The sequence below is a fragment of the Bacillus sp. RO2 genome (assembly GCF_012911845.1).
Classification (GTDB): Bacteria; Bacillota; Bacilli; order Bacillales; family Bacillaceae_I; genus Sutcliffiella_A.
The window spans coordinates 57,672-155,730 of the sequence record NZ_JAAXCU010000045.1 but is presented as its reverse complement, the minus strand read 5'-3'; the positions used below and the strand labels follow the sequence as shown (position 1 = coordinate 155,730).

106 protein-coding genes and 1 other RNA gene are annotated in these 98,059 nt (G+C 39.7%); 13 read left to right on the top strand and 94 right to left on the bottom strand.

Annotated elements, in window-relative coordinates; all coding sequences use genetic code 11:
• Window positions 1-718 precede the first annotated feature (718 nt).
• A complete protein-coding gene (locus tag HF078_RS13770) occupies window positions 719-991 on the bottom strand; it encodes a DUF6123 family protein (RefSeq protein ID WP_168864180.1) in 273 nt (90 codons plus the stop codon).
• Between the two features lie 62 nt (window positions 992-1,053).
• Window positions 1,054-1,542 (bottom strand): divergent PAP2 family protein, encoded by a 489-nt coding sequence (locus tag HF078_RS13765; RefSeq protein WP_169291660.1) that lies wholly within the window; start codon window positions 1,540-1,542, stop codon window positions 1,054-1,056.
• A gap of 96 nt (window positions 1,543-1,638) precedes the next feature.
• Between HF078_RS13765 and HF078_RS13760 the strand changes: the two genes are divergently transcribed.
• Entirely contained in the window at window positions 1,639-1,779 is a 141-nt protein-coding gene (locus tag HF078_RS13760; protein ID WP_169291659.1) for a small, acid-soluble spore protein L, read from the top strand.
• 29 nt (window positions 1,780-1,808) lie between these two features.
• On the opposite strand, the gene HF078_RS13755 is transcribed toward HF078_RS13760, so the two are convergent.
• The 9 genes from HF078_RS13755 to HF078_RS13720 form a co-directional block, all read right to left on the bottom strand.
• Window positions 1,809-2,678: a 5'-3' exonuclease gene (locus HF078_RS13755; protein ID WP_240951753.1), complete on the bottom strand. Its 870-nt coding sequence runs from the start codon at window positions 2,676-2,678 to the stop codon at window positions 1,809-1,811.
• A 412-nt stretch (window positions 2,679-3,090) separates the two neighbouring features.
• Entirely contained in the window at window positions 3,091-3,225 is a 135-nt protein-coding gene (locus tag HF078_RS21075) for a hypothetical protein (RefSeq protein ID WP_269433424.1), read from the bottom strand.
• 74 nt (window positions 3,226-3,299) lie between these two features.
• Window positions 3,300-4,142, bottom strand: a complete 843-nt coding sequence (locus HF078_RS13750; RefSeq protein WP_169291658.1) for a sulfurtransferase — start codon at window positions 4,140-4,142, stop codon at window positions 3,300-3,302.
• A 17-nt stretch (window positions 4,143-4,159) separates the two neighbouring features.
• The gene (locus HF078_RS13745; RefSeq protein WP_169291657.1) at window positions 4,160-4,417 is read right to left on the bottom strand and encodes a YpbS family protein; all 258 of its coding nucleotides are present in this window, start codon (window positions 4,415-4,417) and stop codon (window positions 4,160-4,162) included.
• 182 nt (window positions 4,418-4,599) lie between these two features.
• On the bottom strand, window positions 4,600-5,364 hold the full coding sequence (locus HF078_RS13740) for a DNA polymerase beta superfamily protein (RefSeq protein WP_169291656.1): 765 nt from the start codon (window positions 5,362-5,364) through the stop codon (window positions 4,600-4,602).
• A 14-nt stretch (window positions 5,365-5,378) separates the two neighbouring features.
• Entirely contained in the window at window positions 5,379-9,065 is a 3,687-nt protein-coding gene (locus HF078_RS13735; RefSeq protein ID WP_169291655.1) for a dynamin family protein, read from the bottom strand.
• A 368-nt stretch (window positions 9,066-9,433) separates the two neighbouring features.
• Window positions 9,434-10,003, bottom strand: coding sequence for an isoprenylcysteine carboxyl methyltransferase family protein (locus HF078_RS13730; RefSeq protein WP_169291654.1), 570 nt, complete (start codon window positions 10,001-10,003; stop codon window positions 9,434-9,436).
• Window positions 10,004-10,010: 7 nt separating this feature from the next.
• Entirely contained in the window at window positions 10,011-11,090 is a 1,080-nt protein-coding gene (locus HF078_RS13725) for a type III polyketide synthase (protein ID WP_169291653.1), read from the bottom strand.
• Window positions 11,091-11,310: 220 nt separating this feature from the next.
• On the bottom strand, window positions 11,311-11,844 hold the full coding sequence (locus HF078_RS13720) for a GNAT family N-acetyltransferase (protein ID WP_169291652.1): 534 nt from the start codon (window positions 11,842-11,844) through the stop codon (window positions 11,311-11,313).
• A 169-nt stretch (window positions 11,845-12,013) separates the two neighbouring features.
• Here HF078_RS13720 and HF078_RS13715 point away from each other — a divergent pair, with 169 nt between their 5' ends.
• Complete coding sequence (locus tag HF078_RS13715; RefSeq protein WP_169291651.1) at window positions 12,014-12,472, top strand: chemotaxis protein CheX; 459 nt, start codon at window positions 12,014-12,016, stop codon at window positions 12,470-12,472.
• Between the two features lie 87 nt (window positions 12,473-12,559).
• Here HF078_RS13715 and HF078_RS13710 read toward each other — a convergent pair whose 3' ends face one another.
• The 12 genes from HF078_RS13710 to HF078_RS13655 all read right to left on the bottom strand — a co-directional run bounded on the left by HF078_RS13710 (window position 12,560) and on the right by HF078_RS13655 (window position 24,280).
• A complete protein-coding gene (locus tag HF078_RS13710) occupies window positions 12,560-14,077 on the bottom strand; it encodes a carboxypeptidase M32 (protein ID WP_169291650.1) in 1,518 nt (505 codons plus the stop codon).
• 143 nt (window positions 14,078-14,220) lie between these two features.
• Entirely contained in the window at window positions 14,221-16,140 is a 1,920-nt protein-coding gene (locus tag HF078_RS13705) for an ATP-dependent DNA helicase (RefSeq protein WP_169291649.1), read from the bottom strand.
• A 116-nt stretch (window positions 16,141-16,256) separates the two neighbouring features.
• Window positions 16,257-16,451, bottom strand: coding sequence for a hypothetical protein (locus HF078_RS13700; RefSeq protein ID WP_047968909.1), 195 nt, complete (start codon window positions 16,449-16,451; stop codon window positions 16,257-16,259).
• A gap of 93 nt (window positions 16,452-16,544) precedes the next feature.
• Entirely contained in the window at window positions 16,545-16,748 is a 204-nt protein-coding gene (locus HF078_RS13695; protein ID WP_481748018.1) for a hypothetical protein, read from the bottom strand.
• A 56-nt stretch (window positions 16,749-16,804) separates the two neighbouring features.
• On the bottom strand, window positions 16,805-17,947 hold the full coding sequence (locus HF078_RS13690) for a THUMP domain-containing class I SAM-dependent RNA methyltransferase (RefSeq protein WP_169291647.1): 1,143 nt from the start codon (window positions 17,945-17,947) through the stop codon (window positions 16,805-16,807).
• A 153-nt stretch (window positions 17,948-18,100) separates the two neighbouring features.
• An RNA gene (gene rnpB, locus HF078_RS13685) (RNase P RNA component class B) lies at window positions 18,101-18,492 on the bottom strand.
• A 62-nt stretch (window positions 18,493-18,554) separates the two neighbouring features.
• Window positions 18,555-18,860, bottom strand: coding sequence for a cell division regulator GpsB (gpsB, locus tag HF078_RS13680; RefSeq protein ID WP_010193744.1), 306 nt, complete (start codon window positions 18,858-18,860; stop codon window positions 18,555-18,557).
• A gap of 76 nt (window positions 18,861-18,936) precedes the next feature.
• The gene (locus HF078_RS13675; protein ID WP_169291646.1) at window positions 18,937-19,503 is read right to left on the bottom strand and encodes an SLOG family protein; all 567 of its coding nucleotides are present in this window, start codon (window positions 19,501-19,503) and stop codon (window positions 18,937-18,939) included.
• A gap of 133 nt (window positions 19,504-19,636) precedes the next feature.
• Window positions 19,637-20,059, bottom strand: a complete 423-nt coding sequence (locus tag HF078_RS13670; RefSeq protein WP_169291645.1) for a spore coat protein — start codon at window positions 20,057-20,059, stop codon at window positions 19,637-19,639.
• A 340-nt stretch (window positions 20,060-20,399) separates the two neighbouring features.
• Window positions 20,400-21,671, bottom strand: a complete 1,272-nt coding sequence (locus HF078_RS13665; protein ID WP_169291644.1) for a ribonuclease H-like domain-containing protein — start codon at window positions 21,669-21,671, stop codon at window positions 20,400-20,402.
• A 13-nt stretch (window positions 21,672-21,684) separates the two neighbouring features.
• Window positions 21,685-23,952: a DEAD/DEAH box helicase gene (locus tag HF078_RS13660; RefSeq protein WP_169291643.1), complete on the bottom strand. Its 2,268-nt coding sequence runs from the start codon at window positions 23,950-23,952 to the stop codon at window positions 21,685-21,687.
• A 115-nt stretch (window positions 23,953-24,067) separates the two neighbouring features.
• Window positions 24,068-24,280, bottom strand: coding sequence for a cold-inducible protein YdjO-related protein (locus tag HF078_RS13655; protein ID WP_148988406.1), 213 nt, complete (start codon window positions 24,278-24,280; stop codon window positions 24,068-24,070).
• Window positions 24,281-24,557: 277 nt separating this feature from the next.
• Here HF078_RS13655 and HF078_RS13650 point away from each other — a divergent pair, with 277 nt between their 5' ends.
• Complete coding sequence (locus HF078_RS13650) at window positions 24,558-25,022, top strand: Hsp20/alpha crystallin family protein (protein ID WP_169291642.1); 465 nt, start codon at window positions 24,558-24,560, stop codon at window positions 25,020-25,022.
• A 456-nt stretch (window positions 25,023-25,478) separates the two neighbouring features.
• Here the strand turns inward: HF078_RS13650 and HF078_RS13645 are convergent, their stop codons facing one another.
• Window positions 25,479-25,631 (bottom strand): hypothetical protein, encoded by a 153-nt coding sequence (locus HF078_RS13645; protein ID WP_169291539.1) that lies wholly within the window; start codon window positions 25,629-25,631, stop codon window positions 25,479-25,481.
• 143 nt (window positions 25,632-25,774) lie between these two features.
• On the opposite strand from HF078_RS13645, the gene HF078_RS13640 reads away from it, so the two are divergent.
• Window positions 25,775-25,963: a hypothetical protein gene (locus HF078_RS13640; RefSeq protein WP_010193734.1), complete on the top strand. Its 189-nt coding sequence runs from the start codon at window positions 25,775-25,777 to the stop codon at window positions 25,961-25,963.
• A 56-nt stretch (window positions 25,964-26,019) separates the two neighbouring features.
• On the top strand, window positions 26,020-26,520 hold the full coding sequence (locus HF078_RS13635) for a GNAT family N-acetyltransferase (protein ID WP_240951757.1): 501 nt from the start codon (window positions 26,020-26,022) through the stop codon (window positions 26,518-26,520).
• 28 nt (window positions 26,521-26,548) lie between these two features.
• Here the strand turns inward: HF078_RS13635 and HF078_RS13630 are convergent, their stop codons facing one another.
• A complete protein-coding gene (locus HF078_RS13630) occupies window positions 26,549-27,178 on the bottom strand; it encodes a YppG family protein (RefSeq protein ID WP_240951752.1) in 630 nt (209 codons plus the stop codon).
• Between the two features lie 203 nt (window positions 27,179-27,381).
• Between HF078_RS13630 and HF078_RS13625 the strand changes: the two genes are divergently transcribed.
• Both HF078_RS13625 and HF078_RS13620 read left to right on the top strand, forming a co-directional pair.
• The gene (locus tag HF078_RS13625) at window positions 27,382-27,585 is read left to right on the top strand and encodes a YppF family protein (RefSeq protein WP_169291640.1); all 204 of its coding nucleotides are present in this window, start codon (window positions 27,382-27,384) and stop codon (window positions 27,583-27,585) included.
• A 106-nt stretch (window positions 27,586-27,691) separates the two neighbouring features.
• Window positions 27,692-27,856 carry a hypothetical protein gene (locus HF078_RS13620; RefSeq protein WP_169291639.1) on the top strand — a complete coding sequence of 55 codons (165 nt, stop codon included), beginning with the start codon at window positions 27,692-27,694 and terminating at the stop codon, window positions 27,854-27,856.
• A gap of 40 nt (window positions 27,857-27,896) precedes the next feature.
• Here HF078_RS13620 and HF078_RS13615 read toward each other — a convergent pair whose 3' ends face one another.
• Window positions 27,897-28,259, bottom strand: coding sequence for a YppE family protein (locus HF078_RS13615; protein WP_169291638.1), 363 nt, complete (start codon window positions 28,257-28,259; stop codon window positions 27,897-27,899).
• 36 nt (window positions 28,260-28,295) lie between these two features.
• Window positions 28,296-28,553, bottom strand: coding sequence for a hypothetical protein (locus HF078_RS13610; protein WP_169291637.1), 258 nt, complete (start codon window positions 28,551-28,553; stop codon window positions 28,296-28,298).
• A 191-nt stretch (window positions 28,554-28,744) separates the two neighbouring features.
• Between HF078_RS13610 and HF078_RS20800 the strand changes: the two genes are divergently transcribed.
• Entirely contained in the window at window positions 28,745-28,849 is a 105-nt protein-coding gene (locus tag HF078_RS20800) for a hypothetical protein (protein ID WP_010193728.1), read from the top strand.
• A 49-nt stretch (window positions 28,850-28,898) separates the two neighbouring features.
• Here the strand turns inward: HF078_RS20800 and HF078_RS13605 are convergent, their stop codons facing one another.
• Complete coding sequence (locus HF078_RS13605) at window positions 28,899-29,912, bottom strand: DUF2515 family protein (protein WP_169291636.1); 1,014 nt, start codon at window positions 29,910-29,912, stop codon at window positions 28,899-28,901.
• Between the two features lie 94 nt (window positions 29,913-30,006).
• Here HF078_RS13605 and recU point away from each other — a divergent pair, with 94 nt between their 5' ends.
• Both recU and HF078_RS13595 read left to right on the top strand, forming a co-directional pair.
• A complete protein-coding gene (gene recU, locus HF078_RS13600; RefSeq protein ID WP_169291635.1) occupies window positions 30,007-30,603 on the top strand; it encodes a Holliday junction resolvase RecU in 597 nt (198 codons plus the stop codon).
• 46 nt (window positions 30,604-30,649) lie between these two features.
• Window positions 30,650-33,337, top strand: coding sequence for a transglycosylase domain-containing protein (locus HF078_RS13595; protein ID WP_169291634.1), 2,688 nt, complete (start codon window positions 30,650-30,652; stop codon window positions 33,335-33,337).
• Between the two features lie 49 nt (window positions 33,338-33,386).
• Here the strand turns inward: HF078_RS13595 and HF078_RS13590 are convergent, their stop codons facing one another.
• The 18 genes from HF078_RS13590 to HF078_RS13505 form a co-directional block, all read right to left on the bottom strand.
• Window positions 33,387-33,890 carry a YpoC family protein gene (locus tag HF078_RS13590; protein ID WP_169291633.1) on the bottom strand — a complete coding sequence of 168 codons (504 nt, stop codon included), beginning with the start codon at window positions 33,888-33,890 and terminating at the stop codon, window positions 33,387-33,389.
• Window positions 33,890-34,543 (bottom strand): endonuclease III, encoded by a 654-nt coding sequence (gene nth / locus HF078_RS13585; RefSeq protein ID WP_169291632.1) that lies wholly within the window; start codon window positions 34,541-34,543, stop codon window positions 33,890-33,892. The genes HF078_RS13590 and nth overlap by 1 nt, the downstream gene beginning before the upstream one ends.
• A 75-nt stretch (window positions 34,544-34,618) precedes the next feature.
• Window positions 34,619-35,320, bottom strand: a complete 702-nt coding sequence (locus HF078_RS13580) for a DnaD domain-containing protein (RefSeq protein WP_169291631.1) — start codon at window positions 35,318-35,320, stop codon at window positions 34,619-34,621.
• Window positions 35,321-35,427: 107 nt separating this feature from the next.
• Window positions 35,428-36,720, bottom strand: a complete 1,293-nt coding sequence (gene asnS, locus HF078_RS13575) for an asparagine--tRNA ligase (RefSeq protein ID WP_169291630.1) — start codon at window positions 36,718-36,720, stop codon at window positions 35,428-35,430.
• 133 nt (window positions 36,721-36,853) lie between these two features.
• The gene (locus HF078_RS13570; protein ID WP_169291629.1) at window positions 36,854-38,041 is read right to left on the bottom strand and encodes a pyridoxal phosphate-dependent aminotransferase; all 1,188 of its coding nucleotides are present in this window, start codon (window positions 38,039-38,041) and stop codon (window positions 36,854-36,856) included.
• A gap of 21 nt (window positions 38,042-38,062) precedes the next feature.
• Window positions 38,063-38,536, bottom strand: coding sequence for a cell wall elongation regulator TseB-like domain-containing protein (locus tag HF078_RS13565; RefSeq protein WP_169291628.1), 474 nt, complete (start codon window positions 38,534-38,536; stop codon window positions 38,063-38,065).
• A gap of 12 nt (window positions 38,537-38,548) precedes the next feature.
• The gene (locus HF078_RS13560) at window positions 38,549-38,719 is read right to left on the bottom strand and encodes a YpmA family protein (protein WP_169291627.1); all 171 of its coding nucleotides are present in this window, start codon (window positions 38,717-38,719) and stop codon (window positions 38,549-38,551) included.
• Window positions 38,720-39,169: 450 nt separating this feature from the next.
• Window positions 39,170-41,704: an exonuclease domain-containing protein gene (locus HF078_RS13555; RefSeq protein WP_169291626.1), complete on the bottom strand. Its 2,535-nt coding sequence runs from the start codon at window positions 41,702-41,704 to the stop codon at window positions 39,170-39,172.
• Window positions 41,705-41,849: 145 nt separating this feature from the next.
• Window positions 41,850-42,233: an aspartate 1-decarboxylase gene (gene panD / locus HF078_RS13550; protein ID WP_169291625.1), complete on the bottom strand. Its 384-nt coding sequence runs from the start codon at window positions 42,231-42,233 to the stop codon at window positions 41,850-41,852.
• A 3-nt stretch (window positions 42,234-42,236) separates the two neighbouring features.
• The gene (gene panC, locus HF078_RS13545; protein ID WP_169291624.1) at window positions 42,237-43,097 is read right to left on the bottom strand and encodes a pantoate--beta-alanine ligase; all 861 of its coding nucleotides are present in this window, start codon (window positions 43,095-43,097) and stop codon (window positions 42,237-42,239) included.
• A 3-nt stretch (window positions 43,098-43,100) separates the two neighbouring features.
• On the bottom strand, window positions 43,101-43,931 hold the full coding sequence (panB, locus tag HF078_RS13540; protein ID WP_169291623.1) for a 3-methyl-2-oxobutanoate hydroxymethyltransferase: 831 nt from the start codon (window positions 43,929-43,931) through the stop codon (window positions 43,101-43,103).
• Window positions 43,932-44,180: 249 nt separating this feature from the next.
• Complete coding sequence (locus HF078_RS13535; protein WP_169291672.1) at window positions 44,181-45,134, bottom strand: biotin--[acetyl-CoA-carboxylase] ligase; 954 nt, start codon at window positions 45,132-45,134, stop codon at window positions 44,181-44,183.
• 2 nt (window positions 45,135-45,136) lie between these two features.
• A complete protein-coding gene (locus tag HF078_RS13530) occupies window positions 45,137-46,354 on the bottom strand; it encodes a CCA tRNA nucleotidyltransferase (protein ID WP_169291622.1) in 1,218 nt (405 codons plus the stop codon).
• 16 nt (window positions 46,355-46,370) lie between these two features.
• Window positions 46,371-47,504 (bottom strand): N-acetyl-alpha-D-glucosaminyl L-malate synthase BshA, encoded by a 1,134-nt coding sequence (bshA, locus tag HF078_RS13525; protein WP_169291621.1) that lies wholly within the window; start codon window positions 47,502-47,504, stop codon window positions 46,371-46,373.
• Complete coding sequence (bshB1, locus tag HF078_RS13520) at window positions 47,505-48,215, bottom strand: bacillithiol biosynthesis deacetylase BshB1 (RefSeq protein WP_169291620.1); 711 nt, start codon at window positions 48,213-48,215, stop codon at window positions 47,505-47,507.
• The gene (gene mgsA / locus HF078_RS13515; protein ID WP_060663939.1) at window positions 48,208-48,627 is read right to left on the bottom strand and encodes a methylglyoxal synthase; all 420 of its coding nucleotides are present in this window, start codon (window positions 48,625-48,627) and stop codon (window positions 48,208-48,210) included. Before mgsA ends, bshB1 begins: the two co-directional genes overlap by 8 nt.
• Window positions 48,628-48,640: 13 nt before the next feature.
• A complete protein-coding gene (gene dapB / locus HF078_RS13510) occupies window positions 48,641-49,444 on the bottom strand; it encodes a 4-hydroxy-tetrahydrodipicolinate reductase (protein WP_169291619.1) in 804 nt (267 codons plus the stop codon).
• A complete protein-coding gene (locus HF078_RS13505) occupies window positions 49,444-49,782 on the bottom strand; it encodes a nucleotide pyrophosphohydrolase (RefSeq protein ID WP_169291618.1) in 339 nt (112 codons plus the stop codon). The genes dapB and HF078_RS13505 overlap by 1 nt, the downstream gene beginning before the upstream one ends.
• 552 nt (window positions 49,783-50,334) lie before the next feature.
• Between HF078_RS13505 and HF078_RS13500 the strand changes: the two genes are divergently transcribed.
• A complete protein-coding gene (locus HF078_RS13500; protein ID WP_169291617.1) occupies window positions 50,335-51,210 on the top strand; it encodes a YitT family protein in 876 nt (291 codons plus the stop codon).
• A gap of 59 nt (window positions 51,211-51,269) precedes the next feature.
• Here HF078_RS13500 and HF078_RS13495 read toward each other — a convergent pair whose 3' ends face one another.
• From HF078_RS13495 to HF078_RS13310, 38 genes are all read right to left on the bottom strand, one after another.
• On the bottom strand, window positions 51,270-51,950 hold the full coding sequence (locus tag HF078_RS13495; RefSeq protein ID WP_205831623.1) for a zinc metallopeptidase: 681 nt from the start codon (window positions 51,948-51,950) through the stop codon (window positions 51,270-51,272).
• An 83-nt stretch (window positions 51,951-52,033) separates the two neighbouring features.
• Complete coding sequence (locus tag HF078_RS13490; protein ID WP_169291616.1) at window positions 52,034-52,831, bottom strand: sporulation protein YpjB; 798 nt, start codon at window positions 52,829-52,831, stop codon at window positions 52,034-52,036.
• A 59-nt stretch (window positions 52,832-52,890) separates the two neighbouring features.
• Entirely contained in the window at window positions 52,891-53,487 is a 597-nt protein-coding gene (lhaT, locus tag HF078_RS13485; RefSeq protein ID WP_169291670.1) for a lipoprotein heptaprenylglyceryl N-acetyltransferase LhaT, read from the bottom strand.
• A gap of 73 nt (window positions 53,488-53,560) precedes the next feature.
• A complete protein-coding gene (locus HF078_RS13480) occupies window positions 53,561-54,355 on the bottom strand; it encodes a menaquinol-cytochrome c reductase cytochrome b/c subunit (RefSeq protein WP_169291615.1) in 795 nt (264 codons plus the stop codon).
• Window positions 54,356-54,392: 37 nt separating this feature from the next.
• Window positions 54,393-55,067, bottom strand: coding sequence for a menaquinol-cytochrome c reductase cytochrome b subunit (qcrB, locus tag HF078_RS13475; RefSeq protein ID WP_010193681.1), 675 nt, complete (start codon window positions 55,065-55,067; stop codon window positions 54,393-54,395).
• A gap of 3 nt (window positions 55,068-55,070) precedes the next feature.
• Window positions 55,071-55,580, bottom strand: a complete 510-nt coding sequence (locus HF078_RS13470) for a Rieske (2Fe-2S) protein (RefSeq protein ID WP_060663946.1) — start codon at window positions 55,578-55,580, stop codon at window positions 55,071-55,073.
• Between the two features lie 246 nt (window positions 55,581-55,826).
• Window positions 55,827-56,285, bottom strand: a complete 459-nt coding sequence (locus tag HF078_RS13465) for a YpiF family protein (protein WP_169291614.1) — start codon at window positions 56,283-56,285, stop codon at window positions 55,827-55,829.
• 133 nt (window positions 56,286-56,418) lie between these two features.
• A complete protein-coding gene (locus HF078_RS13460; RefSeq protein ID WP_060663948.1) occupies window positions 56,419-56,955 on the bottom strand; it encodes a ReoY family proteolytic degradation factor in 537 nt (178 codons plus the stop codon).
• Between the two features lie 32 nt (window positions 56,956-56,987).
• The gene (locus HF078_RS13455) at window positions 56,988-58,247 is read right to left on the bottom strand and encodes a tetratricopeptide repeat protein (protein WP_169291613.1); all 1,260 of its coding nucleotides are present in this window, start codon (window positions 58,245-58,247) and stop codon (window positions 56,988-56,990) included.
• A gap of 44 nt (window positions 58,248-58,291) precedes the next feature.
• On the bottom strand, window positions 58,292-59,203 hold the full coding sequence (locus tag HF078_RS13450) for a hypothetical protein (RefSeq protein ID WP_169291612.1): 912 nt from the start codon (window positions 59,201-59,203) through the stop codon (window positions 58,292-58,294).
• A gap of 414 nt (window positions 59,204-59,617) precedes the next feature.
• On the bottom strand, window positions 59,618-60,916 hold the full coding sequence (gene aroA / locus HF078_RS13445; protein WP_169291611.1) for a 3-phosphoshikimate 1-carboxyvinyltransferase: 1,299 nt from the start codon (window positions 60,914-60,916) through the stop codon (window positions 59,618-59,620).
• Window positions 60,917-60,926: 10 nt separating this feature from the next.
• Window positions 60,927-62,039 (bottom strand): prephenate dehydrogenase, encoded by a 1,113-nt coding sequence (locus HF078_RS13440; RefSeq protein WP_169291610.1) that lies wholly within the window; start codon window positions 62,037-62,039, stop codon window positions 60,927-60,929.
• Between the two features lie 57 nt (window positions 62,040-62,096).
• Window positions 62,097-63,191 (bottom strand): histidinol-phosphate transaminase, encoded by a 1,095-nt coding sequence (hisC, locus tag HF078_RS13435; protein WP_169291609.1) that lies wholly within the window; start codon window positions 63,189-63,191, stop codon window positions 62,097-62,099.
• Between the two features lie 9 nt (window positions 63,192-63,200).
• Window positions 63,201-64,007 carry a tryptophan synthase subunit alpha gene (gene trpA, locus HF078_RS13430; protein ID WP_169291608.1) on the bottom strand — a complete coding sequence of 269 codons (807 nt, stop codon included), beginning with the start codon at window positions 64,005-64,007 and terminating at the stop codon, window positions 63,201-63,203.
• Window positions 64,004-65,203, bottom strand: a complete 1,200-nt coding sequence (trpB, locus tag HF078_RS13425) for a tryptophan synthase subunit beta (RefSeq protein WP_169291607.1) — start codon at window positions 65,201-65,203, stop codon at window positions 64,004-64,006. The genes trpA and trpB overlap by 4 nt, the downstream gene beginning before the upstream one ends.
• The gene (locus HF078_RS13420) at window positions 65,178-65,843 is read right to left on the bottom strand and encodes a phosphoribosylanthranilate isomerase (RefSeq protein ID WP_169291606.1); all 666 of its coding nucleotides are present in this window, start codon (window positions 65,841-65,843) and stop codon (window positions 65,178-65,180) included. The genes trpB and HF078_RS13420 overlap by 26 nt, the downstream gene beginning before the upstream one ends.
• Window positions 65,836-66,600, bottom strand: a complete 765-nt coding sequence (trpC, locus tag HF078_RS13415; protein WP_169291605.1) for an indole-3-glycerol phosphate synthase TrpC — start codon at window positions 66,598-66,600, stop codon at window positions 65,836-65,838. Before trpC ends, HF078_RS13420 begins: the two co-directional genes overlap by 8 nt.
• The gene (gene trpD / locus HF078_RS13410; protein WP_169291604.1) at window positions 66,590-67,615 is read right to left on the bottom strand and encodes an anthranilate phosphoribosyltransferase; all 1,026 of its coding nucleotides are present in this window, start codon (window positions 67,613-67,615) and stop codon (window positions 66,590-66,592) included. Before trpD ends, trpC begins: the two co-directional genes overlap by 11 nt.
• On the bottom strand, window positions 67,608-69,122 hold the full coding sequence (gene trpE, locus HF078_RS13405) for an anthranilate synthase component I (RefSeq protein ID WP_169291603.1): 1,515 nt from the start codon (window positions 69,120-69,122) through the stop codon (window positions 67,608-67,610). Before trpE ends, trpD begins: the two co-directional genes overlap by 8 nt.
• 290 nt (window positions 69,123-69,412) lie before the next feature.
• Complete coding sequence (gene aroH / locus HF078_RS13400; RefSeq protein ID WP_169291602.1) at window positions 69,413-69,793, bottom strand: chorismate mutase; 381 nt, start codon at window positions 69,791-69,793, stop codon at window positions 69,413-69,415.
• 26 nt (window positions 69,794-69,819) lie between these two features.
• Window positions 69,820-70,914, bottom strand: a complete 1,095-nt coding sequence (gene aroB, locus HF078_RS13395) for a 3-dehydroquinate synthase (protein ID WP_169291601.1) — start codon at window positions 70,912-70,914, stop codon at window positions 69,820-69,822.
• On the bottom strand, window positions 70,898-72,070 hold the full coding sequence (aroC, locus tag HF078_RS13390; protein WP_169291669.1) for a chorismate synthase: 1,173 nt from the start codon (window positions 72,068-72,070) through the stop codon (window positions 70,898-70,900). Before aroC ends, aroB begins: the two co-directional genes overlap by 17 nt.
• A 550-nt stretch (window positions 72,071-72,620) precedes the next feature.
• Window positions 72,621-73,403, bottom strand: coding sequence for a CheR family methyltransferase (locus HF078_RS13385; protein ID WP_169291600.1), 783 nt, complete (start codon window positions 73,401-73,403; stop codon window positions 72,621-72,623).
• Between the two features lie 323 nt (window positions 73,404-73,726).
• Entirely contained in the window at window positions 73,727-74,173 is a 447-nt protein-coding gene (gene ndk, locus HF078_RS13380; RefSeq protein WP_060663963.1) for a nucleoside-diphosphate kinase, read from the bottom strand.
• Between the two features lie 136 nt (window positions 74,174-74,309).
• Window positions 74,310-75,272: a heptaprenyl diphosphate synthase component II gene (hepT, locus tag HF078_RS13375; protein WP_169291599.1), complete on the bottom strand. Its 963-nt coding sequence runs from the start codon at window positions 75,270-75,272 to the stop codon at window positions 74,310-74,312.
• An 18-nt stretch (window positions 75,273-75,290) separates the two neighbouring features.
• Window positions 75,291-76,004 carry a demethylmenaquinone methyltransferase gene (locus tag HF078_RS13370; protein WP_169291598.1) on the bottom strand — a complete coding sequence of 238 codons (714 nt, stop codon included), beginning with the start codon at window positions 76,002-76,004 and terminating at the stop codon, window positions 75,291-75,293.
• Between the two features lie 3 nt (window positions 76,005-76,007).
• Window positions 76,008-76,826 carry a heptaprenyl diphosphate synthase component 1 gene (locus HF078_RS13365; RefSeq protein WP_169291597.1) on the bottom strand — a complete coding sequence of 273 codons (819 nt, stop codon included), beginning with the start codon at window positions 76,824-76,826 and terminating at the stop codon, window positions 76,008-76,010.
• Between the two features lie 231 nt (window positions 76,827-77,057).
• A complete protein-coding gene (gene mtrB / locus HF078_RS13360) occupies window positions 77,058-77,279 on the bottom strand; it encodes a trp RNA-binding attenuation protein MtrB (protein WP_169291596.1) in 222 nt (73 codons plus the stop codon).
• A gap of 31 nt (window positions 77,280-77,310) precedes the next feature.
• Window positions 77,311-77,877: a GTP cyclohydrolase I FolE gene (folE, locus tag HF078_RS13355; RefSeq protein ID WP_060663968.1), complete on the bottom strand. Its 567-nt coding sequence runs from the start codon at window positions 77,875-77,877 to the stop codon at window positions 77,311-77,313.
• 137 nt (window positions 77,878-78,014) lie between these two features.
• A complete protein-coding gene (gene hbs, locus HF078_RS13350; RefSeq protein WP_010193643.1) occupies window positions 78,015-78,287 on the bottom strand; it encodes a non-specific DNA-binding protein Hbs in 273 nt (90 codons plus the stop codon).
• 395 nt (window positions 78,288-78,682) lie between these two features.
• Entirely contained in the window at window positions 78,683-80,161 is a 1,479-nt protein-coding gene (spoIVA, locus tag HF078_RS13345) for a stage IV sporulation protein A (protein WP_010193642.1), read from the bottom strand.
• A 247-nt stretch (window positions 80,162-80,408) separates the two neighbouring features.
• Window positions 80,409-81,140 (bottom strand): hypothetical protein, encoded by a 732-nt coding sequence (locus HF078_RS13340; protein WP_169291595.1) that lies wholly within the window; start codon window positions 81,138-81,140, stop codon window positions 80,409-80,411.
• A gap of 21 nt (window positions 81,141-81,161) precedes the next feature.
• Window positions 81,162-81,368, bottom strand: coding sequence for a DUF2768 domain-containing protein (locus tag HF078_RS13335; protein ID WP_148988353.1), 207 nt, complete (start codon window positions 81,366-81,368; stop codon window positions 81,162-81,164).
• Between the two features lie 812 nt (window positions 81,369-82,180).
• On the bottom strand, window positions 82,181-83,218 hold the full coding sequence (locus HF078_RS13330) for an NAD(P)H-dependent glycerol-3-phosphate dehydrogenase (RefSeq protein ID WP_169291594.1): 1,038 nt from the start codon (window positions 83,216-83,218) through the stop codon (window positions 82,181-82,183).
• A gap of 17 nt (window positions 83,219-83,235) precedes the next feature.
• The gene (der, locus tag HF078_RS13325; protein ID WP_168864967.1) at window positions 83,236-84,546 is read right to left on the bottom strand and encodes a ribosome biogenesis GTPase Der; all 1,311 of its coding nucleotides are present in this window, start codon (window positions 84,544-84,546) and stop codon (window positions 83,236-83,238) included.
• 205 nt (window positions 84,547-84,751) lie between these two features.
• Window positions 84,752-84,937 (bottom strand): capping complex subunit for YIEGIA, encoded by a 186-nt coding sequence (locus HF078_RS13320; RefSeq protein WP_169291593.1) that lies wholly within the window; start codon window positions 84,935-84,937, stop codon window positions 84,752-84,754.
• A gap of 1 nt (window position 84,938) precedes the next feature.
• On the bottom strand, window positions 84,939-85,826 hold the full coding sequence (locus HF078_RS13315) for a YIEGIA family protein (RefSeq protein ID WP_169291592.1): 888 nt from the start codon (window positions 85,824-85,826) through the stop codon (window positions 84,939-84,941).
• Window positions 85,823-86,428: a YphA family membrane protein gene (locus HF078_RS13310; RefSeq protein ID WP_169291591.1), complete on the bottom strand. Its 606-nt coding sequence runs from the start codon at window positions 86,426-86,428 to the stop codon at window positions 85,823-85,825. Before HF078_RS13310 ends, HF078_RS13315 begins: the two co-directional genes overlap by 4 nt.
• A gap of 124 nt (window positions 86,429-86,552) precedes the next feature.
• Here HF078_RS13310 and HF078_RS13305 point away from each other — a divergent pair, with 124 nt between their 5' ends.
• Window positions 86,553-86,684, top strand: coding sequence for a YpzI family protein (locus HF078_RS13305; RefSeq protein ID WP_169291590.1), 132 nt, complete (start codon window positions 86,553-86,555; stop codon window positions 86,682-86,684).
• A gap of 372 nt (window positions 86,685-87,056) precedes the next feature.
• Here the strand turns inward: HF078_RS13305 and fni are convergent, their stop codons facing one another.
• The 9 genes from fni to prsW all read right to left on the bottom strand — a co-directional run bounded on the left by fni (window position 87,057) and on the right by prsW (window position 95,179).
• On the bottom strand, window positions 87,057-88,118 hold the full coding sequence (fni, locus tag HF078_RS13300; protein ID WP_169291589.1) for a type 2 isopentenyl-diphosphate Delta-isomerase: 1,062 nt from the start codon (window positions 88,116-88,118) through the stop codon (window positions 87,057-87,059).
• A 38-nt stretch (window positions 88,119-88,156) separates the two neighbouring features.
• The gene (gene rpsA / locus HF078_RS13295; protein ID WP_169291668.1) at window positions 88,157-89,299 is read right to left on the bottom strand and encodes a 30S ribosomal protein S1; all 1,143 of its coding nucleotides are present in this window, start codon (window positions 89,297-89,299) and stop codon (window positions 88,157-88,159) included.
• 294 nt (window positions 89,300-89,593) lie between these two features.
• Window positions 89,594-90,175: a lysophospholipid acyltransferase family protein gene (locus tag HF078_RS13290; protein ID WP_169291588.1), complete on the bottom strand. Its 582-nt coding sequence runs from the start codon at window positions 90,173-90,175 to the stop codon at window positions 89,594-89,596.
• Between the two features lie 2 nt (window positions 90,176-90,177).
• Complete coding sequence (gene cmk, locus HF078_RS13285) at window positions 90,178-90,861, bottom strand: (d)CMP kinase (RefSeq protein ID WP_169291587.1); 684 nt, start codon at window positions 90,859-90,861, stop codon at window positions 90,178-90,180.
• Window positions 90,862-90,958: 97 nt separating this feature from the next.
• A complete protein-coding gene (locus HF078_RS13280) occupies window positions 90,959-91,141 on the bottom strand; it encodes a YpfB family protein (RefSeq protein WP_168862874.1) in 183 nt (60 codons plus the stop codon).
• Between the two features lie 67 nt (window positions 91,142-91,208).
• Window positions 91,209-91,871, bottom strand: coding sequence for a flagellar brake protein (locus tag HF078_RS13275; RefSeq protein ID WP_169291586.1), 663 nt, complete (start codon window positions 91,869-91,871; stop codon window positions 91,209-91,211).
• Window positions 91,872-91,968: 97 nt separating this feature from the next.
• A complete protein-coding gene (gene ypeB / locus HF078_RS13270; protein WP_169291585.1) occupies window positions 91,969-93,309 on the bottom strand; it encodes a germination protein YpeB in 1,341 nt (446 codons plus the stop codon).
• Between the two features lie 18 nt (window positions 93,310-93,327).
• Window positions 93,328-94,335 carry a spore cortex-lytic enzyme gene (sleB, locus tag HF078_RS13265; protein WP_169291667.1) on the bottom strand — a complete coding sequence of 336 codons (1,008 nt, stop codon included), beginning with the start codon at window positions 94,333-94,335 and terminating at the stop codon, window positions 93,328-93,330.
• A gap of 193 nt (window positions 94,336-94,528) precedes the next feature.
• Window positions 94,529-95,179 carry a glutamic-type intramembrane protease PrsW gene (gene prsW, locus HF078_RS13260; RefSeq protein WP_169291584.1) on the bottom strand — a complete coding sequence of 217 codons (651 nt, stop codon included), beginning with the start codon at window positions 95,177-95,179 and terminating at the stop codon, window positions 94,529-94,531.
• Between the two features lie 148 nt (window positions 95,180-95,327).
• Between prsW and HF078_RS13255 the strand changes: the two genes are divergently transcribed.
• A complete protein-coding gene (locus HF078_RS13255) occupies window positions 95,328-96,302 on the top strand; it encodes an asparaginase (RefSeq protein WP_169291583.1) in 975 nt (324 codons plus the stop codon).
• Window positions 96,303-96,763: 461 nt separating this feature from the next.
• Here the strand turns inward: HF078_RS13255 and HF078_RS13250 are convergent, their stop codons facing one another.
• Window positions 96,764-97,729, bottom strand: a complete 966-nt coding sequence (locus tag HF078_RS13250; protein WP_169291582.1) for a YpdA family putative bacillithiol disulfide reductase — start codon at window positions 97,727-97,729, stop codon at window positions 96,764-96,766.
• Window positions 97,730-98,059 lie beyond the last annotated feature (330 nt).

Below are 98,059 nucleotides of genomic sequence, written 5' to 3'. Positions count from 1 at the left end.
GCTCTTTACTACTGTTTTGCATTTTTCGTGGCGAGTTTGGGAGGAGAGACGGGCTCTCTACTACCGTTTTGCATTTTTTTCGGCCAGTTCGGGAGGAGAGGACGGCTCTCTACTACCGTTTTGCATTGTTCCTGTCCAGTTCGGGAGGAGAGGAGGACTCTCTACTACCGTTTTGCTTTTTTCCTGGCAAGTTCGGGAGGAGAGTACGTCTCTCTACTACCGTTTTGCTTTTTTCTTGGTGAGTTCGGGAGGAGAGCAGAACTCTCTACTACCGTTTTGCTTTTTTCCTGGTGAGTTCGGGAGGAGAGAACCACTCTCTACTACCGTTTTGCTTTTTTCTTGGTTAGTTCGGGAGAAGAGAACCACTCTCTACTACTCTTTTGCTTTTTTTCTAGATACTTTTGGCATATAGAACGCCTCTATATCACCATTTACCCTTTTTCCCAGTTGCTTCGGGCATATAGAACGCCTCTATTTTACCTTTCATCCTTTTTCCTCGCTGCTTCGGGCATATAGAACGCCTCTATTTTACCTTTCATCCTTTTTCCTTGTTGCTTCGGGCATATAAAACGCCTGTATTTTACCTTTCACCCTTTTACCAAGCTGCTTCGGGCATATAAAATGCCTCTATATCAAGCTGCTTCCAGCATATAAATTCAGCTTTTTACAATACCCCCTTACAATAAAGAAAACTTTCCCGACAAATCAGGAAAGTCCTTTAGATTATCTGTTTCTCCTTAGCCAATTCGAATGCTGCACGTTTAGAATGAATCTGTTCCTGTTTAATCATTTCTAAAAACGAGACAAAAAAACTGCCGTCAAACTGCTTTTGTGCTTTTAGAGTAATTTCAATAGCTATGTTGACCAAATAGTCCGAGCTGTCTGTATAATGCTTGCCAAATTCTATAAAACCGAGAGAATCTTCTCCGAATTTAAATCCTTTTGCGGTAAGTTGTTGAAGGTAATCTTCTGTACTCCATGATTTGTTCAAATTTATCCATCCTTTTGTACGTCCCCTTCTTCAATATTACCGCAAAATTTGTCGTTTGCCCATCATAGATTGTCCCAAAGTTCCAATTTTTTCTTTTTGGGTAACAAGCGAATTCCTAAAAAAGCTAGAGCAATACCGAAAATAGCGCCTCCAACTACTTCTTCCGGTTGATGCCCCAGACGTTCTTTTAATCGTTTTTCTAATTTGTCATGGACATTCTTGTCAGGTTTTCCTTCCAGTCTATCCAATTTTTCAGCAAGATCATTTACCGCAAGCGTTATCTCTCCTGTTTGTCTTCTAACCCCTTGTGCATCATACATAACGATCAGACCAAATATGGCGGAAAGCGCAAAGTCTATTGTTCTAAAACCCCTTTTCATTGCAATAATGGTGGCTAACGCTGAAACTCCAGCCGAATGTGAGCTTGGCATTCCTCCCGTTTCAAAGAAGGTATTCCACTCCCATTTGCCTGTTCTAAGGAATTTTATTGGAATTTTTAGGAATTGTGCCAATGTGATAGCACTCAAAGCAATTTTTAGTGGTCGATTCAAACTAATCACCTCATGTGTAGTTTGAGTCATTTCGAACGACACAATGCAACATAATTTTCAGCTGGAAAAGGAAAACTAAGAAAGGAGGTGAGAAGCATGGGTAAGAATAATTCAGCAAACAGAGGCAAGAAAGCTCCTGGTGTAAACCCTCAAGGTTACGGCCACGATGCGGAGTTTGCCCAGGAAGTACAATCCAAGCTTGAAAATAAGGCGAAAAAAGACAATACGAAACGATAAAAAAGAGAAGATGACTTGTTCATCTTCTCTTAACAAACTTTATCAATAAATCCATGTAAATTTTTAAATTCCAACTCATCAAATTTACTAGCGACTTTGCCGCGGTCAATTGTGATAGTGGCATCATTTAATTCACAGGTAACTGGTACATCACACTTAATTGTTGCAAGTTCTCTAGAGAGATGCAATAAATCCAAGCTGTCTTCAAATTTCTGACGTTGACTTTTGGTAAGAGCAGACAGATTTTCTAAGATCCCATCGACTGTCTGATATTCCATCAACAGCTTTGTAGCGGTTTTTTCCCCTACCCCTTTAACTCCAGGGTAATTATCACTGCTGTCCCCCATTATTGCTTTAAGGTCGATAAGTTGCTGCGGCGTAAGGCCTTTTTTCTCGTAAAACCCATTCTCATCTAACACTTCGTAGTTGCCATAACCTTTCATTAGCAATGCTACTTTAATATTTGGTTTAATCAGCTGAAGAACGTCTTGGTCACCCGTTAGGATTATGACCTCTGCTTCTTCACGATAAAGTTCAGCAAGGGTTCCTAAGCAATCATCTGCTTCAAATCCTGCAAGTCCAATATTGGGGATGTCAAACGCCTCAACCACTTCTTTTACTAGGTCAAATTGAGGGATCAACTCTTGTGGTGGTGCAGGTCTGTTTGCTTTATAGTCATCAAACATTTCTGTGCGGAAAGTCTTGCTTCCCATGTCCCAACAGCAGACAACATGTGTTGGCTCGAACGTTTCCATTGACGTAATCATATGTTTAACAAATCCCTGAATCGCATTCGTTGGGATTCCGTTGGATGTATACATGAAGCGATTATAAACACTGGTTGCATAAAAAGAACGGAATAATAAAGCCATTCCATCTATCAATAATACTTTTTTCAAAAGAACACTTCCTCTCTATTCCGATTCTGATTATAGCATATTTTAGAGTTGGAGGACAGGCATTCGAGGAAGAGCAAATGTTCAAAAAAACAGGTGAATTAGTCAAAAAAACAGTTGAATTAATCAAAAAAGCTCCTCAATTAGTCAAAAAAACACTTAAATTTATCGAGAATCCATTTATCTCCTAGTAATATAACATTTTTCATTATAGTTTAAAGTTGTTTTCCGTACCTTATTTTCCATTTTGTAATAATTGAAGGAATACTAAACAAGAAATCCTAATTAAGTCCATATTTTATTATCCAAAAACCTGTTCCATTTCAAAAAAAAACTGCCCAAAGTCAAAAAAACGACTTTGGACAGCGTTTTAAAAATTGAAGCCATCACCCCAAAAAAGGTAATGGCTTAAAACCTATTGGTTTTTCTTATTTGTCATTTTTGCTGCTTCGTATTCCGCGTATGAAGCAAACTCTGTATCCATGTTACCTTTTTGTTTAGCGTTATTGTTACGCTGTGCATTTGCATTTCCTTTTTTCGTACGTCCCATTCTAAATCTCCTCCTTCATATGGTGGATCTCTTATAGTTTGCTCAAGAGAGGACCCAATTAAGTGAGGGTAAATTTAGTTCTTTATTTTAGATATTGGGTTGTCTGTGTAACTTATCCAGTCGCTCCAGCTGCCGGCATACAGCTTTACTTTTTCAAAGCCAGCTTCCTTAAGTGCTAAAAATGTGGGGCATGCTGTAACACCAGATCCGCAGTAGACTACAATTTCTCTCGAAGAATCCAACTGAGAAAATCTTTCTTGCAACGCTTCAGTCCTTTTCCATTTTCCATTCTCCATATTCTCCATCCAGAAAAAATTAAGTGCTCCGGGAATATGACCGGCAACCTTATCAATCGGCTCTTCTAACCCACTATATCGGTTAGACTCTCTTGCATCCAGAAGGTAAGCTTCTCCGCTGTGAAAAGAAGATAAATGGGCCTTAACCTCTTCCATATGCATGACAAAATCTTCTTCTATCACTTTAAAGGTAAAAGTTCCACGTTTTTCTTTTAAGGGCACTTCTGCCGTTACAGGGTATTCTTGCTTCAGCCATTCACGATAACCGCCATCCATTATCAGAACATGCTCATGTCCTAAAATTTTGAACAAAAACCAAAGCCTTGAGGCCATCGCGCCGTTTTGATCATCATAAAGAACTACTTTGCCATCATCATGAACTCCGATGTTTTGCAGTTTTTGATGAAGTTCCTGAAAGTCTGGCAAAGGGTGTCTGCCTCCATGTGTATCGACTGCACTGGATAGATCTTTATTTAAATCCATATAGTGTGCCCCTGGGATATGACTTTCTTGATATTCTATAAGTCCTTTATCAGGTGCTGCAAGATGGAAGCGACAATCAATAACGGTTAGTTCGTTTAAGTGCTCCTTCACCCAATTCACTGAAACAATATGATTCATGTTCTCCCCTCCACAGTTTAGTGACTTCGAGAAACAAACTCTTCTACCATTTCTTTCGATACGAGTTGTCGCTGAGGTGCAATCCCTATACGTGCCAGCTCGTTTATTCTTTTTGTTACTTCATTAATTTTTTCGGTTGTAAATGGTTTGTTTTGACGGCAAAGGACGATTGCCTCTTCTATGTATGCTTCTCTTTGTTGTTCAAGTTGTAAAAAATTCATCACTACTTGATTTTGTTTTCTAGAATGTTCACTTATTGCTTTATGTACGCTCATGGTTGTTCCTCCAATTTATCTGTTCTTTTTTCATTAATTGTATTATGTTCTCTTTCGGTTGCCAACAATCAAATTTGTAATGCGGTTTTGTGTCAAAGCCAAGTCTACTGCAACGGTAGATGGTACGAGTATTTAATTTTAGCACTTGATAATGCTTGCAGGTAGCACATGCCTGGAATCGATTAACTTTTGTAATCACGCTCACCCTCTATTCCCAACTGTTGAAAAAACAGCTTCTCTAACAAGTGAAGATTCATCGTTCCTTCTTTTAAATGTGGTAAAGACGCTTCAGAAGCAGTGATGAAATGATTAACTTTACCACAAAGTTGAGAAATAACTGGATGTCCGGTTACTTCCTCTCCTGTCTTTAAGCAAAATAAAAGCGATAACTCTTCATTGGTAAATGTGTTACTTTTCTCTGTTAGCTCTTGAAAGTTAATTGTAACAGGTTCATTTTCAAAGTGGATAACCTGTTCTAACATCAAAGATGCCCGTACGGCATGAACAAGGTGAGAAACTTCATTATTTCTGCTCCAAGTTTGAAGGTTATTTTTAACCATCTTCAAATAATGAAAACCAAGAACTTTCTTTGAGTAGTCTGTTAAAATGACGTTTTTCATTGTAAGCATGGAAGGATCTAACTTTTTATATACAATTGGTGATAACATCCATTCATATAGGGAGGGGTTGGATTTACCAGCCAAAACTAAAGACTTCTTTAAATCCCAGCCCTGCACGTCATACTTGCCATCCTGGTTTGTAATGGTATCTTCCTTTTTCATCATGGAAAGATACTTTTTAAGGGGGGCACTATAGATGAACCTGATATCATAATCACTGCTTTCGGTAGCAAAGCCGTATGCCCTGCTACCCGCTTCACAGGCATAAAGGATCTTCACATTATGATGTAATTCAATATTCGCGAGCATTTCCTTTATTTGGTTCACCTATTTTTTCCTCCTTACTTTTTATGCTGTTGTATTTGTGCTAGCACTTCTTCCAACTGTGGGATGTCCTGTTCTTGTTGAAGTGCTGCCTGCATTCCTCCAAAATAATCCTCGAGCTGTCTTAGGATATACTTTTTGACCTCTTCTAGAGAAATCTCCATTTCATTTTTGTAATGGTTTGTTAGTTTTTGAGCACTCTCTTTCAAGAATGAGTCCATTAAAGGTGACAGCTGTTCTTCCAAAAACATGGCCATTTTTTGCTTTTCGTTTTTCTCGAAAAAAGCTTTCGAATTTCGGTAGTAGCCTATCGTTTGTTTTTCCAGCTTTGGGGAAATGGAAGGAAACGAACTATTCACTTTAAACGGTGTATATTCTTCTGCTTCCAACACACGTAAGGAAAGCTGAGCTTCTAGCTGTTGAGCTTCCGATTCTAACTCCTTTTGCCAGGACTCTAACGTTTTGCGAATAAAGTTCTCTGTCCGCACGGTAGTTGCTCTAACTTCTTGGGAAAGATTGTGAGAGATATCCGTAACAAGCTCATGTAGGCAACTGACAAGCTGAGCCTTGATATTACGTCCGTCCTCCCTGATCACTGCAGGGTTGAAACTTTCTTTGAAGAAATCGGAGAAACGTAATAATGTTCGCTGCTTAATGTAATATACAAGTTCGTTTATTTCTTGCTCAAGAAGCGTATAGAAACTTTCCGTTGCGTACCCTTTAATATGAGCTTCCAGGTTCCTTTTGTTAGTAGCATGTAAAAGCTGCAATTTCTCTTTTTCCTCGGATCCAAGCTTAGCCTGTTGGACAAAATGTTCAAATAAGGCCACAGCTTTGTTTAGATCGGATTGCGCTGCATGAAGACTCATCTCGACTAAATCAGTTTGAATGAAATCAGTAAATGCCTGCTCAAAAGCATTCATCAAAGAGCTTTCCAAAAAAGGATGTTCAAATGGTCGGTTTTCTTTTTCCTTCAAGGCAAGAAGACTTGAAACTGGATATAATCGTGGATGACGAATTCCATAAGCAGTTAATTGATCTTCTACATAATCACATACGAGTTCAAGTTCTTCCTCATTATTAGCAAGATCAGCCGCATTTACAAGGAAGAACATCTTATCCATCGAAAAAGCATCTTTCACCCTGCCTAATTGTATCAAGAATTCACGGTCCGCTTTAGAAAAAGCGTGTTGATAATAGGTGACAAACAGAATGGCATCCGCATTCTTAATATAATCAAAAGAAACATCGGTATGTCTTGCATTGATAGAGTCTGCTCCAGGTGTATCCACCAGTGTTAGACCCTGTCTTGTAAATGGGCAATCATAGAACACTTCGATCCATTCTACAAAACAGGATTTTTCTTCTTTGGCGACATATGCTTCAAATTCATTTAGTGACACCATTTGAAGCGTTCCCAATTTGGTCTTCATATCCTTCCAACCTGTTAAAAAGGCCTTCAGAAAATGAAAATGAGTCTTCTTATTTGCATCCAGTTCTAAGTGTTCATTTTTAGTGATGATACTCTTAATCGTCGGGACAGCTTCTTCAAGATCCCTTACATCCGAATTGAAAATTTGTAAGGCTTGTTGAACATCCTGATACAGTTGTTCCACTGTCTTCATCTGTACATGGACTGATCCATGTGGATGTTCTCTTGTTACAGGAGATATCTTGTTGATGGAAGCAGTTGTAGGATTAGGGGAGACAGGCAGGACCTTCTCACCAAACAAAGCATTAGCAAGGGAAGATTTACCTGCACTGAATGCTCCGAACAACGCAACCGTAAAAGTCTGGTTTTCAATTTTCCCTGCTCTTTTTTTCAGGTCATCCACAATCGTCTGAAACCCATGTATTCTCTTTAAAGAGCTTGCTGTCTCCTTTAGTCCCTTGACTAATAATGCTGGGTCACTTTGTTTCATAGGTTCTACAAGAATGGCTTCTTGTTTCTGTATAACGTTATTACGTTTAGATGTTGAAGAAGCTAATTCATCTCCCCGAACTGTTTTATAGGAACGGTTCAGGTAGTGAGCAAGGACATTATCCGACTTAACTTGTTCCTCTTTTACGAAATTGGAAAGGATGATGCTGTTTAGTTCTTCAAATTTCTGTTCTAGCTCGATATGCAAATGTGTAATCGCTTCTTGGGCATGGTGAACCGCTTCTAATCTTTCGACTTCCACCGACAATTCTTTTGTGCTATCTTGAATTTTCTTTTCCAGTTTTTCGAAGTAACCTTCCATGAATCGCTGTACTTGTTTTTGATAGGCTAATTTAATAGAATGGGCTAGATCTTTTGTGTAGTGCAAAACGGCATTCCCAGTATAGCCTGCACCAGCTTTTACATGACCAGCTACAAACTCTTCAGTAATAGGCACCGTCAGCTCCTGTACGGTATCAAAAATCGATGGAGAATAAAAATTCTGCTCTTTTAAAAAAGAAATAATATGTTCATGAATGAACTTCTCTACCTGTGTTTTCACTCGTTCAGTTATATCACTGCGAAAAGCGGCACTTCTTTGCTCACGCTCTTCTTGTGTTTTTTTCCCCGAGAACAGCATCCCCACCTTGAATCCTTTTTGTTGAGACTCAAGGTAACGTTCAGCTAGTTCCCTCATCTCAAACGGTGTGATATTTGCATTTTCCAAGATCCGCTTTGTCTGATTGATAAAATCCTCTTTCATTTCAGCCGTTTCAGATTGGATGGTAGTCAGTTTATTTTTTCTTATCCTTAACGTTTCTGCTACATCTTTTGGCAGATCTCCTAAACAATGAATCGTTTGTTCATACCGGTCAATTTCCTCTGCTCTTTGTTCAAGATGCCATTCTTTATGTTCATCCATTACTTGAATGAGCGCTCGCTCAATCGTTTTTGGCAGAATATCCAACTTGTCTTGTCTAAGGATTTGAATCGTTTCTTTTACAATCGAAAGGTCGTTAAGAGGATGGCTGGTTTCTTTAAGGCTTGTAAAATAAATGCTTGCAGGTATAATTCCCCAATCCCCAAAAGACTCCATTATTCTTTCGTTGTATGTGGTAAATGGGATTTCTTCCTCCTGGTGCTTGTCAATTTGGTTAACGATTAAATAAATCTTTTTTTGCTTGTCTTGAAGCTCCTTAATAAATTTAAGGTTAACCTCAGATTGGACATGATTATAGTCCATTACATAGAAAATGACATCTGCCAAATGCAGGGCTGATTCTGTGGAAATGCGATGGGCATCGTCAGTGGAATCCACCCCTGGAGTGTCTAATACGACCATATCAGCAGGTAGCTTCTCAAAAGGAAATTGGTATTCAACGGATTCCACTTGATCTCCGTTTTTGCAATACTCTTTTACATGTTCAAACGAGACTGGAGGAAGGATCTCCAGTGATTCTCCCTCAAAAAAATGAACATGCGCAAGCTCTTCTCCATTTTTTATCTGCACGACATTGGCCGAAGTTGGTATAGGACTAGCCGGCAAGATTGCCTCCTCTAATATCTCATTGATAAAAGAAGACTTACCCGCTGAAAAATGTCCGCAAAAGGCTATACTTAATTCTTTTGTTGAATGTTTATGTAAGAGTTCCGCCACTTTTCTGGCGCTTTTATGATCACCGTGATTATGTAGCTTTTCTAAAATTAATTGCAGTTTGGTTTGGAGCTGATTTATCTCCTGTGTATGCTGTTGGATTTGCTGTTTTGGATTGTTTGATCCCATTTATTCTGTCCCCTTAGTTGTGTGTATCATTTCTCCGCTTCTTATATCTATTTTACTTGATATTTCAGTATTTTCCCATATAAGACGCCTTATTTATTAATATTTTTGCTCAGGAAACTTGTGCATGGTTTTGAATAAGTGAATCTATAAAAAACAGGGCCTCTACATGTATATATGTAGTAGACCCTGTTATGTATTATTTAATTGTTCTAGGCTCACATGTATGCTGTAAAACAACTTTCATTAATACGGAATATGCTACCACAGTCGTACCAATCAACAATAATGTCATGTTGGTAGTCCCCCTCGTTGATAGTGATAATTATTATCATAATCATATCAGCTTACAAGCTAATTGACAATGACTTTCATTCAGTTTCCTTCTGAAAAGTTGGAGAAAACCGTTTTCGATCCTCCATATATGAAGCATAGTTGTTTGTCATTTCAGCTAATGCTCTTTCTTCAAGTGGAATTCTTACACTTAACATCCAGGCATTTAACACAGTAAAAACGATGGCTGTGTAAAACGCATGAAACATTAATGGGATCAACAGAATTTCTAACACTACAATTGTATAGTTAGGGTGGCGTAAAAACTTGTAAGGGCCCGTTTTCACTATGGAAGCATCAGGCAAGATCAGTACCTTTGTGTTCCAATACTTACCTAGGGATTGTATGGACCATACTCGAAGGGATTGTGTCATGATAAACAGAATGAGGATCGCCGGCCAAAAAGGACTTAGCGTTCGATCAAACAGGATGACCTCCAACAAGAAACAAGTTAAAAAAGCAACATGCAGACTGACCATGTATTTGTAATGCTCTTTACCGTATTCTTTGGCCCCCACCGATCTAATCCATTTCTCATTTTTTCTTGCAATGCCTAGCTCCACGACTCTTTGTGTGACGATAAATGCAAAAAACAATGCGAAGATCATTTTTACCTCACTCCCATTCTAATAGCAGCATTTCGGAACTGAAACCCGGTCCAAGTGCAGCTGCAATCCCTTTCTCCCCTTTGTTCGGACCTTTTTCCATGATTTCCTTTAAGACATATAAGACAGTAGCAGAAGACATATTTCCATATTCTTTTAAGACCTGTAAGGAAGTATTTAACTTTTCAGCATCTAACCCTAAACACTCTTGGTATGCTTCCAATACCTTTTTTCCACCAGGATGTAAGACAAAATGGTCCAGTTCTTCTAGTTTTACGTCCTGGTTATCGAGAAATCGTGTGACATTAGGTGCTAACCAGTTCGTGATGATAACTGGGATATCCCGAGAGAATACGACATAGAGTCCTTCATTCTTAATCTCCCATCCCATCACGTCTTCTGAATTCTCCATTAATGTAGACTGACTTCCTAACACTTTCGGGTAAGGGCCCTTACCATCAATATGCACTTCATCCCCTACCATCAATACACAGGCAATGCCATCTGCAAAAAGGGAGGTTCCCACTAGATTACTTTTTGATCGATCATTCTTTTGAAAGGTAAGACTGCAAAGTTCCACACATAATACAAGCACCTTAGCTTTAGGAAAGGCAAGACAATATTCATAGGCTCTAGATAGTCCCGCTGCGCCCCCAGCACATCCGAGTCCCCAGATTGGAATTCTTTTTGTGTAAGGTGAAAAAGGCAGGATATTCATGATTCTAGCCTCTATGCTTGGTGTGGACATACCTGTAGTAGAAATATAAAAAATAGCTTCAATATCTTGATAATCTATAGATTGTGAGAGTGTCGTAGAATTGTGTAAGCAGGCGTTAATTGCCTCTGCTCCATAAGCGACTGCCTCTTTTATGTATATATCGTTTTTTTCCTGTAGCGTATGCGGTTGTTTGAACCATTCAACGTCCCTGGCAAAATGACGTTTTTCTATTTGTCCATTTTGAAAGACTGTAAGGAGGCGATTGATATCTCTAAACGACTCTTCAAATAGTTCTTTCGCAAATTCGACAACAGTATCTTGTTGGATCGGAAATTTAGGAATGGACGTTCCAACCGACAATATCTTTGGCATTATAAGAGCACCTCATCCAATTTGGTACTGTTAACTTTTCCAATATTTATATATTTATACAGATGAGATAGTTTCTGAGAGGAAATAGTAAAGGAGAAAAAAAGAAAAAACCTTCCCAAATTCACTTTGGGAAGGTACATGTCGTTTTAAAGGAGTTGTTGTGTTGTGCAATTTTATTATAACGAATGCCGCAAAAATTATCACTATAAATAAATGGAAATCATTTTTTGTAGAACTTTGCCATCCAAATCTCATCAACATATTCCCCATTAATAAATGCTTGTTCTTTTTGATTTCCTTCTTCATGAAATCCATATTTTTTATAAAGTTGGTAAGCAACCTGATTAGAAGAGAAAACGGTTAAAGATAATTTTCTGATATGCTGTTCACACCACATATCGGTGTAATCCATGATTTTTTTCCCGATGCCAAGTCCTTGTGCTTCCTCAGCTAACCAAGTCCGAAACAACCCAGTATGTCGCTTCATTTGGATTTCCCCCCGTATAACGCGAGCTATCCCTACTACCTTTCCATTACGTTCTACTCCAATATACATATTTTCCTTTTTCTTCATATCACGAATGAAAAGTTTTTCTTCCTCGGGAGTTCGAGGGACATCCTTTTGTATGTACTGACCCGCAGCAATAATACTCTCCACTGCCGTCACGATATCTCCTGCATCCGATTCTTCCACCGGCCGTAATATTACGGATGACTCATCTTTCGCTGTAAATTCAAAACGTAGATCTAACATGATGTTCCTCCTATAAACTCTTTAGGTACTACATCCTACTTCATTTATGTTTATTCTTCAACAAAAAACCCTTTATCAACCGTGAATTTGTTGAAATTTGTTGAAAAATAGAAAGGGAAATGTGGTATGATGAATTTGTACTATCCAAAAGAAATGAAGGAGGTGCCAAATGTCCCTTTCAGAGAACTTAACGCAAGTTTTTGACAGGACTTTAGACTCGTTTAAGACGGTTATTCCGATAGAGTTTACCTTTGATCAACCTCGATTATATACAGAAAATCTTACTAATGTTTCGTACGGTGTGCTTATCATGTTAACCGGTGACATTCGTGGTCAGTTGATTATTCAAGGGGACCGACATGCTTTTCAGCACATCGGAGAAATGATGTTTGGCATGCAACTAGAAGGTGAAATGCTTCAATCCTTCACAGGAGAACTTGGAAATATGATTGCAGGGACCTTAACATCGAAAGTGGCGGGAAGTGGCATCAATATGGATATCACTCCACCTGATGTGTTAAGCGAACAACAAAAGGAGTTTCATCTAACGCACCGTATACATACTCCTGTTTATATAAAAGATACCATGCACATGCAAATTATTATGGAATTAGAAGAAGCTTCTTAACCACTGGACCCTCCTTAATGGCGGGTTTTTTTGTTTACCCAACAATTAAAAAGACCAGAGATACTCCCCTGGTCCCCTTAACATTAATTAAGTTAGTTGATAAATTTTATTATACTTATCTTCCAAATACTTAATGAGGTGGTCTGCATTCAATTCTTCACCTGTTACATCTTTTAAAATTTCTAATGGTTTCTTCAATTTACCGTGTTGATGTATTTTATCTGTTAACCATTCTTTCACCGGTTCTAAATTTCCGTTTGCTAAGAGCTCATCATAGTTTGGCAAATCTTTTAACATTGCTTGTTTAAATTGCGCCGCATACATATATCCCAAAGCATAGGAAGGGAAATATCCAAAGCTTCCACCAGACCAGTGTACATCTTGTAAAACACCTTTGGCATCATTTGGTGGTGTTATGCCCAGATAGCTTTGGTACTTTTCATTCCAAGCTTGAGGAAGATCCTTTACTTCCAATTCATCATTGAATAGCGCTTTTTCCAATTCGTATCGAATCATAATGTGTAAAGAGTAGGTCAATTCATCTGCTTCAATTCGAATTAGTGATGGTTTGGATTCGTTAATTGCAAGATAGAATTCCTCTAGGCTGATCTCATCAAATTTACCTCCTGCATAACGTTGCAGACTTTCATAGTGGCGCTTCCAGAAGTTTTCATGACGGCCTACAAAGTTCTCATAAAATAAAGATTGAGATTCGTGAATCCCCATAGATGTTCCCGTGCATAACCCGGTACCTTGAAGTGCTTTGGATATATTCTGCTCATATAGTGCGTGCCCACATTCGTGTATGGTACCGAAAACAGCCGTTCGGAAATCCTCTTCATCATATTTAGTCGTCACCCTAACGTCACCAGGGTTCAGTCCAATAGCAAATGGATGAACAGTCTCATCTAGTCTTCCTGCGTCGAAATCATACGAAAGTTCCTTTAATATCTCTAAGCTAAATTCGCGTTGTTTAACTTTTGGGAAAGGTACCAATAATTCATTTGCCCTTGGATGTACAGAGGAATCTGCAATATTTTGGACTAGAGGAACAATCCTCTCTTTTAGCTTTGCAAAAACCTCATCCAATTTATCCACAGTAATACCCGGTTCGTACATATCTAACAATGTATTATATTTGTTTCCTTCATAGCCCCAGTACTCGATGAACTTTTTATTGAAAGCGACCAATTTTTCTAAGTACGGTTGCAGAAGAGAGAAATCCGATTTTTCTTTTGCTTCTTCCCAAACGGACTCAGCCTTGGTAGATAATACTACATATTCTTGGTATTCTTTTGCTGGAACTTTCTTGTTACGGTCGTAGTTCTTTTTGCTTTCTAGTAGTGAGGCTTTTGTAATGTCATCTAGTTCGGTGAATATTTCTTCGTTTAAAAGTTGTGTTAAATAGCTTGCCATTTCTTCTGATGTTGACATGTTAAATACTTCTGAGGACAGGATTCCGATAACGTCTGATCGACGATCTACCCCTTTTTTAGGAGCACCTGTTCTGAGGTCCCAGAAAATAAGAGATAGTGCTTCGTTATAACTATCCATTTTGTTAATGTGATTTACGTATTCTTCTTTTACTTTGCTGATTTCTATCATATGTATCTCCCCCAATATCTCTAAATGCAAATTATAATAGAGCTCCTGTTAAGAATACACAATTTTCTCACTAGTTGGCAACAGGTTTTGGGGAGAATGGAAAAAGCACCGATTTAAGCTTCGGTGCTTTTGGTTTATGATAACTATTGGGTTACTGGGCTGGTCGGTAAGACACCTTCGATTTTTGCACGTACTGCTTCCGATAATACAGATGGAAGATAGACGGTAATTTCTCCGCTATCATCTGTGGTACGGATAAGTCGGCCCATTCCTTGACGAAGTCGAAGCAGCATATAGGGAACATCAAGTTGCATATATGGATCTTCAAGCCCTTTTCGCTTGGCAGCAAAGACTGGATCATTTGGCGGAAATGGCAAGGACCAAATAACAACATTTGACAATGAAGGTCCAGGGATATCCAACCCTTCCCATAAATGATAAGCACATAGAACAGCACTTTCTTCATTCTGGAATTCAGAAACCAATACACTGATTTCCTTTTCTCCTTCATAAAGGAATGGATAGTCCATGTTGTTGGCATTTTCCGCTTTAAACCTTATTAATTCCTCTTTAGTCGAGAACAAAACAAGCGTTCTTCCGCCATTTCTTCCAATGGATTGCATAGTCTGGTTGAATTTCGTATAAAAATCCTCTTCGATTGTTAATGAAAGTTTCATATTTTCATCATAATCAAACGGAGAATTTATGGAAAAGGATAAATAGTCTTCTATACCCAATGAAGAGGCAAGATAACTAAAGTTCTCATTGTCTGATAACGTTGCAGAAGAGAAAATGAAAGGAATCCGCTTAGAAAAGACATTTTCCTTAAGTACCTCTTCAACAGTTTTAGGCATCACAACTAGTGTCAGGTCCTTATTTGCATGCTCAGCCCATGCTATCACATCTTCTTTTGATAAAAGAAGTTTTAGTAAAAATTCGATAGAGTCCAAGTACTCCTCCACTATGTGCAATTGATAGTGATCTACTGTGTGGAGTTCCCCTTCAAACACAAGCTGATTGCCTATCTCTTCTATTTTTGCAAGGAGGTCTTTGGCACTTTGCACAAGGCGGTTATCCATTGTGATATCTTTTCGGTCTGAGCCCTCAATACTTGTAAGGCTTTCTTCCAACATATCAAAAAACAGGTCGTTTGCCTGTAAAGAATCCTCTACTAAATAAGCAAATTCTTCTCTTAAATCGTTTCCTAATAAGCGGGTAAGAATTTCTTCCACCTGCTGGTTTTTAATCTTATACGTTAATGCCTTTTGGGCAGCAAACTCCAATAAATGGCCTTCATCAAAAACGACACTTGATGCTTCTGGCAATAGAGGAAGCTGACCTTCTCTTTTTCTTTTTTCAAATGTCCAAACATGTTCCATGTAAAAATCATGGGAACAGATTATCAAATCAGTTGATTTTCTGTAATGATCGCGGGATAGAGTTTGTCCACAACGATGTCGTTTTTCACAACTGAAACAGTCTTGGAACGTGTCCCATCCGACCATATCCCATTCTTCATCATTCAGTTTTGCGTAATCTTTGCGATCTCCATAAGGATGGAAAGACTGCATCGCAGCAGGTTTCGTCACAAAGCTTGGAAGTGCATCATACACTTCATCTATGTTGTCGTTATCATATTTGTTAACGGCATAATCTAATTTGTTCAAGCACAAGTATTGTTCTGGAGATTTCGCTAGACGAACGTCCATTGTAATGTCTAGGACTTTTGATAGCTTAGCTATGTCCCCTTCTTTTTTAACAAGCTGTTCAATCAACGACTCATCGGCACAGGTTATGATAGCTGGCTTCCCCATATATCTCGCATAACAGATCGCGTATAAAAGGTACACCATCGTCTTCCCAGTTCCAACACCGGCTTCGGAGAATATGACCTTTTTCTCTTTAAAAGCTCTCTCCAGTTGGAAAGCCATAAAAATTTGTTCATCACGTAATTCGAATCCAGCTTCGGGTAGGATGTCGTAAAAAACATCCCCAATCCATTCGTTCAGGCGATCAAAAAAAGCATCCCCTTTGTTCATTGTAAATGGCAGACGATTGTTCATTTTATGTACCTCCGAGAAAAAGTTTGCATCTGAACATTATTGAATATTTTAGTGGTGTTTGTCAAGTATAATATAAAACAAAAAGCCCCCTGACTAAGCAGGAGGCTATTGTTATGTTAATTCTTTGTAATATGGATAATCTCATCATCAAGCAGGGTGGCGTACAGCATTGCTTTTGTATATTCATCACGTGCAGCGTTCATTCGTTCTACACATTCATGATTATCTAGCAGGTTTTCACTTGCAAGGCGCTGATAGCTACTTTCCAGTGCTTTGGAGATCCTCATAAAATCATTTACATGCAAAGGCATAGAAATCCCTCCAAACAGTATTGATAGGAGTATTCTATGCCCAATTTCTGAAGTTTATTCATCTATGGTGTATAGGGAATTTTTATGATCTGTTTAAATTTCTTTACTTGAAGAACGCCCCTTAGAACCTTTCTTGTCGCGTTCTTCCTCTTCTTCATATTTTATATCTTCAAGGGGAAGCTCATCTATCGGCATGACAAGTTGATCTCTGTTTTTCTGGCTCTTTTCGTTTTTCTTAAAAGCCTTGTCTTTCTTATTTCTCTCAAGCAATGCTTTTTCTTTCGTTTGATCTCTCAAAACCATCACTCCTTTTTTAGTAGTAATTCCCTCTGAGTTGTGTTGATAAACGTCATTTACCCTTTTCTAGGCGGACGTTTGCCCCAGTATTGATAGAAATCGGTTTTTATGAAACCATTAAATAATTTACGTTTCTTTGTTGCTTTTTTTCCGTAATAGCTTTCAAAGCCTTCATGGGATGTGAGCATATAGACAGACCAAGTATCAAGTTCAGAGAAAGCTTTCCCCATCTCTCGATACATCTTCTCCACTTCCGGTCGCTCTCCAAGACGCTCTCCGTACGGAGGATTTCCTATAATAACACCATACTCTTTTCTTGTGGTAAAGTCCCTAACTTGCATTTGTTTAAAATCAATCAATTCTCCCAGTCCCGCCTCAAATGCGTTTTCTTTAGCAATAGATATCATGCGGTGATCTATATCATATCCTGCAATATCTAGCGGCTGGTCGTAATTAGCCTTATCTTCCATTTCTTCACGGGCCTGTTTCCAAAGGTCGTCCCCAATCCAATGCCAGTCTTCTGAAACAAAGTCACGATTAAATCCAGGTGCAATATTTTGTCCAATTAGAGCAGCTTCAATAGGAATTGTACCTGAACCGCAAAAAGGGTCTACAAATGGCTTATCGGGATACCAGTTCGTTAGCATGACCAAAGCAGCTGCCAATGTTTCTTTTAGTGGTGCTTCGCCTTGATCAGCACGATACCCACGTTTATGTAAACCGATTCCAGAGGCGTCGATGGTGATTTGAGCAACATCTTTTAGCAAAGCAACCTCAATCTTGGAGACTGCCCCTTTCTCTTCTAGCCATGCTGACTGAATTTTATAATGTGACTTCATTTTTTCCACTACTGCCTTTTTTACGATAGCTTGACAATCCGGTACACTAAAGAGCTTGGACTTTACTGATTTTCCGATAACCGGGAACTCGGCATCTTCAGGTAAATAGTCTCCCCAAGGTAAGGCTTTAGTTTTTTCAAAAAGTTCCTCAAAGGAAGTGGCTTTAAATTCACCAACCACAACCTTAATTCTGTCGGCAGTACGTAACCAAAGATTCGCTCGGCAAATTGCCATTGCATCTCCTTTAAAAATAACCTTACCATTATCAACCGTACATTCATAACCTAAATCTCTTACTTCCTTAGCGACAAGAGATTCTAAACCCATTGCTGCGGTCGCAATTAATGTGTAGTCTGTCATCGTATTATTCACCCTAACTAATAATCAAATTCTCTTATGTATTATTATCACAAATTCTCTATCCCATGTCCCAACTATCAAATAAAGCTCTCCTGGCAACAGGAGAGCTTATGTTACATAATCATAGTTGGATGCGACATTCAATCAATAGTGATCTGTAAGCCATGTTCTGTTCCTTTGTACTGCAAACGGATCGCTCCTTGTACGCAGGTGGTAACCATCTGTCTACAGAAACTTTAAAGTATCTGTCCCTCTCATCGTTGGATTCCTTAGAGAAGGTGCCCCTACCATTATTTGGGTTTCTCGCTCGAGGGGTTTACCTCGTTCCACTCTTACAATTTCTTGTAAGACTACGTCACTGTGGCACTTTCAAGGTATTAACACCATATCTAAAAAGACTTAGGTGCGTTCCCTGCCGTTAGCTTCGTCCGAAAACCAAGCTACCCTAGCTTATTTTTTCGCTAGGCACGAACACTACAAGCATCTCAGCCTGTGCGAGCATGGACTTTCCTCTACAGCCGAAACTGTAGCGGTTACCCAATCACTATTGATGTCAGCAAAATATAGTATAGTAAATTTGAGCAATAATTGCAACTGTAAATTAATGTCAGTCGTATAACTTACTTCCGAATACATGCTTTTCTAGGTTTGATAATCTTCTTAGGATATCAAAATTAGTAGATCCACTGTTAGTATTGGATGGCTGTGGTTTTTTGCCTGCTTCTTCAACTTGACGTTTCAGTCTTGCATTTTCCTGGACAAGCAAGTCATATTCTTGATAAAAGGTTTCATAGTCTTTTATCACAACGTCTAAAAATTTGTCCACATCTTCTGCTTTATAGCCTCTCATGCCTGACTTGAACTCTTTTTCTAGAATTTCTTTTGACGTTAACTTAATTTTATCTGATAGCATAAGTTCCTCACCTCTATGCGAGTGCCCACTTTCCATTAATATTAATGGGTCACTTCTCAATTTCTCTATTTCATTCTTACCACTCTTGATTGCTATTGTACTGTTCTTCTTCTACAACAAGCTGAAGTTCGTAGCTGTCAATCATATATATAGGATAATTTGTCTGAGCTGATTTTTTACGGGCATTGTCAATAATATATTGAGGACTACCCGGCCCCTCTTCATCGTAAACCACCAATAGAGCGTCCGACTTATCCACGACAAACTGGTTTTTTAATCTAAGTTGAAGTGGGGATTCATATTTCTTTTTCGTAATGGAGTCAATATGATTAGCTTGCGACAAAATAGATTCGTAATACTCCTTATTTTGTTCACTCCATTTTTCTTCTTGTTCCAAATATGGGGTAAATACGGCAAGTTTTAGCTTAGGGAAATCTGTTTGCAGAACATAAACAACTTCTGCAGCCCAAAGTTCTACACCTAACTGCCCACTAATGACAACCCATTCTAACTCATTATGCTCTTCTAGTAAAGCAGTCAAGCGCTTCTGTATCGCTTTTTTAATAAAGTGTACAGCAGGATCGTTCTTTTTGAATATTTGCAGCTCCTGGGGTTTATACCCTGTAATTACTAATACTTTCATAAGCACCTCTACTTAAAATAATAAATAGAAAGCCAGAAAAGCGCAAGTCATACATCAATATGTAATGGAAAAAGAACTGACTTGAAGCCAGTTCTTTTTCGTCATTTATCAAACAAAAGCAAGTTTAACTCGCTTATCTTCCATAGCCATAATGCTTACATTGACCAGGCATTCCGCCAGGTCCCATTTGTCCCATTCCAGGACCTTGTTGTGCACCCATTACTTGACCAGGCATTCCCATTTGACCATATCCAGCGTTGGTTTGTGCACCCATTACTTGACCATATCCAGGGTCAGTTTGTGCTCCCATCACCTGACCAGGTTGACCACCCATTCCAGGGCCTCCAGGACCACAATTGAAGTGTTGGTGTGACACAGAATCTACCATGGAATCTGTTTGCGGAAAATAGTGTTTGTGTTGGAACTGTTGGTTGTTTACGTATGTTGTGTGTGAAGGATGAATGTGAGGAACCTCAGTAGTAGAATAAAGATTTTTTACACAACATTTTGTAGGATGGACAATTGGTGCCATCATGTTAGGTCTGCAGTTGTACATACTTTCGATCTCCTTTCAATTTGTTTTTCTCTTTACATTAACAAACTATGAAAGAAGTGAGATACATGTACTAATACAAACACCTATTTTCTTAATTTATATACATTTGCCTACCATTTTTATAGTAAAATCGTGTAGATATTATCCTTTAAATTGGAAAGACCAAATAACGTAAGACCGATAACAACAAAAAACAAACATAAAATAAATCTAGACAACGTGCTCTCTCTCCCATATATCTAATAGTAATTTTGACATTCACAATAGTTAATTTTACATGGTAAAAAGCACGTTGACAATATATGTTTTGCAGAAATTCAGACAAAATGTGAAAATATTTTCAATTTCTCGATTTATTTTTCAGCCGATTAATTCTTTTCTCAAAATCAGCTAAAATAGAACCGCTATTTTTAAGATGTTTATTATTTGACGACTGAAAAAACTCCAACGATTTTTCCGCATAAAATAGAGCAAGGGAGTAGTTTTTCTCTTTATGTTCGAGTATTTTAGCGATTTCTATTCCCGCCGTTTCCTTGCACAGATGATTTTCATCTTCAAAGCACTTCTGGAAAAGTATTTTTGCCCCTTTATAGTCCTGTTCCTTTTTCTTTAACATTCCTAAATTAAACGTTGCTTGGGGAGAAAAGTCGGAAATATTGTTATATAATGCTTTAGCTGCTTCCTTCTCTCCCAATGTGTCATACCAACGTCCTATTTCGTACTCTTCCACTTTATCTCTTTCTTTGCTATCCACCAAAAGGAGTGCAGAGAGATGTGCATACAATGTTATGAGCGTTAATACATCCCATTCATTGTGTTTCATCACTCCCTTTATCCCTTGCATTTCGTTTGTTTTTACAAAATCAAAGTAAATCATCGGTGCTAAAAATCCTGGGATATCATCTTTCCGCTCAATTCCAAGAATCTCTTTTTCCACATTTGCAAGTCTTACTGATTCTAATTTCTTCTTCCAAAGTCTTCTTGATGCATGTAAAAGATCATAATGTCCAAATGCAGGAAGCTTCGGGACATGTTCTCTAATAAGGGTGTGCCGTGTTTTTACTTGAGGCCAGTCGAATGCCTTACCATTGTATGTAACAAGAGTCGTGTAATCCACTTCCTCCAGGAAACTCTGGTAAAGGGCAACCTCATTCCCCGGTCCAGGTAAAAGGTGTTGCCTAACGATCACTCTATCTCTTAGAACTCTTGCATATCCTAGCAAGAAAATAGTTGTGCCTGTCCCACCACTTAGCCCGGTTGTTTCTGTATCAAAGAAAAAAAGATCATTTGCCTGATGACCTTTTGCAGACAACGGATGCTCTACACCTGATTTTTGCCACTCATCCATAATGGGCAATAGATCCCCTAACCGATACTTTCCGTGCTTATAATCCAAATCATACTCTACTTCCCGTATAAGGCAGTACTCTCCATTTGCAAAGTATGGTTTTACCCCATAGGCTTCCCATTCTTTCAAATTAGGGATATCAGCAAGGGATGAATCAGAATCCATCAGGTTCTGCATTCTTTCAATCTTGCGTTCCACAGGCATTGCATCTGAATTACTCGTGAGATGCTTTTTCATTCTACTTAATTTATTTTTCATACCCATATGATTCCCCCCTTTACACAAGTTTTTGAAGTAGAGAGAGTGCCAATTCTTTGGAGTCTTCTTCAGGATAATCCGCACCGATGCAAGATGGACAACCTGAACGGCATGGGCAATTGCCTATTAGTTCACTCGCACTTGTAAGCAGCTCATTTATATAGTCGTACGCTTTTTCACTTAACCCGACTCCTCCAGGATAACGGTCATAAAAATAGACTACGGGTTTTTCATCGTGCGTGGACTTGACTTGAGGTACTACTTGCATATCCATCGGTTCACACATTAATAATAATGGAATCACGTGTTTAAGGGCGTGAGCGATACCCAAGAGACTTTTCTCCAAATCATCTCCTTTAAGTCGCTCTGTAATTTCTTCTTCAAGTGTAATCCACGTTGCACTTGTCTGAAGCTCTTCTTCTGGAAGGTAGATAGGTCCTGATCCGATGTTTTCGTGAGTTTCAAATTTAATCTTTTTAAAAATAGTTGCCATCGCCCGGACCGAAACATCTCCAAACGATATAGTGCCTGCTTGGTAATCGGCCTGTTTGTCCACCTCAAGTACATCAAGGGAAACTGCAAGATTCGCATCGGTAAAATAGTCGACATTTACTTCTCTTACAAATGCTTTCTTTTCTTCCCAGTCAAGTTTCTCTACTTGATATTGAACTCCTTGGTGCAAGTAGATTGCTTCATCATGGAGGAGAGTCATAGAACTGAAACGGTCCATTTCCCCAATCACTTTATTAGCGGGTTCTGATGATTGGTCAATGATAATGACATTTTCCTGTGAAGCTGAACGCAGGCTGATGTTATGGGCCGGGAAGGCATCATTCATCCAATGAAATTTCCCTCCGTTTTCGTGAAGAACTCTTTCGTCTGCCAAATAATCTAAAATATCCTCAAGCTCCACTCCATCAAAGGTATCGCCTTTTTTAAAGGGTAACTCATAGGCAGCACACTTAATATGGTCCACTAGTATAACGAGATTATTTGGATTAATCCTGGCTGACTCTGGATTGCTTTTCAGAAAAAATTCCGGGTGTTGGATGACATATTGATCTAACGGATTGGAGCTTGCCACCATGACAATTACCGCTTCTCCCTGTCTGCGCCCAGCTCGACCAGCCTGCTGCCAAGCACTTGCTATCGTTCCAGGATATCCTGTCATGATACAGACCTGCAATTGTCCTATGTCCACTCCAAGTTCCAGCGCGTTAGTACTGATCACACCATAAATTTCTCCGTTTCTTAAGCCTTTTTCAATCGCCCGGCGCTGGGTCGGGAGATATCCTCCCCTGTACCCTTGGATAGACTTTTCTCCGAGTTGGTTTTTGACTAGCTCTTTAAGGTACGTTAACAGAATTTCCACTCGGACCCTGCTTTTCGCAAAGACGATGGTTTGAATTTTTTCTTGAAGAAACTCTGCAGCCAGTTTTCTTACCTCTAGCGTTGCACTCCTCCTGATATTCAACGGCTTATTGACGATTGGTGGGTTGTAAAAAACGATATGCTTTTTACTGGCTGGAGCTCCGTTATTATTGATAAGTTCAAAGTCCTCCCCAGTAAGCTCCTGAGCGAGTTCTTTCGGATTCGCTATCGTTGCAGATGTACAGATAAACGTAGGGTTACTTCCATAAAAATTACATATTCGTTTTAACCTTCTAATCACATTAGCAACATGACTTCCAAACACACCTCTATACGTATGCAACTCATCTATCACGATATATTCCAGGTTTTCAAAAAGTGAAACCCATTTGGTATGATGAGGTAGGATTGCCGAATGAAGCATATCGGGATTTGTTATAACTACATGTCCGGCTTTTCTTACTTTTTGTCTGATGGTAGGGGCAGTGTCGCCATCATATGTATAACTGTTGATTGGCACACCCATTTGCGTAATGATTTCGTTCAGTTCACTCTTTTGATCCTGTGCAAGTGCTTTTGTCGGGAATAAATAAAGTGCTCGGGCGTCATTGTTTTGTACAATTTTCTGAAGTACCGGCAAGTTATAACATAAGGTTTTTCCTGAAGCCGTCGGGGTAACCGCTACAAAATGTTTTTTATTAATTGCAGCCTCAAATGCAGCTGCTTGGTGGGTATATAAAGAGTTGATACCTCTTTCGGTCAATGATTTCATCAAACGTTCATCTATTTGAGCAGGAAACGGGACTGTTTGTGCTTCTTTGGGAGGGACTGTTTCCCAATGTACGATATTTTTTGCTATGGATTCTTCACTTTTCATCCAATCAATTACTTCATATATTGTTTTTCTCCATTTCATTACAACTCACCTCATTCTCTACTCTCTATTTTAGCGAATAAGCGTTCGGTTCGTAAAGTCCAAAAAGAAAAACCAAGCACTTGGAAGGCGCTTGGTTTTTCCACATTGGGTATATTTACATCTTCTGATTTTGACTGTAGTTATTGATGACTGCTAGCACTTTGGTAGATTGTGTCATGCCGCTGTGGCATAGAGGACATGTTGGGATGTCGCTTTCGCTGTTCTTAAAATTATCTCTCATCCAACCATTGCAATCCTCTGATTCACAAACCCATACTTTCGTTTCCTCGGTAACGATTTCTTCTACTTCTCTTCTTCCAAAAGCCATAGTACCACTCTCCTATCTTTTGAGGTGGGGCGCAGTTTATCCTCACTAATATAATCTTAGTATGCCAATATACGAGGAAAAAATAAGAAAAAAAATAAAAAAAGCATCCTCGTCATACAATCTCTTCCAATATAGTATAGCATAATTTTAGGGGAAATGCATTTTTCTAAAAGATTTATCCGTTGCAAAATCTGCAATAAAAGAACCACCAAATACAGGAACCCGACTAAGCCCAAATCTATATAGTAATGATAAAGAGCACGAAAGGAGTCCTACCATGAAAGATGAACAAGGTAAGCTTCCAAACAAGAAAGTCCCTCAAAACAATATCATGAATTCTATTGATACATTTTTCAGCAACTCCCCAATAAAAGGGATGCTTCAGCAAATGGATAATTTCTTTGGCCATGCGTTTACAGAAGCTTCATTGCCAGTGGAAACACGAGAAACAACAGGAGAGTTTCTTGTTATTTGTAAACTCCCTGGAGTTAAAAAAGAACAAATTACAATAGAGACCTTTGATCGATACTTAACCATCGGAGTTAAAAATGAAGAACAGCTCGAAACAATTGATGAGTCCACATCTTTTGTAAGCAACAGCTACACGATGAAGCACCAAAAACGGACCATACCTGTCCCACCATATGTAAAATTACATGCCCTTCAAGCTAGCTACCGAGACGGTCTACTCCAAATCCGCATACCAAAGAAAAACATCAAACAAATTAAAATAGATGATTGAAAAATATTAAAAAACAAAAGAAACCCCTGTCCTATTACAACTTTGTTTTTAGGTAGTAGTCGCTGTTCCTTTCCGCTAGTGGCTTCGCTTTCCACGGGGCGACCTTGAGCCTCCTCGCTTCGCTGCGGGGTCTCAACAATGCCGCTACTCCCCCGTAGGAGTCTCCGCCATTAGTTCCAATCCACAGCTAGAGATTACGAGTAATAAACTGTTTGCCCTTTTCACTTTAATCGGTTAGAATACCTACTCTTTGGTAATAAAACTCTTGTTGATTGCCGTGGAAGTTGCGCAGACTCCTATGGGAAGAAGGGACAGGGAAGACCCCAACGGAGTGAGGAGGCTTCCGGACCGCCCATGGAAAGCGAAGCAACTGGAACGGCAATCAACGGTTAAATACAATTTTGATATTCTCAATAACAACAAAAGCAGTCACCCATAAAAGTGACTGCTTTTAATTTAGTTTTTATGCGATTTTGATCCGTACTTTGCATTCTCTTCAGGAGTAGAATCCATCTGAATGCTTGCCAATTCCTTAGAAACCTCTTGCTGATGCTGATTATTAGGATATTTATTCTTACGTTCTCGATTATCATTTCTATTCGTCATCATTAAGCCTCCCAAAATAAAAATTTTCGACCTACCTCTATAGCATGGATGGAATCAAAAATTTTATGAATGGAAATAAAAGTCCAATTACAACACTACATAAATCCACCACCAGTACACAAGATAACCAATAGGAGGTGTACAAGATGAGCAAACAGTATAAAAAAGTGTATGCAAGCCCATCCACTTCGCCATCACTTGTAATAAAAACCAACCTTGATAAAGAACAAAAAGAAGAAAATCCATATTATAGCTCCTCCCTTAATCATCAGGAAGAAGAAAAGTTGGACAACTACTTCTTTGAACAAGACCCAAAAGGCGATTATCATAAGTAATAGCAGGAGAGAACCTTCTCTCCTTTTTTTACAATTCAGGGGTGATGAGAGTGAAAATGCGTGTATTGAAAAAAAATGACGCAGAACAATATAGACGATTGCGTTTAGAATCCTTATTAAAAGAACCCGCTTCCTTCGCTTCCAGCTATGAGGAAGAACAAAGTAGATCTTTAGATGACATCAAGGATCGTATTCCAGAAAATAAAGAATCCTTTATTTATGGTTTATTTGATAAAGAAATTCTTGTTGGTATGATTGGTTTTAAACGAGAAGACAAAATAAAGTTCAAACATAAAGGATTTATTTGGGGCGTATATATCGCAGAGAATTATAGAGGACAAGGCTATAGCAAGCAAATGCTAAAAGATACACTTATTAAAGCGAAAGACATACCAGGTGTACAGCAAATTCAATTAACGGTGGCTGCGACCAATAACTCTGCCAAAAAATTGTATGAGAGCTATGGATTTAATACTTTTGGATATGAGAATGGTGCTCTATATGTAGACGGCTTTTATATAGATGAAGAACACATGGCTTTACATATATCAAATTAAGATGCCCTCTATTGGAAGGCATCTTATATTATGCTTTAAATGTTGATGCAAGACCTTTGAACATATTATTAAGTTGATTGACTGTATTCATCATTTGTCCAGCAGTGTCCATCATTTTCTTCATATCCACATTTCCGTCTTGCCCTTTAAACTGATTCATAAAGGAGTTGACCTGTGATGTTTGAGGCTTAGTTGATTGTCCCTGGGTAGGATATGGATTCATAAATGGCATACTCATTTGATTTGGCATAAAATTACCGCTAGGTCCCCCACCCTGTTGTTGTGGAAATCCTTGAGGATATCCGTTCTGACCCATTGGATTAAACGGCATACTTTGGACAAAGCCATTTTGCCCCATATTGCCGCCCAATGGCATAGTTTGTGGGAAAGCATTCTGACTCATATTATTCATCATGTTAAAAGGAAACGCCGAATTTTGTGTACCATTCCCTGAAAATGGTATCGCATTCATATAGTCAGGAGACATCCCCTGTTGGTTCATCCAGCCTCCGTTCATGACCTGCTGAGGAAACATCCCTTGCATGGATCCTCCGCCGGAATAAGGCAGTAAATTATTTAAGAAAGGAAGCTGACTTAACATATTCATATTCCTATTATGTGATAAATGTCTAGGCCTCGCGTACATTCTCCTAAACATTCGAATCCCTCCTCTTTTCTAGCTATAAATAACGTATGAAAAAAAACGGGAAAGGTGCCTATTCCCATTTACAATATAATCGCAATAAGTCTTGCCACAATACTCCATTTTTGTCCCAATTTGTCGGAAGTTTCATTTTTTCAAAAACAAGAAAAATTTATTTTGCATGCTATGATGGAATTAACTTCAAAGGGGGGATTGGATTGGTACTTGAAGAGTTGCGTCATAAATTTATAAGTTGTAAGACCTATGAACCGATGGAGCATAATGAATTAATGGATTTTGCCAGACAGCTGTACCTTAGAGGGGAAATAACAATTGGTCAGTTTCGAAATTTAATTCAGGAGCTAGAGTCAAAAGGTGCTGTTCCACCAAATACGTTTGAAGACATTTTAGAAGTAACATGATAAGCATTATAGTTAGGAGACCTTTATGGGTCTCTTTTTTTTACCTTCATTGCGTAATGAGAAGTGCAATGTGGAAAGCTAAGTAGGATAAAAAGGAGGGATTTAGATGAGTCGTGGAAAAAACTTTAACCATAAGAAAAAAGGACACGAACCTACTATTGGGGCCAAGCCGGCTGAAAGAAAGGTGTTCGAAAAAGTGGAATACGCAATCGAGCCTGTGGCTACTGCAGAGGAACGCCCCGTAACGAACAAAGCTGAAAAAGATCGATAAAATGAACGAGCCTGATCTGCTACTGATCAGGCTTGTTCTATTACATATTTTTAGATATTGTATCATTCAATACATAGCGAATAGACTGTAACATTCCTTTGAAACGTTTTTCACGGGTATCCGGATAAAAGCATTGCACAGCTACCATATTGATATTTTCGACCGTACTATCTATTTGTTGGACGTGTATATATTTTGGGTTATCTGATTTAATCCAGTTCTTAACAATATTCTCCCATTGTTCGACTGTCGCAAACACTTCGTCAGCATACGGCTTCACTGTTTGAAAAAAATCAGGTTCCTGTTTACTAGCTTTCACTTCAATAAAGTTTGCTTCTATCCTGTCCAATTCAATCAAAATTTGTTTCGTTAATTCCCTTACGCTATTTTCACTGCCAGACATCTCACTTCACCTCTAGCAATACATTACCATATCTTCTTAAACAGAGTAAGCACTCTGCCTAAGGTCGATTGTTTTTGGAGAGTGCATTTTTAACAGCCGTTGCTCCCCCATCACTTTTTCCACTTCATCTAGTGTGACATGCAACTGTCTAATTTGATGTTTCATGACTTCTTCCATCTCTTCTCGCTCTATTTTAAGTGAATTTGACATTGTCTCCTCCAATACATCCATTTGAAGCATCATTTCATTGAACAAGTCCGCAATCTCATTTCTTGAAACAACTACATTGGACATATAAATCCCCTCCATACTTTGTTAGTTTATATGTTCTCTGTTCATCTTTTACTCCCTTCCTGTGTGACAAAACTAGAAGCAATTCGTCAAAGAAAGTGTTTATTTGCAAAAACACCTTCCATTTTTCGCATGATTGATTGCCTATTTGTAAAAAATAAGACGGTAAAAAAATATTAAAGGAGGATTTATCTATGTCTAAACAAAAGAAAAATCAACAACAACGTAAAAACCAAGTTGAAAGTGCACCTGGCCAAGAAGATAAAAAGTTAAAAGGGCCAAACCGACCTTCCACCTGATTTCTTTCAACTCAAAAAACAGCTCCTGCTCCGGAGCTGTTTTTATATGTTATAGCCACTTTTTTATAGCAATTAAGCTATGCAATTGATGTTGTTTATGAATAAACCACTTTGTTATCTCTATCTCCTTTCTCTCCCCGCTAACCCTTTCCTTCCATTTAGAAAGGTGCTTTGCCTGTCTAAAAACCCAGTCGCCTTGTAGGAATGGCTGATGAGGAACAACAGGATAAACTGCTCTAAGAACAGGAGTTTCTCGAAAAAGTCCGTTATGCAAATATTGCTCATAGTCATATCGTGATCCTGTAGGTTCTGTTTCCTGAGAAAAATTCAAAAATGAATCAAAAAAAGCCCGGTCAAACAAAAGATCTGCCAATCTCTTTCCTAAATCAATTCTATTATGGAGCTTTTGAAATCCATGCACAGAATATCCATACAATTTTCCTGTAAGTGTTGGAAAAATGACACAACTAAAATGACCAAGATCTTGAAAGGCATATACACTTGTTCCAAAGACCTTTCTTTTCAACTTTTTGTTTTGAAGTACAGGTTCTTGAATAAGATTTTGTTCATTAATAATAAGGGAAGTCATTAACCTTCCTATATCCCTTTTCTCCCAAAAATACTGCCACTCCACTTCCATAAAACAAGAAACATGGAACTCTTTTAATAAATGAAATAATGGTTTGTTATATTTCTTGGACAACTCATATAGTAATAATTGGGGGTAGGCATCATGGAAGATCATCCAATTAGCTAATTCGTAAGTCAAAAAAATTGGATATCTCTTTCGCCAGTCTAAAGCAAGCTTGAACCATTTTCCCTCCAAGTCCGTCATATTCCAGCCAGCATTTCGTGAGACCATGCTAGCCAAAAAGGCCCATCGAATTTCTTTGTTTCTATAATAATAATCAATATAGGCTTTTGTCCTAGAAATATTGTCAGCATTGTATTTCGCTGTATTTTTTTGAATAGTAGTGATAAAATTATTTTCTTGAAAGGAGTACTTGTATGTCGATCTTCTTTCTTTTATTACCGAATAGAGAGTACTATTTTTCACGTACATATCCTCCTCCTTTCAAACAAAAAGTGACAAAGTTTACAAAAAGATGACGTTTTTTTCTAATATAAGATTAGTTTTAGTCTAGAGGGGGAAATTTATGACTATACGATACCCAAATGGTAAAGTATTTCAGGCAAATAGCAGTTCACCTTCCAAAAAGACTGGTCCAACATTGTATGGCAACAGAGGAATGAGTTTAGAGGATGATCTCCATAATTCCAACATGTATTATCTCCACCAAGGAATTGCTGTTGTCCATAAAAAACCGACACCAATTCAGATAGTTGATGTGCACTATCCAAAAAGAAGTGCTGCCGTAATCAAAGAAGCATACTTCAAACAAGCCTCAACAACAGATTTTAACGGAGTGTACAAAGGAAGGTATGTTGATTTTGAGGCAAAGGAAACGAAAAACAAAACTTCCTTCCCTCTCCAAAACTTTCATGAACATCAAATTCAACATATGAGACAAGTCGTGAAACAAAATGGAATCTGTTTCGTCATATTAATGTTCCGTCTTTTTAATGAAGTATATCTGCTTCCGGCCGAAAAGTTATTTCATTATTGGGAAAGGAAAGAATCCGGTGAAAGAAAGTCTATTACAAAACAAGAAATCGAACGGGACGGCTACTTGATTCCTCAAGGTTATCAGCCAAGAATCGATTACATCAAAATAATAGACATGTATTATTAAATAGCTCCGGAATTACTGTATGTGTGAAGAAAGGCAGGTCTGAAACATGACTGAAAAGTATCAATCAAGAGAACAAAGACGTAAAGCTATGGAAGAAGAACGAAGTGCCAAATCCGGCACCCAAAAGAAAGGACCCAAAAAAGGGCTTTTCAAGAAAATATTTTTATCCGCACTTATTATAGGAATTGTAGGATTAATAACTGGTATTGGAACATTCGCTTACTATGTCCAAAGCACACCACCGTTGGACGAAACGCTACTTAAGGTCCCTGTACCGTCCAAAGTTTATGGGATGGACGGTGAGCTGGCAGCTGAAATAGGCGGGCACGAAGCTCGGGAATATGTAGATTCTGACGAAATTCCTGACCTTGTAAAAGATGCCTTCTTGGCTACAGAGGATGTTCGATTTTATGAACATAATGGTGTAGATTACAGACGTTTGGCTGGAGCAGTACTCGCAAACGTTACAAGAGGCTTCGGTGCTGAAGGTGGGAGTACCATTACTCAACAGCTAGTAAAATTATCATTTTTATCTACTGATAAAACCTTAAAGAGAAAAGCACAAGAATTCTACTTGGCTTATCAACTGGAATCCCGTTTTACCAAAGATGAAATTTTGGAAATGTACTTAAATCGTATTTATTTTTCCAATTATGCTTATGGAATTTCCAATGCTGCAAAGAATTACTATGGAAAATCTCTAGACGAGTTAGAATTGCATGAAGCAGCAATGCTTGCTGGTCTCCCACAAAGTCCTAACAATTATAACCCTGTTACAAATCCTGAAAATGCTGAACAGCGCCGTAATATTGTACTGACGCTAATGGTGAAGCATGGAAAAATTACAGAGGAAGAAGCCGATGAAGCAAGAGCAATTCCAGTAGACTCGACACTAGCAGACGATGTAGAGAAAACGAATTACTCGAATAAATACAACGCGTTCATTGATCGTGTAATAGAGGAAATCTCTGATCAATTAGGCGATGTAGACCCTCAAGCAGATGGGCTGGAGATTTACACCACACTTGATGTAAATGCACAAGAACAAGTGGAATACATTTTATCAGATGAGAGTGGCATCCCGCATTTAGAAAATGAAGACTACCAAGCAGGTATTGCCTTAATTGATACGCAAAGTGGGGAGATTCGCGCCATTGGCGGTGGTAGAAACCATATGAAGACTGGGACCAATTATGCTACAGATATAAGGGTGCAACCAGCGTCAGCGATTAAGCCAATTCTTGATTATGCTCCTGCAATTGAGTACTTGGATTGGTCCACCTATCATCAAATTAATGATGAACCTTATAGTTATTCTTCCGGAACCGAGATTAATAACTGGGACAACAAGCATAAAGGTTTCCTTAGCATGAGACAACATATAGCCGACTCTCGTAACATCCCGGCATTAAAAGCTCTTCAAGAAGTCGGTTTGGACAGAGCAAGGGATTTTGCAGTTAAGTTAGGCATACCTCTTGAAGAAGAAATAAATGAAGCATATGCAATTGGTGGATTTACTAACGGTATTTCCCCTCTTCAAATGGCTGGAGCATACAGTTCATTTGGAAGTGGCGGTGTATATACCGAACCGTTCGCCGTGACAAAAGTCGTCTTCCAGGATGGCACTAGCGTCAACCTAAATAAAGAATCTGAAGTAGTGATGAAAGATTCCACAGCTTTCATGATTACTGATATGCTTAAAACATCCGTAAGAAACGGATTAGCAACCGCTGCAAATGTTCCTGGATTGAATATTGCAGGAAAGTCAGGAACTACAAACTTCTCTGATGATACAATTGCAGAATATGGGATACCTGAAGGCGGTGTTCCAAGCACTTGGTTTGCTGGGTATACCCCAACATATACGGCCGCAGTTTGGACTGGATTTAGAAGAACCGGAACAGATAATTATCTGCGACCAATTAACGGCGTAAACCAAGATCAGTATCTATCACGGATTATCTTCAAACAATTAATGGAGAACATCTCTACGACAAACGAAGATAAAGCAGATTTCCCTGTTCCAAACAGTGTTGTCCGTGTTGCAATAGAGAAAGGTTCAAATCCACCATTAAAAGCAAGTCAGTTCACGCCATCTGACCAAATTACAAATGAATATTTTGTGAAGGGAACAGAACCAACAGAGGTATCTAAAGAATATGATAAGCTACCTACTCCGTCTGGTTTCACTGCAAAGTATGACGAAGAAGCAAATGTTATCAATTTGAATTGGAAATACCCTGAGGAACGATTAGAAGGTGTGACATTTACAATAAACGTAGCTGTTAATGAAGGTTCCCCTCAACCTCTCACTGAAACGAAAGATCTAGGATTGGTTGTGGAATCACCAGATCCGGGTGCTACCTTCACCTTTGAAATTATAGCAGTACAGGATGAAAACAATGAAAATAGAAGTGATGCAGCAACGCAGACTATAACAATTCCTGAATTGGTTGAAGAGGATGAAAGTATCATTCCTGAGATTCCAAACCCGCCTGGTGAAGGGGAAGAGCCTCCTGGCGATGGCGAAGAGCCTCCTGGTAACGGCGAAGGTCCTCCTGGCGATGGCGAAGAGCCTCCTGGCGACGGCGAAGAACCTCCTGGTGATGGTGAAGAACCTCCTGGTGATGGTGAAGAGCCTCCTGGCGACGGGGAAGAGTCTGATGATGCTAATACACAGAGCAACACAAACAGAAATGGGCAACGAAATAATTCAGAAGAAGACAACGATTAAGCAAAAAGGGCTACCTACGAGGGTAGCCCTTTTTATGTATTGTCTAGATTTACTTCTTCTCTAACGCCTTCATTTTATAAAACAGCTTGGCGCATTCGGTGTATAGCTGTTGAAGTTGAATAAATGAATGATACATTTCAGGTTTTTTAATGACAAATTCCAACCTCTCATCCACGTTTATCGGCTTCCATTTCAACCTTTCCACTTCTTTTTTCCAATCAAACAAACCTCGTACTGGTTGCGCATTCATCCAAAATAGCAATTGCAGAAACCAAGCAATTGGCAGCAGGATTTGTTCCCTTGCTTCCTTTCGATTCCTTACTTCGTGAAGAGAGTTTAAAAGAATTTCTTTCTCTTTCCAACTAGTGAGAATATGCGGTATTGAATCACTTGGCATCTCCCAAGGCAATTGATCTGGCGCTACTCCCAGGTAATATGCTATATCAAACTTAAATGGGACTTCTATGATATCTTTGGAATCAAAAGTTTTTATGGAAATGGAGTCTTGATTCGAGTAAAAATGGGGATGAAGAAAGCTTTCTGGTATCTTCATTAGCCCACCTTCTTCTTCATTCTCTTCTTACCTTCTCTGCACATTTCAAGTAAAGGACAGCTTTCACATTGAGGATTCTGTGCTTTACAATGGTATCTCCCAAAGAAAATAAGGCGGTGATGCGTGTCAGACCATTTTTCCTTTGGAATTTTTCTCATCAACGTCTTTTCTACTTCTAAGACGCTGTCTTTCCACTTACAGATGCCTAAACGCTTACTAACTCGTTCTACATGTGTGTCCACTGCGATAGCTGGGACACCAAAAGCAACAGAAACTACTACATTTGCTGTTTTTCTACCAACACCCGGAAGTTTAACGAGTTCATCCCTGTCTTTTGGAACTTCACCATTGTACTCTTCAAGTAGAAGTTGGCATAAACTTCTAATATTTTTTGCTTTATTTCGATAAAGACCAATAGAGCGAATATCTTGTTGCAATTCTTCCAGTGTAACGGCAAGGTAATCCTCAGGCTTTTGGTATTTTTCAAATAGGTTCTTCGTTACTTTATTAACAAGAGCATCTGTACACTGAGCTGACAACGCGACTGCAATTACTAATTCGAAGGGGTTTTTATGATTGAGTTCGCAATGTGCATCAGGAAACATCTCTCCCATCACATCTACTACTTCCTTTATTTGTTTAAGGTTTAACATTCCATAGGTCCTGCCTTTCTCTCGATAATTGATAAAAAAGGGAACACGCAATTCCTCATTACGTGTCCCCTTTTTTTAATCAAGCCAGTTATAAAATGGAACAGTTGAATTGCTTGATTTATTGGGTGGAACGGAAGTTATCTTTTGTTGATTTTTACGAAATTTTTTACCATATTCATTTGCTTGATTGATTGTCTTTATCCCATTCTTTTTCCATTCAAAAAGGATTCTATCGATATAACGAAAATTCAACTTCCCTGAGATAACAGCCTCTCTTAATGCAGCTTTAATAATAGTTGGGTCATGGTGATCTTGGTCCATCCACATATTCAAAGACTCACACTCAAACGGCGATAATGGTCTTCCGAATTCCTGCTCAAACACTGTATAAAGATTAATTTCTTGTTGTTGATTCGAGTGTTGTGTGGCTTGCTTGTTTTGGTCCATCATATAGGTAATCATTTTTTCCCAAAGAGGTTGGAGAGAATAGCGTTCATATTTGATGGAGTATTCATCCATTTCATCACTAATGGATACATACCCTTTTTGAAGTAGATGACGCAAGATTTCCATACATTCTGAAGGGTCAATTGTCATCTTATCTGCGATTTCCATAGGGGTTGGAAAAATAATTCCATTTTCCACGAAAGAATGTACATGTAGAAGAAGGATAAACTCTTTTTCATTTAACCCAAGATTTACGTAATTGTTTAACAAATATTTAGGAACGGACAGGTTGCCCTCTTCCATGAATTGAATAAATTGTTCTTTTTTCATCTGAGACACCTCTCCGATAAGTATAACAAATATCTACTGATACTTCATAGGTAATATATTTCAAAAAAACAGTCACCCGTCTTAAAAGCGGGTGACCATTGTTATTATTATGGATATAAACGGTTTAGTAATCTTGGGAATGGAATTGCTTCACGAACGTGTTCTGTTCCGCTGATCCATGCTACCGTACGTTCAAGTCCAAGACCAAAGCCAGAATGAGGCACGGAGCCGTATTGGCGAAGCTCTAAGTACCACTTGTATGCATCAGACTCCAAGTTATGCTCTTCTAAGCGTTGTTTTAAAAGGTCAAAATCATGAATACGTTCAGATCCACCGATGATTTCTCCGTAACCTTCTGGTGCAATTAAGTCTGCACATAGTACTACATCGTCACGTTCAGGATGCGGCTGCATGTAGAATGGCTTGATTCCTGTAGGGTAATGAGTAATGAAAATAGGCATATCATAGCTTTCAGCAATGGCTGTCTCATGAGGTGCACCGAAATCATCGCCCCACTGGATATCATCAAAGCCTTTTTCATTTAAGAATTTAATGGCATCATCGTAAGAAATTCTTGGGAATGGAGCTTGGATTTTTTCAAGTTTTGATACATCTCTATCCAGAATGCCCAATTCCAATTTGCAGTTTTTCACAACCGATTGAACGATGAAAGATACATATTGTTCTTGCACGACAAGGTTGTCTTCGAACTCATAGAACGCCATCTCAGGCTCAATCATCCAGAACTCAATTAAATGACGTCTAGTTTTAGACTTTTCCGCACGGAATGTCGGGCCAAAAGAGAATACTTTACCAAGCGCCATCGCTGCTGCTTCCATGTAAAGTTGTCCACTTTGAGAAAGATATGCGTCTTCGTCAAAATATTTCGTTGCAAACAGTTCAGATGTTCCTTCAGGAGCACTACCTGTTAAGATTGGAGGATCTACTTTAGAGAACCCATTTTCGTTAAAGAATTCATAAGTCGCACGAATTACTTCATTTCTAATCTTCATGATGGCATGTTGTTTTTTGGAACGCAACCATAAATGGCGGTTATCCATTAAGAATTCTGTTCCGTGGTTTTTTGGAGTGATTGGGTAATCAACAGCTTCATGGATTACTTCCACTCCTGTAACTCCAAGTTCGTATCCAAAAGGTGATCTTTCGTCTTCACGCACGATACCTTTTACATATACTGACGTTTCTTGAGTAACAGATTTTGCTGCTTGGAATACAGACTCCTCTACTTCCGCTTTTACTACTACTCCTTGGATGAACCCGGAACCGTCACGTAATTGTAGGAATGCAATTTTCCCGCTAGATCTTTTGTTGGCAATCCAAGCACCAATGGTTACTTCTTCTCCAACATGTTTATGTACTTCAGATATTGTCGTTTTCACTACTTTATTCCCTCCAGCAATGTTCTTGCAATGTATTTACACTTTTATGTACATACCTTCTATTATACAAGCCTGTAATATTGTAAGCAAACAATTTTCCATAACTTCTATAAAAGGTGAAGGCTAAGTAATTTTACTTAGCCGCCACTTTTGCCATATAGTTTGCAATTCGTTCTACAGCACTTTCCAATAAGTCCAGACTTGTTGCATAAGAAAGACGAACATAATCATCCGCTCCAAATCCTGAACCAGGGACAAGTGCCACCTTTTCTTCCTCCAGCAATGCTTTTACAAAACTATCTACATCACTAAAACCTGCCATTTTTGCAGCTTCTATGGCTTTAGGGAAAAGATAAAATGCCCCTTGTGGCTTAAGGCAATGGAAACCAGGAATCTGATTTAGTTTTTCAAAAATAATGTTTAGTCTCTCCTCAAAGGCTTGTCGCATGACTTCTACATCATCCTGCGGTCCTTGGTATGCAGCAATCGTGGCATATTGTGAAATGGATGTAGGATTTGATGTACTATGGCTTGCGAGGTTCGTCATCGCACTAATAATGGTCTGGTTTCCTACTGCGTATCCGATTCTCCATCCTGTCATAGAGTGGGATTTGGATACCCCGTTAATGATGACTGTTTGCTCTTTCAATTCTGGTGAAAGTTGAGCAATGGATACGTGTTGGTTTCCAGCATAGAGAAGTTTTTCATAAATCTCATCTGATACAATAAGAATATCATGTTCTAGACATACTTTCCCTAGTGCTTCCAGCTCTTCCTTGGTATAAACCATTCCAGTCGGGTTGCTTGGAGAGTTCAATACTACTGCTTTGGTTTTAGGCGTAATTGTGGCTTTCAGTTGCTCAGCAGTAATTTTAAATTGATTTTCTTCTTTCCCTTCTACATAAACAGGCACACCTTCAGCAAGCTTTACTTGTTCTGGATAGCTAACCCAATAAGGAGTTGGAATGATCACTTCGTCCCCTTCATCAAGGATAACTTGGAAAAGAGTATAAAGCGCATGCTTAGCACCGATACAAACAATCACTTCTGATGGTTTATATGTTAATTCCTGATCACGTTCAAGCTTATTGATGATCTCTTTTTTCAAGGCAGGAAGTCCGCCAGATGGCGTATACTTAGTAAATCCTTTATCCATCGCCTCTTTTGCAGCATCCATTATATGTGCTGGTGTATTGAAGTCAGGCTCTCCTGCACCTAAACCAATAACATCATGGCCAGCGTCTTTCAATTCTTTCGCCTTTGCGGTGATTTCTAATGTTGTGGATGGTGTTAATGTTGATACCCTTTTGGCTAATTTCATTTTTACTTCCTCCCGCTACCATTAAAAGATTATTCGTTGAAAATATTCGCCATTTTCGAATTTAATATAGTACAGATTATATTGATCATTGATGTCTTTATATTTAATTTCCCATAATGGGGTGTTTTTTTCCATTGCAAGAGAGATGGAAATAATCTCTTTTGGCTCCCTGTCCGTTTGCAGATAGTTCAAAACATCTTCCCTTGGAATTCCGTCCTTCATTTTCATGGTATGGACAATTTCCTTGCTTTCTTTGACCCACACTACAAGCTCTTCCTTTTCACTATCCATTCCATGAACAATTACATAGGAGTTTGTTCCATTGTATGCCGCTACATCTTCCACTGTTTGTAGCTCTGCCCCTTTTTGGGCAACTGCCACCCCTTTTTCAATCTGGTCTTTTACTGGTGACATCGCTGTTTGGTATATAGAGATAAATTGCCACAAAATGATGATGGCAATCATGATAATGCTAAAAATAATCCATTTCTTCATTTCATCACTTCTTTATGTACGATATATTGTAAATACAGCTTTTTCTTTATTTTCCTGGTCTAAAGCCAAGCCGAACATAAGGTTTTCTCTTTTTAATGTTCTGTTTAATGTATCCACGATTTTATATAAATCGGATGAATTCTCTATTGTTACAGTTGACAAGACCTCAATTTTACTTTCCATCCCAAAATCCTCCTGCGTTTAAACAATTTTTGTTACTTATACTGACCTGTATTGTCGGTTAGAATATAAGTACTGAATCACCTATAGTGTTCAAACACATTATAACAGTTTCTATTCAGTTTAGTACATTGATGTACGTGAAAGTATAAAATTTGCTCCTATCCCACACCAACTTGATGGGTGAATCTTTCTAAAATGGAAGATTCACCCCTTTTTATATAAGCCGCAATAAGGCTTCGCTTTCCACGGGGCGAGCTTTAGCCTCCTAGGGTTTGCCGAGGCCACTGAAAAAATCATTGATTTAAGTATTTTTTTAAACACCGCTGTTGATTTCCGCTAATGGCTTCGCTTTCCTAGGGGCTGACGTGAGCCTCCTCGGCTACGCCTGCGGGGTCTCACCTAGCGCTATCTCCCTAGTCTTCGCCATTTGCTCCAATCAACTGCTTTAGACTAGTTTATATTATTCAAAATTGCAAAGAAGGAGTCTTTTTTGACAATTGCGTTAGGGATGGCTTGTAGGAAAGTGTTACCGTATCTTTTTTCCACCACTCGCTTATCAAAGATGAATATCTCTTTTGGACCTTCTGCTTCTAAAAAGCGACCTATCATTGTTTTGAATCTTAATACTGCTATTGGTAATGATACATCTGTAAACGAATTGCGGCCTTGTCCTTCAATAGTGGCAATTTTAGCTGCCATCACAGGTTCGTCCATTGACTTGAATGGAAGTCTCATGACAACGAGTGTGTCTATTTTTTCACCTTGTAAGTTAACTTCTTCTAGGAATCCGTTTGTTACCAACAGGATAGCCTTTTCAAAGTTGGCTGCAGCTTTTAGTATTTTTTGCTTTCCACCTGACATGCTACTTTGGCTGACTACTACGGATTCACCTGCATTTGGCAGGGATTTGATCGCCTGATAAACAGCAGTCAACATCTCAAGGGAGGAAAAGGTAACAAGAATTCTTCCACCTCTATCTTCCAAAAGCTCTAATAGTTGCATGGCAGCAATCTCGTTGAATGCATCATTTTTCCCTCTTGTAATTGCTGGCATATCTGTGGGAATAAATACATCTGGATAATTAGTTCCTGCGTTTTCAACAGTTATGGTCTTAGGATAGAAGTCTGTCAGTCCTAACTCCTCAAGCATATAATCAAAATTCTTGTCCACACTTAATGCTGGTGAAATAAAAAGTATACTACTTTTTTGCTGATAAAACTTTTCAGCAAGAGTATGAGAAACATCAAGAGGTTGCTCATAAATGGCAACCGAATTCTTTGCCCCTTTTGTGTGTACATCAAACCATGTTAATCCATGCTTCTCCCCACTGAATAACAGGGCGTGAAAGGTATCCCTCATTTGCTTCAAAGGTGTTGAATCAGCCTCTTTTTCCAATGACAAAAGGACTTCAGTCAACTTCATATACAGTCTTTGGGCAGCTTCTAGAACAGCATACCACCCTGGTGATTTTTCCTTCAACACATCATATCTGTATATTACTCTTGATTGCCCCTTTTTTGTTCTCAAAAGGCAGTAACTTCGAATCAACCGAAAAGCCTCGTCCAACTCTTCTTTTGCCTGTTGGACGACAATGGATTCCTTTAGCCTTGATAAAGCAAAATATAGATCCAGATAGCTGATTTCTTTCCCTAGGAACCTGCTTACACTTTGCTGAAAAAGACTGGCATCTTCAACAAGAAAATGATCCATTTGCCTAAATGCTTCAGGCTTCCAAATTTCCTTTGCTAAAAACATGTGATTAGTAAAAATAATGGAGGCACTTTGTACTCTATTCTTTGCTCTTGAATAAAAACAAAGGTCATCTTGTGAGTCATCAGTTGAATCTCCGTAAGAACAATTGATGGAATCCCAGAGCAACCTTCCCCCAGACGAAAGAGAGAGTTCTTCCATATCTCCTGTTTCTGTTTCTGTTAACCAAACTAGAATCTGCGCCTTTGTTAAAACAGCATCATAGTTATCATCTGCTTCTCCTAGCACTGTCACTAACCTCGACAAGCTAAGATAATAATACTTTCCTTTTATTTCTGATAAGAGAAATGCCGCATGGTTATTAAGTGCTAACACTTGTTTCTCAAGCTCTTGCTTCGTTTCTTTCGTGGCAGAACTCATTACCACTTTCTTATTATTTTCCAGGGCAAAAGCCAGAGCACCTAACGTATGCATGTTGTGAGAGGCTGTAATTTCCAATAAACCATGTTGCCGAGCATCGAGAAGAGAAGTCAATTCTTTATCAATGGGATTTAGCAAGCCCTTAACTTTAGTTAGCATCGCACTTTTCACTTTTGCAAGATCTTCGGTAGGTTGTAGAGAAGTTTTTCTAACAGCAAGCTTTTCATCATATAGAACATGGTTAGGAGAAAATGACACACCCTTTTGTTGAAATAATAGGTGAATATCACTTTTCATTGTATGTAAATATGTATGTAACTGATTGATCGTAACGGAGGGTAGACTTTGTATCTTATCCATCAACTTTAGAAAAATAATGGCCGTTGCTTCTGCGTCACTATCTGCTCTATGTGGATTGTCATGATTTAACTCATAAAAAATAGATAAGTCCGTTAGTTTATAGCTTTTTTGTGTAGGCAGTAAAATCCTGGCCAATTCAACTGTATCAAATGTATTTCCTGAAAATGTAGGATGTCCGCTAGTTTTCAACTCATGTTGCAAGAAAGAAAGATCAAAAGGTACATTGTGTGCCACTAAGGCTGACCCTTTTAGCATTTCACACAGCATTGGAGCTATTTGTGCAAATGTTGGAGCCCTCTCGACCATATCCTGATTGATATTGGTTAGTTGTTCAATAAAAGGCGGGATGGTACATTGAGGGTTCACAAAGCTTGCAAATCGCTCGACTATTTCACCATCTTCTATTAAAACAGCGCCAACTTGTATTATTTTGTCATTTTTCTTGGGAGTATTCCCTGTCGTTTCCAAGTCAAGAACGACAAATCGCTGTTTCATTCAATCCACCTCATTACATCTGTTCAACATATATAAAAGGTACCATAGACATCATCTGAAAAAAATATGTATTTTTATTTTTCCCATGTTTAAATAGAAAAACCCCCTGTTTTGAGGGGGATATCCAAATAACAGTTGATTTTATTTACATAACTGTTGCGGCTGGTTCTGTACCTAACATTTCGATTATTTCGTTGTATTCGTTCATGACCGCGACTTTTGGTTGATGGTTTTTTACTTTTTCCTCAGCCATCATAGCATAAGATATGACGATGATGATGTCGCCTTCTTGGACGAGTCTTGCTGCTGCACCGTTTAGGCAAAAGTCTTTCCCGCCTCTTTTACCAGGGATGATATATGTTTCAAAGCGTGCACCATTATTATTGTTCACAATTTGTACTTTTTCGTTTGCAGCCATACCAACTGCATCGAGGATATCCTCGTCAATTGTAATACTCCCTACATAATTTAGATTAGATTCAGTTACTCTAGCACGATGTATTTTTGCATTCATTAGTGTACGAAACAATTTTTATTCCCCCTTAGAATATGAAAAAACAATGTTGTCAATTAGCCTTGCCTTTGAAAACTTCACTGCAATAGCAATGATGATACTCTCCTCTTCCTTTACCTTCTTTAGTTCTTGAAGGGTCGGGTACGCGTAGATCTCCACATATTCCGCTTTGTGTCCTGTTTGTAGGAGAATATATTCCTCCACTTCTTCTTTTACGGAGTGGACATCCATTCCATATTTCAATTTCGCCTTACCGAGTGTTAGTGCTTTATACAGGGATGGAGCTTTGCTTCTTTCCTCTTCACTCAAATACACATTGCGCGAGCTTTTCGCAAGACCATCTTCTTCCCTGACTGTCCCCACTCTTACCAATTCTATTGGCAGATGGTAGTCATTTATCAAACCGTCAATCACTGCAACTTGCTGTGCATCTTTCATACCAAAGTATGCTGTATCTGGTGTCACAATCTGAAAAAGTTTCATGACAACTGTTGCTACTCCGTCAAAATGTCCAGAACGATGTTTTCCACAAAGAACATCCACTCGTTGTTCCACTCTTATGATGGTTGTTCGATTCTCTTTGTACATTTCCTCTACTGAAGGGTAAAAAAGATAGTCCACTCCACGTAATTTTGCAATTTCTTCGTCACGCTCAAAGTCACGTGGGTAAGCTTCTAAATCCTCATTTGGTCCGAACTGCAAAGGATTAACAAAAATACTTAACACGACAATATCATTGTTTTCTCGGGCTTCCTTTAGTAATGTTTGATGTCCTTCATGTAGAAAGCCCATCGTAGGAACAAAACCTATTTTTTTACCTTGCTGCTTTTCTATTTTTATGACATGTTGCATGTCGGTTATTTGTTTAATGATTTTCACCTTTTATCCCCCATATAAGCGATGCAGTGTTTCCTCTTTCATCGTAAAACTATGTTCAGGTTTAGGAAAAGCATTTTCTTTTACCTCATGTACATACTGTTGCAGACCATCTTTCATTAACATTTGGGAATCCACATAAGAATGCACAAACTTTGGAACTCGATCTACTCCGTATTTTACGACATCATGGTAAACAAGTACCTGACCGTCGACATCAACACCTGCACCTATGCCGATAACTGGAATGGTCAGTTGAGCTGCTATATCTTTCGATAGTTGCTTTGGCACGCATTCTAATACAAGAGCCATTGCCCCTGCCTCTTCAGCTGTCCTTGCATCCTGGATCATTTTCTTGGCACTTTCTACATCTTTCCCCTGTACTTTGTAGCCGCCAAGAACCCCTACTGATTGAGGAGTCAGCCCCAAATGGGCGACAACTGGAATACCGGCACTTGTCAGAGTGGAGATAACATGGAACACTTCCCCGCCGCCTTCCACTTTCAACGCATGTGCCCCAGATTCCTGAACGATTCTTTTGGCATTTAAAAGGGTGTTTTCCATCGAAAGGTGATAGGACATAAATGGCATATCCGTAACGATAAACGTAGAAGGTGCACCTCTTTTCACTGCTTTCGTATGATGAATCATGTCATCCACTGTGACAGGTACGGTAGATTCGTATCCAAGCACGACCATACCAAGAGAATCACCCACAAGTATCATGTCCACTCCCGCTTCTTCAGCGAGCTTTGCAGATGGATAATCGTATGCTGTTAACATGGCGATTTTCTCGTTGTTTTTTTTCATTTTTAAAAAGTCTGTTGTAGTTTTCATTTTCCGTCCTCCTTTTTAGTAAGGGGAGGAAAAGAACCGAAAAAAATCCCTCTTTTGCGCATGCGAAAGAAGGATGTAGTGTTTAGCTCAAAAAATCATTCAGTTCAATCCCTCTGTCCCAGTCCTTTGGATCAAGGCAGATATTTGGTTGGTTGTATAAAAATTTTAAAAAAGTTGTCAGGTGCAGTTCTTTGATAGATACTGCCCAACACCTTTATTATAGTGCATGTGGTGAAAGAATGCCATCATTTAATCGCTTCCAATTTGGATATCCGCTGAGTGAATATAGTGGGTTACGTCTTGGTCATCCTCAAGCATTAGAACACCGTCTTCTGTAATGCCTTTAGCTGTTCCTTCTAATGTTCCTGTGATAGTGCGAGCAATGATCCTCTTGCCGATACTGATGGCATAAGACTCCCATAAAAGTTTGATCGGATAAAACCCATGCTGCAAATACTTTTGATAAAGATTTTCAAATTTCATGAGAATGGATTGGATAAGCTCCGCCCGATTGACCTTTTCTCCTAATTCAATGGACAAAGAGGTTGCAATGGAATGAAGATCTTCCGGAAATTGTTCCAAAGTTTGATTCACATTTATCCCCATGCCGATAATGACAGAATTGATTTTATCTGCTTCTGCCTGCATTTCAGTAAGTATACCGACTGTTTTCTTTTTATTGATCAATATATCATTAGGCCATTTAATATCCGGACGCAATCCGGTCACCTCTTCAATCGCCTGAGTGATGGCGACTGCTGTCAATAAAGTCAGTTGAGGTGCTTTTGCAGGCGGGAGGTTAGGGCGTAAAATCAGACTCATCCAAACTCCTGTGTATTTTGGTGAATACCAGGCCCTGCTTAATCTCCCTCTCCCAGAAGTTTGCTCCTCGGCAACAACCAATGTTCCCTCAGGTACACCATCATAAGCCAATTGATGGGCTATTTTTTGGGTGGAGGTGACGGAATCTTCAAAATGTATTTTTCGTCCTAGTGTTTCCGTTTTTAACCCTAAAGAGATTTCATTGTGGGATATCTTATCGGGAATGGTTTTTATTCGGTATCCCTTTCTTCTTACTGCCTCAAGCTCATAGCCTTCCTGCCTCAAGTCTTCAATATGCTTCCAAACGGCTGTTCTTGAACACCCTAATTCTTCGCTTATCTTTTGGCCAGAAAGGAAATCACCTTCAATCTCGGTGAACATTTTTAATAGTTTGGATCGTATTTCTGTAGCCAATTGTACACCCACTCCTTCAAAGCCGCTCTTTCATTTTCTGTTTCCTCGTTTATCAAAGCCATTTCCATGTCTGAGAGTATCTCGGAAATCCACTTTCCTCTTTTTCCTCCTGCCAGTTCCATTAGGTCATGACCGTCGAAAACAATATCTTTCAAACTGTGGATCGGCAAATTCTCATATAACTCATCTATCTTCTTTTTAGAGGTTTCTTCGTCCAAACCTAGCATGCACATCACTTGGTGAACTTCTAAAGACTGCTCACGCCCCGCTCTGTATACTGCTTCCCTACGCCAGCCATATTGTTGAATCTTTTCCATGAGCAGTAGATTCTCTACGACTGACTTAATGATCTTCTTTGGCAGTTTCCAGCTCGTTAAAAACCCTTCCACTTCATGCTTGTCAATCTTTAAAGCGTATGACAAAATCGTCCAAGTGGATGACCGGTTTTTAAGGCGATGGAGAGGCATGTCCCCAAGCTCCGACAATTGCTTCTCTTTCCCTTCAAGCTGCGGGAGGTAGGAATGAAGGCCAGTGGTAACCAAAAGTTCTAAGCCAAACTTAATTCCTTGTCCAAGTAATAGCTTTTCCATTTCTATCGTTTTTCTTTCAATAGAAACATTGGCAAGCAACGCTTTGTCTGCTTGAATTCCCAAAAAAGTGTCTGCTTCTAAAGAAAAAGACAATTGACTGGCAAATCGTACAGCCCGGAGCATCCTCAAGGCATCCTCCCTGAAACGGTCAGTAGCCTTGCCCACAGTACGAATAACTTTCCTGTTTATATCCTTCTCTCCATCAAATGGATCGAGAATTTTGCCGACTTTATTCATCGCAATTGCATTCATCGTGAAGTCTCTTCGTTTCAAGTCTTCCTTTAAGCTCTTCACAAAGATCACTTCATCTGGATGACGATTATCTGTATAGGTTCCATCTGTACGGAACGTTGTCACTTCATAGTTTTCGTCTTCTGAAGAAACAACTATGATTGTTCCATGTTCCGCACCGACATCTACCGTCTTTGGAAATATGGCTTGGATTTCTTCTGGAGTGGCAGAAGTAGCAATATCGATATCCCCTATCACTCTGTCCATCAGAGTATCCCGAACAGAGCCTCCTACAAAGTATGCTTCATGTCCGTTTTCTTCTAAACGCTCTATGATTTCAATTCCTTGTCGGAAGGCATTGTTCATGATTACTCCCCCGTTTTCATCCCTCTTGATTAATCAATTGCTTATACATATCTTCATATTGTTCCACTATTTTCCGTGAACTGAAATGTTCTTTCACACGAGAAATGGCATTTTCAGCAAACTCTTTATGTAGCGTTGCATTTCCCAATATTCTTACCGCATTTTGCGCTATTTCTTCTATATTTCCTACATCACTTAGGTATCCGGTTACTCCGTCATCTATCACTTCTGGGATTCCACCAATCTTGGTTCCTACAGAAGGAACGCCACACGCCATTGCTTCTAATAACACAAGGCCAAAACTCTCTTTTTCTGATAAAAGAAGCATAAGGTCGCTGATGGAGTATAAGTCTTCTAGGTTCTCCTGTTTTCCAAGGAACAGCACCTTATCTTTTAACCCAAGTTCTCTTACTAAATTACAGACGACTGAAATTTCCGGTCCATCTCCTACAAGCAGTAGTTTGGAAGGTACTTGCTTTTCAATAAGATGAAAAGACTTCACAACATCTTGAACTCGCTTTACTTTCCGGAAATTGGACACATGAATGATGACTTTTTCCTCATCAGATATCCCATATTGTGTTTTCAAATCTTGCGTATCTTTTTTAAAATACACCCGTTCATCAATAAAATTATAAACGGTTTGAATGGCCTTCTTTGGTTGCAGAAGGTCATAAGTCTGTTGAACAAGAGATTCAGATACTGCCGTTACTACATCCGACCCTTCAATACCAAAACGGATCATATCGTTTAAAGATGGATCGTAACCTAATACCGTAATATCCGTACCATGTAAAGTGGTCACTATTTTTAGTTTATCATCCGTCATCTTTTTGGCCAAATAAGCACATACTGCATGAGGGATAGCATAGTGTACATGCAGCAAGTCTAATTTTTCCCTTTTTGCCACTTCTGCCATTTTGCTTGCTAAGGCCAAGTCATAAGGCGGGTACTGAAAGACAGAATACTGATTCACCTGTACTTCGTGATAATAAATGTTGCTATACACTTTATTTAGTCGAAAAGGCATACTCGAGGAGATGAAGTGAATTTCATGCCCCTTTTCCGCCAAGAGTTTTCCTAATTCCGTTGCAATTACCCCAGATCCCCCTACGGTTGGATAGCAGGTAATGCCGATTTTCAATTTCAATTAAATCCCACCTAATAAATCATAATTTAGGACAAGTGGTCCTTTGGCAAAAAAGCCTTCTGCGTACTTAGAACCGATTTGCTTCCCATATGCCCGTTCACGGCTTATGACCGCGTCCACATACCCGTTGGTAAGCGGTGTCTCTACGCCGTCTTTATCTTTTTCGAATTGGCTTGTATAGGCTTGAAGCGCCATCGTTTTTTTATTGATTTGATCTGATACATCTATGTAAAAATTCGGTGTATTCATCCCATTAATCTGATAAAAATAAAGGTTATCTGGTTTATGTGCTTTTTGGTTCTTGTAATCTTCCACCATTCTAACACCGGAGGAAAAGACTGCCTCTTCCACTAACTTGGCACAATTGCCATGATCAGGATGACGATCTTCAAGATATGGGGCAAAGACAAGACGTGGCCTGTAAGTTCTAATGACAGATACAATCTCGGTTATGTATTCTTCTTTCAGATATAACCCCCTATCCGGCAAAGATAGCTGAATAAGTTCATCAAGCTCCAAAATACTTGCAGCCTTGGCTGCTTCACTCTGGCGAATTTCTACGGTTCCGTTGGATGATTTCTCTGCAAGTGTCAGATTACAGATACCGATTTTTAAGCCTTGTTCTTTATATTTGGCAAGCGTCCCTGCCATCCCAATTTCGACATCATCAGGATGTGCCCCAAAAGCGAGGATGTCCAGTGGTTCAGTCATTGCTCTCTGCCTCTCTACCGTGAACAATCTCTCTCCAGCTCAGCTCTCCCCTTGCAAGGCCGTGAATTAAAATCTCCGCTGTCCCCATATTGGTTGCTAAGGGAATGGAATATACGTCACATAAACGAAGTAATGCTGTCACATCCGGCTCATGAGGTTGGGCAGTCAAAGGATCCCGGAAAAAGATTACCAAATCCATTTTATTTTGGGCAATCATGGCCCCAATTTCTTGATCCCCACCTAGTGGTCCAGACTGAAAACGATAAACAGTCAAACCAGTCGCCTCTGCAATCCTAAGGCCAGTGGTACCTGTCGCAAAAATTTCATGCTTTTCCAATATCGTTTTATACGCGGTAGCAAATTGAATCATATCCGGTTTTTTCTTATCGTGTGCAATTAATGCTATCTTCATGACAGTTCCCCCGTTACTCGATAATATTTTCCAAGCCGTACACTAACTCTTCCAGATTCATAATTGTTTCCACAGACAGTCTCACACCAGACATAAAGCTTGCACGATTGTAGGAATCATGACGGATCGTCAATGATTGGCCTTCCCCGCCAAACATTACTTCTTGGTGCGCTACAAGCCCAGGCAATCTAACACTGTGAATTCGAATTCCATCTTTGGTTTCTGCTCCTCTTGCTCCATTGATGGTCTCCTCTTCCTCAGGATGGCCTTGGTGTTTTGGTTCACGCGTTTTGGAAATAAGTTCTGCCGTCTTTATGGCTGTGCCAGAAGGAGCATCCAGTTTTCTATCATGATGCAATTCCATGATTTCCACGTCTTGAAAATGCTTTGCTGCCATTTGAGCAAACTTCATCATTAAAATGGCTCCTACAGCAAAGTTTGGAGCAATGATGACACCGACTTTTTGGGATTCTGCAAGTTCTGTTAATTCTTGAAGTTCCTCTTCATTAAAACCAGTAGTACCAACTACAGGACGAATCCCATGTTCCACTGCGAGTTTCGTATTGATTTTTCCTATTTCAGGAGTGGTAAGGTCTATAAGTACATCTGCTTCTATCTCTTTAAAACAAGTTCTTGGATCAGTGTAAATTGGAGCATCAATTTTGGGGAACCCTTCCACATCAGAAAGCAATTTGCCCTCGTTCTCTCTGTCAAGGCAAGCAACCAATTGAAAGTGTTCTACATTATGTATTAAATCCACTGCTTCTCTTCCCATGCGTCCACGAGGGCCGGCAAGGATAATCTTGATGTTTTTCATTATTTCCCTTCCTCCTCAATCCTTGTCCATCTATCTTTATCTCTGGTTTGAAACTTTTCCATTACACGGTCGTGTGCTTCTTGTAGATCTATATTAAGAGAATTAGCGAAGCAGATCATCACAAACAACATATCACCTAACTCTTCTTCCATTGTATTTTCTTTTTCTGTGCTTTTCTTTGGCTTTTCTCCATAGTAATGATTAACTTCGCGAGACAGTTCTCCAAGTTCCTCTGTCATCCTTGCAAGCATCGCTAATGGACTGAAATAACCTTCTTTAAATTGGGAAATATAATTGTCAACTTCCTTTTGCATCTCTTGCATCGTCTTTTCATTCATGCACATGTCACCTCACCTTATCATGTTAGCTAAAACCCTATCATTTGACAAATGATTGAGCTTAATTCTTGCGATTACTCAACACCATCCTGTCGATTGTAGTGCAAGGTGTGAGACTCCGGCGGGAGGGAGCGGTAGACTTGAGACCTCACAGGCGCGGCCGAGGCCACTAAAAAACTGATATTATATAGTACTTGGTATTTTTGAGCTGTTGATTGGAGCAAAAGGCGAAGACTCCTAAGGGAGATAGCGCTTGGTGGAGACCCCGCAGGCTTGCCGAGGAGGCTCTCGTCAGCCCCTAGGAAAGCGAAGCCATTTGCGGAAATCAACAGCGTTATCTAAACAATTGATAAAATCAAAGCTTTTTCAGTGGCTTAGGCGCAGCCGAGGAGGCTTAAGCACCGCCCCGCGGAACTCGAACACCTGGAACGGAATCGACAGGAAGTGATAAAAAAACAAATAATAAGCCTTACCCTTTATCTCATTTACTTCTCTTCTCCTTGTCTATTATAATAGAGAGGTTGTAAACTATCTAGGTCTTGGAGGTTCATCATGTTAAAAGGCTTGAAAATAAAAAACATTATCTACATACTTATCGGTTCTGCCATTTTCGCATTTGGTCTTGTCAACTTCAATATGCAAAACAATCTAGCAGAAGGCGGCTTTACTGGCATCACCCTACTTTTATACTTTCTTTTCAGATTTGATCCTTCTTATACCAACCTTTTGCTTAATATCCCTATCTTCTTCATTGGTTGGAAGCTGCTAGGAAGAAACACGTTCTTTTACACATTGATTGGGACGTTCAGTTTGTCCTTGTTTTTATGGATATTCCAAAGGGTTCCTTTGATGTTTCCTCCTCTTGAAAATGATTTAACTTTGGCAGCGTTGTTTGCAGGAGTGTTCATCGGGATAGGTCTGGGGATTATTTTCCGATACGGAGGAACAACAGGCGGAGTGGATATTATCGCACGTCTTGCGCACAAGTATATTGGCTGGAGCATGGGAAAAGCGATGTTCATGTTTGATGCTGTGGTTATCGTACTCTCCTTGATCATGTACTTAACCTATCAGGAAGCTATGTATACGCTTGTTGCTGTGTTTGTTGCCGCTCGTGTGATTGATTTCATGCAAGAGGGAGCTTATGCAGCTAAAGGAGCAACCATTATTTCTGAAAAGAACGAAGAGATTGCATCAAAAGTACATGAGGAAATGGACCGCGGTGTGACAATATTGCGAGGGCAAGGTTCTTTTTCAAAGGTGGAGCGTAATGTGCTGTATTGTGTAGTTGCGAAAAATGAGCTGGTAAAGTTGAAAAATGTCATCACTTCCGTTGATCCACATGCGTTTGTTGCGGTAAGTGATGTGCATGATGTACTTGGGGAAGGCTTTACGTTGGATGAGAATAAGAATCCGATGGAGAGATAGACAATGCTTAGCAGATATTGAAAAGAGCAGCCACTAAAATGGCTGCTTTTTCAATCTAACTATTCCCTACTACCCAAATAAATCAAAATAAACCTCACCAGCTCCGCTACCGCAACAGCTGCTGCTGCCACATATGTCAATGCCGCCGCATTTAGTACTTTCTTTGTTTCACGCTCTTCGTTGTTATTAATAATTCCAAGCGACACCACTTGATCCATCGCACGATTAGATGCGTCAAATTCAACAGGCAAGGTTACCAACTGAAACAGCACCGCAGCAGCCATAAAGATGATTCCGACAAGAATCAGGTTACTAGCACTAAAGATAATCCCAGCGAAAATCAAGAAAAATGACATATTCGAACCAAGACTTGCTACTGGCACTAATGAATGGCGAAACCGCAAAAACGCATAGTCCTGGTTGTCTTGAATGGCATGGCCTACTTCATGAGCCGCAATTGCTGCACCTGCTATGGAATTACCATGATAATTATGTGACGACAACCTGATTGTTTTTGACCGAGGATCATAATGGTCAGTCAAATGCCCTCTTGTCTCTTCCACCCTCACATCATGGATTCCGTTATCGTGTAATATTTTCCTAGCAACCTCTGCTCCCGGCATCCCGGAAGAGGAAGCAACTTTTGAAAACTTTTTATACGCGCTTTTCACCCTTGACTGCGCCCATAGTGGGACAATCAGCAAGAAAGCAAAGTAGATTAGATACATTCCCAATCCCATTAGTAAGTCCCTCCTTAGCTTGAATACATAGCTAACTGTAGTCTTCCTATTAGGATTATTTTATTTCCTTTATTTTATCCCTGTCAATCTTTAAGCTTTTTCCGCATCTCAAGCCTCTTAGCACCCAAGTACTTACGGAAGGCCACATAGGACAGTGTCAATAAAATAAAGCTTCCAGTTGAGATCATCACCCACAAAAGTGAAGGATCTGTTTCATCCTCTTTAAGTTCTTTAAATAATGCTTTAAGATCTGCCTCAATTACCTGCATATCGTCGAATTCCTCTGAATGGGAAAGCAAAGCGTCTCTATTTTTATCTAAGTAATCGATATGGGCATCCATCTTTTGAATATACTCTGGTTTTACATCCATTCTGACACTAGGATGAATCATATCGTATTCCAATAGCAGTCGTCGATATAATGCTTCATAAGAATCACTGTCCCTAGTTTCAACTGAATCTTTCAGCTGTTCAAAGGTCATGATTAGCGGGTCTTCCATCTCCACCCACATCGGCTGGTGTTCAGAAGTCATCGCATCTACCGCCATACGGAGTCTAATGATTGCCCTTACTTTTTCTTCATGCGGAAGAAGTGTGTCACTTAGGGAGGCCATTGATTGTTGATGAACCACAGATATAATCCTAACTTCATCAGATGGGATTTGCTGGTTTGTCACCATCAACTTTGTAAATTCATCAGAAAAAATATCCATTAGGTTGTGCGCTTCTACATACCGTTCTGTTTTCACAAGCTGAAGAGCATCATCCATAATAAAATTAAGAGCAAATGGCTCTAACGGTTCATGAGAGTGTGCTTTTATACCTGACGGGAAAATAAGTAAAAATAATAGAATAGCCATTATATGTCTTTTTGCTTTCATCGCTTGTCCCTCCCATATTCTCTACTAAATGTTATGAGAGTGTGGACAAGGTTAGAACATTAATCCAAGGACAACTTCATTCTATTGTTCCGTAAAGAAAAATAATACGCAACACCGATGGAAAATATACTTAACCAAAATGTGAAATATCCTATTTGAGGCAAGTATTTCATTAAGCTGCCATACCATGGCATCATTTTAAATACATAGTCAATAACATCATTATGTAAAGTCCATATTCCTGCTGCTACAAGATGCCATAGTTTGAAACGGTAATACGGACTATATAGCACTCCTTGCACAGCCATAGCCCCATGGGAAACAATCAGCATATACCCTTCTATCGGCAAATAGCCGTTTTCCATGAGCGTTAATATATTCATTACCACAGCCCATATACCGTACTTCACTAATGTGATAATTGCTAACGCCTCAAACAGTTTGAAATTTTTTTTAAAAATAAATCCAACTAATACAAAACAGAAGAAAAGACTTGCTGTCGGACTATCTGGAACAAATATAAGAAAAATGGCAGGGGTTTCTGCTAACTGATAGCCATACCATATGTATCCATAGATAGTGCCAAGAACATTAATAATCAACACCAGCCAAAGCATCACCGGTGTTTTTAATAAGTGTATAAACCAAGTTAACATCATGTGTCCTCACTTTTATTTAATTGATGTTTCCATTATACAAAAAAGCTGGCTAAATTAGCCAGCTTCCTTGTTATTCTGCTTCCGCAGCTTTTTTATTCATTTCAACTAGGTAGTCACCTAGGATTTTAAGTTCTTCGTCTGTACCCTTGAAAAGATCTGCAGGCATTCCACCCACACCTTCTACTGCAATCGTCTGATAATCTTCAGATACGAAGTCAGGATTATCAATTAAAGATGGAGCCATTCCAGGGTTACCTTGAAGATTGTCACCGTGACAGGATAGGCAAGTGTTTTCTTGAAGAATAACATAACCTTCTGCTTCCATGTCAATTTCAATATCAATTTCATCAGTGATTTCCCCTTGCTGAGCCGCAGCTTCCCAGTCATGAGAATCTACAGACTGCCAAGTCAAGAAGAAGACTGAAGCGATACCTAGTAACATAAGACCAGTAGCAATAGGACGCTTACTAGGGCGACGCTCAGGACCGCGATCTAAGAATGGAGCAAGTAATAATGCACCAAACGCAAGACCAGGCATGATCATTGCACCAATAACCGTGTATGGTCCAGCTGCGTATTGATATTTAAGTAGCTCGTATAAGAATAAAAAGTACCAGTCTGGTAACGGAATATATCCAGTATCAGTAGGATCTGCCACACGCTCCAATGGAGATTGGTGAGCGACAGTCAGGCATAGGAATGCGATTAGGAAAACCGCACCAACCATCCATTCTTTTAGCAAGAAGTTTGGCCAGAATGCTTCCGTTTTACCAGGAAACTCGGAATAGTCTTTTGGAATATTAGGCTTGCGTACTGCCGGGACACGCGAGTCACCAACAAACTTCATACCTTTTCCTCTATGCATATAGGTTCCCCTCCTTTGTTATCAAAAATAATGAATCTTATAGCGGACCAGAAATACCTTGCTTACGAATCATGACAAAGTGAGCACCCATCAAGCCGAATAGAGCTGCAGGTAAGAAGAAGACATGAATCGCAAAGAAACGTGTCAGTGTTTGTGCTCCAACAATTTCAGGATGACCAGCTAGTAAGGTTTTCACCATATCTCCTATTAATGGAGTTGCAGCGGCGATCTCTAACCCTACTTTTGTTGCAAATAATGCTTTCATATCCCAAGGTAATAGGTAACCTGTAAAACCAAGACCTAACATAATGAAGAAGATAAGTACTCCTACCACCCAGTTAAGTTCACGTGGTTTTTTATATGCACCTTGGAAGAAAACACGTAGTGTATGTAAAAACATCATTACGATAACCAAACTGGCTCCCCAGTGGTGCATACCGCGTACGATTTGACCGAACGCAACTTCATTTTGTAAATAATAAACGGATTCCCACGCATTTTTAATGTCTGGAACATAGTACATAGTCAGGAACATACCTGAAAGTACTTGGATAACTGTTACGAAGAACGTCAATCCACCAAAACAATATACGAATGCGGAGAAGTGATGTGCTGGGTTTACGTGCTCAGGTACCTCGTGGTCCGCGATATCGCGCCACATCGGCGTAATATCTAATCGTTCGTCAACCCAGTCATAAATCTTATTTAACAATTATTACGCCTCCCCTTTTGGTTTTGCGCTACCTAAATAAACGATACCATCTTTCACTTCATGAACGTATACATCAAGTGGAGATAGTGGTGGCGTATTAGGTACGTTGTCACCATTTTTTTCATACAAGCCATAGTGGCATGGACAGAAGAACTTATCTGGATTACCAGGGTCTGAACCCCAGTTTACAGTACAGCCCAGATGCTTACAAACTGGAGATAAGGCAATAATTTCACCGTTTTCATCTTTGTAGATCCAAGCAGTTCTAGGTTCTTCGGATTCATACCAAGCATCTACCTGCTTAATCTTGAAAGGGAAGTTTTGCGGTTCCGCAGTAAGTTCACTTTCTTCACATACAGCAACTAATTCTTGCTCATTTCCAGCTTTAAGTACAGGATCAATTGCAAAACGGACCATTGGCATAAGCATACCTGCTGCCATGAAACCGCCTACACCAGTAAGGGTATAGTTTAAAAATTGACGTCTAGACACGCGATGGTTTTTCTCACTCATTGTTTTCCCCCCTCTATAGACAGAACTAAGTCCATACGGACAGTAGATTATAACACATAGAAAACTAGGACATTCTCATGATATATCAATCTTGTCCCAAGGTCAATAATCTCCTGCCTCGAAAAAATGGCAAGGTTGTGACTTATTTTTAATCCTTTTAAAATATTTTCGTTTTTTTATTGCTTTTTTAATATCATTTTGCTAGTAGTTTGCCTTTTGGGATATTTTGCACCAATTTCAATACTTTTAATCCTGCCATTTTTGGATAAACATCGGCAATAATTGATTCATCTGATCTTGAATGATTTTCTGTTTATATTTATCTTCCATATCTTCTAAAGGAATCGCCGGTAGCCATACAAGCTTTCCTTCTAATTGCTGTTCTTTTTGACTCCAAGAACTGTCGGATGTCATAAGAAATACATGTTTAATATTACTTTTTTTAATATGTAAGGACAGATTGTTAAGCTGTGCTACTTTGTTTTCAGCTTGGTCTGATTCGATATAGCTGAAAGGGGGCAACAGAATAACTCTTCCTTTGAATTGTCTTTCCAATTCGTAACTTAATATGTTTATGTATTCTCCGTGAGATGCAATTGTTTTGATATTGTCCCCGAAACTAATCGGCAACAGGGGAATGATGACCGTATCTATATATTCTTTTGCTTGAACGTATTGGGAGATATCTTTGCTTGTCCATTTCATGTTTGGTTTCAACTCTTTCTATTGTGGATTTAGTGTCGTTCTTTAAATATAAGTTTTGTAGTGGGTGAGGTCAAATATTTAGAGTAACAACAAAAAAACCCCGCAACATTTTTAAGTTGGGGGGTAAGAAATATTATAATCTCTTCAACTGACCTGTCAGTTTTCGAAACGCTTCTTCATCCTGCCGGTCCAATGCCTCGTCAATCATTTTCAATAGCTTCTCTTTTTGAAAAGTGTAAATGGATTCTTCTAGCATCCTTTCTGCTAAAATACGATCCTTTTCATTGATTTGGGACTGTTTTGGCATAAACGGATTATCTTCGAGCACTGCTGCATATTGCGGTGAATGATAGACAGACCGGAAATTTAACTGGATATAAATATCCTCATCACGATTAAGCCTAATGTCATGGAAGGACTTCTCAGCGTCCGTCGTCATCACATTTTCTTTATAAAACCTGAATGGCACTTCCTCTACACAATGGGTTGACATGATAATTCCCCGTGGACAAAACTGGGCTTGCTCAACAAAGTGAACTTTCTTCATCAACTGGTCATGACTCATCAAATAGTTTAAAATCCATACACATTCACGTCTTTTTAACTGATAGTTTCCCAAGAACCACCTTATAAAGTCCTTCTTCTCGTTGACAGATACAGGGGTAGCCACAACTATCGTCCCTCCTCTGCGTAGAATATTCCCTACTCTTGTAAATTTAGATACAGATCTTGCAATTCTATGTTGGTTGGGTCAAGTTGTATTAGTTTTTCAAAAAGCGGCTTTGCTTCTTCTCGTTTCCCTTCCTCCAATAAAAAGTGTGCATAATCGTAAAGGAAGCTGCTGTCATCTTTAAAAGAAGTATATGCTTGACGGTAATGATTTAATGCATCAGAATATTTTTCGGTTTGTTGGTAGGCAACAGCTAAGTCCCAATCATATTGCGGGTCGGACTCTCCAAAGTTAATGAGTTCATTTAGGCAGTCTATAACATCTTCATAGCGCTCTTCCTGCAAGAAGATTTTAGTTAAAGTTAAGGCTGCTTCCACATATCCAGGGTCAATGGCAATTGCTTCTCTTAACAACTCTTCTGCCTCTTGCACATTCTGCTGTTTCATTGCCACTTTCGCTCCGTACACTTGCAATTCTTTGTTATATTCATTTACCGCTAAACCTTCTTTTGCAACACGCAAGCTATCTTCTAACAATCCTTCGTGTTCATATGCTTTTGCAAGATATAAGTAAAGAGAGGAGTATTCATAATCCATTTCTTTTACCTGATTAAGTTTTTCGATACAGGTCTTGAAATATCCTGCCTGAAAAGCGGTAAATCCGTATTGAAATAGTACGTCAATTTTCAACTCTTTCTGCAATGCCTGGTCGAAATAAGGCATTGCTTCCTCAAATTGCCCTGTAGCACTGTAGCATTCAGCAAGTCTTTCCTGCAAAGAGAAATCAATTTCATCTTCATGCGGAAGAACGGATTCATAAAATGGAATGGCTTTCTTATAGTCACCTTGAGACAGATATACTTCCGCTAAGGCAAGGCTGATGATCGGTTCTTTTGGTGCAAGTTTTTTGGCAGCAAGTAACTTTTGCTCACTGACCTCAAACAGTCCCTGTGCCTGATAAAGGTCTGCAAGTAGAAGCAGCGACTGAATGTAGACATCATCATCTTCCGCAATGTTTTCTAATAAAGCCATCGCTTCATCTTCTTCATCTAGGTCGATGTGGACTTCAGCCAGTGAAATAATGAGGTCAGACTCATTTGGAAATTGGTATAGAAGGTTCTGGTAAAGTTGTTTGGCGTCATCAAGCATGCCAAGTTGCTGATAGATCTGAGCAGTCTGGAACAAATCCTCTTCCCCAAACTTAGATTCGTTTTCTTTTAGGATAGTTAGTCCTTGTTCTATGTCTCCGTTATCTATTAGTTCTAGAGCTTTATCAATTACTGTGTAAGACAAAATACTACTTCCCTTCGTTTTTAAAATCCGCCATCACACGTTCTTCAAATCTTTTCAGATAGTAAAAAATGGCCAGGAATGGTTACTGTACATTCTTTTCCAAAGCCTGGACGAAATAAAACCTCATCTCCCGCTTTGATAACCGTCCCTTTTTGAACTGTAACTTCTGGAATATGACTATCATAATCCAGATTTTCGATAGTTTCAATAATATGGCCTTCTGGTGACAAATAGAGATTATAGTCTAATTCTCCACCGACCCTCAAATCTCCTTTGGACGGATAAATACCAATTTTCATTAATAGATCCAAATCAAGCGGTTTCCCCTGTTCTGGACACTCCGTGGAATGTGGTAATTTTTCTTCTTTCATCATTAGTTTCCACTCTTTTTTCTTCTTGTTTTTTTTGGATGGAGAAATGTTTTGCCAGCACGGAAGAAATGTTAATGGAAATTGATACAAGGCATCTTTTATCCAACCCCATGGGACGGAAGAGAGTTCGGTTGTATCATCCATCTGCAAAAAGATAGCAGAAATCTTATACCGCCTGCATTGCCTTACAAAAGAAGGTGAGAGTTTATCGAAGGGAATTCTGACAGCAAAATAATAATCAATGGGACTATTCAATAAGAAAGTTCTCGCTCTCTTTAATGTTTGCAATAATTCTTTTTCGCGTTGAACCGATATGAGAGAAAGAAGGGTTGTACAACCTTTTTTTAAATAGTTGCTTGTGATGAATTGTTTAAACTGCGGAAAAGGCATTTGTTCAAGGTTATCGACAAGCATGACATGTCCAGGTGTCAGTACATAAGGGGAAATATCCATTCTCATGGACCTCGAATGGAAAAAATGCCCTTCTTTCATGTAATGGATTTTGTTGTCTTTCACTAGCAGATTGGTATGGAGGAGTGTTGATTTGTTCTTAACTACATTGGCAGCTTCTATAATATATTCCATAGCATCCCCCTCTAGAAACGTTCTTAAGACAAGCTATGCGACTGGAGGGGGAAATATGCTTTGAACGTGTTGTTTGGGATATAAGTAAATTTTAGGATTTTCATGGAAGGCGCGGGCGGAAGAGGACGGACGCGAGATAACCCTAGAGGTATCCGAATCCGTTTCGGGCGATAATTTGAATTTACGGGCGATTCAAAAGACAAATCGGGCGATAATTTCATTTTACGGGCGATTCCCAAGACTAATCGGGCGAAAATAAGATTTTACGGGCGAATTGCGTTTATCACCCACCCAAATCTTAAATTATACCCCACCTCCTAGCCAAGCAACGTCTTCCAATAATCGGATCATCAAAGCTAATAAATATTCCAAACTAAAAAGAGGCCCATCCCCATGGACCCCTTCATCTAAAAATTACGCTCTTCTCAAACTCTCCATATGCTCAAAGAAGCTCGGATAGGAAACATTGATTGCCCCATCATTTTGAAGAACTGTTTCCCCATCAGCAACCAGGCTCGCAATGGCTCCCATCATGCCGATACGGTGATCCCCGTAACTGTCAAGCGTGCCACCATGCAACCTAGTTTTGCCCTTAATGATCATTCCGTCCTCAGTTGCCTCAATGTCCGCTCCTAGCTTCTTCAGCTCATCCACAACCGTATCGATACGATTTGTTTCCTTCACCTTCAACTCTTCCGCATCCTTGATCACTGTTGTGCCTTCAGCCTGAGTAGCCATCAAGGCGATGATTGGCACTTCATCAATAAGGCGCGGGATGATATCGCCGCCAATTTCGACACCTTTAAGATCTGAAGTTTCTATTGTAATATCCGCATATGGTTCTGGTCCATCCTCTACCACATTAGAATAAGAAAGACTTGCCCCCATATTTTTCAAAACTTCTAAAATCCCAGTACGAGTAGGATTCAACCCAACCCTTTGCAATGTAACCTTGCTTTCAGGCACAATCGCACCTGCCACCAGGAAAAACGCTGCAGAAGAGATATCTCCAGGAACGACAATATGTAAATCAGACACCAGTTTTTGCCCACCAATCACGCTTACCTTGCATTCTTCCTCTTCTTTTACTTCCACTCCGAATGCACGAAGCATTCTCTCTGTATGATCACGGGATTTAAAAGGTTCACTCACAGTGGTTACCCCTTCAGCCTGCAACCCTGCCAACAGAATAGCAGACTTCACTTGAGCACTTGCGACAGGTGACACGTAATCAAGGCCTCGTAAGCCACCTCCCTGAATAGAGATAGGCGTGAAATTGCCATCATGGTTCCCTTGGATTCTTGCACCCATATCGCGCAACGGAACAGTAACCCGTTTCATTGGTCTTTTGGCGATAGACTCGTCCCCAATCAGGACAGAGTGGATAGGCAAGCCGGAGAGAATACCCATCATCAGTCGTGCTGTTGTTCCAGAGTTCCCGACATCCAATATTTCTGATGACTCTCGAAGTCCCTTCAATCCGTTTCCGTATACCGTCACATTGGAGCCTTCTTGTTCAATTTTCACCCCAAGCTTGGAGAAACAACTGATTGTACTTAGGCAGTCATCACCCGGGAGGAAGTTTTCCACTGTCGTTTTGCCCTCCGCCATAGAACCAAACATGACGGAACGATGAGAAATCGATTTATCCCCAGGAATCTGTATGGTCCCTTTTAACCCACTTGCGGTACCTGTAAGTTTCTTCATTTTCACTCTCTCCTAACTAGACAATATAAGTTTCATACATGGTGTGCTTGCGTAAGCAATCTTCTGCAGATTGGCGATCGTCTTCTGATTGGAAGCTTAGTCTCAGAACTCCATAGATTTCTTCTCTTGTTTCCATGATCCGGATATTGGTAATACTTATTTTCTCTTTTGCAAGTATACCGGTAATCTCTGAGATGATACCAGGATAGTCGGGAACATCCACATATAAATCGTAAAAAGAAGGAATAGCTCCCTTAGACTTTACTGGAAGACCGTCACGAAACTCCTTGGCTTTGCTGAAATACTCAAGCAAGAAAGCCTCGTTATCCTGTGACAACTGCTCCCTCACCACTACCATTTGCTCCATCCATTGATCTAAAAGTGTTAGAATGGTTTCTTTATTATGTATCAAAATGTCCTTCCACATCGTCGGATTGCTTGAAGCGATCCGTGTAATATCCCGGAAGCCACCTGCTGCAAGTCTTGAGACAAAAGGATTGGTAGATTGCATATCCTCTGCCTGATGAACAAGGCCAGCTGCGACCACATGAGGAAAATGGCTGATGACCCCTGCAACCAAGTCATGCTCTGCGGCAGACATAGTGATAAAATTCGCCTTCGTTCCAGCGAGCCACATTTTTGTTAAGGCCACCTCTTTAGGATTGGCATCCTCTGTAAAAGGTGTTAGCACATAAAAAGCGTTTTCAAACAGATGGCTTTTGGCAGCAATCACACCGCTCTTATGGGAACCTGCCATTGGATGGCCCCCTATGAATGTAACATTATCCTGAGAGAAAAGGGTAGCCGCTAACGTTGTAATACTATTTTTCGTACTACCTACATCCGTAATCACAACTTGTGGTTTCGTAAATGTAATTCCGCTTAAATGTTTCAACACTTCATTAGCTTGCATCACCGGTACAGAAATGACAATAAAATCTGCATCTCTTGCTTCCGCATCATAATTTTCACAGAACTCGTCGATGACTTTTAATGACTTTGCTAATTTCGCCTGTTGAGTATTTATATCGTATCCTATTATACACGCATTTGGATGTTCTTTTTTTATTGCAAGGGCTATCGACCCACCGATCAGCCCAAGTCCGATCACTAATACTTTCCCGTTCAATTCACTTCACCGCCTGATGTCTTTATATATGTAAATAGAGAGGATGTCTCCTCTCTATTAAATGGCTTGTTTCATTTTATATTCTTTCAGGTAAGAGATGATTTCTGCGTTTTGATCCTTTGTTCCGACTGTAATACGGAGACAAGTCGGATAACCTAAGGCTTTTCCGGATCGTACAATATACCCTTTTTTCATCAAGTATTGAAACAGTACATCGGAGTCCGTCTGAAAGTCTATCAAGATGAAGTTTCCTTCAGAAGGGTAGTAGGCAAGCTTCATTTCCTCGCAGAAGGTGTAATATTGCTCTAAACCTTCTTTATTCTTTGTCACACACTCTTTGATAAAAGATTGGTCCCCTACTGCTGCCTTTGCTGCAACTTGGGCCAGTGAATTCGTATTAAAAGGTTCCCTTGTCGGTTCGATGAGGCGGATTAGCTTTTCATTAGCAATTCCATACCCGATCCGAAAACTTGCAAGCCCATAAGCTTTCGAGAATGTACGGGTAATCATTAGGTTTGGATAGTCTTTTAAAAGGGTCACCGTTTCAGGGTAATCCTCTGAAGTGACATACTCCTTATACGCTTCATCTACAACAACTAAAGTACTGCTAGGGACTCTCTCTAGAAAAGAAAGAAGCAGCTCTTCCTTGATATAAGTTCCTGTAGGATTATTGGGACTGCATAACCAAACGATTGCTGTATTTTCATCAATGGTTTTAAGCATTTCATCAAGCTGGTGATAACCATCTTTTAATGGAATTTCTCGCACTTCTGCCCCTTCGATAATGGCATTATGCTTGTATTGTGGAAAAGAAGGTGTTGGCATCACAGTATTCTTCCCAGGTTTTAATAGAGCCCGGCAAACAATTTGAATGACCTCATCAGAACCATTTCCGAAAATAAGTTCGTTTTCTCCTACACCTGTTTGGGCTGCAAGTACTTCGCGCAGGTCTCTTGCATAACCATCAGGGTATGTTGCAGCCTTGCTAAGCTCCCCCATTATTGCCTGTTGAACGGCAGGAGAGCAGCCATATGGATTCTCATTAGAAGCGAGTTTCACTATTTTCTCTAACCCTAATTCCCTCTTCACTTCTTCCATTGGTTTACCTGGTTGATAAGGGGTCAAGTTAAGCAGTTGTTCTTTAATTTCCATCTTCAACATTCACCTTTCTGCTAAAAGTGGAGAAATAAGCTCCTCAATTTGTTGCTTTAATTCATGCAAGGTTTTTTCTTCATCAACTTTAAATTGCTTTTCTTTTTGTTCAATCATTTTTATGAGTGCACTTCCCACCACAAAGCCATCACAATATGGTTTTAAGGTTTGTATGTGGTCACTCTCTGAGATTCCGAATCCTACTGCAGTCGGCACGTTGCTTTTCATTTTTACTTCTTCAAGAAAAGCATACAACTCATCGGAAAATTCCTTACGCACCCCTGTCACGCCAAGCGAGGAAATACAATATAGAAAGCCTTGGGCATGTTCCGTAATTGTATTCATACGCTCTTTGGAAGTTGGGGCAACAAGCGAAATATACGTTATAGCATGTTCGCTGCATTTCTCTCGTATGTGCCCGCTCTCTTCAAACGGAAGATCAGGAATAAGGAGCCCGTCGACCTGATTTTGCTTCGCTAAAGCGAAAAAGGATTCTTCTCCTAATTGTAACACAGGATTGTAATACGTAAAGAGGATGATCGGAATTTTCAGTCCTCTTCTTCTCATTTCTCCGGCAAGCTCCATGGTGCTCGTAATGGTTGTTTTATGGGCTAAAGCCCTCTTGGAAGCACGCTGAATGACAGGTCCATCAGCTAACGGATCGGAGTACGGAACTCCAAGCTCTAGGACGGATGCGCCAGCTTCCTGTAAAAGAAGGGCAAGCTTTATGGTCAATTCCGGTGTAGGGTCTCCAGACATGATAAATGGAATAAACAGCTTGTCATGTTTTGGTAATCTCTCTAGATACGTCGTCATTCTACTGTCCCCTCCATTCTATTCATTAATGTATGCACGTCTTTGTCCCCGCGCCCCGATAAACAAACGAGGATCGTTTTATCACTTGGCATTTTTGCCGCTTCTTTATAGGCAGTTGCGAGAGCATGGGCCGACTCGATTGCAGGTATGATGCCCTCTTCTTTTGCAAGGATATGCAAGGTCTCCAACGCTTCCTCATCTGTCACACTTTGATAGTCTACTCTTTTGCTGTCCTTGAGGTAAGCATGTTCTGGTCCAATTCCGGGATAGTCAAGTCCTGCTGAGATGGAATAGGGTTCAATAATCTGACCGTGTTCATCTTGAATCAAGTAAGTCAGAGATCCATGAATAACACCTTTCGTGCCTTTCGTTAGTGTAGCAGCATGCAAAGGGGTGTCTATCCCTTTTCCAGCAGCTTCCACACCTATCAGTTCCACTTCATCATCAACAAATGGAGCAAACATTCCAATTGCATTGGAGCCGCCACCTACACAGGCTATGACTTTATCTGGCAAACCGCCTTCTCTTTCCTGGAACTGCCTTTTGGATTCTTCACCTATTACTCGTTGAAATTCACGCACCATATAAGGATATGGATGTGGCCCCACAACAGAACCAATCATATAAAAATGGTCTTCACAATGTTGCACCCAATAGCGAATGGCTTCATTGGTGGCATCTTTAAGTGTTTTATTGCCGCTTGTAGCAGGGATTACTTCTGCTCCTAATAATTTCATACGGAAAACGTTTAATGCCTGACGCTCAATATCTTCCTCGCCCATGAACACCTTGCACTCTAGTCCAAACTTGGCAGCAACTGTTGCGGCTGCTACACCATGCTGACCTGCCCCAGTTTCGGCGATAATCTTCTTTTTCCCTAAACGTTTAGCAAGTAAGGCTTGGCCGATGGCGTTATTTATTTTATGCGCGCCAGTATGATTCAAATCTTCTCTCTTTAAGTAGATTTTCGCACCGCCAATTCGGCTAGAAAGTTTTTCTGCAAATGTTAACGCTGTAGGCCTGCCGGAATATTCTTTTAAATAATAATGGTAGTCTTCTAGAAAGGTTGGGTCTTTCAAGGCCTCTTGCAAACCTTGTTCTAGTTCCTCCAACGGTAGCATTAATGTTTCAGGCACATACTTGCCCCCGAACTCTCCAAATCTACCGAAGCTATCTGGTGTTTGTACGTTTGTCATGTTCCCTCACCATTCTTTCTATCAGATTCATTTTTTCTTTACTTTTAGCAAAATTCTCTTCTATTCCACTTGATAGATCGATTCCTTGTGGAGAGTATGGTAGCAGTTCTTGCAATGTCTCTCCATTTATTCCTCCAGCAATCAAATATGGGATATTATATTGTTTTGAGAAATTGTCATAAAGAGGGATATTCCCCCAGTTGAAGCTTGTTCCCGTTCCACCGTATTGATTGCCGAGCTTTTTATCTACAACGAACCCGTCTATTGTTCCAATGAAAGGTTTTAATTTTTCTACAGTAGATACATCTTCATGGTGGATCACCTTCCAGATATCCACCTCACTGTCTGCCTTCAACTCTTTTATAAAAGTCAGGTCCTCATCTCCGTGGCACTGAACGACATCAAGCGGAACTGTGCGGACAGCATGAAGAATTTCTTCTTTGGTTTGATTAACAAAGATTCCTACGAGCCGTTTGTTCCGAGGTGGAACGCTAGATAGCCAATCTGCCACCTGTTCGGGTTTTACCTGACGCTTACTCCTCGCAAAAACGAATCCTAGATAATCTGCGTCAGTCTGCACGGATGCTTCATAATCTTCCAAACTTTTGTTGCCGCAGAATTTCACTTTCGTTTTAGACACGTTCAAGCTCTCCAAATAATCTTCTTACTCCAGTCCCTGGCGTTTGATCTTTCATGAACGCTTCCCCTACAAGTACAGCGTTCGCTCCAAACCCTTTTACTTGGGCAAGGTCCTCTGCAGTTAGGATGCCGCTCTCACTAACAAGCAAGGAAGAGCTAGGAATGTGAGCTGATAGTTCCTTGGTTGTTTGAATATCTGTTTCAAAGGTTGCAAGATTTCTATTATTGACTCCAATGATCTTTGGTGTGATTGTTTCAAGTAGTTGTGTGAGCCTATCCAAGCTGTGCACCTCTACGAGTACATCCAAGCCTAAATCTGTCGCTTGGTTATATAATGCAGCCAGTTTTTTATCAGGGAGAATTTCCGCTATTAACAAAATGGCATCTGCACCAATACGCGCACTTTCCTCAACCTGAATGGAATCTATAATAAAATCCTTTCTCAATACAGGCAGGCTTGTTGTTTCCTTTACCATCATCAAATCATGCTTTGATCCTTTAAAATAGGTCTGATCTGTGAGCACTGATATCGCATCCACTCCAACCTTTTCATACTCCGCTCCAATATCTATTGGGGCAAAGCTTTCTTTCAAGATTCCTTTAGATGGGGATGCCTTTTTCATTTCTGCTATCACGCCTAAATCACGTTTGGGATTGGCAAGTGCATCATAAAAGGAGTAACGTTGTACCTGTTTCTGGGAAGGAAGCGTTAGATTTTTCACTTCCACCTTTTTAGTCTCGACAATATTAGTTAACATGTTCAGTCACCCCTGCCTTCTTAAGTTGCTGTAATAGTTCGTACGGTTTATTTTCCACAATTAATTGGAGGGCAAGCTCAACACCCTTATGGATCGTATCGGTAATTCCTGATACATAAAGAGCGGCACCTGCATTTAAACAAACAATATTTCGTGCACTTTCGTTGCTTTTATTTTGAAAAATCTGTTTGATCAGATGAGAACTCTGTAAACTGTTAGATACTTGAATGTCCTCCAGGCGGCCTCGTTCAAATCCAAAGTCCTCTGGGTCTATCGTATAAGAGGAAATGTTCCCATTTTTCACTTCCACAACATGGGTACTTGCAGCGATTGTTATCTCATCCAAGCCGTCTTCCCCAGCAACAATCAAAACATGTTCTGAACCAAGCTGATTCAGCACTTCCGCCATCTTATAAGCATAATCCCTTGAAAAAACTCCGATCACCTGTTTTTTGCAACGAACCGGATTGGCAAGCGGGCCAAGAAGATTAAAAATAGTCCGGAATCCAATTTCTTTTCTTGGAGCAACCGCATGCTTCATCGCCTCGTGGTAGATAGGTGCAAAAAGAAAGCTCATCCCATTGTCCTTAAGATTTTCTGTAGCTTCTTCAAGCGTTTGTTGCACAGGAAGTTTCAGTTGTTCCAATACATCTGCACTTCCACTTGAAGAGGAAACTGCCCTGTTTCCATGTTTGGCTACTTTTGCGCCGCCACTTGCTGCCACGATCGCAGAAGCAGTAGAAATATTGAAGGTAGAGGCTCCATCCCCTCCAGTCCCGCATGTGTCGATTAAATGAGGATGTTCATAAGCTATCGGCTTCATATGACCGCGCATCGCTTTGGTGAATCCTAACATCTCCTCAGAAGTCTCCCCCCTGAATCTGAGAATAGAGATAAAACTTGCAATCTGACTGGAGGTAACCTCCCCTTTCATCATTAGATCCATCGCACTCTCTGCTTCTTCTGTTGAAAGGGTCGCTCCATCTATTAATTTTGTCAAATAGGCTTTAAACATAGCTGCATGAGCCTCCCGTCTTTTTTGCAAAATATTTATTTGCTAATTGGATTGTTTCAATCAATGCTGACGCTTTGTTTATTGTTTCTTGATATTCCAGTTCGGGAACAGAATCTGCTACTACTCCTGCACCTGCCTGAACAAAAAAGCTGTTACCGCGCTTTTGAATCGTCCTGATGGTAATGCATGAATCAATATTGCCATCAAAATCGATATAACAAATGGCCCCGGCATATGTGTTTCTTACTGTCGGCTCGAGCTCTTGCAAAATTTGCATCGCCCTTACCTTTGGTGCTCCTGAAACAGTTCCAGCGGGAAAAGCTGCAAGCAATGCTTCCACAGGAGTGTAAGCGGGAGCGAGCTCCGCTTTTACGATGGAAATCAGGTGCATCACTCTTGAAAAATAAACAAGCTCTTTCATGACCGGTGTATGGACGGAACCATATTTTGCGACCCTTCCTAAATCGTTCCTCGCGAGATCTACCAGCATATAATGTTCGGCTTGTTCTTTTTCGTCTTGCATTAAATCCTCCGCTAACTCTTGATCCTCCTGTTTTGTTTTTCCTCTTTTCCTAGTACCGGCAATCGGATGGATTTCTAACTTTCTATCTTGAATTTGTATTAGCCTTTCTGGTGAACTTCCTATCAATTCCATCTCGTCATATTTTAAATAAAACAGATAAGGCGAAGGGTTTTGTCTCCTTAAGACTCGGTAAACATCAAACCCTTCCATTTCCGCTTCTAATTTAAAACGCTGGGAAAGTACGCATTGAAAGATGTCACCTGTCTGGATATATTTTTTTATCTTTTCAACATGTTCAATGAATTTCTCTTTTGTGTAATTGGATTGAACAGGAAGCTCGGCTTTCCCATTATCCACTTCCACAAGAGGGTCGCTTTCTTGTCGTTTTCTTATTAAAGAAACTTTATCAAAAATTGATTGTTTTGCTTGATTAAACTTATCCAGTAACTCTTTTTCATTTTCCTTTCCATCTAAACGAATATAATGGATAAAATGTAATTCATTTTGTTTGTGATCACATACGACAATATCCTCACAATATAATAGATTTGCTGTATGTTCTCCGCCATAGGAAGGGTGCATTGGCACTTTTTCAATCGTCGGGATAAAATCATAACTCAGATAGCCAACCGCTCCACCTGTAAACCCTAGCTTTTTTTCAAGGTGTTTTACTTGAAGTAGTTTATTAGCTTGTTGGATGACTTCATTCAATTCATTGGAATGGTAGATAGATTTATTGGTCTTTACTTCTCGCAACGTAATGCTGGTATCCTCGGCGGTTATCTTTAAAAATGGATTTAAACCAATAAAGGAGTACCTCGCCCAATCTGAATTAGGCTCTTTACTTTCCAATAGATAGACCGCTTCTTTTCTTAATGCCTGAAAGATGGATACTGGTGTTAAGGTGTCTTCAAAAAAACTTTCAATGATGGGAATGGTTTTGAATTGTTTGCTTGCATCTAGAAACTCTGCAAACTGTTGCATCTGATCTCCTCCATTTTCAAGAAATGGAGAATGAGACTTTGTAACGAGGTGTTACAGAATGAGGAAAAAACAAAAACCCAAAGACAGAGGATAGTCTTTGGGTAGATTTATAGAATACATTCTAACCTCAGCTAATCTCGACTCATTCTCAGCTATTCTCTTCTCAACTCGGCTAAAAAATAAATATCTTGGTTTGGTCATGCTCTTTGGCTCTATAGCCCTCAACTTAATTCTCTAAACTATTCTCTAAACTGTTTTACTACTTGTAAGTACTATATGATAGAAGATTGCTAATTGTCAACCGGTAAAGTTTTTGCAAGGTCCGGCCTTAAGCTCGTAGCCTCATGCAAGTAAACATGTTGAATATTTTTTTGAGGTACTTCTGTGTTTACTGTCATCATAATCCTGATACAGGAAGGCAGTGAGTTTGGCACTGCAATTTCTTTTGTACACATGACAGGGACATAATCCCAGCCTTCAAGGTTCCGGAGTGCCTTCGCCGGGAAACATGCCGTGATATCTGCTGTTACGGAAATCAGTACTTGGGCGACATCTTCTGCGAAAATGCTGTTCGCTTGAATCATGTTTTGTAATAACTCTTCTGTTTTACAAATAATTTCTTTTTCAGAATTCTCAAGTATGGTTGTTGCGCCTCTTACTCCACGAATCACCGAATTCCCCCTTGTTGGATGATTTTTTAATAAAATTCTTGTAAAGTTTCAAGTATAAGTTCATCTGGCACGGATTTCAGTTCTACATTTCCAATGGACTGTATCAATACCATATGTATATGACTGTTTTGAGTTTTTTTGTCTTTTTTCATCCAATCTAACAGTTCTTCTGGGGAAACCGATGTTTGAATCTTTGTCGGAAAGCCGAAACGATTCCAGGCTTCTGACAAATCAGTGGTTAGATTCAGTTCCGGTTTCAACTTTTCACTTAATCTAGTTGCAAAAAGCATTCCTAGAGCTACTCCGTCTCCATGCGTTATTTTCCCATAGCCATAAGCTGCCTCAAGTGCATGACCGAGTGTATGGCCAAAATTTAAGATGGCACGCAAGCCCGTTTCTTTTTCATCACTTGATACAACTTCCGCTTTGATTTTAATTCCCTTTTCCAAACACACAAGCAGCTCGTCTTCTGTAAGGTCGTCCAGATTATTTATGGTTTTCTTTATCCAGTGATAGAATGCTTCGTCCCAGATAAGGGAATGCTTTATCACTTCAGCAAAACCTGAGCGCATTTCTTTTTCGGGCAGGCTCTTTAAGAAATCCACATCATATATGACCGCTTCCGGCTGATAAAAGCTGCCTATCATATTCTTCCCTAGGGGATGGTTGATGGCAACCTTTCCGCCGACTGCACTGTCATGCGCGAGGATAGTAGTAGGAACTTGGATAAATTTGATCCCCCTCATAAAGGTCGAGGCAACAAATCCTGCAATATCGCCGATCACTCCGCCACCTAGGGCGATGATGGCAGAATGGCGATCCAACCCATTTTCCAGCGCAAATGTTTGTATGGCATAATAATTTTCGAATGATTTTGCTTCTTCGCCATTAGGAAGAACATAGGAATGGACGATAAAATTTTGCGCTAAACTTGAGACTATTTCAGAAAGGTACAGGTCAGCTACTAAATCATCTGTCACAATTAGCACTTTACTAGGTTTCTTTTGAAAAGACCCCAATAACGGTGGCAGTTCTTGTATTGCCCCTTTACCTAAAAATACGGGATACTCCTTTGAATCAGTCTGAACGGTAACCTGATTCCAATTAGAATTTTGCGGCATGTTCTCGCATCCTTTGGACATTTTCCTTAATTAGGTCCATTCTGTCCTGTCCGAACTGTTCTATGATGGCTTGTGCTATTTCCCAAGCGACCACCGCTTCTGCTACCACACTTGCTGCTGGTACCGCACAACTGTCGGAACGCTCAATACTTGCCTGGAACGGTTCTTTTGTATCAATATCCACGCTTTGTAGCGGCTTGTAGAGGGTTGGAATTGGTTTCATGACACCTCTTACCACAATCGGCATACCAGTTGTCATACCGCCTTCAAAACCTCCAAGGTTATTGGATAGACGGTAATAGCCACGTTCCTCGCTCCAAGCAATCTCATCATGAACCTTACTTCCCGGAAGGCTAGCTGCTTGGAACCCTACGCCAAACTCCACTCCCTTAAAAGCATTGATGCTCATAATGGATGCTGCTACTTTAGCATCTAACTTTCGATCATAATGCACATAACTTCCTACTCCAGCAGGAACTCCTTCGACGATGACTTCTACAATACCGCCAATGGAATCTCCGTTTTCTTTAGCTGTGTCAATCGCATCCATCATCTCTTGCTCTACTTTTTTATCGTAGCAACGAACCGGGGATGCTTCGGTTTGCGCTTTTAAGTCATCTAGGTTGATGATAGGTTGAGGCTCGGCTTTCACTCCGCCAATTTCTGTAACATGTCCAGCTACCTTTATGCCTAGTTCAGCGAGGAACTTTCTAGCAACAGCACCTGCTGCTACCCTAACGGTTGTTTCTCTTGCGGAAGAACGCTCTAGGACATTCCTCATATCACGGTGACCATATTTAATCGCTCCATTTAAGTCTGCATGTCCAGGACGGGGCTTTGTCACCTTCCGTTTTACTTCGTCTTGGTCTTCTTTAGAAAGGGGCTCTATCCCCATAATCTTTGTCCAATGCTTCCAATCATCATTTGTTACCGCCAAGGTTATGGGAGAACCTAACGTTTGACCATGACGAACTCCACTCAGAATATCTACGGTATCCTTTTCAATTTGCATTCTTCTACCACGGCCATGCCCTTTCTGTCTTCTAGCCAGATCATCATTAATATCCTCGACAGTCAGTGGCAGCCCAGCTGGGACACCTTCCAATATGGTTGTCAATTGCGGTCCATGCGACTCGCCAGCAGTCAAATATCTCATCGTCATCAGCCTCTCCTTTATCTCTTTAAAGCTTTTAAGCGTGTAAGTGAAATTAATTATGTAATACTATATCACAAGTGTAGCGGATTGTTCTAGTAAAAAAAAGCAGGTTGTTGGGGAAAAGGGGAGAATTGCGGGTTTAGAACCGTTCTATTAGACAGATTGGGATCTTTTTGTTGGTGTTTGGGAGTTTAGATCTGTTCTATTAGACAGTTTAGGCTCTTCTTGAGGTTGTTCGGGCTTATAGAATCGTTCTATTGGACAGTTTGTGCTCCTCTTGTGGTTGTTCGGGCTTATAGAACCGTTCTATTAGACAGTTTGCGCTCTAATTGTGGTTGTTCGGGCTTATAGAACCGTTCTATTGGACAGTTTGGGCTCTTCTTGAGGTTTTTCGGGCTTATAGAACCGTTCTATTGGACAGTTTGTGCTCTTCTTGTGGTTGTTCGGGCTTATAGAATCGTTCTATTAGACAGTTTGCGCTCCTATCCATGCTATTCAGACTAATAGAACCGATCTAATTTACCGTTTAGACAGAATTGTATTTTAAATGTTATATCTTCCTGTAAAAAAACGTATCCACCACTTCGAAACCATATTTTGCAGGTTGGAAGATTTGTTCGGTACTGCCTACAAACAATATCCCACCCTTTTTTAGCGCATGACTGAATTTGTGATAAAGCTGCTCTTTCGCTTCCTCTGTAAAATAAATCAAAACGTTGCGGCAGACAATCAAGTCGTGTCCTGTTTCAAAGGCATCAGACAATAGATTAAGCCTTTTAAAAATAACAGTATTCTTTATTTCGTCTTTAACCTTATAGAAACCATCATGCTTATAAAAGTGCTTATTCTTGACTCCCACCGGTACTTCTTGAAGGGATTTTTCTTGGTAGGTCGCTAGCTTTGCCCTTGCAATCACGTTTGAATCAATATCGGTAGCTTTCACTCTTATATCTTTTAGTGGAAGGAAGTTACTGAGCACCATGGAAAGTGTATAGGGCTCCTCTCCTGTCGAACATGCCGCACTCCACACTTTTGGATTTTTGTTTTCCTTTAACATTATAGGGAGGATTTTCTCTTCTAATATCTCCCACCGCTTGTAATTGCGATAGAACTCCGAAACATTGATGGTCATTCGGTCTAGAAATTCAAAAAGTTCTTCGCGATCTTTATCGAGCAGACGATAATATTCATTAAAATTCTTCAGGCCCTTTTTTTCGTAGAGAGAGGTCAGCCTTCTTTTCATCTGCCCTTCTTTATACAGTGCCAAGTCAATGCCTGTCTTCTTTTTTACTTGTTCAATAAACTGATTGTAATCGTCCCTCATGTTATTCATCTACTTTCTCTCTATATCTGTAATTTCAGTATAGCTGATTTGAGAAAGGAGATGGGAGGTAGCTTCAAAAAATATTGCGATATACCTTCTACACTGAAATCTCAACCTTCAACCGTTTTACTGCAACCTTCTACATTTCCCAGAATACTTTCTACATTTCCCAAACAACCTTCTACCTTATAACTCACATGTTCTACAAATTAACCTTTCCCCTTAAAAAACCAATCACCGAAATTCGTCCACATCATCAAAAAATCAAAAAAACGCCGCTCTCAAAATGAGAAGGGCGCCTCTTATAAAGCGTTTTCAATTTATTACAAAAATTAGTAGATCCAGTTGTTTACGTCTCTTTTGTATTCAACAAGACCTTCGCCATTGAAGAAAAGACCGATTTCGCGCTCTGCACTCTCAGAAGAATCAGAACCGTGAATGATGTTTTTGCCAACGATTACGCCGTACTCTCCACGGATAGTTCCTGGAGCTGCATCTTTAGGGTTTGTAGCACCCATCATGTGACGCGCGGTAGCGATTACATTTTCACCTTGCCAAACCATTGCGAATACAGGACCAGAAGTGATGAAGTCTACAAGCTCTCCAAAGAAAGGACGCTCTTTATGTTCACCGTAGTGCTCTTCTGCCAATTCAGTTGGAATTTGCATTAATTTTGCACCAACAAGTTGGAAACCCTTTTTTTCGAAACGAGAAACGATTTCACCGATTAGGTTACGTTGTACGCCATCAGGCTTTACCATTAAAAATGTTTTTTCCATAATAATTTCTCCACCCCATTACGATTATGTAAGGTTAGGTAAACCCTAACCTAACAAAATATATCACGGTTTTTACAGTTTCGCAACAGAAGATGGAGAATTATCGTAATATTTTACAAAGTTCACGAAATTGGGTCTAATATTTCCGTTTTCCGATGTACTTTGCCACGTTGTTAAAGGTGCGTTTAGCAAGTCCGTTTGGAAGTTTCTCCAGCTCCTTAAAGGCCCTCTCTAAATAACGGTCACTAAGTTCAAAGGAACGGTCAATTGCATCAGACTTTTTAATCAACTCAATGATTTCCTTTATTTCTTCCGAACTGCTGTGTTCGCAAATAGTGCGGATCTTTACGTTCAATTCGGGCGATTCCATGGCATATAAAACAGGCAAGGTAATATTACCCTGTAGAAGGTCACTTCCGGCAGGCTTTCCGAGCTGTTCTTCGGTCGATGTAAAGTCTAGAATGTCATCTGTAATTTGGAAAGACATACCGACATAATAACCAAACCAATATAGGCTTTGATGAACAGTAGCAGGGACCCCGGATGTGATGGCCCCTAGCTGACAACTCACTGCAATTAGGATAGCGGTCTTTCTTTTAATTCTTCGCAGGTATGTACGCAGGTTTTGATCATAATTATATTTATCCCGAATCTGTTCAATTTCACCTTTACAGAGTTCAACAAGAGTATTAGAGAGGATGCGGTGAGCTTCAATGTCTTCTACTCTGGTCATCATTTCAAGGGATCTGGCAAAAATATAATCGCCTGTGTACATAGCAATACGGTTGTCCCATTTAGCTTTAATGGTCTCTTTACCACGCCTCAACTCCGCGTCATCAATGACATCATCGTGAACAAGGGATGCCATATGCATGAGCTCTAAGGCAACCGCCACATTCTTGACTTTATGAATGTCGTAAGTTCCGAGTTTTGCAGCCAATAGGACAAAGACTGGTCGGATTCTTTTCCCACCAGCCTGTAGCAAATGTAATGACGCCTCTTGCAACAAAGCACGTTCGGTTTGAATGGCGGCTTCTAATTCATTTTCAATTATTTGCAAATCATTATTTAAAAAAGAATACATCATCTTTAATTTCATGTAGGTCACCTTTACAAACTATTTTCTAGGTTTAACTCCTAAATGCATGGCAGCGACTCCACCGGTATAAGCCTTAACCTCAACTGGACGGAAACCTACTTTTTCATACATCATTTTTAGTTCTTTCATCCCTGGAAAGTCTTTGGCCGATTCATGTAACCAAGCATATTCATTATAGCTTTTGGCGAAAACCTTTCCAAGCATAGGCATTACGTATTGGAAATAAAGAAAATAGACTTGACGGAAGCCTGGCATAGTAGGTTGTGATGTTTCTAGGCAGACAACCTTTCCTCCAGGTTTGACTACCCTGTACATCTCTTTTAACACTTGTAAGTAGTCAGGTACATTACGTAAACCAAAACCTATCGTGACATAATCAAAAGTATTATCTTCAAACGGAAGTGCCATCGCGTTCCCATGAATCAATTCAATGTTGTTCATTCCAAGGCCTTTTACTTTTTCTTTGCCGATAGATAGCATATTTTCACTGAAGTCCAGGCCAACCACATTTCCATTTCGTCCAACTGCCTCTGCCATAGAGATGGTCCAGTCCGCTGTTCCGCAGCATACGTCCAATGCTTTTGCGCCATCTTCCACATTCATTCTCTTCATCGTATCTTTACGCCACGCGACATGACGTTGGAAACTGATGACTGAATTCATTTTGTCATAGTTTTTATATATTTTTTCAAATACGTTATGAACACGCTCTTCTTTAGATGGATGTTGCATGGCTTACCCTTCTTCCGCATACTTTTTTGATGAAAATGGTATTTCATAGAAAAGTTCTTGTATTCTTGCTTCTAATAAATTGTTCATTGTTGGGATGGTGTGCGTCAATTGTTCTATTTTTTGTTTGATATGATCAATATATCGATCAATAAGGTATAACATATATGTTTCCTGTTCTTTTGAGGCAACATCCTTTTCACCTTTTGAGAAAGCTATTCTTCGCAAAGTGTCAAAAAGGAAGGTTGATCTTTCATTACAGAAAAGTTTCCGCTCTTGAATTAAGCGCTTTAATAAAAGAAAGTTGCCGCCCAGTTCTTTTAGAAGCGAGTCGGAGAAAAAGCCAGAAACAGACTGAATAAGAGAGGATTCGATCTTCTCAAGACTGCTCATTAATGGTTCAATTCCTTCAAGCTCTTTATGATAATAGGCAATTTTATGCTCATTTATTTGTTTTATGGAATGTGCGAGTGTTTTTATCATGGAAATATCATTCACGTCTGCCAGAAGTCTGTAATAAAGGCCACTATAAAAATCCCCTGCCAATACAGTCAGTTGTCGACTTTTCTCATCGCCGACCTCTAGTTGACCTGCTTTTGCATTTGTCACCATATCATGGGTATCAAGGGCGATCTGTACAAGCATGGTTGATAATATGTATTGTTCTTTTTTTTCATCAGATATATCGATGGGCTCCAAGATAGAATAAAGCAGCAATAACTTATCCTCATCTATGGCAGGGTATTCAATATGTTTAATTAAATATGGATGTGTAATCAGATTATGTAGTTTCTCTTTTATTATGGATATATGTATATGACTCACTAAAGACCACCCTTGTTCCCTTTTCTTGACTGCCGTCTGTTTCACAAAAAGAATTACAGACGCTATAGTCGAACTAAAATAGACAAAGTTAATTATAGCACATTAGTGGAGCATATTGTTAAAATGGGCTATCTTTCTTTAGTTTAACCCGCTATTGAATAGATAATAAGAAAAGCAGAGAAATATTTATTCATCTGCTTTCTTACTCAGGATATATGATATTTTTTTGCGTCAGTCTGTTTCCATTTCTCCATGGGAAGATTGGATGAGCGCTTTGCCTCTTATCTTGATCGCGGAAGTGTGCTCTGTAAACTGGGCTATCATCACTTCTCCTCTGTCAAGCTTTTCCGAATGATGAAAGCGGGTGTCTGTTCCACGTGTAAGTCCAATGACACTTACGCCATCTTCCTTAGCTTTGATAACAATAAAGTCGTTCGTGTTAGATTTACTCATGACAATCCTCCTTCTAGTTTACAATATGAGGTTACCCTTTAATTAACGATAAAACTTCCGCTCTTGCTGCAGGATCATTTTCCAGCACACCACGGACTGCAGAAGTAATAGTTAATGCTCCCGGCTTCTTGACACCGCGCATAGTCATGCACATGTGCTCAGCTTCCACTACTACCATTACACCATGTGGATCAAGAGATTCTACAATGGATTCTGCTATGGTAGATGTAATTCTTTCCTGTAGCTGTGGTCTTTTTGCAACCGCCTCCACCGCACGGGCAAGTTTACTTAGTCCAGTAACTTTTCCCCCTTTAGGTATGTATGCTACATGGGCTTTCCCAAAGAAAGGTACCAAATGATGTTCACACATAGAAAAGAATGAGATATCTTTCACAAGTACCAATTCTTCATGCGCTTCCCCGAACACTGTCTTAAAATGCTCTTTAGGATCTTCATTTAATCCAGCAAATACTTCCGTGTACATTTTAGCTACACGCTTTGGAGTATCAAGTAGTCCTTCTCGATTAGGATCTTCTCCAATTGCTTCCAAAATCATTCTTACCGCTTCTTCTATCTGAGCCTTATTAACTTCTGTCATTTATTTATCCTCCTACATTACCGTTAAAATTAGCTGTAATGTGATTCTAGCATAAGTTTTTTTATAAAAGCAAAAATAAAGAGGCGCAAACTATGCGCCTCTTTAAGATGACATTCATTTGACTATGTAGCTGTCAATTATTTCACAGCATCCTTAAGTGCTTTACCAGGTTTGAAAGCTGGTACTTTGCTTGCAGCGATTTCGATCTCTTCCCCAGTTTGTGGGTTACGACCTTTACGCGCAGCACGTTCACGTACTTCAAAGTTACCAAAACCGATTAATTGTACTTTGTCACCGTTTTTAAGTGCGTCAAGAATTGTATCGAAAACAGCATCAACTGCTTTAGTAGCATCCTTTTTAGAAAGTTCACTAGCTTCAGCAACTGCATTGATTAAATCTGTCTTGTTCATGCCATTCACCTCCTCCCAAAGGAGTTATCGCTATTCTAAACCAAAATAGTATTTTAGTCTAGCAAAAGCCTTTAGTACTAACATTTGTTCACAATTTTGATTGATTCTATACATGGTAGAATCGCTTAATCTTGCAACTAGGCTTATATTAACTCATTAAACACTAGATTTCAACAAATTTCTCACAAAAAAGTGCTTCTAGAGGAATATTTCGCCAATTAAGAGAAGATTTTCTGTTTGTAGATTATCATAAGAACGCCTTTATATCAAGCGTTTCTCTGTTTTAATACACAAAAAAAGGCGGCCTATCTGTGTTATTTCCACAGATAGGCCGCCTTTAAACATATTCGACATTTTTCTACTCTGCCTTTTACTCCAGGCAACAGCTAGAAGTCTTATAGAATAATCGCAATTAGGCCGCCAGAGCCTTCGTTGATAATTCTTTCTAACGTTTCTTTTAGTTTGTATCTAGCGTTTTCAGGCATCAGTGATATTTTAGCATGAATTCCTTCTCTAACAATGGAACTTAAGGAGCGTCCGAAGATATCGGAATTCCAGATAGATAGTGGGTCATCCTCAAAGTCTTGCATCAAGTAACGAACAAGTTCCTCGCTTTGTTTTTCTGTACCGATAATCGGTGCGAACTCACTTTCCACATCTACTTTGATCATATGAATGGACGGTGCCACTGCCTTTAATCTGACCCCGAAGCGTGATCCTTGACGGATAATCTCTGGTTCTTCTAGGCTCATATCAGTCAGAGCAGGAGAAGCAATTCCATATCCTGTCTGTTTCACCATTTTTAATGCGTCGGAGACTTGATCGTACTCAGCTTTTGCATAAGCAAAATCTTGCATTAATTGCAGCAAGTGGTCCTTGCCTCGTATCTCTACTCCTACGACTTCTTTCAAGATGTGGTCATATAGATCGTCTGGAGCATATAAGTCGATTTCCGCAATCCCCTGCCCCATTTCTATCCCCGCAAGTCCAGCCCTGTCAATGAATTCATATTCACTGAACTGACCTACTACACGGTCCACGTCACGAAGGCGCTTAATATCCTTCACCGTGTCCTTTACAGCTTCCTGGTAACTCTCACGCAGCCAGTGGTTATCTTTCAGGACCATAACCCAACTTGGAAGATTAACATTCACTTCAAGTACCGGGAATTCAAATAGTGCTTCTCTTAATACATTGTAGACATCAGATTCTCTCATGCTTTCTACACTCATTGCAATAACTGGGATATCATATTTCTCACATAATTCTCTTTTTAATGCCTCGGTTTCCGGGTGATGTGGCTGTACAGTGTTGATTACCATGATGAATGGTTTCCCAACTTCTTTTAATTCCTCCACAACCCTTTCCTCAGCTTCAATGTAATCTCTGCGAGGAATTTCACCGATGGAGCCATCTGTTGCAATGACTACGCCAATGGTAGAATGTTCTTGAATTACTTTTCTTGTACCAATCTCTGCTGCCTCATGGAATGGAATTGGCTCTTCATACCAAGGAGTATTGATCATACGAGGACCATTTTCATCCTCATACCCTTTGGCACCAGGTACCGTATATCCCACACAGTCTACAAGACGGATATTTACATCAAGGCCCTCATCCACTTTAACCTTAACTGCCTGGTTAGGAACAAATTTAGGCTCTGTTGTCATAATCGTTTTTCCAGCAGCACTTTGCGGCAACTCATCTTGAGCACGCGCTTTATCAGACTCGTTTCCGATATTCGGCAGAACCACTAACTCCATGAACCTTTTGATGAAAGTTGATTTCCCTGTACGAACAGCTCCTACGACCCCTAAATATATATCGCCGCCCGTACGTTCAGCGATATCTTTGAAAATATCTACTTTTTCCAAGTGATTCCCTCCCGACATTTATCTTGGGATTTTCATTTTCTAGTAAGGATATAATCTATGACACTATATGTGTATGATGTTGTCCTAATTAAATATGACTACTTTAATAGAAAATTCATCCCGTTTCCCTCTTTATTTTTATATATGGTTAATAGCAAGAATTAGTGGGGCATTATGTTTCATAGAAATAAAACAAAAAACCCTTCTTTAGAATGTATTCTCTAAAAAAGGGTTCATGACAACTATTCTATTCTTTATTTAAAAAGACCGGTTCATTGTTCTCATCTATCGTGTAGGGAAGGGAAAATGCAGGTACAAACACGGAATGTTCCACGATAATGTCACGGATGTCATCCCCTGGTTTGTAACTATGTTCATGTTCTTTAAGAAAATCGTACAAGTCAATAGAATAATCCAATTGAGCTTGTCCTTCATTATTCAAGACAAATGGCAGGTTTTTACCGGATATCGGACTCTCTGCGAAAGGCTCTGATTCATAGCCAAGTTTTTCCCAATCCAATTTGAATGCCTGATCATTAATTACTTCTTTGATCGGTGCATATCCATTATTCGAGCGCTTGTACATATCAATTCTAATATTAATATCACGAATTTGTTCAGCCACACGAAGATCAATTAACTTCACTTTAGGGTCTTCTTCCACATCCACAAGCACATAAAGATAGACTCCTCCACTCTCATATGCCGTCCCAGGAGGTTCTTGTATGTATCGAGGGGATAATTTATTAAAATCGATTGGGTACTTTTGATAGATTGGTGTCTCCATATCCCTATCTTTTATGGGTAACAATCCCCCAGTTGCTTCACGGTATTGATCCACAGAGGACTGTACGGCTTCTAATTGATCTAAATAAGGGACCTGGTTTTCCTTTAAACGATCTTGAGGGTATAAACAACCCGAAAGGACGGTGCTTAACATCATTATTCCTACAAGTAGGAAGAACCTATTTAATTTCATAAATTATTCCTTCCTTCTTCATTATTGCTCCGGTACTGGACCACTGAATACTACATAAAAAATAATTAGGCCGGCAAGTAAAATCAATAAAAAAGCAACCGTATTCAAAATGCCTCTGATAATATTGTTTCTAACCTTAAATCTAGTAAAATAAACCGTTAAAACGGATATAATCATGAACCCCATCGCTACAAACGAAATCCACATCTTCATTAATGCAGGTGACATCCTCATCTCTCCTTTTCCGTGAAACATTATAGCATAAGATATACACTAAATGAAACAACAAAAAAGCTGAAGTAAAAGGGGCCATTTTTACTTCAGCATAAAAAGAAAGACTAAATAATCCAATCCCACAGCTCAACCAGTGATATCCTCATACACATCTTATGCGGCAATTTACATACATGCATCGCCAAATGCCTATTTATCGCAAAAAAGCTTGTAAAAATTATGGATTTCTTTCCTGAGCACCCTCCTATGGTTTCTTCTATATAAGTTATGCACTTGAATAGGATGGGTGTTTGTTTATTTTATGTATAGATACATTTAGAATAACCGGACAAAAAATACATTTTTTAAGTATATGACATTAGTTTGTTGTTAATCGCTGCTGTTCCTTTCCGCAAATGGCTTCGCTTTCCGCGGGACGGTGCCTTGAGCCTCCTCACAACGCTTCAGGGGTCTCAACCTACCGTTATTCCCCCGCTGGAGTCTACGCCATTTGCTCCAATCCACAGCTGAAAATTACATAAACGAAAAGTTAATGCTTATTCAATTAACTCAGTTAGATTGCTTTTCATAAACTCTTAGTGAATGAAGCCACCTAGTTGATTGTAGCGGAAGGCGCGCAGACGCCCGCGGGAGGAAGGGACAGGTGAGCCCCCGGAAGGCGAAGCCTGAGGAGGCTCACGGACCGCCCGCAGGCAAGCGAAGCGCCTGGAACGGAAATCAACCGAATTATCGACTTTCTTATACTTTTAGTAATGCCCTTAAACAAACAAAAGCCCCTCCGTAACACGAAGAAGGGGCTTCTAAATTTACTGGACTCTGTCACCAAGGAGCTGTGCAAGGTCGTCCAATTCGGTTGTTTTAGAGCGGCTCATTAACTCATCCACCGCATCTTTTGGATCCACACCGTCAAATAATACATGATATAGAGCAGATGTCAGTGGCATTTTCACTTGCAGCTTCTGGGAGAGCTGGTAGGCAGCCTTGGTTGTACGTACACCTTCGACGACCATGCCCATACTATCCAATACCTCTTCAAGCTTCTTCCCTTTACCTAACATGTTACCTGCTCTCCAGTTTCTGCTGTGAACGCTTGTACATGTTACGATAAGGTCGCCCATTCCTGTCAAACCTAGGAAAGTAAGCGGATTGGCACCAAGACAGCTTCCTAGACGAGCGATTTCGGCTAGCCCTCTTGTAATTAATGCAGCTTTCGCGTTATCACCATAGCCTAGTCCATCTGTAATTCCGGCAGCCAACGCGATGATATTCTTTAAAGATCCACCAATTTCTACACCAACCACATCACTATTCGTATAGACACGGAAATGCTGATTGATAAATAGATCTTGTACTTTTTCAGCAGCCGCAATATTTAAAGAAGCTGCTGTAACAGTTGTAGGTTGTCTCATACTTACTTCTTCTGCATGACTCGGCCCTGAAAGAACTACAACCGCTTCACGGATCGATTCCGGCAGTTCATCTTCTATCACTTCTGAGACCCTTAAGTGTGTATCAGGTTCAATCCCTTTACTTACGTGAACAAATAAAGCAGGTGCCTTCAAAAAGCCTTTTAATTGTTGGCACACTTCCCTCATCGCTTTTGTAGGCACTGCAAGCACAATGGCTTCTACAGATTCTACGGCCTCTTTCATAGACGTAAATCCTACAATTTTATCGGATAACTTAATATTTTTTAAGTATTTTTCATTCGTGTGACTTTGATTTATTTCATCAATTTGAGCTTGCTTATGTCCCCATAGACGTACTTCATGATTATTATCGGCTAGCACCATTGCTAGGGCAGTGCCCCAGCTTCCCGCTCCCAATACAGCAACCTTTTTCACTGACTCACTCCTCCCTTTTACTTTCGTGGACGTGCGATTAGTTTAATAGGTGTTCCTTCAAACCCAAATGCGTCTCTGATACGATTTTCCAAGAAACGTTTGTAAGAGAAGTGCAGAAGCTCAGGATCATTAACAAAAATAACAAAGGTAGGCGGTTTAACTGCAACCTGAGTTGCATAATAGATTTTTAATCGCTGTCCTTTATCGGTAGGCGTCGGGTTCATCGCAACAGCATCCATGATCACATCATTCAATACGGTCGTTACCACACGCATGGAGTGATTTTCACTTGCCATTTCAATTTTAGGAATAAGTGTATGAATTCGCTTCTTCGTCTTAGCAGATAAGAACACGATTGGTGCATAATCTAAGAATAAGAAGTGATCCCTAATTTTTTGCTCAAATTCCTTCATCGTCTTTTCATCTTTTTCCACGGCATCCCACTTGTTTACTACAATGACAATGGCTCTTCCCGCTTCATGCGCATAACCTGCTATTTTTTTGTCTTGTTCAATAATTCCTTCTTCTCCATTTATAACAACTAAGACAACGTCCGAGCGTTCAATGGCACGTAAGGCACGTAGTACACTGTACTTTTCTGTTGTCTCGTATACTTTCCCTTTTTTACGCATACCAGCTGTATCAATAATCACGTAATCTTTCCCGTCAAATGTGTAAGGAGTATCAATTGCGTCTCTTGTTGTTCCTGCGATGTCACTCACAATAACACGTTCTTCACCTAGTAACGCGTTCACTAATGAGGACTTTCCAACGTTAGGACGGCCAATTAATGAAAATTTGATGATATCCTCATCGTATTCTTCATCTTCATCTTTAGGGAAGTTCTCAATGACAAAATCAAGCAAATCTCCAAGTCCCAATCCGTGGGAACCTGAGATTGGAATCGGTTCACCAAATCCTAATGCATAAAAATCATATAATGTATCTCTCATATCAGGGTTGTCCACCTTATTTACGGCAACCACTACAGGCTTTTTAGAACGGTATAGTATTTTCGCTACCTCTTCATCAGCTGTTGTTAACCCTTCACGTCCGTTGGTCATGAAAATGATTACATCTGCCTCGTCGATAGCAATTTCCGCTTGTTCACGAATTTGCGTCATAAACGGTGCATCACTTATTTCAATTCCACCTGTATCAATAATATTAAAGTATTGGTTTAACCATTCACCGGAGCTATAAATTCTATCTCTAGTAACCCCTGGCACATCTTCCACAATGGAAATTCTCTCTCCAACAATCCTGTTAAATATTGTGGATTTACCCACGTTTGGTCTTCCAACAATCGCTACGGTTGGTTTTGGCATGGTGACCACCCTCCCATTTTTCTATAATTTATGTACTATTTCTTTCATACTTATTAATTGATTATCTTAGTCTTTACAAAAGGCTGTTTTAGGATACTTTATGGTATCTTCTAATAAAAGAAACCCTCCTACAAAGGAAGGTCTAACTTGAATAGTTTAACATTATTCCCCGCAATAAGGAAGTCTGACTTTTTCTAAATTCTTTTTAATGTTTCACGATAATATATAAATCATCACCCAACCCGTGTGCAATTCCATCTAGTATCGCCTCAAGGTTTGCTGCAATAAACTCCATTTCCTCTTTCGTTTCACAGGTGAAAATAGGCGCCCCTCCAGCTACTTTTGTGGCATTGGTCGTAATGACAGCAAGTATATATTTTTCCATTTCCATCCTACTTGTTCACCTTTTCCTTCAAGTTTTTCGTAGGCATTCTAATGGCATTTTCAAGCGTTGGTACCCGTTCAAGGATTGCCATACCTATTTTCAAGTCCTGTTCTTGTGGTAATAGGAACACTCCAACACGACCATCATCCAGATCCCTTTTTGCCAGCGGGACAAGTGCAGGCGTGCCCGAATCCCGATAGACTCCAAGCGCAGTTGACATGTCATGAAGAATTGCCTGTCTTTGGCCCAGGTTTGCTATTGTCGTTCTGGCATTGAAGTTTTTAGGCTTTAAAATAAACCCCATCCCATATTGCAATACTTCCTTTTGACGCTCGGGTAATCCGATATTCATGATATAAATATTATCAACATATAGACCTGCCCCATCAAAATGAGGCTTTACATACTCAATATCCACGATATCCTTCAACTGACCGCCAGTCATAAGTCTATGAGAAATTAAAGCAGCGGAAATACCGACAACTAACCCTACCCATATATTTGCAGCCAAATAAGCGAGCGTAGCTAAAAACGCGGTAATCATGACTAGATAGTTTCTTCCTTCAAAAGCAATAGCGATTCCCTCAATATATGTACTTCCTCTCGGCACCAATTCATATGCATCCAGTTCAGTAAGTGTGTTTCTTTCCATGTTCCTAACATCTCGAAATTGTGAAGCTGCCAAAGCCAGAAACGTAATTGCTGCAAACTCTTCTTCCATGATGGCCGGAACTGCAATAGTACCTAGACCCGAAGCAATGAAGGCGAGTGATAAGTGTATGATTTTCCCATGTAAATAGGTAGGATATTGACGATAATCCGTAACAAGCATGTGTAGCCTTGTCGCTAATCCTATCAATACCCCAAAAATAATGGGCAATGTGTATTCATTCATCCTTGTCTCTCCCTTACGCGCTTTTGTATTATAGAATCTAAATGTATAGTCACCGTTTCAAACATCATCCATGTCGCCATTCCTGCTGAAGATAAAGCAAGAACTGCCAAAAACTCAAATGTCCCAATAGCTGAATAAGAAAAGATACGGTCCATTACAATACTGCGTAAAATCTCACCAAATAAGACCCCAGTAAGCATAAATACGAATCTTTCTCTCCTTGATTTAAAAAGGAGTAAAGATAAGTATAAAATAATGGCGGACAGCAACCAGGTTCTATCTAAAAAAATCCAGACAGGATCATATATTTCAAATAAGATAAAACAAACATACGCCAATGCTATAGTGCAGATAGATAAATAATGTAAAATGTATTTTTGTTTCAATGATTTTACTAAAAGAATAAGAGCAATACCCGCCAATACAAGAAAGGAAGCAGTCACAGTGAATCCAAACATTTGTATAGTAGTAGTTGAACCTGCTATCACCACTAGGATTAATATAGACATAAATGTTCTGACTACAGATTTAGGGAAGAAAAACGTAATGATTATCCAACCTATCCAGCAAATAAAATAAAAGTATTGTCCTGTTATTTCCATTTTTCTTCCCTCCTCTCACCAAATCATTATGCCTAAAAAGAGATGATACTAATCATTAAACACAGTATGTTTTTATCGATTAAGCAAATAATATGAAACAGATTCTTAGAAAAGAGGTGATCATATGGGAAAAGATAGACAAGAAAGAAAATTGAAAGCCCAAAAGAGAACAGAATCAGATCGCGATCAATCTCTAAAGTATCCTGGTGCAACAGCTATGGAAGGTCCTGAAGGAGCTAGAGAGCGGAATAAATAAGATAAAACGAGGGTGAAAAGGTGATTGGAAAAAGCCGCTGTTGATTTCCGCAAATGGCTTCGCTTTCCTAGGGGCTGACGTGAGCCTCCTCGGAAACGCCTGCTCTTCTCCACCTAGCGCTATCTCCCTCAGGACAAGGAAAGCTTCGGTAGCAAAACATCGCACGAAGAAAATGCGTAGCATTTTCGAGGAGTCTTCGCCTTTTGCTCCAATCAACAGCTAGAAATTAGATGAACACAAGGTTAATCCTTTTTTCAGTTAACTCAAAAGCCTCTTCATAAATACTATGGTTAATGAAATCAACTGTGTTAAGTACTTCCTATTAAAAACGCCTTCTTTCTATTGTTCAGAAAGAAGGCGTTGGTATTTACTTTAATTTTGAATTGCTCTATTGCTGTAAGCTGAGCAGTCTACTCTACGCTGAGTCAACCAATGATACGTTTCTCCTTTAATGACGACGGGAGCTTGTTGTAATTGCTCAATGGTAGACGCCCCTAGAGCAGTCATCATCCATCTAAGTTCATCATGAGTATCATGAATTAATTGTATTAAAGCTTCTTGGCCTTCTTCCATAAATACTTTCAGGAAGTAACCTGCCATTCCAACCGCAGAAGCACCTAATGTTATCGCTTTGGCAATATCCAATGGTCTTTGAATCCCTCCAGAGCCGATAATCGACGTGCCGGGTAAAGCATGCTTCACTTCAGCAATGGATGCAGCGGTAGGTATTCCCCAAGCATTGAAGAAATCCAATCTTTGTGTACGGCGTTCATTTTCTATTTTAGAGAAGTTAGTCCCACCAAAGCCACTAATATCAATGATGGACACTCCTACATCTACTAATTTCTTAGCTGTCTCACGGCTAATACCAAAACCTGTTTCTTTAACAATTACCGGCACATCCAAGGAGTTTACTATTCGCTCAATTCTACCAAGGGCACCGGTAAAATCACGATCACCTTCCGGCATTACAAGTTCCTGGATAACGTTCAAGTGAATTTGAATAGCATTTGCTTCTAGCATGTGAACTGCCTTTTTTGCCTGATCAACAGTGGCCTCACTTCCTAAGTTTGCAAAAACTAGACCATCTGGATTGGCTTTTCTAACTATTTCATATGTAGCTGCCTCATCCTGATCTTTAATTGCTGACATTTGAGATCCTACAGCCAAGCCAATGTTGCAGACTTTCGCCACTTCAGCTAGTGCTTTATTGATTTCCCATGTTCTTTTGCCGCCTCCACCTGTCATTGCATTGATAAAAATAGGCGAACTTAGTGAAAGTTCGCCTATTTTTGTATTCAATTGTATGTCAGTGGTGGAGAGATCAGGCAAGCTTTGATGAACAAACATTACATCGTCAAAACCAGTCTGTCTTACTTGTCCAGTTGTTAATGCATGTTGTATATGGTCCATTTTTCTTTGTGCTCTACTCACCAGTAATCACCTTGACATCTTTATTTGTATATAGTTTATTATTTCTTAAGTTTGCTTAGTTTATCCCCAATCATTTCGCCTAATTGGAAGCCGCCAGTGTCTTCTGATTGATTATACTGACTGTAATCCTCTTCTTGTTCAGGCTCTTCCAATTCACGGATACTTAAGGAAATTCTTTGATCCGCTTCATTTATATCCAACACTTTAACTTGTACTTTATCGCCTTCTGTTAAAACTTCGTGCGGAGTACCGATATGCTTGTTGGAAATTTGGGAGATATGAACCAATCCTTCTACACCTGGAAGCACTTCTACAAAAGCTCCAAAGGAAACTAAGCGTTTTACAACACCTTCTGTTACACTGCCTGAGGATAGCTTTTCGGACACTTGTGACCACGGTCCAGGTAGAGTTTCTTTAATAGATAAAGAAATTCTTTCATTGTCACGATCAACAGAAAGTACCTTAACATTTACCTTTTGACCTTCTGTTACAACATCTGAAGGTTTTCCTACATGTTCATATGACAATTGAGAGATATGAACCAATCCATCTACTCCACCAATATCTACGAATGCCCCAAAATCAGTGATTCGTTGAACAGTACCTTCTAGGACTTGACCTGTTTCAATGGTATCTAACAATTGATGTTTTTTATTTTGCATCTCTTCCTCTACTACAGCACGGTGAGAAAGGATCACGCGATTTTTCTCTTTTTCCAATTCTACTACTTTAAATGTTAATGTTTTTCCCTTATAATCAGAAAAATCATCGACGAAGTAATTTTCAACTAAGGAAGCGGGAACAAATCCTCTTACGCCTAGGTCAACTACAAGTCCACCTTTGACAACGTCCTTAATTTCAGCCTCAAACACTTCCTTGGACTCGAATTTCTTTTGCAGATCTTCCCATGCCAAGTCAGCATCCACTGCTTTTTTCGATAGAACCAATAATTCTTCTTCTACTTTTGTTACTTTAAGTTGAAGCTCCTGGCCTTCTGAAACGACATCCGTCGCTTTTTCTACATGAAGGCTGGATAGTTCACTGATAGGGATGATACCATCTAGCTTGCTGCCCTCAATGGAAACAAGGACCTGTTTTTCTTCTACTTTTGTAACTGTTCCAGTCACTGTGTTGCCAACCTCTAAATTGTTAACTTCTACTTGATTCATGTCTTCCACCATCATTATTACCTCCTCCATACAAACCAGCTAATCCATTATTTATGTAAGTAACGGTAGACGTTACGTAAGCATGTCGGCATATGCCAATACATGCGAACTTAACAAAAGTTGCATCTGTTTCGTGTAATAATTCATAAATTAACGGATGTTAACTTACTTGATTGATCGGACAGATCAATTAGAACTGCCAGGTACTAAATAAGTAGATATAACCTTTTCAAGTTCCTACATAATTTAGCTTCCTTCTATTAACTTCTAATAAATAGGACATTTTGTCAAGTCAAAACTCTTAAACTATCTGTTTTTTTCGATAAGTTCCTTTATGGAATCCATTACCAATAAAGTGGCTTCTTCGGCTGAGATTTTCTCCAAACGATGTTGGGTGAAATCGATAGGCTCTCCATACACCACTTTTAAGGGTTGAAATTTTTTATAAGGTCCAATGATGGCACAAGGAACTACTGTTGCTTCGGAACGAAGGGCAAAAAAACCTGCTCCAGCCAATCCCTTACCAAGTTCGCCCGTTTTACTTCTTGTACCCTCTGGAAAAAGTCCCAAAACATGCCCCTCTTTCAACACTTTTAACGCTTTTCTCAATGCTTCCCTATCACTCATTCCTCTTTTCACAGGAAATGCATGCAACTTTGGAAGAATAGTCTTCAGGATTGGAACATGGAAGATTTCTTCCTTCGCCATAAAATGAACAGTTCTTGGTGATGTAATTCCAACAACCGGAGGGTCCAAATTATCAATATGATTAGAACAGATTAATACAGAACCCTCTTTTGGTATGTTCTCACTACCAACCACCTTAATACGATAGAGCGGCTTTAGCACTACAGAAACGATGAACTTGGCAAATGAGTAGAATGTCATGGTTATCTAGTCCCCTCATTTTGATGAACCAAATCCATTATTTTCTCCACTACTTGACCAATGTTCAAGGAAGTGGTATCAATTTCTTTCGCATCCTCTGCCTTTTGTAATGGGGCGATTTCGCGCTCGGAATCAAGTTTATCCCTTCTAGCAATTTCCTCTTTTAGTTTTTCAAGATCAGAGTCAAAGCCCTTTGATAGGTTTTCGGCATGTCTTCGATGTGCTCTTTCATCTACAGAAGCCAAAAGGAATACTTTTACTTCCGCATCAGGAAGCACATGGGTCCCAATATCTCTTCCGTCCATGACCACTCCGCCTCTTTTAGCTAGCACCCTTTGTCTTGCAACCATTTCTTCACGTACATGCTTATGCTTAGCAACAATTGATACATTATTCGTTACTTCATGCGTCCGGATTTGTTCTGTTACATCTTCATCATTTATGTAAACATGTTGTGTCTGGTTGTTTGCGATTCGAAGGTCGATATCCATCTTTTCTACTAGTTGCTGTAAAGATACCTCGTCTTCAAGGTTAACATCCTCTCGAATTGCCTGAAATGTTACCGCTCTGTACATGGCTCCTGTATCAATGTATAAGTATCCTAGTTTGTCTGCTACAATCTTTGCCACCGTACTTTTGCCTGCAGCTGCAGGACCATCAATTGCTATAGATAATTGTTGTTTCATAGTTCCTCCTGAATGTACCTTTAATCATTTTTCACATGAAAAAAGCAGGTCACCCTGCATGTTTCCTTAGACTTATTGCATGTATATTTTATCATACTCATCTACTTTGGTCGAATGTTTCTATATGTTCAACTATCTTCATGCCGCCTACTCCCTCATATTGAATGACTTTGCTTAAAAAAGGAGCAGAATCAGTATATAACAATAGTCCCTGAGCACAAATTAAACAGATTAATTGTATGACTATCAATTTAATGATAATCCGTTCCACTCTTTTCATATGATTCTCCTTCTATTTCACCGATCTCTTTTACTATTATTAATAGTATGGATGGAATTGGAAGGAATTATGCTAAAGAATGCGTTTTTCTTAATAACAGCTGCTGTTCGAAACAATATTTCATTAATACTTGCCTTTGAAATTCATTAATGGGATCGAATTGCAATGATGCTTTCCACCTATTCTTTGACGTTACTTCCACTAGTCTGATTATCTTACTTTTAAGTTTTAAATAGTGCGTCTCCCCATTATTTAGATGAATAACAAATGTGGTGAAAACGTGCCCTTCTTCAGGAAAACTAGCGTGTTCAGGCAAAATAAGTGCAGCCCCGCCGGCACTTATATCTTGTGTAAGCGTAATAAAAGGCGTGAAATGATGAGATAGTGGATGGACCGATACATCGATATTACTTTCGACCCTCACATACTGTCTCCTTTGCACTTTAAGCACTTGATGGTACCCTGGAAAAGACAATTGGACCATTGGTATCGCTTGCTTCAATCGTCCAAGAACTTCACTTTCAAATGTATAAGCAACACCTTCATCTGACACATAAGTGATTAGTAATTGCGTACCGTTCAATATGTATGTCGTTTTCCCATTCACGATATGTGCTGGATAGTCCACATAAAATTCTTTCTCTTTTACTTCCTGTACCTTACATCTATATTTTTCAACTTTATCATCGTTTTTCACTTGAAGTGTTAATACAACCCCTGGCTTTAACAAAAAATTGCCTCCCTTAACAAACCCGTTCTCTCTATATACTTATTAAACCATTTAACGAAAAAAAGGAAAAGCCAATTTTGACTTTTCCTCCATAAAATTACAAATCATACAAGAGTTCCGGGTTTTTTAACTTCTCCACTTTTTCTTCCCGTCCATCATTGGCATTGATGAAAATCTGGTAGGTATCATTATCAATTGTCCCCAAAAACTCATAACACAGTACTTCTTCCCCGAGGTCATTATTAATGATCGCAAGGGAATCTTCCATGATCATCACTTTATCATTTATTCTCTCCCTGGCTTCTTCAAGTGAGATGCCAGCTTTAGGTATCTCTCTTAAATGGTGGGACATTAAGTAATCTTTGGCAGAAAAGCCTACAATTTCACCAGTTTCCAGGCTTACTTTCATCTTGATGGAATCTGGATATATCCGTACTCCATCTACATTTGACACAAATGTGAAAATACCGAGTTTGTTGTATTCTACACTTTCATATAAATCCAATGTGTCAAAATTGTTTTGTTTCAAAAAGTTTCTTGCTTTTTCAGTTGCTTCGTTTAAACTGATGTTTTTCTTTTTTGATTCTTTGTTTTGGACTAAGTAAATAGGTATGCCACCTTTCTTGGCAATATCCATGTATGTGTCCTGTTGACTTTTATCTACAATTTTCAAACTGTAGAAACCAAACTTTGAACCTTCCCCGTTTTCTGTAATGGTGATTTTTTCATTACCTTCAAGTTCTAAGTATTTATCGGCAACCTTTTTTGCCTCTTCTTCTGTGATGGTTTTTCCTTGGAGCTGGCTGAAATCCTTATCTTCCTGATTCATAGAAGTAAATGTAGGTCCGAAGTCAGCTTCATCATAGCCTTCCACGTTTTTTTCCACCGTTTTAAAACCATCAATAATGGTATTATCTTGAGGCTGATCTTTTGCAGATAGAGCTAATTCTACATCCATCCAGCGCAAGTTGTTGCTCATAACCATGCTTTGAACTTTTCTCAGCTCTTGCTTTATTTCATCCGATTTTCGATAAAGCGCTTGAAGTGTACTATATTCATCTTCTGATAACGGATTTTTGTCCAAGTCCCTAACTGCAACTTGATACGTATAGTCTCCCGTTTTCGTCAAAAACTCTTCCGTTTTGTTAAAAGGTAAAAGTGTCAGAGGCAACTGCCCTACATCGTTTTGTGCTTCTGATGTGATTCTCCACACTTCGGCAAAGGAAGGGGAAAGTTGCTCTCTTGAACTCATTGCCAAGGTCGTTCCTATTTTGTCATGCAACAAATCTACATGATAAACAAGGTCATGAAAAGCACGCTGATAATTGTTTTCCGCATTAATGAGGACTGCGTTTTTATCTTGATGCTCTTGATAACCCCAGTAGCCTGTTCCTGCTACTGCAATTGCTAAAACAGCGATGATTACAAGTCTCAACATAATTCTTCACCCTCTTTTTTAGTCACAGAAAATGTGCTTTCCAATTCGCTTAATTTGTGGACGTCCCCAAATCCAACCACTTGTTGCCGTATCGGGATTAAAATAGTAGGTTGCTCCTTCGGATGGATCCATTCCGTTAATTGCATCGATGACGGCTCTTTTCGCCGTTTCATTTGGTGTTAGCCATATTTGTCCGTCTGCAACGGCTGTAAAAGCTAGCGGTTCGAAGATTACTCCTGAAACCGTATTCGGGAAAGTCGGTGAGTTAATGCGGTTCAAAATAACGGCCGCTACCGCGATCTGGCCTTCATACGGTTCACCTCGTGATTCCCCATAAACGGCATTCGCCATCAATTGGATATCATTTTCCGAGAACCCACCAGGCATATTGGTTGCACTTTGTGCTTCCCCTTCATCTTCTGCAGGTTGATCTTCAGGAGCTGGCTGCTCTTCAGGTGCCGGTGCTTGTTCTTGTGGCGCAGGTTGTTGTTGCTCGGGTGCTGGTTGCTCTTGTTGCTGTCCCGGAGCTGGCTGTTGTTGATCAGGAGCAGGTTTCCCTTGATCTTTTTGCGGGGCAGGAGCTGGTTTTTGATATTGCGTTTTTTGCTTTGCCCATTGATTTGTTGCTCCTTGCTTTGCTTTTTCAACAGTCGCCTGAGATGGCTCTACTTGATACTTAAGTTCCATACCTCCGTAGTGGGTAAATCTCTTACCGGAATTTATCTGTTGATGTACCCAATCTTTATAAAACTTTGTGGATTTATGAAGCATTTCTTTCGTTTTAGGCCCTACAAGCCCATCAACTTGGTCTAAACCGAATTCTTGCTGAAAGTTTTTCACCGCCCAATATGTGCTCCATCCATATACACCATCAATCCTTGCATGGTAATAACCGTTATATTGGAGGCGTGCTTGCAATTCGACAACATCATTCCCCGTCGCACCTTTTTGAATGATTTGCTCAGAGAAGGCACTGACTGAGTTTTGATTTATCGTAAATAACATACATGTGCTAAAAAGAAACATACATGAAATTAACAGTAACCGTTTCACCTTACATTTCCTCCTTTGACTTCTTTAAACAATTGTTACAATGTATTTTCTGTAGATATTGGTATTTTATACAGGTTCATTTGGAGAAAAGAGGTATTCCATAAAATGGATTTCCCTCATAAAAAATAGTCCGCCACAACGTTTTTGAATTTCACGTTTGTGCGGACTATATTTCTACCGTATTTGCCAGCTTGACTTTTCTTAGGCCGAGCCACCATAGGAAAACCATAAATGGAACCATATATAATCCCCAATATTTCTGGGAGAGGATAATCATGTCATACATACCGTGCAAAAAAATCGGGGTCAATAATGACAATGCAAGGCATATCTTTTTATGTTTGATATTTGTGTTGAATTTCCCTTTTCCAAGGTAGTACCCCATTATAACGCCGAATAAGGCATGACTTGATACAGGAAGTATGGCTCTGCCTAACGCGAGCTCCACTCCATTTGCAACCAAGAAGAGAATATTTTCTGCCGTAGCGAAGCCGAGTGATACAGCTACACCGTAAACGATTCCATCGTAGTGCTCATCAAAATGCAGGTTTTGATAGACAAGGTAAATGAGGATAAACCATTTAAAAAACTCTTCTAGTAGACCTGACAATAGGAATGCCTTTATTAAATGAGATGTGACTCCAAGCTCAAGTTCTATAACATATTGCATGAACATGAGGGGAAACACAAGTAAAGCCCCAAACATAAAAATTTTAAATACATAGGTGATTGGTTCTTTTTTAAAAGTATCCTTTAAATAAAAATAAGACAACAATGCTAAGCCTGGAGCAATCCCGGCGGACACAACTGCCAGCATAAATAAGCCTCGTTTCAATCTGTTTTTTTTTATCGTATCATGTTATCGTAATTATTGAAATAAGATGTCTAAACTTTTGGGAATTGTTTGTAAAATAAAGGCAATAAAGAAATAAAAGAAAGCCTAAATTAATGAGGTGCATACGACAATGAAAAAGAAAATCATGATTATACACACCGGAGGGACCATCTCGATGTCAGAGGACGAACGAACTGGCGCTGTATCGCCAGGAGAAAGAAATCCTTTGACTACGATACCTTTGATTGTTGATTCTAATATTGATATAGAAAGTCATGAACTATTCAATCTTCCTTCCCCACACATCACATCAAAACACATGCTTATGCTTTCAAAATTTATTGATCAACAAGTCATGGAGCAAGGTATCGAAGGTTTAGTAGTCACACACGGAACAGATACTTTAGAAGAGACCGCCTTTTTCCTTGATTTAACGGTTCAGACACGGGTCCCAATAGTTCTGACAGGAGCAATGCGTTCAAGCAATGAAATTGGTTCTGACGGGCCTTACAATCTCCTTTCTTCTGTAAAAGTCGCAGCAAGTGAAGAAGCTAAAAATAAAGGGGTACTTGTTGTGTTGAATGATGAAGTTCATACAGCTAAAAACGTTACAAAGACGCACACCTCTAATATTGCAACCTTTCAAAGTCCACAGTATGGTCCAATAGGAATTGTGACAAAGCGAGGAGCATTCTTCCACCACTCACCTGTTTCCGAAGACAAATACCAAGTGGATTCCGTTACGAAAAACGTCATGCTTTTGAAAGCATATGCAGGAATGGATTCAAGTATTTTTCATGCGTTAAAAGATATGAATGTGGACGGGGTGATCTTAGAAGCATTAGGACAAGGTAATATTCCTCCAATGGCTGTGGAAGGAATCAAGTCCTTACGGGAGGCAAACATTCCTGTTGTAATGGTATCACGTTGCTTCAACGGTATAGTCCAGGATATTTATGGCTATGAAGGTGGCGGCCGCAGGTTAAAAGAACTTGGGGTTATATTCTCTAATGGTCTTAACGGACAAAAAGCACGAATTAAACTTATGGTCGCATTAGAAAGCACGAATAACCCTGATAAACTGCAGGAGTTGTTTTTAAGGTAAGAGGTTTTTTTTGGTCTATTACCGTTTTATGAATTTAAAACGCGTTTCGGGCGTTGAGATGCACTCTCTCTTACCGTTTTCGGGATTTGACACGCGTTTTGGGCGAAGAGACGCCCTTTCTCTTACCGTTTTCTGAATTTGAAACGCGTTTCGGGCGTTGAGAAGGCCTCTCTCTTACCGTTTTTGGGATCTGACACGCGTTTTGGGCGAAGAGACGCCCTTTCTCTTACCGTTTTCTGAATAGGAGACCCGGTTCGGGCGTTGAGACACTCTATCTACTACCGTTTTCTGAATAGAAGACCCGTTTCGGGCGGTGAGACACTCTCTCTACTACCGTTTTTTGTATAGGAGACCCGTTTCGGGCGGTGAGAGGCACTCTCTACTTCCGTTTCACGAACACTGGTTTGATTTGGGGTTTAGATAGCCCCAAATCAAACCCACTAACAAAAATATCAAACCTACTAGCGCCTTTTAATCCTTTCCGCTATCATCCCGCCATGAAAACGTCCGTTTTCGATAAAGATCTCGTTGGCATTATTACCTGCTGCAATGACACCTGCAATGAAAATTCCAGAAACGTTTGTTTCCATTGTTTCTTCATTAAAAGTTGGACGTCCTGTCTCTTCATCAATCCCAACGCCCATCTTAGTTAAGAAAGAATGGTCTGGATGATAACCAATCATAGCAAACACGTGATCATTATATAACGTTTGCTCCTCACCAGCTTTATTAACAAATGAAATCTCTTTCTCTGTAATTCTAGTTACGTTTGACTCAAACTCCATGCGGATGGTCCCATTACGTACTAACGCGTCAAATTCAGGAAGAATCCAAGGTTTCACACTCTGCGAATACGTCTCTCCTCGGTAGATGACGGTTACATGTGCATCTGCTTTCACTAATTCCAATGCAGCATCGACACTCGAGTTCTTCCCTCCAATGACAGCGACATGTTTATCGAAATAAGGATGTCCCTCCTTAAAGTAATGCGACACTTTATTTAAGTCAGCTCCAGGCACATCTAGTTTATTGTGATTATCATAATAGCCTGTTGCTATGATGACATACTTTGTGGAATAGGATTGTTTCGATGTATGTACAATAAATGAACCGTCCTCCACTTTTTCCACATGCTCTACCAATTCAAAAGCATTCACTTCAATTTTTTTCCTTTTCACTACTTCCCGATAGTAAGTCAGTGCTTGTATTCTGACGGGTTTTCTATTTTCCGTAATAAATGGTACTTCTCCAATTTCCAGCTTCTCACTTGAACTGAAAAATGTTTGGTGTGTTGGGTAATTGTATATGGCATTAACAATGTTTCCTTTTTCTATGACAAGCGGGGATAGTCCTGCATCTTTAAGTGCAATGGCTGCTGCCAGTCCGCATGGACCACCGCCGACAATGATGGCATCTCTGTTTATCACCGTTGTTCAACTCCGTATTCTTAAATTCAGGGGATCTATTATAACTTTGTTGATCTCCGTTGCAGGCTCTTCGCTTTCCGCGGGCGGTCCGGGAGCCTCCTTCGCTTCGCCGAGGCCACTGAAAAACTATTTGAATTAAGGTTGCTGATTGGAAAACCGCTGTTGATTTCCGCAAACGGCTTCGCTTTCCTAGGGGCGGTGCTTGAGCCTCCTCGCTCCACTGCGGGGTCTCAAGCTACCGCTATCTCCCTCAGGAGTCTTCGCCTTTTGCTCCAATCTACAGCTAAGATTACTAGAACATAAAATTTCAGTTTTTCAGTGGCCTAGCTT

What these genes read in the sequence shown, in the direction of transcription:
- HF078_RS13760 (WP_169291659.1), top strand. Translation starts at nt 1,639, where the DNA reads ATGGGTAAGAATAATTCAGCAAACAGAGGCAAGAAAGCTCCTGGTGTA.
- HF078_RS21075 (WP_269433424.1), bottom strand. Translation starts at nt 3,225, where the DNA reads ATGGGACGTACGAAAAAAGGAAATGCAAATGCACAGCGTAACAATAAC.
- HF078_RS13750 (WP_169291658.1), bottom strand. Translation starts at nt 4,142, where the DNA reads ATGAATCATATTGTTTCAGTGAATTGGGTGAAGGAGCACTTAAACGAA.
- HF078_RS13745 (WP_169291657.1), bottom strand. Translation starts at nt 4,417, where the DNA reads ATGAGCGTACATAAAGCAATAAGTGAACATTCTAGAAAACAAAATCAA.
- HF078_RS13735 (WP_169291655.1), bottom strand. Translation starts at nt 9,065, where the DNA reads ATGGGATCAAACAATCCAAAACAGCAAATCCAACAGCATACACAGGAG.
- HF078_RS13730 (WP_169291654.1), bottom strand. Translation starts at nt 10,003, where the DNA reads ATGATCTTCGCATTGTTTTTTGCATTTATCGTCACACAAAGAGTCGTG.
- HF078_RS13725 (WP_169291653.1), bottom strand. Translation starts at nt 11,090, where the DNA reads ATGCCAAAGATATTGTCGGTTGGAACGTCCATTCCTAAATTTCCGATC.
- HF078_RS13720 (WP_169291652.1), bottom strand. Translation starts at nt 11,844, where the DNA reads ATGTTAGATCTACGTTTTGAATTTACAGCGAAAGATGAGTCATCCGTA.
- HF078_RS13715 (WP_169291651.1), top strand. Translation starts at nt 12,014, where the DNA reads ATGTCCCTTTCAGAGAACTTAACGCAAGTTTTTGACAGGACTTTAGAC.
- HF078_RS13710 (WP_169291650.1), bottom strand. Translation starts at nt 14,077, where the DNA reads ATGATAGAAATCAGCAAAGTAAAAGAAGAATACGTAAATCACATTAAC.
- HF078_RS13705 (WP_169291649.1), bottom strand. Translation starts at nt 16,140, where the DNA reads ATGAACAATCGTCTGCCATTTACAATGAACAAAGGGGATGCTTTTTTT.
- HF078_RS13700 (WP_047968909.1), bottom strand. Translation starts at nt 16,451, where the DNA reads ATGCCTTTGCATGTAAATGATTTTATGAGGATCTCCAAAGCACTGGAA.
- HF078_RS13690 (WP_169291647.1), bottom strand. Translation starts at nt 17,947, where the DNA reads ATGACAGACTACACATTAATTGCGACCGCAGCAATGGGTTTAGAATCT.
- gpsB (WP_010193744.1), bottom strand. Translation starts at nt 18,860, where the DNA reads ATGCTATCAGATAAAATTAAGTTAACGTCAAAAGAAATTCTAGAAAAA.
- HF078_RS13675 (WP_169291646.1), bottom strand. Translation starts at nt 19,503, where the DNA reads ATGAAAGTATTAGTAATTACAGGGTATAAACCCCAGGAGCTGCAAATA.
- HF078_RS13670 (WP_169291645.1), bottom strand. Translation starts at nt 20,059, where the DNA reads ATGTACAACTGCAGACCTAACATGATGGCACCAATTGTCCATCCTACA.
- HF078_RS13665 (WP_169291644.1), bottom strand. Translation starts at nt 21,671, where the DNA reads ATGGGTATGAAAAATAAATTAAGTAGAATGAAAAAGCATCTCACGAGT.
- HF078_RS13660 (WP_169291643.1), bottom strand. Translation starts at nt 23,952, where the DNA reads ATGAAATGGAGAAAAACAATATATGAAGTAATTGATTGGATGAAAAGT.
- HF078_RS13655 (WP_148988406.1), bottom strand. Translation starts at nt 24,280, where the DNA reads ATGGCTTTTGGAAGAAGAGAAGTAGAAGAAATCGTTACCGAGGAAACG.
- HF078_RS13650 (WP_169291642.1), top strand. Translation starts at nt 24,558, where the DNA reads ATGAAAGATGAACAAGGTAAGCTTCCAAACAAGAAAGTCCCTCAAAAC.
- HF078_RS13645 (WP_169291539.1), bottom strand. Translation starts at nt 25,631, where the DNA reads ATGATGACGAATAGAAATGATAATCGAGAACGTAAGAATAAATATCCT.
- HF078_RS13640 (WP_010193734.1), top strand. Translation starts at nt 25,775, where the DNA reads ATGAGCAAACAGTATAAAAAAGTGTATGCAAGCCCATCCACTTCGCCA.
- HF078_RS13635 (WP_240951757.1), top strand. Translation starts at nt 26,020, where the DNA reads ATGCGTGTATTGAAAAAAAATGACGCAGAACAATATAGACGATTGCGT.
- HF078_RS13630 (WP_240951752.1), bottom strand. Translation starts at nt 27,178, where the DNA reads ATGTTTAGGAGAATGTACGCGAGGCCTAGACATTTATCACATAATAGG.
- HF078_RS13620 (WP_169291639.1), top strand. Translation starts at nt 27,692, where the DNA reads ATGAGTCGTGGAAAAAACTTTAACCATAAGAAAAAAGGACACGAACCT.
- HF078_RS13615 (WP_169291638.1), bottom strand. Translation starts at nt 28,259, where the DNA reads ATGTCTGGCAGTGAAAATAGCGTAAGGGAATTAACGAAACAAATTTTG.
- HF078_RS13610 (WP_169291637.1), bottom strand. Translation starts at nt 28,553, where the DNA reads ATGTCCAATGTAGTTGTTTCAAGAAATGAGATTGCGGACTTGTTCAAT.
- HF078_RS20800 (WP_010193728.1), top strand. Translation starts at nt 28,745, where the DNA reads ATGTCTAAACAAAAGAAAAATCAACAACAACGTAAAAACCAAGTTGAA.
- HF078_RS13605 (WP_169291636.1), bottom strand. Translation starts at nt 29,912, where the DNA reads ATGTACGTGAAAAATAGTACTCTCTATTCGGTAATAAAAGAAAGAAGA.
- recU (WP_169291635.1), top strand. Translation starts at nt 30,007, where the DNA reads ATGACTATACGATACCCAAATGGTAAAGTATTTCAGGCAAATAGCAGT.
- HF078_RS13595 (WP_169291634.1), top strand. Translation starts at nt 30,650, where the DNA reads ATGACTGAAAAGTATCAATCAAGAGAACAAAGACGTAAAGCTATGGAA.
- HF078_RS13590 (WP_169291633.1), bottom strand. Translation starts at nt 33,890, where the DNA reads ATGAAGATACCAGAAAGCTTTCTTCATCCCCATTTTTACTCGAATCAA.
- nth (WP_169291632.1), bottom strand. Translation starts at nt 34,543, where the DNA reads ATGTTAAACCTTAAACAAATAAAGGAAGTAGTAGATGTGATGGGAGAG.
- HF078_RS13580 (WP_169291631.1), bottom strand. Translation starts at nt 35,320, where the DNA reads ATGAAAAAAGAACAATTTATTCAATTCATGGAAGAGGGCAACCTGTCC.
- HF078_RS13570 (WP_169291629.1), bottom strand. Translation starts at nt 38,041, where the DNA reads ATGAAATTAGCCAAAAGGGTATCAACATTAACACCATCCACAACATTA.
- HF078_RS13565 (WP_169291628.1), bottom strand. Translation starts at nt 38,536, where the DNA reads ATGAAGAAATGGATTATTTTTAGCATTATCATGATTGCCATCATCATT.
- HF078_RS13560 (WP_169291627.1), bottom strand. Translation starts at nt 38,719, where the DNA reads ATGGAAAGTAAAATTGAGGTCTTGTCAACTGTAACAATAGAGAATTCA.
- HF078_RS13555 (WP_169291626.1), bottom strand. Translation starts at nt 41,704, where the DNA reads ATGAAACAGCGATTTGTCGTTCTTGACTTGGAAACGACAGGGAATACT.
- panB (WP_169291623.1), bottom strand. Translation starts at nt 43,931, where the DNA reads ATGAAAACTACAACAGACTTTTTAAAAATGAAAAAAAACAACGAGAAA.
- HF078_RS13535 (WP_169291672.1), bottom strand. Translation starts at nt 45,134, where the DNA reads ATGTTCACCGAGATTGAAGGTGATTTCCTTTCTGGCCAAAAGATAAGC.
- HF078_RS13530 (WP_169291622.1), bottom strand. Translation starts at nt 46,354, where the DNA reads ATGAACAATGCCTTCCGACAAGGAATTGAAATCATAGAGCGTTTAGAA.
- bshB1 (WP_169291620.1), bottom strand. Translation starts at nt 48,215, where the DNA reads ATGACTGAACCACTGGACATCCTCGCTTTTGGGGCACATCCTGATGAT.
- mgsA (WP_060663939.1), bottom strand. Translation starts at nt 48,627, where the DNA reads ATGAAGATAGCATTAATTGCACACGATAAGAAAAAACCGGATATGATT.
- dapB (WP_169291619.1), bottom strand. Translation starts at nt 49,444, where the DNA reads ATGAAAAACATCAAGATTATCCTTGCCGGCCCTCGTGGACGCATGGGA.
- HF078_RS13505 (WP_169291618.1), bottom strand. Translation starts at nt 49,782, where the DNA reads ATGAATGAAAAGACGATGCAAGAGATGCAAAAGGAAGTTGACAATTAT.
- HF078_RS13500 (WP_169291617.1), top strand. Translation starts at nt 50,335, where the DNA reads ATGTTAAAAGGCTTGAAAATAAAAAACATTATCTACATACTTATCGGT.
- HF078_RS13495 (WP_205831623.1), bottom strand. Translation starts at nt 51,950, where the DNA reads ATGGGATTGGGAATGTATCTAATCTACTTTGCTTTCTTGCTGATTGTC.
- HF078_RS13490 (WP_169291616.1), bottom strand. Translation starts at nt 52,831, where the DNA reads ATGAAAGCAAAAAGACATATAATGGCTATTCTATTATTTTTACTTATT.
- lhaT (WP_169291670.1), bottom strand. Translation starts at nt 53,487, where the DNA reads ATGTTAACTTGGTTTATACACTTATTAAAAACACCGGTGATGCTTTGG.
- HF078_RS13480 (WP_169291615.1), bottom strand. Translation starts at nt 54,355, where the DNA reads ATGCATAGAGGAAAAGGTATGAAGTTTGTTGGTGACTCGCGTGTCCCG.
- HF078_RS13470 (WP_060663946.1), bottom strand. Translation starts at nt 55,580, where the DNA reads ATGAGTGAGAAAAACCATCGCGTGTCTAGACGTCAATTTTTAAACTAT.
- HF078_RS13465 (WP_169291614.1), bottom strand. Translation starts at nt 56,285, where the DNA reads ATGAAATGGACAAGCAAAGATATCTCCCAATACGTTCAAGCAAAAGAA.
- HF078_RS13450 (WP_169291612.1), bottom strand. Translation starts at nt 59,203, where the DNA reads ATGGAATATATTATAGAAGCTGCCAATGTAGTTAAGAACAAATCAACA.
- hisC (WP_169291609.1), bottom strand. Translation starts at nt 63,191, where the DNA reads ATGGAAATTAAAGAACAACTGCTTAACTTGACCCCTTATCAACCAGGT.
- trpA (WP_169291608.1), bottom strand. Translation starts at nt 64,007, where the DNA reads ATGACGACGTATCTAGAGAGATTACCAAAACATGACAAGCTGTTTATT.
- trpB (WP_169291607.1), bottom strand. Translation starts at nt 65,203, where the DNA reads ATGACAAACGTACAAACACCAGATAGCTTCGGTAGATTTGGAGAGTTC.
- trpC (WP_169291605.1), bottom strand. Translation starts at nt 66,600, where the DNA reads ATGTTAACTAATATTGTCGAGACTAAAAAGGTGGAAGTGAAAAATCTA.
- trpD (WP_169291604.1), bottom strand. Translation starts at nt 67,615, where the DNA reads ATGTTTAAAGCCTATTTGACAAAATTAATAGATGGAGCGACCCTTTCA.
- trpE (WP_169291603.1), bottom strand. Translation starts at nt 69,122, where the DNA reads ATGCAACAGTTTGCAGAGTTTCTAGATGCAAGCAAACAATTCAAAACC.
- aroB (WP_169291601.1), bottom strand. Translation starts at nt 70,914, where the DNA reads ATGCCGCAAAATTCTAATTGGAATCAGGTTACCGTTCAGACTGATTCA.
- aroC (WP_169291669.1), bottom strand. Translation starts at nt 72,070, where the DNA reads ATGAGATATTTGACTGCTGGCGAGTCGCATGGACCGCAATTGACAACC.
- HF078_RS13385 (WP_169291600.1), bottom strand. Translation starts at nt 73,403, where the DNA reads ATGAATAACATGAGGGACGATTACAATCAGTTTATTGAACAAGTAAAA.
- ndk (WP_060663963.1), bottom strand. Translation starts at nt 74,173, where the DNA reads ATGGAAAAAACATTTTTAATGGTAAAGCCTGATGGCGTACAACGTAAC.
- hepT (WP_169291599.1), bottom strand. Translation starts at nt 75,272, where the DNA reads ATGAAATTAAAGATGATGTATTCTTTTTTAAATAATGATTTGCAAATA.
- HF078_RS13370 (WP_169291598.1), bottom strand. Translation starts at nt 76,004, where the DNA reads ATGCAACATCCATCTAAAGAAGAGCGTGTTCATAACGTATTTGAAAAA.
- mtrB (WP_169291596.1), bottom strand. Translation starts at nt 77,279, where the DNA reads ATGAGTAAATCTAACACGAACGACTTTATTGTTATCAAAGCTAAGGAA.
- folE (WP_060663968.1), bottom strand. Translation starts at nt 77,877, where the DNA reads ATGACAGAAGTTAATAAGGCTCAGATAGAAGAAGCGGTAAGAATGATT.
- hbs (WP_010193643.1), bottom strand. Translation starts at nt 78,287, where the DNA reads ATGAACAAGACAGATTTAATCAATGCAGTTGCTGAAGCTAGTGAACTT.
- HF078_RS13340 (WP_169291595.1), bottom strand. Translation starts at nt 81,140, where the DNA reads ATGAAATTAAATAGGTTCTTCCTACTTGTAGGAATAATGATGTTAAGC.
- HF078_RS13335 (WP_148988353.1), bottom strand. Translation starts at nt 81,368, where the DNA reads ATGTCACCTGCATTAATGAAGATGTGGATTTCGTTTGTAGCGATGGGG.
- der (WP_168864967.1), bottom strand. Translation starts at nt 84,546, where the DNA reads ATGCCAAAACCAACCGTAGCGATTGTTGGAAGACCAAACGTGGGTAAA.
- HF078_RS13320 (WP_169291593.1), bottom strand. Translation starts at nt 84,937, where the DNA reads ATGGAAATGGAAAAATATATACTTGCTGTCATTACGACCAATGCCACA.
- HF078_RS13315 (WP_169291592.1), bottom strand. Translation starts at nt 85,826, where the DNA reads ATGAATGAATACACATTGCCCATTATTTTTGGGGTATTGATAGGATTA.
- HF078_RS13310 (WP_169291591.1), bottom strand. Translation starts at nt 86,428, where the DNA reads ATGGAAATAACAGGACAATACTTTTATTTTATTTGCTGGATAGGTTGG.
- HF078_RS13305 (WP_169291590.1), top strand. Translation starts at nt 86,553, where the DNA reads ATGGGAAAAGATAGACAAGAAAGAAAATTGAAAGCCCAAAAGAGAACA.
- rpsA (WP_169291668.1), bottom strand. Translation starts at nt 89,299, where the DNA reads ATGGTGGAAGACATGAATCAAGTAGAAGTTAACAATTTAGAGGTTGGC.
- HF078_RS13290 (WP_169291588.1), bottom strand. Translation starts at nt 90,175, where the DNA reads ATGACATTCTACTCATTTGCCAAGTTCATCGTTTCTGTAGTGCTAAAG.
- cmk (WP_169291587.1), bottom strand. Translation starts at nt 90,861, where the DNA reads ATGAAACAACAATTATCTATAGCAATTGATGGTCCTGCAGCTGCAGGC.
- HF078_RS13280 (WP_168862874.1), bottom strand. Translation starts at nt 91,141, where the DNA reads ATGAAAAGAGTGGAACGGATTATCATTAAATTGATAGTCATACAATTA.
- ypeB (WP_169291585.1), bottom strand. Translation starts at nt 93,309, where the DNA reads ATGTTGAGACTTGTAATCATCGCTGTTTTAGCAATTGCAGTAGCAGGA.
- sleB (WP_169291667.1), bottom strand. Translation starts at nt 94,335, where the DNA reads ATGTTTCTTTTTAGCACATGTATGTTATTTACGATAAATCAAAACTCA.
- prsW (WP_169291584.1), bottom strand. Translation starts at nt 95,179, where the DNA reads ATGCTGGCAGTTGTGTCCGCCGGGATTGCTCCAGGCTTAGCATTGTTG.
- HF078_RS13255 (WP_169291583.1), top strand. Translation starts at nt 95,328, where the DNA reads ATGAAAAAGAAAATCATGATTATACACACCGGAGGGACCATCTCGATG.